This is a genomic window from Bradyrhizobium liaoningense, assembly GCF_018130825.1.
Classification (GTDB): Bacteria; Pseudomonadota; Alphaproteobacteria; order Rhizobiales; family Xanthobacteraceae; genus Bradyrhizobium; species Bradyrhizobium liaoningense_B.
Window position 1 is genome coordinate 395,985 of record NZ_JAFCJS010000006.1, and the last position, 114,991, is coordinate 510,975.

100 protein-coding genes and 1 pseudogene (2 of these 101 only partly in view) are annotated in these 114,991 nt (G+C 63.7%); 59 read left to right on the plus strand and 42 right to left on the minus strand.

Annotated elements, in window-relative coordinates:
- Positions 1–862: the 3' portion of a methyl-accepting chemotaxis protein gene (locus tag JQ603_RS26660; RefSeq protein WP_212343647.1), read on the plus strand. It extends 815 nt beyond the left edge of the window; only the last 862 of its 1,677 coding nucleotides appear in the window; its start codon lies off the left edge, out of view; its stop codon occupies positions 860–862.
- 101 nt (positions 863–963) lie between these two features.
- Positions 964–1,839, plus strand: a complete 876-nt coding sequence (gene yghU / locus JQ603_RS26665; RefSeq protein WP_212343648.1) for a glutathione-dependent disulfide-bond oxidoreductase — start codon at positions 964–966, stop codon at positions 1,837–1,839.
- Between the two features lie 210 nt (positions 1,840–2,049).
- Here yghU and JQ603_RS26670 read toward each other — a convergent pair whose 3' ends face one another.
- The 4 genes from JQ603_RS26670 to JQ603_RS26685 all read right to left on the minus strand — a co-directional run bounded on the left by JQ603_RS26670 (position 2,050) and on the right by JQ603_RS26685 (position 5,689).
- Complete coding sequence (locus tag JQ603_RS26670; protein WP_212343649.1) at positions 2,050–2,667, minus strand: flavin reductase family protein; 618 nt, start codon at positions 2,665–2,667, stop codon at positions 2,050–2,052.
- Between the two features lie 151 nt (positions 2,668–2,818).
- Positions 2,819–4,096 carry an acyl-CoA dehydrogenase family protein gene (locus JQ603_RS26675; protein ID WP_212343650.1) on the minus strand — a complete coding sequence of 426 codons (1,278 nt, stop codon included), beginning with the start codon at positions 4,094–4,096 and terminating at the stop codon, positions 2,819–2,821.
- Between the two features lie 324 nt (positions 4,097–4,420).
- Complete coding sequence (locus JQ603_RS26680) at positions 4,421–4,801, minus strand: VOC family protein (RefSeq protein ID WP_212343651.1); 381 nt, start codon at positions 4,799–4,801, stop codon at positions 4,421–4,423.
- 108 nt (positions 4,802–4,909) lie between these two features.
- Positions 4,910–5,689: an SDR family NAD(P)-dependent oxidoreductase gene (locus tag JQ603_RS26685; protein ID WP_212343652.1), complete on the minus strand. Its 780-nt coding sequence runs from the start codon at positions 5,687–5,689 to the stop codon at positions 4,910–4,912.
- Positions 5,690–5,856: 167 nt separating this feature from the next.
- Here JQ603_RS26685 and JQ603_RS26690 point away from each other — a divergent pair, with 167 nt between their 5' ends.
- From JQ603_RS26690 to JQ603_RS26700, 3 genes are read left to right on the plus strand one after another with little or no spacing between them, the layout of a single operon-like run.
- Positions 5,857–6,645, plus strand: coding sequence for an enoyl-CoA hydratase/isomerase (locus tag JQ603_RS26690; protein ID WP_212343653.1), 789 nt, complete (start codon positions 5,857–5,859; stop codon positions 6,643–6,645).
- Positions 6,642–7,628, plus strand: a complete 987-nt coding sequence (locus JQ603_RS26695; RefSeq protein WP_212343654.1) for a phosphotransferase family protein — start codon at positions 6,642–6,644, stop codon at positions 7,626–7,628. Before JQ603_RS26690 ends, JQ603_RS26695 begins: the two co-directional genes overlap by 4 nt.
- Before the next feature lie 3 nt (positions 7,629–7,631).
- Positions 7,632–8,003 carry a DUF6285 domain-containing protein gene (locus JQ603_RS26700; protein WP_212343655.1) on the plus strand — a complete coding sequence of 124 codons (372 nt, stop codon included), beginning with the start codon at positions 7,632–7,634 and terminating at the stop codon, positions 8,001–8,003.
- Between the two features lie 212 nt (positions 8,004–8,215).
- On the opposite strand, the gene JQ603_RS26705 is transcribed toward JQ603_RS26700, so the two are convergent.
- Positions 8,216–8,995 carry an enoyl-CoA hydratase-related protein gene (locus tag JQ603_RS26705; RefSeq protein WP_212343656.1) on the minus strand — a complete coding sequence of 260 codons (780 nt, stop codon included), beginning with the start codon at positions 8,993–8,995 and terminating at the stop codon, positions 8,216–8,218.
- A 213-nt stretch (positions 8,996–9,208) separates the two neighbouring features.
- On the opposite strand from JQ603_RS26705, the gene JQ603_RS26710 reads away from it, so the two are divergent.
- Complete coding sequence (locus JQ603_RS26710) at positions 9,209–10,483, plus strand: acyl-CoA dehydrogenase family protein (RefSeq protein ID WP_018648065.1); 1,275 nt, start codon at positions 9,209–9,211, stop codon at positions 10,481–10,483.
- A gap of 117 nt (positions 10,484–10,600) precedes the next feature.
- Here JQ603_RS26710 and JQ603_RS26715 read toward each other — a convergent pair whose 3' ends face one another.
- Complete coding sequence (locus JQ603_RS26715; protein ID WP_212343657.1) at positions 10,601–12,181, minus strand: fatty acid--CoA ligase; 1,581 nt, start codon at positions 12,179–12,181, stop codon at positions 10,601–10,603.
- Between the two features lie 240 nt (positions 12,182–12,421).
- Positions 12,422–13,294 carry an SDR family oxidoreductase gene (locus JQ603_RS26720; RefSeq protein ID WP_212343658.1) on the minus strand — a complete coding sequence of 291 codons (873 nt, stop codon included), beginning with the start codon at positions 13,292–13,294 and terminating at the stop codon, positions 12,422–12,424.
- A gap of 104 nt (positions 13,295–13,398) precedes the next feature.
- Here JQ603_RS26720 and JQ603_RS26725 point away from each other — a divergent pair, with 104 nt between their 5' ends.
- The 4 genes from JQ603_RS26725 to JQ603_RS26740 all read left to right on the plus strand — a co-directional run bounded on the left by JQ603_RS26725 (position 13,399) and on the right by JQ603_RS26740 (position 17,376).
- Complete coding sequence (locus JQ603_RS26725; RefSeq protein WP_212343659.1) at positions 13,399–14,208, plus strand: crotonase/enoyl-CoA hydratase family protein; 810 nt, start codon at positions 13,399–13,401, stop codon at positions 14,206–14,208.
- Between the two features lie 129 nt (positions 14,209–14,337).
- The gene (locus JQ603_RS26730; protein ID WP_212343660.1) at positions 14,338–15,882 is read left to right on the plus strand and encodes an acyl-CoA synthetase; all 1,545 of its coding nucleotides are present in this window, start codon (positions 14,338–14,340) and stop codon (positions 15,880–15,882) included.
- A 132-nt stretch (positions 15,883–16,014) separates the two neighbouring features.
- A complete protein-coding gene (locus JQ603_RS26735) occupies positions 16,015–16,809 on the plus strand; it encodes an enoyl-CoA hydratase/isomerase family protein (RefSeq protein WP_212343661.1) in 795 nt (264 codons plus the stop codon).
- 162 nt (positions 16,810–16,971) lie between these two features.
- Positions 16,972–17,376, plus strand: a complete 405-nt coding sequence (locus JQ603_RS26740; RefSeq protein WP_027571287.1) for a YccF domain-containing protein — start codon at positions 16,972–16,974, stop codon at positions 17,374–17,376.
- Positions 17,377–17,462: 86 nt separating this feature from the next.
- Here JQ603_RS26740 and JQ603_RS26745 read toward each other — a convergent pair whose 3' ends face one another.
- A complete protein-coding gene (locus JQ603_RS26745) occupies positions 17,463–17,723 on the minus strand; it encodes a hypothetical protein (RefSeq protein WP_212343662.1) in 261 nt (86 codons plus the stop codon).
- 1,074 nt (positions 17,724–18,797) lie between these two features.
- Here JQ603_RS26745 and JQ603_RS26750 point away from each other — a divergent pair.
- From JQ603_RS26750 to JQ603_RS26785, 8 genes are all read left to right on the plus strand, one after another.
- Positions 18,798–20,051, plus strand: coding sequence for a tyrosine-type recombinase/integrase (locus tag JQ603_RS26750; protein ID WP_212343663.1), 1,254 nt, complete (start codon positions 18,798–18,800; stop codon positions 20,049–20,051).
- Between the two features lie 237 nt (positions 20,052–20,288).
- Positions 20,289–20,606, plus strand: a complete 318-nt coding sequence (locus JQ603_RS26755) for a hypothetical protein (RefSeq protein WP_245003855.1) — start codon at positions 20,289–20,291, stop codon at positions 20,604–20,606.
- A 369-nt stretch (positions 20,607–20,975) separates the two neighbouring features.
- Positions 20,976–21,266: a hypothetical protein gene (locus JQ603_RS26760; RefSeq protein ID WP_212343664.1), complete on the plus strand. Its 291-nt coding sequence runs from the start codon at positions 20,976–20,978 to the stop codon at positions 21,264–21,266.
- Positions 21,266–23,398, plus strand: coding sequence for an AAA family ATPase (locus JQ603_RS26765; protein ID WP_212343665.1), 2,133 nt, complete (start codon positions 21,266–21,268; stop codon positions 23,396–23,398). The genes JQ603_RS26760 and JQ603_RS26765 overlap by 1 nt, the downstream gene beginning before the upstream one ends.
- Positions 23,399–23,627: 229 nt before the next feature.
- Positions 23,628–24,050, plus strand: a complete 423-nt coding sequence (locus JQ603_RS26770; protein ID WP_212343666.1) for a hypothetical protein — start codon at positions 23,628–23,630, stop codon at positions 24,048–24,050.
- 1,069 nt (positions 24,051–25,119) lie between these two features.
- Positions 25,120–25,374, plus strand: coding sequence for a hypothetical protein (locus tag JQ603_RS26775; RefSeq protein ID WP_212343667.1), 255 nt, complete (start codon positions 25,120–25,122; stop codon positions 25,372–25,374).
- Positions 25,371–26,105: a hypothetical protein gene (locus JQ603_RS26780; protein WP_212343668.1), complete on the plus strand. Its 735-nt coding sequence runs from the start codon at positions 25,371–25,373 to the stop codon at positions 26,103–26,105. Before JQ603_RS26775 ends, JQ603_RS26780 begins: the two co-directional genes overlap by 4 nt.
- Positions 26,102–26,494: a hypothetical protein gene (locus JQ603_RS26785; RefSeq protein WP_212343669.1), complete on the plus strand. Its 393-nt coding sequence runs from the start codon at positions 26,102–26,104 to the stop codon at positions 26,492–26,494. The genes JQ603_RS26780 and JQ603_RS26785 overlap by 4 nt, the downstream gene beginning before the upstream one ends.
- 183 nt (positions 26,495–26,677) lie before the next feature.
- Here JQ603_RS26785 and JQ603_RS26790 read toward each other — a convergent pair whose 3' ends face one another.
- From JQ603_RS26790 to JQ603_RS26820, 7 genes and pseudogenes are all read right to left on the minus strand, one after another.
- Positions 26,678–27,283, minus strand: a complete 606-nt coding sequence (locus JQ603_RS26790) for a GIY-YIG nuclease family protein (protein WP_212343670.1) — start codon at positions 27,281–27,283, stop codon at positions 26,678–26,680.
- Between the two features lie 285 nt (positions 27,284–27,568).
- On the minus strand, positions 27,569–28,141 hold the full coding sequence (locus tag JQ603_RS26795; RefSeq protein WP_245003856.1) for a thermonuclease family protein: 573 nt from the start codon (positions 28,139–28,141) through the stop codon (positions 27,569–27,571).
- Positions 28,095–28,613 (minus strand): hypothetical protein, encoded by a 519-nt coding sequence (locus JQ603_RS26800; RefSeq protein WP_212343671.1) that lies wholly within the window; start codon positions 28,611–28,613, stop codon positions 28,095–28,097. Before JQ603_RS26800 ends, JQ603_RS26795 begins: the two co-directional genes overlap by 47 nt.
- Before the next feature lie 9 nt (positions 28,614–28,622).
- Positions 28,623–28,898: pseudogene (locus tag JQ603_RS26805) on the minus strand (SOS response-associated peptidase); the annotation flags it as partial.
- Positions 28,899–28,964: 66 nt separating this feature from the next.
- A complete protein-coding gene (locus JQ603_RS26810) occupies positions 28,965–29,564 on the minus strand; it encodes a hypothetical protein (protein WP_212343672.1) in 600 nt (199 codons plus the stop codon).
- 10 nt (positions 29,565–29,574) lie between these two features.
- Positions 29,575–30,276 (minus strand): GNAT family N-acetyltransferase, encoded by a 702-nt coding sequence (locus JQ603_RS26815; protein WP_212343673.1) that lies wholly within the window; start codon positions 30,274–30,276, stop codon positions 29,575–29,577.
- A gap of 3 nt (positions 30,277–30,279) precedes the next feature.
- On the minus strand, positions 30,280–30,693 hold the full coding sequence (locus tag JQ603_RS26820; protein WP_212343674.1) for a hypothetical protein: 414 nt from the start codon (positions 30,691–30,693) through the stop codon (positions 30,280–30,282).
- A 206-nt stretch (positions 30,694–30,899) separates the two neighbouring features.
- On the opposite strand from JQ603_RS26820, the gene JQ603_RS38340 reads away from it, so the two are divergent.
- The 3 genes from JQ603_RS38340 to JQ603_RS26835 all read left to right on the plus strand — a co-directional run bounded on the left by JQ603_RS38340 (position 30,900) and on the right by JQ603_RS26835 (position 36,141).
- Positions 30,900–33,461, plus strand: coding sequence for an MrcB family domain-containing protein (locus tag JQ603_RS38340; RefSeq protein WP_212343675.1), 2,562 nt, complete (start codon positions 30,900–30,902; stop codon positions 33,459–33,461).
- Positions 33,462–33,464: 3 nt separating this feature from the next.
- Entirely contained in the window at positions 33,465–34,523 is a 1,059-nt protein-coding gene (locus JQ603_RS26830) for a 5-methylcytosine restriction system specificity protein McrC (protein WP_212343676.1), read from the plus strand.
- Positions 34,524–34,707: 184 nt separating this feature from the next.
- Complete coding sequence (locus tag JQ603_RS26835) at positions 34,708–36,141, plus strand: hypothetical protein (RefSeq protein ID WP_212343677.1); 1,434 nt, start codon at positions 34,708–34,710, stop codon at positions 36,139–36,141.
- Between the two features lie 147 nt (positions 36,142–36,288).
- Here the strand turns inward: JQ603_RS26835 and JQ603_RS26840 are convergent, their stop codons facing one another.
- Complete coding sequence (locus tag JQ603_RS26840; RefSeq protein ID WP_212343678.1) at positions 36,289–36,855, minus strand: hypothetical protein; 567 nt, start codon at positions 36,853–36,855, stop codon at positions 36,289–36,291.
- 427 nt (positions 36,856–37,282) lie between these two features.
- Between JQ603_RS26840 and ppc the strand changes: the two genes are divergently transcribed.
- Positions 37,283–40,078: a phosphoenolpyruvate carboxylase gene (gene ppc, locus JQ603_RS26845; RefSeq protein ID WP_212343679.1), complete on the plus strand. Its 2,796-nt coding sequence runs from the start codon at positions 37,283–37,285 to the stop codon at positions 40,076–40,078.
- 57 nt (positions 40,079–40,135) lie between these two features.
- Here ppc and JQ603_RS26850 read toward each other — a convergent pair whose 3' ends face one another.
- The 4 genes from JQ603_RS26850 to JQ603_RS26865 all read right to left on the minus strand — a co-directional run bounded on the left by JQ603_RS26850 (position 40,136) and on the right by JQ603_RS26865 (position 43,895).
- The gene (locus JQ603_RS26850) at positions 40,136–41,302 is read right to left on the minus strand and encodes an SMP-30/gluconolactonase/LRE family protein (RefSeq protein WP_212343680.1); all 1,167 of its coding nucleotides are present in this window, start codon (positions 41,300–41,302) and stop codon (positions 40,136–40,138) included.
- A 116-nt stretch (positions 41,303–41,418) separates the two neighbouring features.
- Positions 41,419–42,333, minus strand: coding sequence for an SDR family NAD(P)-dependent oxidoreductase (locus JQ603_RS26855; protein WP_212343681.1), 915 nt, complete (start codon positions 42,331–42,333; stop codon positions 41,419–41,421).
- A gap of 5 nt (positions 42,334–42,338) precedes the next feature.
- Positions 42,339–43,478 (minus strand): thiolase C-terminal domain-containing protein, encoded by a 1,140-nt coding sequence (locus tag JQ603_RS26860; protein WP_212343682.1) that lies wholly within the window; start codon positions 43,476–43,478, stop codon positions 42,339–42,341.
- 3 nt (positions 43,479–43,481) lie between these two features.
- Entirely contained in the window at positions 43,482–43,895 is a 414-nt protein-coding gene (locus tag JQ603_RS26865; protein WP_212343683.1) for a Zn-ribbon domain-containing OB-fold protein, read from the minus strand.
- A gap of 178 nt (positions 43,896–44,073) precedes the next feature.
- Between JQ603_RS26865 and JQ603_RS26870 the strand changes: the two genes are divergently transcribed.
- The 4 genes from JQ603_RS26870 to alkB all read left to right on the plus strand — a co-directional run bounded on the left by JQ603_RS26870 (position 44,074) and on the right by alkB (position 47,767).
- Positions 44,074–45,423 carry an amidase gene (locus JQ603_RS26870; RefSeq protein WP_212343684.1) on the plus strand — a complete coding sequence of 450 codons (1,350 nt, stop codon included), beginning with the start codon at positions 44,074–44,076 and terminating at the stop codon, positions 45,421–45,423.
- Positions 45,416–46,102 (plus strand): DUF2848 domain-containing protein, encoded by a 687-nt coding sequence (locus JQ603_RS26875; protein WP_212343685.1) that lies wholly within the window; start codon positions 45,416–45,418, stop codon positions 46,100–46,102. Before JQ603_RS26870 ends, JQ603_RS26875 begins: the two co-directional genes overlap by 8 nt.
- A 255-nt stretch (positions 46,103–46,357) precedes the next feature.
- Positions 46,358–47,104: a 2OG-Fe(II) oxygenase gene (locus JQ603_RS26880; protein WP_212343686.1), complete on the plus strand. Its 747-nt coding sequence runs from the start codon at positions 46,358–46,360 to the stop codon at positions 47,102–47,104.
- 9 nt (positions 47,105–47,113) lie between these two features.
- Complete coding sequence (gene alkB, locus JQ603_RS26885) at positions 47,114–47,767, plus strand: DNA oxidative demethylase AlkB (protein WP_212343888.1); 654 nt, start codon at positions 47,114–47,116, stop codon at positions 47,765–47,767.
- 118 nt (positions 47,768–47,885) lie between these two features.
- On the opposite strand, the gene JQ603_RS26890 is transcribed toward alkB, so the two are convergent.
- From JQ603_RS26890 to hpaH, 6 genes are all read right to left on the minus strand, one after another.
- On the minus strand, positions 47,886–49,511 hold the full coding sequence (locus tag JQ603_RS26890; protein ID WP_212343687.1) for a thiamine pyrophosphate-dependent enzyme: 1,626 nt from the start codon (positions 49,509–49,511) through the stop codon (positions 47,886–47,888).
- Between the two features lie 26 nt (positions 49,512–49,537).
- The gene (locus JQ603_RS26895; protein WP_212343688.1) at positions 49,538–50,407 is read right to left on the minus strand and encodes a fumarylacetoacetate hydrolase family protein; all 870 of its coding nucleotides are present in this window, start codon (positions 50,405–50,407) and stop codon (positions 49,538–49,540) included.
- A gap of 174 nt (positions 50,408–50,581) precedes the next feature.
- A complete protein-coding gene (gene hpaD, locus JQ603_RS26900; RefSeq protein WP_212343689.1) occupies positions 50,582–51,565 on the minus strand; it encodes a 3,4-dihydroxyphenylacetate 2,3-dioxygenase in 984 nt (327 codons plus the stop codon).
- A 130-nt stretch (positions 51,566–51,695) separates the two neighbouring features.
- Positions 51,696–53,234: a 5-carboxymethyl-2-hydroxymuconate semialdehyde dehydrogenase gene (gene hpaE, locus JQ603_RS26905; RefSeq protein ID WP_212343690.1), complete on the minus strand. Its 1,539-nt coding sequence runs from the start codon at positions 53,232–53,234 to the stop codon at positions 51,696–51,698.
- On the minus strand, positions 53,227–53,625 hold the full coding sequence (locus tag JQ603_RS26910; protein WP_212343691.1) for a 5-carboxymethyl-2-hydroxymuconate Delta-isomerase: 399 nt from the start codon (positions 53,623–53,625) through the stop codon (positions 53,227–53,229). The genes hpaE and JQ603_RS26910 overlap by 8 nt, the downstream gene beginning before the upstream one ends.
- 32 nt (positions 53,626–53,657) lie before the next feature.
- Positions 53,658–54,464 carry a 2-oxo-hept-4-ene-1,7-dioate hydratase gene (hpaH, locus tag JQ603_RS26915; RefSeq protein WP_212343692.1) on the minus strand — a complete coding sequence of 269 codons (807 nt, stop codon included), beginning with the start codon at positions 54,462–54,464 and terminating at the stop codon, positions 53,658–53,660.
- A gap of 111 nt (positions 54,465–54,575) precedes the next feature.
- Between hpaH and hpaR the strand changes: the two genes are divergently transcribed.
- From hpaR to JQ603_RS26975, 12 genes are all read left to right on the plus strand, one after another.
- Positions 54,576–55,094, plus strand: coding sequence for a homoprotocatechuate degradation operon regulator HpaR (gene hpaR / locus JQ603_RS26920; protein ID WP_212343693.1), 519 nt, complete (start codon positions 54,576–54,578; stop codon positions 55,092–55,094).
- Between the two features lie 241 nt (positions 55,095–55,335).
- Complete coding sequence (locus tag JQ603_RS26925) at positions 55,336–56,112, plus strand: HpcH/HpaI aldolase family protein (protein WP_260385139.1); 777 nt, start codon at positions 55,336–55,338, stop codon at positions 56,110–56,112.
- Between the two features lie 95 nt (positions 56,113–56,207).
- Positions 56,208–57,731 (plus strand): UxaA family hydrolase, encoded by a 1,524-nt coding sequence (locus JQ603_RS26930; RefSeq protein ID WP_212343695.1) that lies wholly within the window; start codon positions 56,208–56,210, stop codon positions 57,729–57,731.
- Positions 57,732–57,903: 172 nt separating this feature from the next.
- Positions 57,904–58,425, plus strand: coding sequence for a PAS domain-containing protein (locus JQ603_RS26935; protein ID WP_212343696.1), 522 nt, complete (start codon positions 57,904–57,906; stop codon positions 58,423–58,425).
- On the plus strand, positions 58,403–59,707 hold the full coding sequence (locus JQ603_RS26940) for a methyl-accepting chemotaxis protein (protein WP_212343697.1): 1,305 nt from the start codon (positions 58,403–58,405) through the stop codon (positions 59,705–59,707). Before JQ603_RS26935 ends, JQ603_RS26940 begins: the two co-directional genes overlap by 23 nt.
- A gap of 309 nt (positions 59,708–60,016) precedes the next feature.
- On the plus strand, positions 60,017–63,286 hold the full coding sequence (locus JQ603_RS26945) for a DUF2126 domain-containing protein (RefSeq protein ID WP_212343698.1): 3,270 nt from the start codon (positions 60,017–60,019) through the stop codon (positions 63,284–63,286).
- A 24-nt stretch (positions 63,287–63,310) separates the two neighbouring features.
- A complete protein-coding gene (locus tag JQ603_RS26950; RefSeq protein ID WP_212343699.1) occupies positions 63,311–65,824 on the plus strand; it encodes a circularly permuted type 2 ATP-grasp protein in 2,514 nt (837 codons plus the stop codon).
- On the plus strand, positions 65,821–66,699 hold the full coding sequence (locus tag JQ603_RS26955; protein WP_212343700.1) for a transglutaminase family protein: 879 nt from the start codon (positions 65,821–65,823) through the stop codon (positions 66,697–66,699). The genes JQ603_RS26950 and JQ603_RS26955 overlap by 4 nt, the downstream gene beginning before the upstream one ends.
- Before the next feature lie 319 nt (positions 66,700–67,018).
- Positions 67,019–67,846 (plus strand): HD domain-containing protein, encoded by an 828-nt coding sequence (locus tag JQ603_RS26960; protein ID WP_212343701.1) that lies wholly within the window; start codon positions 67,019–67,021, stop codon positions 67,844–67,846.
- Between the two features lie 113 nt (positions 67,847–67,959).
- The gene (locus JQ603_RS26965) at positions 67,960–68,850 is read left to right on the plus strand and encodes an alpha/beta fold hydrolase (RefSeq protein ID WP_212343702.1); all 891 of its coding nucleotides are present in this window, start codon (positions 67,960–67,962) and stop codon (positions 68,848–68,850) included.
- Between the two features lie 78 nt (positions 68,851–68,928).
- Positions 68,929–70,452: an FAD-dependent oxidoreductase gene (locus JQ603_RS26970; RefSeq protein WP_212343703.1), complete on the plus strand. Its 1,524-nt coding sequence runs from the start codon at positions 68,929–68,931 to the stop codon at positions 70,450–70,452.
- 127 nt (positions 70,453–70,579) lie between these two features.
- Entirely contained in the window at positions 70,580–71,155 is a 576-nt protein-coding gene (locus JQ603_RS26975; protein WP_212343704.1) for an HdeD family acid-resistance protein, read from the plus strand.
- Positions 71,156–71,287: 132 nt separating this feature from the next.
- On the opposite strand, the gene JQ603_RS26980 is transcribed toward JQ603_RS26975, so the two are convergent.
- Positions 71,288–72,805, minus strand: a complete 1,518-nt coding sequence (locus tag JQ603_RS26980) for a M81 family metallopeptidase (RefSeq protein WP_212343705.1) — start codon at positions 72,803–72,805, stop codon at positions 71,288–71,290.
- A 197-nt stretch (positions 72,806–73,002) separates the two neighbouring features.
- Between JQ603_RS26980 and JQ603_RS26985 the strand changes: the two genes are divergently transcribed.
- The 5 genes from JQ603_RS26985 to JQ603_RS27005 all read left to right on the plus strand — a co-directional run bounded on the left by JQ603_RS26985 (position 73,003) and on the right by JQ603_RS27005 (position 78,212).
- The gene (locus JQ603_RS26985; RefSeq protein WP_212343706.1) at positions 73,003–74,214 is read left to right on the plus strand and encodes an ABC transporter substrate-binding protein; all 1,212 of its coding nucleotides are present in this window, start codon (positions 73,003–73,005) and stop codon (positions 74,212–74,214) included.
- A 183-nt stretch (positions 74,215–74,397) separates the two neighbouring features.
- Positions 74,398–75,615, plus strand: coding sequence for an acyl-CoA dehydrogenase family protein (locus JQ603_RS26990; RefSeq protein WP_212343707.1), 1,218 nt, complete (start codon positions 74,398–74,400; stop codon positions 75,613–75,615).
- A gap of 216 nt (positions 75,616–75,831) precedes the next feature.
- Positions 75,832–76,143 (plus strand): hypothetical protein, encoded by a 312-nt coding sequence (locus JQ603_RS26995; RefSeq protein WP_245003858.1) that lies wholly within the window; start codon positions 75,832–75,834, stop codon positions 76,141–76,143.
- Between the two features lie 203 nt (positions 76,144–76,346).
- A complete protein-coding gene (locus JQ603_RS27000) occupies positions 76,347–77,669 on the plus strand; it encodes an epoxide hydrolase family protein (RefSeq protein ID WP_212343708.1) in 1,323 nt (440 codons plus the stop codon).
- Between the two features lie 393 nt (positions 77,670–78,062).
- Positions 78,063–78,212 (plus strand): hypothetical protein, encoded by a 150-nt coding sequence (locus JQ603_RS27005; RefSeq protein ID WP_212343709.1) that lies wholly within the window; start codon positions 78,063–78,065, stop codon positions 78,210–78,212.
- 106 nt (positions 78,213–78,318) lie between these two features.
- On the opposite strand, the gene JQ603_RS27010 is transcribed toward JQ603_RS27005, so the two are convergent.
- The gene (locus tag JQ603_RS27010; RefSeq protein ID WP_212343710.1) at positions 78,319–78,774 is read right to left on the minus strand and encodes a DoxX family protein; all 456 of its coding nucleotides are present in this window, start codon (positions 78,772–78,774) and stop codon (positions 78,319–78,321) included.
- A 295-nt stretch (positions 78,775–79,069) separates the two neighbouring features.
- Between JQ603_RS27010 and JQ603_RS27015 the strand changes: the two genes are divergently transcribed.
- Complete coding sequence (locus JQ603_RS27015; RefSeq protein ID WP_245003859.1) at positions 79,070–79,906, plus strand: hypothetical protein; 837 nt, start codon at positions 79,070–79,072, stop codon at positions 79,904–79,906.
- Between the two features lie 147 nt (positions 79,907–80,053).
- Here the strand turns inward: JQ603_RS27015 and JQ603_RS27020 are convergent, their stop codons facing one another.
- A complete protein-coding gene (locus JQ603_RS27020) occupies positions 80,054–81,793 on the minus strand; it encodes a methyl-accepting chemotaxis protein (protein WP_212343711.1) in 1,740 nt (579 codons plus the stop codon).
- Positions 81,794–82,017: 224 nt separating this feature from the next.
- On the opposite strand from JQ603_RS27020, the gene JQ603_RS27025 reads away from it, so the two are divergent.
- The 4 genes from JQ603_RS27025 (at position 82,018) to JQ603_RS27040 (ending at position 88,487) form a co-directional block, all read left to right on the plus strand.
- Positions 82,018–83,400 (plus strand): ethanolamine ammonia-lyase subunit EutB, encoded by a 1,383-nt coding sequence (locus tag JQ603_RS27025; RefSeq protein ID WP_212343712.1) that lies wholly within the window; start codon positions 82,018–82,020, stop codon positions 83,398–83,400.
- 145 nt (positions 83,401–83,545) lie between these two features.
- Positions 83,546–85,132: a B12-binding domain-containing radical SAM protein gene (locus JQ603_RS27030; protein WP_212343713.1), complete on the plus strand. Its 1,587-nt coding sequence runs from the start codon at positions 83,546–83,548 to the stop codon at positions 85,130–85,132.
- Positions 85,129–85,914, plus strand: a complete 786-nt coding sequence (gene eutC / locus JQ603_RS27035) for an ethanolamine ammonia-lyase subunit EutC (RefSeq protein WP_212343714.1) — start codon at positions 85,129–85,131, stop codon at positions 85,912–85,914. The genes JQ603_RS27030 and eutC overlap by 4 nt, the downstream gene beginning before the upstream one ends.
- 206 nt (positions 85,915–86,120) lie before the next feature.
- Complete coding sequence (locus JQ603_RS27040; protein WP_212343715.1) at positions 86,121–88,487, plus strand: efflux RND transporter permease subunit; 2,367 nt, start codon at positions 86,121–86,123, stop codon at positions 88,485–88,487.
- A 28-nt stretch (positions 88,488–88,515) separates the two neighbouring features.
- Here the strand turns inward: JQ603_RS27040 and JQ603_RS27045 are convergent, their stop codons facing one another.
- Together JQ603_RS27045 and JQ603_RS27050 are read right to left on the minus strand one after the other, a co-directional pair.
- Positions 88,516–89,361, minus strand: coding sequence for a hypothetical protein (locus tag JQ603_RS27045; RefSeq protein WP_212343716.1), 846 nt, complete (start codon positions 89,359–89,361; stop codon positions 88,516–88,518).
- Between the two features lie 82 nt (positions 89,362–89,443).
- The gene (locus tag JQ603_RS27050; RefSeq protein ID WP_018648252.1) at positions 89,444–89,941 is read right to left on the minus strand and encodes a hypothetical protein; all 498 of its coding nucleotides are present in this window, start codon (positions 89,939–89,941) and stop codon (positions 89,444–89,446) included.
- Positions 89,942–90,402: 461 nt separating this feature from the next.
- On the opposite strand from JQ603_RS27050, the gene JQ603_RS27055 reads away from it, so the two are divergent.
- From JQ603_RS27055 to JQ603_RS27085, 7 genes are all read left to right on the plus strand, one after another.
- Positions 90,403–90,636: a hypothetical protein gene (locus JQ603_RS27055; protein WP_008553259.1), complete on the plus strand. Its 234-nt coding sequence runs from the start codon at positions 90,403–90,405 to the stop codon at positions 90,634–90,636.
- Positions 90,637–90,829: 193 nt separating this feature from the next.
- Positions 90,830–91,714: a squalene synthase HpnC gene (gene hpnC, locus JQ603_RS27060; protein ID WP_212343717.1), complete on the plus strand. Its 885-nt coding sequence runs from the start codon at positions 90,830–90,832 to the stop codon at positions 91,712–91,714.
- Positions 91,704–92,543 (plus strand): presqualene diphosphate synthase HpnD, encoded by an 840-nt coding sequence (gene hpnD, locus JQ603_RS27065; RefSeq protein WP_212343718.1) that lies wholly within the window; start codon positions 91,704–91,706, stop codon positions 92,541–92,543. Before hpnC ends, hpnD begins: the two co-directional genes overlap by 11 nt.
- Complete coding sequence (gene hpnE, locus JQ603_RS27070; RefSeq protein WP_212343719.1) at positions 92,543–93,799, plus strand: hydroxysqualene dehydroxylase HpnE; 1,257 nt, start codon at positions 92,543–92,545, stop codon at positions 93,797–93,799. The genes hpnD and hpnE overlap by 1 nt, the downstream gene beginning before the upstream one ends.
- Positions 93,800–93,863: 64 nt before the next feature.
- Entirely contained in the window at positions 93,864–95,816 is a 1,953-nt protein-coding gene (gene shc, locus JQ603_RS27075) for a squalene--hopene cyclase (protein ID WP_212343720.1), read from the plus strand.
- Complete coding sequence (locus tag JQ603_RS27080) at positions 95,813–96,562, plus strand: phosphorylase (protein ID WP_212343721.1); 750 nt, start codon at positions 95,813–95,815, stop codon at positions 96,560–96,562. The genes shc and JQ603_RS27080 overlap by 4 nt, the downstream gene beginning before the upstream one ends.
- Before the next feature lie 190 nt (positions 96,563–96,752).
- The gene (locus tag JQ603_RS27085; RefSeq protein ID WP_212343722.1) at positions 96,753–97,127 is read left to right on the plus strand and encodes a hypothetical protein; all 375 of its coding nucleotides are present in this window, start codon (positions 96,753–96,755) and stop codon (positions 97,125–97,127) included.
- Positions 97,128–97,795: 668 nt separating this feature from the next.
- Here the strand turns inward: JQ603_RS27085 and hpnH are convergent.
- Both hpnH and ispH read right to left on the minus strand, forming a co-directional pair.
- Positions 97,796–98,956 carry an adenosyl-hopene transferase HpnH gene (hpnH, locus tag JQ603_RS27090; RefSeq protein WP_212343723.1) on the minus strand — a complete coding sequence of 387 codons (1,161 nt, stop codon included), beginning with the start codon at positions 98,954–98,956 and terminating at the stop codon, positions 97,796–97,798.
- Positions 98,957–98,992: 36 nt separating this feature from the next.
- Entirely contained in the window at positions 98,993–99,919 is a 927-nt protein-coding gene (ispH, locus tag JQ603_RS27095; protein ID WP_212343724.1) for a 4-hydroxy-3-methylbut-2-enyl diphosphate reductase, read from the minus strand.
- 455 nt (positions 99,920–100,374) lie between these two features.
- On the opposite strand from ispH, the gene JQ603_RS27100 reads away from it, so the two are divergent.
- A complete protein-coding gene (locus JQ603_RS27100; RefSeq protein WP_212343725.1) occupies positions 100,375–102,963 on the plus strand; it encodes an MMPL family transporter in 2,589 nt (862 codons plus the stop codon).
- Here the strand turns inward: JQ603_RS27100 and JQ603_RS27105 are convergent.
- Positions 102,931–103,608 carry a DUF2147 domain-containing protein gene (locus JQ603_RS27105; protein ID WP_212343726.1) on the minus strand — a complete coding sequence of 226 codons (678 nt, stop codon included), beginning with the start codon at positions 103,606–103,608 and terminating at the stop codon, positions 102,931–102,933. The genes JQ603_RS27100 and JQ603_RS27105 overlap by 33 nt on opposite strands.
- Before the next feature lie 142 nt (positions 103,609–103,750).
- Between JQ603_RS27105 and hpnO the strand changes: the two genes are divergently transcribed.
- Complete coding sequence (hpnO, locus tag JQ603_RS27110; RefSeq protein ID WP_212343727.1) at positions 103,751–105,142, plus strand: aminobacteriohopanetriol synthase HpnO; 1,392 nt, start codon at positions 103,751–103,753, stop codon at positions 105,140–105,142.
- A 116-nt stretch (positions 105,143–105,258) separates the two neighbouring features.
- Positions 105,259–105,663: a GFA family protein gene (locus tag JQ603_RS27115; RefSeq protein ID WP_212343728.1), complete on the plus strand. Its 405-nt coding sequence runs from the start codon at positions 105,259–105,261 to the stop codon at positions 105,661–105,663.
- Between the two features lie 18 nt (positions 105,664–105,681).
- Here the strand turns inward: JQ603_RS27115 and JQ603_RS27120 are convergent, their stop codons facing one another.
- From JQ603_RS27120 to JQ603_RS27140, 5 genes are all read right to left on the minus strand, one after another.
- Positions 105,682–106,449, minus strand: coding sequence for an anti-sigma factor family protein (locus JQ603_RS27120; protein WP_212343729.1), 768 nt, complete (start codon positions 106,447–106,449; stop codon positions 105,682–105,684).
- Positions 106,446–106,994: a sigma-70 family RNA polymerase sigma factor gene (locus JQ603_RS27125; protein ID WP_212343730.1), complete on the minus strand. Its 549-nt coding sequence runs from the start codon at positions 106,992–106,994 to the stop codon at positions 106,446–106,448. Before JQ603_RS27125 ends, JQ603_RS27120 begins: the two co-directional genes overlap by 4 nt.
- A 109-nt stretch (positions 106,995–107,103) precedes the next feature.
- Complete coding sequence (locus JQ603_RS27130; protein ID WP_212343731.1) at positions 107,104–107,439, minus strand: cupredoxin domain-containing protein; 336 nt, start codon at positions 107,437–107,439, stop codon at positions 107,104–107,106.
- Between the two features lie 19 nt (positions 107,440–107,458).
- Positions 107,459–108,403 (minus strand): metallophosphoesterase family protein, encoded by a 945-nt coding sequence (locus JQ603_RS27135; RefSeq protein ID WP_212343732.1) that lies wholly within the window; start codon positions 108,401–108,403, stop codon positions 107,459–107,461.
- Positions 108,404–108,593: 190 nt separating this feature from the next.
- Positions 108,594–110,213, minus strand: coding sequence for a GMC family oxidoreductase (locus JQ603_RS27140; protein WP_212343733.1), 1,620 nt, complete (start codon positions 110,211–110,213; stop codon positions 108,594–108,596).
- A 175-nt stretch (positions 110,214–110,388) separates the two neighbouring features.
- Here JQ603_RS27140 and JQ603_RS27145 point away from each other — a divergent pair, with 175 nt between their 5' ends.
- Positions 110,389–111,561 (plus strand): M20 aminoacylase family protein, encoded by a 1,173-nt coding sequence (locus JQ603_RS27145; RefSeq protein ID WP_212343734.1) that lies wholly within the window; start codon positions 110,389–110,391, stop codon positions 111,559–111,561.
- Positions 111,562–111,724: 163 nt separating this feature from the next.
- On the opposite strand, the gene JQ603_RS27150 is transcribed toward JQ603_RS27145, so the two are convergent.
- The 3 genes from JQ603_RS27150 to JQ603_RS27160 all read right to left on the minus strand — a co-directional run.
- A complete protein-coding gene (locus tag JQ603_RS27150) occupies positions 111,725–113,353 on the minus strand; it encodes an inorganic phosphate transporter (protein ID WP_212343735.1) in 1,629 nt (542 codons plus the stop codon).
- 98 nt (positions 113,354–113,451) lie between these two features.
- Positions 113,452–114,894 carry a UdgX family uracil-DNA binding protein gene (locus tag JQ603_RS27155; RefSeq protein ID WP_212343736.1) on the minus strand — a complete coding sequence of 481 codons (1,443 nt, stop codon included), beginning with the start codon at positions 114,892–114,894 and terminating at the stop codon, positions 113,452–113,454.
- A protein-coding gene (locus tag JQ603_RS27160; RefSeq protein WP_212343737.1) for a putative DNA modification/repair radical SAM protein crosses the window boundary here: on the minus strand, positions 114,894–114,991 show its end. 1,138 nt of this gene lie beyond the right edge of the window; only the last 98 of its 1,236 coding nucleotides appear in the window; its start codon lies off the right edge, out of view; it ends in the stop codon at positions 114,894–114,896. The genes JQ603_RS27155 and JQ603_RS27160 overlap by 1 nt, the downstream gene beginning before the upstream one ends.

A 114,991-nucleotide genomic window follows, 5' to 3' on the forward strand; every position in this document is an offset into this window, starting at 1 on the left:
GGCCAAGGAGCGGCACGCCGCCTACATCATGGGGCTGGCGCAGGACTTCGATACAGCGGCAAGTTCCGCCATCGGCGGCGTGGCCGATGCGGCGAGCCGCATGCAGGCGACCGCGGGCGGCCTGTCCTCCACCGTCGGCCAGACCGGCGAGCAGGCGATGACGGTGGCCGCGGCCGCGCAGCAGGCCTCGGCCAACGTGCAGACGGTGGCCTCGGCTGCCGAGGAGCTGACCTCGTCGATCCACGAGATTTCCAGGCAGGTCTCGCTGGCCTCCCAGGTCAGCCACAAGGCGGTGGACCAGGCCAACCGCACCAACGACATCGTCGGCGGCCTGCAGCAAGCGGCGCGCCGCATCGGCGAGGTGATCGACCTCATCAACCAGATCGCCAGCCAGACCAACCTTCTGGCGCTGAACGCGACCATCGAGGCGGCACGGGCGGGCGATGCCGGCCGCGGATTTGCCGTTGTCGCCAACGAGGTGAAGAGCCTCGCCGCGCAGACCTCGCGGGCGACCGACGAGATCAGCCAGCAGATCGCCTCGGTGCAGCAGGCGACCGCGCAGGCGGTCGATGCGATCACCGCCATCGGCGGCACCATCCAGGAGATCAGCCAGATCAACACCACGGTCGCCTCGGCGGTGGAAGAGCAGGGCGCGGCGACGCAGGCGATTGCCCGCAGCGCCGAGCAGGCCTCCGCCGGCACCGGAACGGTGACCAAGAACATCGAGGGCGTGAGCCAGTCGGCCCGCTCCGGCGGCGGCGCTGCGCAGGAGATGCTCTCCGCGGCCACCTCGCTGTCACATGAGGCCGACCAGATGCGCTCCCTGGTCCAGGACTTCCTCGGCAAGGTCAAGGCTGCATGACGCCGGCTTGAGGTCCGCGCCGGACGCAGAGCCGGCAGGGCTTGTCATCAGCCATCCCAGGGCTAATTAATGCAGGCGCATCTTTCCGCCGGAGCCCCCGCATGACCGACGCCCCCGCCTACGTGCCGCCCAAAGTCTGGACCTGGAACAAGGAGAATGGCGGGCAGTTCGCCAGCATCAACCGCCCGATCGCCGGCCCCACCCACGACAAGGAACTGCCGGTCGGCAAGCATCCGCTCCAGCTCTATTCGCTGGCGACGCCGAACGGGGTGAAGGTCACGGTGATGCTGGAGGAACTGCTGGCGCTGGGCCACAAGGGGGCCGAATACGATGCCTGGCTGATCAGGATCGGCAATGGCGACCAGTTCGGCAGCGGCTTTGTCGACATCAATCCGAACTCGAAAATCCCCGCGCTGATGGATCGCTCGGGTCCGGAGCCGATCCGGGTGTTCGAGTCCGGCTCGATCCTGTTCTACCTCGCCGAGAAGTTCGGCGCCTTCCTGCCGAAAGATATCAAGTCCCGTACCGAAGCGATGTCCTGGCTGTTCTGGCAGATGGGCAGCGCCCCCTATCTCGGCGGCGGCTTCGGCCATTTTTATGCCTACGCGCCGTTCAAGATCGAATACGCCATCGACCGTTTCGCGATGGAGACCAAGCGCCAGCTCGACGTGCTCGATCGGCGCCTTGCCGACAATGAGTACCTCGCGGGCAAGGAGTACACCATCGCCGACATCGCGGTATGGCCCTGGTACGGCGCGCTCGCCAAGGGGCTGGTCTACGGCGCCGGCGAATTTTTGTCAGTGCAGGACTACAAGAACGTGCAGCGCTGGACCGACCAGATCGCCAAGCGTCCGGCCGTGAAGCGCGGCCGCATGGTCAACCGCGTCTCCGGCGACCCCGCCAGCCAGCTCCACGAGCGCCACGACGCCAGCGATTTCGAGACGAAGACGCAGGACAAGCTCGCGCCCGCGACGTAGGGCGGTTGCTTACCTCTCCCCGCTTGCGGCGAGAGGTCGGAATGCCCCCGGCGATGCGAAGCATCGTCCGGCGCGATCCGGGTGAGGGGTACAGGTCTCACTGCGATCTCAGTCTCGTAGGGTGGGCAAAGCGAAGCGTGCCCACCGACCGGCATCCGTACGCACAAAAGACGTGGGCACGGCGCTCTGTGCCTTTGCCCACCCTACGGCCTACGATTTCTTCACACCCTCCGCGGCCGGAAACACCACGCGGTCATCCGTGCGGCAGTAGCGGTCGGCGAACATGCGGCCGATCGGGTGATAGCGGTCCATGTGCACCCGCATCGCCTTGTCGTCCCAGAGCTCGTCGCGGATGTGGAAGTGGATGCCTTCGCCCATGATCAGCCGGCGATCGTCGTTGACGTCGATCAGCTTCCAGAGCTTGCACTCCATCGCCCAGGGCGCGTCGGCAAGCCGCGGTACGGCGATCTCAGTTGAAGGCGCGAGCCTCAAACCGAGATAATCCGGCTCGCCGATCTCAGGCGGAAAGTCGCCGCTGCTCTCATGCATGGCTTTGGCCAGCGGCTCGTCGGCGATGTTGACCACGAACTCGCCGGTGCGCTGGATGTTGAGGAACGTGTCCTTGTCCTGTCCGTTCGGCTTGCGGTTCGCCGCGAACATGCACAGCGGCGGATCCTCGCAGAAGGCGTTGAAGAAGCTGAACGGCGCAGCGTTGACGACGCCGGTCGGCCCGACCGAGGTCACCCACGCGATCGGCCGCGGCAGGATGAAGGACGTCAGCACCTTGTAGCGCTCGCGTGGCGTCAGCTCGCTGGCGGCGTAGTCCATGAGGGCTCCTGCGGGAGGGAAAGTCTCGTAGGGTGGGCAAAGCGAAGCGTGCCCACCATCTTCTTGCCGGGCCGCAGCTGGTGGGCACGGCGCGCGAAGTGCGCGCCTTTGCCCACCCTACGGCTCTTCCCGAGCGGTAGGAGGCGAAGCCTCACGCCATGCTCAGCTCGTGCCGTCCCACCACCATCCAGTGCACCTCGTCCGGACCGTCGGCGAAGCGCAGGTGGCGGACGTCCTGGTACATCTCGGCGAGCGGGGTCCAGTGCGAGATGCCGGTGGCGCCGTGCATCTGGATCGCCTGGTCGATGATCTTGCAGGCGCGCTCGGGCACCATGGCCTTGACCATGGAGACCCAGACGCGGGCCTCCTTGTTGCCGAGCACGTCCATCGCCTTGGCGGCCTTCAGCACCATCAGCCGCATCGCCTCGATCTCGCAGCGGGCCTGCGCGATGATCTGCATGTTGCCGCCGAGATGGGCGATCTTCTTGCCGAAAGCTTCGCGGGTGAGGCCACGCTGCACCATCAGATCGAGCGCCTTCTCGGCCTTGCCGATGGTGCGCATGCAGTGATGGATGCGGCCGGGACCGAGACGCAGCTGCGAGATCTCGAAGCCGCGGCCTTCGCCGAGCAGCATGTTCGCCTTCGGCACGCGCACATTGTTGAAGCGCATGTGCATGTGGCCGCGCGGGGCGTGGTCCTGGCCGAACACGTACATGGGCCCGAGCACCTCGACGCCGGGCGTGTCGCGCGGCACCAGGATCTGCGACTGCTGCTTGCTCGGCGCCGCATCCGGATTGGTCTTCACCATCACGATGAGGATCTTGCAGCGGGGATCGCCGAGACCGGAGATGTAATACTTCTCGCCGTTGATGACCCATTCGTCGCCGACGAGCTTTGCGGTCGTCGAGATGTTCTTGGCGTCGGAGGAGGCGACGTTCGGCTCGGTCATGACATAGGCCGAGCGGATCTCGCCGTTGAGCAGCGGCTTCAGCCACTTCTCCTTCTGCTCCTTGGTGCCGACGCGCTCCAGCACCTCCATGTTGCCGGTGTCGGGCGCCGAGCAGTTCATGGTCTCGGAGGCCAGCGGGCTCTTGCCGAGCTCGGCGGCGATATAGGCGTAGTCGAGATTCTTCAGGCCCTGGCCGGTCTCGTCGTCGGGCAGGAAGAAGTTCCAGAGGCCTTCCTGCTTGGCCTTGTTCTTGGCCTTCTCCAGCACCTCGAGCTGCTTCGGCGTGAAGCTCCAGCGATCCTCCTTGCCCTCGCCGGCCTTGGCAAACTCGATCGACATCGGCTCGACGGTGTCGCGGATGAATTTCTTGACGTGATCGTAAAGCGGCCGGACCTGGTCCGACATGCGCAGATCGTTGAGCTCGTCGCCCGGATTGAGCGTGTAGTTGGTGGTGCGGGGAATGTAGGTGTGTTTTGTCATTGGTCCTCCCGGGAGCGCTGAGTTCGTGCTGGCCCGAAGAATAGTCGTAGCGACGCCAAAGTGCGAGCGCGTATTTTCTCACGCGGGCTATGCCATGCGATGGAATTTCGCGAGGCGTTTGAAATGTTGTTTGAATGGGACGCGAACTCTATCCCTACGTCGTCCCGGACAAGCGCGCCTTAAGCGCGCGTAGATCCGGGACCCATAACCACAGGCGGCTGTGGTTACGGGGACTCGGAGTTACCTGTTTCGCGCAACAACATCGTTGCGTGGTTGTGGGTCCCGGCCTTCGCCGGGACGACAGACACCGAGGGTGTGACCGGCCTAGTTCGGCATCCGATGCATCGCGCAGATCTTGTTGCCGTCGAGGTCGCGCAAATAGGCGAGATAGAGCTTGTTTCCCGCGCCCTCGCGGATGCCGGGCGGATTTTCGATCGGCGTTCCGCCGGCGGCGACACCGGCGGCGTGCCATTTCTCGACCTGCTCAGGCGAGTTGGCGGCAAAGCCGATGGTGCCGCCGTTCGCGCAGGTCGCGGGCTCACCGTTGATCGGCTTCGAGACCGAGAACACGCCGGTCTTGGTGATATAGAAGATGCGATGGCCGTCGACCCTGGCCGGCCGCACATCGAGGGTGCTCAGCAGCTGGTCGTAGAACGTCTTGGCCTTGTCGAGGTCGTTGGTGCCGATCATGACGTGTGAAAACATTTGCCCTGTCCCCTCGGAGTTTGTAGGCCGGATGGAGCGTAGCGAAATCCGGGTCTTGCTTGCTTCTAGGAATCCCGGATTACGCTTCGCTCCATCCGGGCTACGAAATCAAAACGCGGTGTAGCCGCCGTCGATCACGAACGTATCCGCCGTGTGATACGACGACGCCTTGCTCATCAGGTACACCGCGATGCCGCCGAAATCGGATGCTTCGCCGAAGCGGCGCTGCGGAATCCGCGGCATCACGTTGGCGACGAATTTTTCGTTGGCCATGAGACCTGATGTCATGTCGCTCTTGATCCAGCCGGGCAGGATCGCGTTCGCGGTGACGCCGTGGCGTGCCAGCTCGACGCCGAGCGCGCGCACCAGCGCGTTGATCGCGGCCTTGGTCGCCGCATAATGTTCGTTGCGCGCCGTGCCGAAGATCGAAGCGAGGCTCGAGGTCGCAACCAGCCGGCCGAAGGGATCGCCGGCATTGGCGCGCTCGGTCATGTGCCTGGCCGCCGCCTGGAACGCGTGGAACACGCCGTCGAGATTGGTCGCAAACATCGTGCGCCATTCCTCCTCGGTGCGCTCGATGAAGGAGCGCCGTCCGCCGCCACCGATGCCGGCATTGGCGAAGCAGCCATCGACCCGGCCGAATGTGTCGAGCGTGGCTTTCATCGCGGCGTTGACCGAGGTCGGATCGGTGACGTCGCAGACGCGGGTATCGACCTTGCCTGACAGTCCCGCCATGCTCGCGGCAGCAGCCTTGTTCTTGTCAGCATTGCGGCCCCAGATCGAGACGTTGCAGCCCTGACCGGCGAGCGCCTGTGCGATGCCGAGCCCGATGCCGCCATTGCCGCCAGTGATCACGGCGACGCGTCCGGTGAGGTCGAAAAGGTTCATGGCGCGTTTCCTGTTTTGGGCATAAGGCGCATCAGCCGCTGCGCACAAGATTGCTTGCTAAGCTCCGATCACCATGGACAAGAGCGCGCCAAAAATCAAATATGCGCCCCGGCAAAACTAATTCCGGCCTGCGAAACTGACGCAGGCCGCAACTGACGAGGAAACCCATGCAGTTCAAACACGTCACGCTCGATTTCGATGGCTCGGTCGCGATCCTCAGGCTCGACCATCAGGAGGTGATGAACGCGGTCTCCATGGACATGCTCGGCGGTCTCGCCGAGGCGCTCGACACGATCGAGGAGAAGAAGGACGAGGTCCGCTGCGTCGTGCTGACCGGCGCGGGCCGCGCCTTCTGCACCGGCGCCAATCTGCAGGGCCGCAACAACCAGTCGAAGAAGACCAAGGCCGGCCTGACGCTGGAAACCGGCTTTCATCCCTTCCTGCGTCGCATCCGCAATCTGCACTGCCCCATCATCACCGCGGTCAACGGGCCGGCCGCCGGCGCCGGCATGAGCTTCGCCCTGCTCGGCGACATGATCTTATGCGCGCGTTCCTCTTACTTTCTTCAAGCGTTCCGGCGCATCGGCCTCGTGCCGGATTGCGGCTCGACCTGGCTCTTGCCGCGCCTGATCGGCAAGGCGCGCTCGATCGAATTGTCGCTGATGGGCGAGCGGCTGCCGGCCGAGAAGGCGCTGGAATGGGGCCTCGTCAACCGCGTTTACGATGACGGCGTGCTGATGGAGGAGGCGATGAAGCTCGCGCGCGAGCTCGCCAGCGGTCCGACGGTGGCGCTGTCGCTGATCCGCAAGCTCTACTGGGACAGCCCGGAAAATTCCTTCGAGGACCAGCTCAATCTCGAATTCCAGTGCCAGCTGCGCGCCGGCGATACCCAGGATTTCCGCGAGGGGGTCGGCGCGTTTCTTGAGAAGCGTCCCGCGCAGTTCAAGGGCAAATGATCGAGGCCGAGCTTTCGCGCAGCGTCGCGCGCTGGTACCCGGGCGCGACCGGCGTCACCGGAGCGGCAAAGCTGTCGGGCGGCGCCAGCCAGGAAACCTGGCGCTTCGACATCGTGCATCCCGACGGGCCGATCGGCGCAATCCTGCGCCGCTCGCCGAAGGGGTATGGCGCAGCGCCGACGCGAGCGGCGGGACTTGCCGCCGAGGCGCAGCTGATGCAGCTCGCCTTCGAGGCCGGCGTGCCGTCGCCGCGCGTGATGCATGTGCTGACGGCCGAGGACGATCTCGGCACCGGCTTCATCATGCAGCGCGTCGAGGGCGAGACCATCGCCCGCAAAATTCTTCGCGATGAGGAGTTTGCCGCGGCGCGGCCACTGCTTGCGCGGCAGATCGGCGGCGTGCTTGCGGGCCTGCACAGGCTGCCGCAGGATAAATTGCCCGAGCTGCGCAGCCGGTCCGCGCCCCAGGAGATCTCCGAGTTCGAACGCGATTATCGCAGCCTGGACTGGCCCAAGCCGGTGTTCGAGCTGGCGCTGCGCTGGCTGCGCGACCACGATCCCGGCCCCTCAGTCGAGACCACGCTGGTGCATGGCGATTTCCGCAACGGCAATCTCATCATCGGTGCGGATGGCGTCCGCGCCGTGCTCGACTGGGAGCTCGCCCATCTCGGCGACCCCATGGAGGATCTCGGCTGGGTCTGCGTGAACTCCTGGCGCTTCGGCGAGATCGACAAGCCCGTCGGCGGCTTTGGCTCGCGCGAGGAGCTGTTCGCCGGCTACGAGGCTGCAGGCCGAACAGTTGACCCTGCGCGCGTAAAGTTCTGGGAGGTGATGGGCACGCTGCGCTGGGGCATCATGTGCGGCGGCATGATGCAGCGGTTTCGCGAGGGCCCGGACCATTCCATGGAGCGCGCCATGATCGGCCGCCGCGCCTCCGAAACCGAGATCGATCTGTTGCGGCTTCTGGCGCCGCGCGGGAGCTGACGCATGCAGGACGAACCGACGCCGATCGAGCTGACCAAGTCGGTCGCCGATTTTCTCCGCAACGACATCACGCCGCTGATCTCCGGCCACCAGGCCTTCAAGCTCCGCGTCGCCATCAACATCCTCGATCTCGTCACGCGGCAGCTGACGCAGGAGGAGGGGAGTGATGTGAGTGAGGTGGAGCGCCTGCGCGCGCTGCTCGGCATCGACGGCTCGGTGACGGAGCTCAACCAAGCGCTCGCCGATCGTATCGCGAAGGGCGAGGTCGACCTGGCAACGCCAGGCCTAGCCGAGCACCTGTGGGCGACCACGATGGATAAGCTGGCCGTGGATCAGCCGAACTATGCCTCCTACAAGCGGGAGCTGGGGCGGTAGGCGGCTTCGTAGCCCGGATGGAGCGAAGCGTAATCCGGGAAAATCTCGCGAACCGATGCAGTGGCCCCGGATTGCGCTTCCGCTCCATCCGGGCTACGCCCACTCTCTCCCCGTCATTGCGAGGAGCCCTTGCGACGAAGCAATCCAGACTTTCTCCGCGGAGAGATTCTGGATTGCTTCGCTGCGCTCGCAATGACGATGGAAAGACCGCGTTACTTCCCCATCCATTTCGGCGGCCGCTTCTCCGAGAACGCCTTCGGTCCCTCGATGTAATCCTGCGAGGCCGCCATCGCCTGCACGGCCGGATAGTCGCGCTGCTCCGCGATGGCCTGTTCCAGCGAGACGGCGAGGCCCTTCTGAATGGCCTGCTTGGACGCGCGGATCGACATTGGCGAGTTCTTGCTGATCATCTCCGCCCAGCGCAGCGCGGCCGAAAGCGCTTCGCCCTGTGGCACCACCTCGTTGACGAAGCCGAGTTCAAAACCTTCCTTGGCGCTGACATGGCGCGCGGTGAGGATCATGCCCATGGCGCGCTTCAGCCCGATCTGGCGCGGCAACCGGTGCAGGCCGCCGGCGAGCGCGGCAAGGCCCACGCGCGGCTCCGGTAGCGCGAAGGTCGCGTTCTCCGCGGCGATGATGAGATCGCAGGCGAGCGCGATCTCGAAACCGCCGCCCATCGCGACGCCGTTCACCGCGGCGATGATCGGCTTGTCGCAGTCGAATCGCGCCGTGAGGCCGGCAAAGCCGCCCTTGTCCCAGCCGCGCTTGCCGCCGGCGGCCTGCCACTTCAGATCGTTGCCGGCGCAGAACGCATTGTCGCCGCTGCCTGTGACGACGGCGATCCACTGCTCGGGATCGGCGGAGAAATCGTCGAACACTTTTTGCAGCTCGAAATGCGCATCGGTGTGCAGCGCGTTGTAGACCTCGGGCCGCGACAGCGTGACGATCGTGATCGGCCCCTTGCGTTCCACCTTGGAAAATTTCAGCTCCATCGCGCGCTCCCGCATTTTCTCGTGAAGGAATATTGGCGTCATACTACCGTGCGTTCGCGCCGGAGCACCATCGAATTGCGCGGGCGCGCCTTGCATGGCCGGCACGCCTCGGCTTGCTTGACTCGGCGAGGCTCTTCTCACCTTAATCGTGCGAAGCAAAGACGCGCCTAGCGCCTTAACGCAAAACGATAAAATCAATCCGGGAGAGAACCTGTGGATTTCTCATTGCCTGCCGATCTCGTCGCCTATCTCGGAGAGCTCGACCGTTTCATCGAACGCGAGATCAAGCCGCTGGAGGAGGCCGACGACAACATCCGCTTCTTCGACCATCGCCGCGAATGGGCGCGCACCGATTTCGAGAATGGCGGCCTGCCGCGCCATGAATGGGAAGCGCTGCTGCGCAAGGCCAAGGATCTCGCCGACGCCGCCGGGCATCTGCGCTTTCCGGTGCCGAAGCAATATGGCGGCAAGGACGGCTCCAATCTCTGGATGGCCGTGATCCGCGAGCACTTTGCCGCAAAAGGCCTTGGCCTGCACAACGACCTCCAGAACGAGCATTCCATCGTCGGCAATTTCCCCGTCGTCACCATGCTCGATCGCTACGGCCGCGACGACCAGAAGGCGATGATCGACGGCTCGATCAGGGGGAAGTACCGCATCACCTTTGGCCTGACCGAGCCGCATCACGGCTCCGACGCCACCCACATGGAGACGCGCGCGGTGCCGGCGACCCGCGACAACGTCAAGGGCTGGATCATCAATGGCGAGAAGATGTGGACGACGGGCATGCACGTCGCCACGCACTGCGCGCTGTTCGCGCGCACCAGCGGCAATGACGGCGATGCCCGCGGCATCACCTGCTTCCTGGTGCCGGCCAAGAGCCACGGCGTCAAGGTCGAGGAGTACATGTGGACGTTCAACATGCCGACCGACCATCCCCGCGTCAGCTTCACGGATGTGTTCGTGCCTGAAGATGCGCAGTTCGGCGAGGTCGGCCGCGGACTGTCCTTGGCGCAGTGCTTCGTGCACCAGAACCGCATCCGCCAGGCGGCGAGCTCGCTCGGCGCGGCCGTCTACTGCATCAACGAGAGCGTCAAATACGCACGCGAGCGAAAGCCGTTCGGCAGGGCGCTCGCCGAAAACCAGGCGATCCAGTTCCCGCTGGTCGAGCTCGCCACGCAGGCCGAGATGCTGCGCCTTCTGATCCGCAAGACGGCCTGGGAGATGGATCAGCTCACCGAAGAGCAGATCGAGCGCACGCTCTCCGATCGCGTCTCCATGTGCAACTATTTTGCAAACCGCCTCTGCTGCGAATCCGCCGACCGGGCCATGCAGGTCCACGGCGGCATGGGCTATTCACGCCACAAGCCGTTCGAGCACATCTACCGCCACCACCGCCGCTACCGGATCACCGAGGGCAGCGAGGAGATCCAGATGCGGAAGGTAGCGGGGTTCTTGTTCGGGTATATGGGACCGGGGAAACATTGAGGCTTCCACCGCTATCGTAGGGTGGGCAAAGCGAAGCGTGCCCACCACCTGTTACAAGCGTGAAAGAACGGTGGGCACGGCGCTTTGCGCCTTTGCCCACCCTACGGCACCTCGCGATCAATTCACTCTTCGATCCTTTCCCGCCCAATACGGCTCGCGCAATTGCCGCCGCAAGATTTTGCCGCTGGGATTCCGCGGCAGCGCCGGCAAGAACTCCACGCTCTTCGGCGTCTTGTAGCCGGCGATGCGCTCGCGGGTGAAGTTGATGATGTCGGTGGCGGTCGCCTGCTTGCCGGGCTTCATCACGACGACGGCCTTCACCGCCTCGCCCCATTTGTCGTCGGGCACGCCGATCACGGCGGCTTCTGCGACATCTGGATGATCGCACAGCGCGCTCTCGACCTCGGCGGGATAGATGTTCTCGCCGCCGGAGATGATCATGTCCTTGATGCGGTCGTGGATGTAGAGATAGCCGTCCTCGTCCATGTAGCCGGCATCGCCTGTGCGCAGCCAGCCGTCGCCGCGCAGCGTTGCGGCGGTCGCCTCCGGCAGATTCCAGTAGCCGGCCATGTTGGAGCCCGAGCGCGTCGCGATCTCACCGACCTGGCGCGGCGGCAGCGGCTTGCCGTCGGCGTCGAGGATGGCGATCTCGACGCCGGGCAGGGCCTTGCCGGCCGAGCGCATCCGCTCCAGCCCCTCGATATGGTCCTCCGGCGGCAGCGCGACGATGGTGCCCGTGGTCTCGGTCATGCCGTACATCTGGACGAAGCCGCATTTGAAGATTTCGATGCACTCCTTCAGGAGCGCCGCTGGAATCGGCGAGGCGCCGTACAGCATGTATTTCAGCCGCGAGAAATCCACCGTCCTGGCGCGCGGCTGCCGCACCACGAACTGCATCGCCGCCGGCACCATGAAGAGCTTCGTGATGCCCGACTGCTCGAAGAAGTCCAGCACCTTGGTCGGATCGAATTCGCGCGCGATCACGCCGCGGGCGCCGTGATAGAGCCCCATTACGCCCCATCCCGAACCGCCGATATGGAAGATCGGCATCGCCACCAGCGAGACGTCGTTGGTCGACCACCGGTTCCATTCCGGCTTGTCCTCGGCATTGCCGGTCTGCACGAGATTGAGGAAGTTCGCGTGGCTCAGCATCGCGCCCTTCGGCTTGCCCGTGGTGCCTGACGTATAGAGCTGGATCGCGATGTCCCTGGTGTCGATCGGCACCTTGGGATCATCGCCGCTCTGCGCATCGCGCCACGCGGTAAAGTCCCGCCATTCCGGTGCGCCGCCCTCGGTGGTGATGATCGTGCGCACGCCCGGGAGCTGATCCCTGATCTGGCGGACCTGCGTGATGAACTCCGGCCCGACGAACAGCACCGGCGCCTTGCAATCCGAAACGATGAAGGCGACCTCGGGCCCCGCGAGTCGCCAGTTCACCGGCGCCATCACCACGCCGGCCTTCATCGCGCCCATCAGCAGCTCGAAATAGAGATCGCTGTTCTTGCCGAGATAGGCGATGCGATCGCCGTGTCTGACACCCACCGCGAGAAGCGCGTTGGCGACCTTGTTGGTCTTGATGTCGAACTCGGCAAAGCTGGTGGCGCGGCCCTCGAACTCATAGGCAATGGCACTGCCGCGGCTCTTCGCGCGCTCGCGCACCATGTCGGCGAGGTCAGCCAGTTTCGGTGATGCGGACATGTTTCTCCCGTACGTCTTGTTTTTATGCCGGGGAGTGTGGCGTCATCCGCGGGTGAAGACAAGATGGGGGAGGGAGCGCGCTACTGCTTCAACATCGTCGTCCCGGCCTAGTGCGCAATTGCGCACGGGGGCCGGGATCCATAACCACTGAACGCAATTTGGCGAAGATCAGTCATGACCAATCTTCGCCAAACCACATTCGGTGAGTATGGGTCCCGACCTTCGCCGGGACGACAACAACTACCCCCGCTTCGCCCGGTCCTTCTCGTTCTGCGCCATGATGCTTTCGCGTGCGGTCTTCCAGTCGTCGTCGCTCCAGTCGCGGAGCTGGTAGAAATTGCCGCCCATGGCGAGCGCCTGCGCGCCGTCCATCGCAATCGTCTCGCCGGTGATCCAGTCGCAGCCGCCGGAGATCAGGAACACCGCGAGGTTCTGCAACTCGTCCATGGTGCCGACGCGGCCCATCGGATTCATCGCCTTGGTGCGCGCACCCGCTTCATCACCGGGCTTGATGCGCTTGCTCATGCCCTCGGTCGGGATCTCGCCCGGCGCGATGGTGTTGAGGCGGATGCCGTAGCGGCCCCATTCGGTCGCAAGCGACATCGTCATCGCGTGGATCGCCGACTTGCTCATCGCCGACGGCACCACATAGGGCGAGCCGTTGCGCACCCAGGTCACGGTGATCGAAACGACATTGCCGGGCTGCTTCAAGGCGATCCAGCGCTTGCCGACCGCATGCGTCACGTAGAACGTGCCGTGCATGACGATGTTGGCGACGGCATCGAAGCCGCGCGGCGAGAGTTCCTCGCTGCGCGAGATGAAATTGCCCGCAGCGTTGTTGATGAGATCGGTGAGGGGGCCGTCGCGAAAGATGTTCTCGATCATCTCGTCGACCGCGAGCGCGTTGCGGATGTCGACGCCGTGGCTGGTGACGCGGCCGCCATAGAGGTCCATCAATTCGGTCGCGGTCTCGTCGCACACGATCTTGCGGCGGCCGCAGATGTGCACCTCGGCACCGAGCTGGAGAAAGCGCGCCGCCATCGACTTGCCAAGCCCGGTGCCGCCGCCGGTCACGAGAATGCGCCGTCCGGCCAGAAGATTTTCCTTGAACATCGCTGTTTCTCCCGTACGGATTGTCAGTTAATTGGTCGATTGACTAAATCCGGCCGCCAGCGTCCTGTAAAGCGGCACCGAACAAGAACAGGGAGAATTCATCCATGGAAGAGCGCGTCTCGATCTCGATCTCGGAAGGCGTCGCCGATGTCCGCCTGGTGCGCGCGGACAAGATGAACGCGCTCGATCAGGCCATGTTCGAGGCCCTTGTAGCCGCAACCGACCGGCTTTCGAAGGACAAGAGCGTGCGCGTCGTCGTGTTGTCCGGTGAAGGCCGCGCCTTCTGCGCCGGTCTCGACATGGGGCGTTTTGCCGCCATGAAGGAAAAGGGCGGCAACGGAATTCCGGGTGGCGAAAATCGCGATCTCACTATGCGCACGCATGGTCAGGCGAATTTCCCGCAACAGGCCGTGTGGGGCTGGCGTCAGCTTCCGGTTCCCGTGATCGCAGCGGTGCATGGCGTCGCCTTCGGCGGCGGCTTCCAGCTCTCGCTCGGCGCCGACATGCGGTTCCTCAGCGCCGATGCGCGGATGTCGGTGATGGAGATCAAATGGGGCCTCGTGCCCGATATGGCGGGCACGCCGATCCTGGCCAGCCTCGTGCGCGACGACATCCTGCGCGATCTCACCTACACCGGCCGCATCTTCTCCGCGCAGGAGGCGATGACCTACGGCCTCGCCACGCGCATCTGCGACGATCCGCGCGCGGCAGCGCTCGAAGTCGCGCGCGAGATCGCGGGAAAAAGCCCCGATGCGATCCGCGCGGCGAAGCGGCTGCTCAACAATCTCTCGGTCGATCCGGGTCCCGCGCTGCTCGCCGAATCCGTCGAGCAGCAGAAGCTGATCGGCAGCGCGAACCAGACCGAGGCGGTGCGGGCCAATTTGGAGAAGCGTGCGCCGAAGTTCGCGGATTAGCACAGACCTCATCCCGAGGAGCCGCGAAGCGGCGTCTCGAGGGATGGGCTACGGGCCCTCATGGTTCGAGACGGCGCTTTGCGCCTCCTCACCATGAGGGTCGACTTCAAACAACAAAGAAAAACAAAAATGAGCGAAACGTCCCAATTCTTCGGCATCGTCTCCGGCGAGCGCCGCCGTTCCCATGCGGAGGTCACCAATCGCGCCGACCGCATCGCAAGCGGCCTCGCCACAATCGGCGTCCGCCAAGGCGATTGCGTCTGCATGCTGAAGCGCAACGACATCGCCTTCCTGGAAGCCGCCTACGCCGCGATGCGGCTCGGGGCCTATGGCGTGCCGATCAACTGGCACTTCAAGCCGGAGGAGATCAACTACATCCTTGGCGATACCGGCACGTCCGTGCTGATCGGTCATGCCGACATGCTGCACGCCTTGCGCGATGCGATCCCGAAGGGCGTCACCGTGCTCAGCGTGCCGACGCCGCCGGAGATCCTGTCCAGTTACAAGATCGATCCCGATCATCTGAAGACGCCAGACTTCGCCATCGATCTCGAATCCTGGCTCGCACAGTTCCAGCCCTATGACGGCCCCATCGTGCCGCAGCCCATGAACATGATCTACACGTCGGGCACGACTGGCCATCCCAAGGGCGTGCGGCGCAATGCGCCGACGCCGGATCAGCAGGCGGCCGGCGAGCGCATGCGTGCGATGATCTATGGGCTGAAGCCCGGCGCCCGCGCGCTGCTGCCCGGGCCGCTCTATCATTCCGCGCCGAACTCGTTCGGCATCCGCGCCGGCAAGCTCGGCGGCGCACTGGTGCTGATGCCGCGGTTCGAGGCGGAAGAGTTTCTGCAGCTGATCGAGCGCTACAGGGTCGACACGATCTTCATGGTGCCAACCATGTTCATCCGCCTGATGAAGCTGCCGGAAGCGGTGCGCAGGAAATATGACGTCTCCTCGCTTCGTCACATCATCCATGCCGCCGCGCCGTGCCCGGCCGACGTTAAGCGCGCCATGATCGAATGGTGGGGGCCGGTGATCTACGAATTCTACGGCTCGACCGAATCCGGCGCCGTGACCTTCGCGACCTCGGAGGACGCCCTGAAGAAGCCCGGCACTGTCGGCAAGATCTCGCCCGGCGCCGAGCTTCGTTTCCTCGGCGAGGACGGAAGCGTGCTCGGCGTGGGCGAGATCGGCGAGATCTATTCCCGCATGGCGGAGCTGGCCGACTTCACCTACCACAACAAGCTGGAGAAGCGCGCCGAGATCGACCGCGACGGCTTCATCACCTCCGGTGACGTCGGCTATATCGACGAGGACGGCTACGTCTTCATCTGCGACCGCAAGCGCGACATGGTGATATCAGGGGGCGTCAACATCTACCCGGCCGAGATCGAATCCGTGCTGCATGCCGTGCCCGGCGTGCACGATTGCGCGGTGTTCGGCATCCCCGACGCCGAGTTCGGCGAGGCGCTGATGGCCGTGGTCGAGCCGCAAGCCGGCGTTGCGCTCGATGCCGCCGATGTCCGCGCGCGATTGAAGACCTCGCTCGCAGATTACAAGGTGCCCAAGCACATCGAGATCCGCTCGGGGCTGCCGCGCGAAGATTCCGGCAAGATATTCAAGCGCCGGCTCCGCGATCCCTATTGGGAACAGGCCGGGCGCAAGATCTGACAATTCGACGAAGATCCGTAGGGTGGGCAAAGCGAAGCGTGCCCACCGTAACTATCACAAGGCACTGATGGTGGGCACGGCGCAAGAGCGCCTTTGCCCACCCTACGAGATAGGGGACAAGGAGACTTATTCATGACCGACTCCGCAAAAGAAGTCCTCTACGAAGTCGCCGACCACATCGCGACCATCACGCTGAACGCGCCGGAGCGCATGAACACCATCTCCGGCCCGATGCTGAACGATCTGGCGCGGCTCCTCACCGAGGCCAACGAGGACAACAACGTCCGCGTCGTGATCCTCACCGGCAAGGGCAGGGCGTTCTGCGCCGGTCTCGACCTGCGCAAGGAGCGCGACGGCAACGGCCTCAGCGCCGCGTCGTCGCCGACCACGATCAATTTGCGCAATACCCCGCCGACGGTCTTGCAGGCGATGGACAAGCCGACCATCTGCGCCGTCAATGGCGGCGCGGCCGGCTATGGCATGGACACCGCGCTCGGCTGCGACATCCGCATCATGGCGGAGTCCTCGAAGCTCGCCGCCGCCTTCGTCAAGCGCGGCGTCGTGCCGGAATCCGGCGGCACCTGGCTGCTGCCGCGCATGCTCGGCTGGGCCAAGGCCTCCGAGCTGATCTTCACGGGCCGCACGCTGAGCGCGCGCGAATGCCTGGAATGGGGGCTCGCCAACGAGGTCGTGCCTGATGCCGAGCTGATGACCCGCGCCATGACAATCGCCCGGGAAATCGCGGCCAATGCGCCGCTGGCGGTGCAGGCCTCCAAGCGCATGATGCGGATGGGCCTCAACGAAAATTTCTCCGACCACGTCCACCACGTCTATCTCCAGCTTTTGCCATTGTTCAAGACCGAGGACATGGCCGAAGGCATGAAGGCGTTCATGGAAAAGCGGGAGCCGAAATTTACGGGGCGGTAGCCGGAGACCCGTAGCCCGGATGGAGCGCAGCGTAATCCGGGACCGTCGTAGCTGGTGGCACGCCCCCGGATTGCGCTACGCTCCATCCGGGCTACGTCACCGTCTTAGCAGAGGCAGATTTCGTGCCTATATGAACGGGATCACTGACTTCTGGATCGTGCCATGACCCCCGTTTCCATCCTGCTCAACATCCTCTGGATCCTCATCGGCGGCGCCTGGATGGCGTTCGGCTGGCTGGTGGCTGCCGTCATCATGGCCGTCACCATCATCGGCCTGCCCTGGGCGCGGGCGGCGTTCAATATCGCCGTCTACACCTTGCTGCCGTTCGGCTCGAGGGCGGTCAGCCGCTACGAGGTCACGGGTGTCGAGGATATCGGCACCGGCCCGCTCGGGGTGATCGGCAACATCATCTGGTTCGTGCTGGCCGGCTGGTGGCTGGCGCTCGGCCACCTCGTGACCGCACTGGTCCTTGCGGTCACCATCATCGGCATCCCGTTCGCCTGGGCCCACCTCAAGCTCGCGGGCATCGCGCTCTGGCCGATCGGCAAGGTGATCGTGCCGGCCTAGGGTGTGGGTCCTGCACCCCGACCCGGGCAGCGGAGCGGAAGTCGTCCGGTTGTGGTCGTCGGCGGATAGCTCGAGGCGGAGGCCGCTTATTCGATTCTAAGTCGGAGGAAGAGAGCACCTGCTAATCCAACCGTGAGACATATTCCAAGCGTATAGCCAGCCGGATTTAGCAAACCCAGACGATCGGCAAGAAAAATGAGTGTGATGGATGCAGTCACTTGCGCAATCCAAACGCGCCACGCAGCTTCTACCGCTTGACCAAAGGTCATCCGATTAAAATAAAGAATACCCCATGAAGGTGCCAACAAGACAACCAACAAAACGATAATCGCGACCGCCGCAAACATATATGCTCACTCTCCGATAAGGCGAGACTGTCCTGCTTTACCGCTTAGATCGCCGCCGAAGGGATGACTACGGCCAAGAAATAGAGGGCCACGCAGGGGAACGAGGCCCACGACAGAAAGCGAGCTCCCTCTCGTTTTCCAAGATAGCATAGAAGGCTTGGCGCAAGCACGAAGACCAGCAGTGCAGCCATCGGCGGCGCCACGTACAGGAAGATGGCGCTACGCCGACCATATCCTCGTTCGTATAAAGCGATGACTGCCCCACTAAAGGCGTGAAGAAGCCCGCCCCAGAGCAACGCGTTGACCAATATGACGGGAATGATGGTTCTTAGTTTTGGCATGTTCATCGCAAGAAGGGACTGAAGCGGGCTCTCCTATATCATAGCCATGTCCGCCCGTAGCGGAGCGAGCAAGCTCGGACGCCGTGCGCGCACAAAGTCTCGCGCTGCCCGACGGCAAAACAGGCCACATGCAGGTCAAGGGCACTTCGCGGAATTATTCTGATTGACCGAATTCGCGTCTTCGGTTAAACCGCAAGGCATCCCGGCCCGTCAAAGGGACGTTTCGCGATCGTCACGATACGTAGGCCGGGATGCGATGGACGCGGCAGCGCCGGCGCGTGACGGGGTGGCAGGGCGGGCGAGCCTCGTGAGCCATCACCTTCCGCGGATCGACACGGCGCTGTCACAGCGTTTCCTTTTCAGTTTCGGGGGCGAGCACGCGCGAGCTTTCGAATGGCTTGGGAGGGACGTCCGCGGACGGCAAAAGCGTGTGGTCCTGACGCCCGGGGTCTGTGCGTCAAGGCTTGCGGTGGTGAAGCGGCCCGACCGGGTGCGCGCATCAGTCATCCGCAAGGCGACGGGGGCAATAGTGCATCGCTCCCCGGGGAGAGCGCGCCATAAGCCGTAAAACCATTGCGCAGGGAAAATAAATAGTCGGGTGAAGCTGCATAGAGGCGCGTCAAGTCCGCAACCCGTTGCCGGACAACGCGAACTCTTCGTAAGCTGCCACCAGCCTTTTTTAGGCTTTATGCACACTGTCGCGACACATCGCGAGACACCCGGACAAATCACCATGGCACGAAAGGTTAGTTACAGCCCGTTCGAAAGCCGCAGCGCGCGGCTCAACAAATTCGCCGTCCGCCGCAGGCCGTACAGCGGACCGTCGTTGGCGCGCGGAATTTTGCTGATGTATCGCCGCAACAAGAGCAACGGCACGTGGATCGCAAAGGTCAGCAACGGCTGCAACGGCTACTGGACCAAGGCGTTCGCCCTCGCGGATGATTTCGAGGACGCCGATGGCAACGCCGTGCTGACGTTTCATCAGGCCCAGGAGCAGGCGAAGAAGCTGGCGCGTGGCGAAACCGGCGGCGCTGACAACGCGCCGATCACGGTCGATGGCGCATTGACGAGCTACAGGGCCGACCTGATCGCGCGCAGCGCGAACCCTTACAACGCCGAGCACCCGCGCCTCCACCTTTCCCGCGCGCTGCTGGACAAGCCAGTGGCGCTGCTCACCCTCACCGAGCTGAAGAGATGGCGCGACGGCCTGATCGGCACGATGAAGCCAAGCACGATTAATAGGCTTTGTCGGTGCATCTGCGCCGCGCTGGCCTTGGCCGCGCAGCATGATCAGCGCATCAAGAACGGTGACGCTTGGGAAATCGGACTCGCCGGCCTGCCCGATGCGCAGGAAGCCCGCAACGTCGTGCTCTCGGACGACAAGGTGCGCGAGTTCGTCGCCGCCGCTTACAGGCTCGATGAGAAGTTTGGGCTACTGACCGACACGCTGTCAGTCACTGGCGCGCGACCATCGCAGGCCGTGCGGCTCCGTGTCGATGACTTGCACGATCATCCGGTGCGGCCAAAGTTGTCGATGCCAAAGTCGGCCAAAGGTGGTGGACGGAATCGAGCGCAGAAGAAGGCCGAGCGTTACAGTGTGCCAATTACCACACAGCTTGCGACGCGATTGAAGCGGGCTGCAAAGGGTCGCACCGGCAATGAGCCACTGCTGCTGCAAGGCGACGGCCTGCCCTGGGACAAGAATCCGGGCCAGAACTATCATCGTCAGGTGGACAATGTTGTCACGAGCATCGGTCTCGATCCTGCTGAGGTGACGATGTACGCGCTGAGGCACAGCAGCATCGTCCGTATGCTGGTGCGAGGTGTGCCGATCCGGCTGGTAGCATCGCTGCACAACACCTCGGTCGCGATGATCGAAAAACACTATTCGCGTCACATCACCGAGCACTCTATCGACGACATCGCGCGTACTGGATTGTTGTTGGACAGTGCAGTGACTGTTGGCAACGTGGTGGCGTTCGGGTGAGTCGCGAAGGTCGCTGATCAGTGGTAGCGCGACGGCGCGGTTCGCTTAAAACGAGTGCGGCTAAAATGTGTCAAAGTCGTTAGAGCGTTCTGGAATTGCAAGGTCGGCTAAGCATTTAGCCTGCCTAGCCAGCGCAAAAATCTCAAAATTATTTTGAAAAATCAGACACTTGACGGCAATCTCAGTGACTCCCACCCTTATGCCTTCATATGATCCATGCGAAAGGGAGTCCCCGCCATGGCCCGTCGAGAGAGGAAGAAGCTCAGTAAAACATCCGACGCCGAAGTGCAGTCGCAGAAGCCAGAAGCCGAGGTGCAGCCGACACCCAGACTGGCGCTCAACGTATTGCAGTTTTGTGAGGCCTACGACATCAGCGAGGGTCTCTATTACAAACTGAAGAAGCAGGGACTCGGTCCGCGCGAGACGAAGATTGGCACGAGGACGCTCATTTCCTTCAAAGCCGCTGACACGTGGTTTGCTGCGCGTGAAGCCGCCAGCGGGAAAGCTGCGACTAAACCGGCGCGTTCCGCCAAGGGCGAAAACGCTAATCTCTAGAAAGAAACGGCCGTCGCGTGGGACGACGGCCGGGGTCGTTCGTATTGGGGCATTCGCGCGCCCCCTTTGTCGGAAAGCCCTCGCCGGTCCACCGTGACGACCTCTCATCAGCGAGAGAGGACGCGTCCATGTTGTCCGACGAAATTTGCTTCCACCTCTTGGACCTCGCCCATCGGCGCGGCAGCATCCATCAGGATTCAATTACTGCGTTCTGTCCTTGCTCGCTGAGCGTCGACAGAGCGCTCGTCGCTCGCGCTCCAGGGCGCGCCGTGTGCACCGCTGCACCCACACCACGCGCGGACGCAGCAACGATCCTGGCGACAGTGACGGACCACCTAGATCCAGCATCTGTTTAGTGAGGAGTGCATCATGGGCATGATGCCCGACGATGACGCGCGTCCGCTCCGGGTCGTGATCCATCAGATCTCTAACGACCAGCGCGGGCGCCGAAGGTTCATGGCTACGATGAACGGCCACGTCCTGTGCGATGCAACTCCGAATCCTGTTCCCTGCGCAGCGGCCTGCTTACTGAGGCGCGGGTTTGACCCGTCCGCGCTGATCGTATTCCAGGACGCCATGACTGACTTTGAAGAATGTTTGTCGATTGCGGAGGCAATTGCGCTGGACGATGTCGTTGTGCCATTGCGTGGGAGGCGGTAATGTTGGATTTCAACAGCGCGCGGCTGCAGGAAGAGCCGCCGCGGCGCGGTGGCGGCAATGGCGTTCGGATCAATGCTGCCGACATCCGCCATCGGCTTGCAGCCTCCGCTCGGGAATTCGTCCAGTGGCTGTTCGGTGGCCGCGCCTATCTTACGAAACACGAAGCTCGCATCGGCAGTGTGCACGGCGAAGCCGGTGAAAGCCTTAACATCGAGCTGACTGGTTCGAAGGCTGGCGTCTGGTACGACCACGCCACCGACCAGGGTGGCGACCTGATCAAATTGTACCGCCTGTTCATGGGTTATGTCGGCACCCAGGATTTCCAGCAATCGTTGACCGAGATCGCTGCGGACTTCTTCAACGATCCGGTCAAGGTCGAGCGTCGGTCGTGGCGGCCGACACCGTCCGAGAAGATTGCGGAGGCCAAGAAAGACTTCGGCGACAGGCCGCACAAAGACACGCTCGAACTCGGCGCATCAGTCGCGAGATTCCGCTACCACGATGTCAAAGGCAAAATCATCGCCATCGTTTATCGCTACGAACCCGACGGCACTCGTGCGAGTAAAACCTTCCGCCCGCATTGTTATAAGATCGTCGACGGTGTCGAGACATGGTGCGCCGGCATGCCGGATCCGCGACCGTTGTATCGGCTGCACGAGATCGTCAAGGTCGCGGTCGTTGTTCTGACTGAGGGCGAAGCCAAAGCCGACGCCCTGGTCGGGCTCGGGATCGCGGCGACTTCGATCATGGGCGGTGCCAACGCTGTGTCAAAAACCGATTGGACGCCACTGGCCGGCAAGCTGGTGACAATTTGGCCGGACAACGATAGCCCCGGCCAGGCCTTCGCTTGCGCCGCCACCGCGTTGCTGCTTTCGCTCGGCTGTAAGGTCAAGGTTGTTCAGATCCCGCCCGGCATGATTGAGGGCTGGGACGCGGTCGACTGCATCGCGGACGGAAGTGACGCCGCTGCGCTGATCACCAAAGCGGTGACGGCGGAAGGTTCACCGCCGGACGATGATGGATCACCCGCGGAGGACCCAAAGCCGGAGGGGCCGCCACCACCACCGCCACCACCACCACCCGGCATCCCGCTCGACTACTACGAAAACTTCGGTAACGCCGTTCCGAAGACCTGGATCTTCAAGGGTGCGCTTGCCATTGGGGAGACGTCCAGCTTTGTTGGCCCGCCCGGTAGCGGCAAATCGGCGTTGCTTGCGAGTGCCGCATTGCACGCCGCCATCGGGGCCGACTGGCGCGGCTACCGCTCGAAGCAACACGTCGGCGTGGTGTATTTCGCGCTGGAGCGCGGTCAGCTTGCGAAGCGCCGAATGATGGCGATGGCGGGGCCGCCAAACCTACCAATCGCAGTTGCCAGCCAAGTGCTCGATCTGGTGCACCCAGGCTGCGTGCAGATCATTGTCGACACCATCCGGTCCGCCGCGACGCATTTCGGCCATCCGGTCGGCCTTGTCATCATCGACACTTACCCCAAGGGTATCGCGGCCGGCGGCGGCGACGAGAACAGCGCCACGCATCAGAACATTGCGGCAGCCAACCTGCGCCGGGTGCATGAACGGGTTGCGGTGCACATCGCCCTGATTGGTCATACCGGCAAGGACGAAACTAAGGGTCCGCGTGGCTCCAACGCGCATCTCGGTGACGTCGATATGATGGTACAGATCTCCGTCGCTGGCGATGTCAGGACCGCCGCCATCGTCAAGAACAATGACGGTCCGGAAGGCGTGCTGACACAATTCACGGTGAAAGCCGTAACGCTCGGGCAGGACGAGGACGGCGACGACATCACCACGGCCGTCGTCGTTGACGAAGTGCCCGCTGGTGGCACCGCCGGCCGTCGGGCAAACCTGACCAGCACGCAGCGCAAGGCGATGGACATGCTCCTTCGCTGCATCCTCGACTTTGGCGAGCCAGCACCTGCCACCAGCGATTATCCGAAGGGCGTCAAGACGGTGACAGTGAAGCAGTGGCGCGAGGCTTGCCTCAAGGGCGGTTTGTCCCCGGGGGGCACGGATGAAAGCGCTGGCCGCGCGTTCCGCCGCGCCATGGCTGATCTAGACCGTATGAAGATGGTCAGCACGTGGGACGGTCTGGTTTGGGTGGTTCGCGAATGAGTTTTCCCGGACAAACGGACAAAAGCGGACATGTCCGGACAATGTCCGAAGGCCATTTCCGGACAGACACGGACACACCCCTATAAGGGTGTCCGTTGTCCGGAGGCCGACTTCGATGGGATGGCAGGATCCAGCGCGGACTCGCAGTCCAACTAGCTTGGGATGGACGATAGCTGTGAGGGGCGTAGGGTGTGGCAGCGCCAACCTTGTCTATTGAAGGCACTATGGCATGCCATCATCGCTCGCCAGCGCCGGTCAGCGGCTCAAGAATCTGAGGTCTGGACGCGGTCGACAATGGGGCTCGCGAAACCGCATCACGCGCGACCTTAAACAGGCTGTCATCGACGCGGCGATTGCCCATGGCAGTGATGGTCACGGCCGTGGCGGCCTGACTGGCTACGGTTTCTTTCTCGCGTCGCGCCATCCAAAGGCATTCAGCGGCTTGTTAGGGAAATTGCTGCCGCTCCAGGTTGACGCCACTGTCGACTCGGTGGTGTCGTCGATCAACATCGTTTCAATTCCGTCCGATCATTATCTCGGTGCAGACAATGCTCCGAAGGCGCAACCATCGTCTGCGCCCGTGTACGGCACGATAGAGCCTATCGAAGCCGGTCATTCCCTCTGCAAGGACGTTACGCGGACCGATAGCTGAACAATATCAATTCGCCCGCCGTTAAGTGTCCTTCGATGTGTCGCGAAAGCGCTGTTGGATGGCGGGCTTTCGACGTGTCCGACAGCCCTGGGGGGGGGTGGGTTCACCTCCGGCCTGCTCGGCGACGGGGCCGGGCTCCCTCCCTACAAGTTTTCCCAAATCCGATATGTTGCAGTACAACAAGCGTACTAACGCCAACGAACGCGCACACGTCGAACGTCCCCACATCACGCGCCAGCCGCTGCGTTTGGCCGCCTCCCGCCTTAGGATCGCGCAAACTGCTCGGTCGCTATCAGACCACCCGGCACGGGCAACGGTTCTCCAGGCGGCCAGCCTGCCATCCAGCAGCACGGTCGTGGGCGACGACCGGCCTGCTATTCGAAATTTCTACCGTGGTGGATGTCGCGTCCCTGATGTCGCCAGCCTAACGGGCTGCTGCAACCCTCCCGCCGAAGGCTCGTCCTCAACAAGCCTGTTTGAGCGGAGACCGCGCAGTTCGTCCATGGCTATTCGGGTGTGGAGAGCTGCTCGGCAGTGCCCAAGCGTCTCGATCTCCTCCAATGCCCAAGACAGATATTGCAAAGCGCCGTCGGGGCTCGCTGGGCAATCTAAGATTTTGCTCCGCGCCATTTCCTCAACTCCACCAAGTGCTGCGAGTTGAATAATGGTCAGATACTACCACAAGTCACTGCATAAGCCGAAGTAGGAAAACTGGCGCTGTCCCGAGTGTGACCCCAGGTCGCGGCCAGGGGGGCAGACCGCCGATGTCCGGCTCCCGTAGGATCGTTTTTCCGCGGTTTCCGCCGACATCCGTAGGCTGCCTAAAGGTCGCTCCATCCCTCGGCCTTATCGCGCAGAACGCATCCACGACCGTGAGCCCGCCGATTGCAGCGGTTACAAGAGTTTCCCCAAGTCTTGGCAGTCTCGCCCCAGGGGCGGGCGGTCGTCCCTCCGGCTACTGTCTTGACGCCACACCCGGCCCGGCGGGATGTTGGCGTGACCGGAGTCGCAAGGCTCACCGTCCAATCGCGGCGCACGCCGGATCGCGCGCCGACGCGGAGGCGCCGACATGCCAATCGACAGATCGAAAATTAAAAAAGGCGTCGTCATCCAGGGCGGCAATTTCCCCGCCGCGCACGTCACAACATTGCCGTCCGACCTTGCAGAAACGTTCGCCGATGTCCTGAAGGAAGCTGGCCCGCCGCCGTCGGACTCTAGGCTCGCAGCGCTGGAAGCGCTGGCGAACGAGCGCAATCAGCTTGAAGTTCGGATGATCGCGATCAAGCGACGCATTGCTGAAATTCGGAGGCTGGCGAGCCAATGACCGGTGAAGCTCTCAAGCTGAAAGCTGAGGTGGCGCGGTTGATGAGCCGGCACCGGCTCGCACCAATAGCGTGCGCGCCGGCCGCGCCGCTGCCGCCCGTCGAGGGCGACTGGATCTTCGAAGGCTTTGCAGCGCCGGCAACAATTGACAGCGAACGCACCAAGTTCGCTCCTCACTGCTGGATGCCATTCAAGTCCGGCATTCCGCTGTTGTATCGCCACAGCCGGCCGGCCGGCGAAGTCCTCGAAGTCCGCGCGACTGACAAGGGATTGCATATGCGCGCGCTGGTTCGCGACAATGAAGCGAAGCAATGCACTCACTTTAGCGTCGCCGCGACGATCCATGGCTATCAGCTCCGCGACGTCGACGACCGCGAGCGCTTTCACGCGCTGGTCACGTGCGCGACCCTTGACGAAATTACGGTGACTAACGCGCCGGCAAATCCTGCGGCTATTATCCTGCACCGCTATCGGCAATCCGCTTCGGTCGAGTTTTGGGACATCGCGAGGCGCGGGATTGTGTGTGCCCAAGGCATCGTGGCAGCTTTGCGCATCATCAACTCCGCCCAATCTGCGCCTCCGCAAACCGTTGTGCGTCCTGTCAAACGCTCCTTATGCGAGGTGCCACGCTCTAGGCCAACACCCGCCAAAGCGCCGACGAGGCCACGACCGAAAACTGAATTCAGAACACTGGTCGACGCGATCAATGCAATGTCAGGAGAGGTACAATGACTGAAGTCACCGGCACCGATCTTCTTCGCCAAGTCGCGGCGGCTCGCGTCAAAAAAATCGACTACGCACGTCTGGCAAAAAGCGTCGGGATTGCTCCGGACGATTTGCTCGATTTCTCACAGGGCCGCAAAAATTTGCCAGCCGACACGCTTTGCCGGCTTACAACGGAGATGATGCAGGGCACCCGGTTTTATCCGGATCAGGACGTGCTGGGTCCTCTGGAGCAGATCGAACCGAGGCCAATGGGCATCAGGCCTGATCCGTTCGTGCCGACACCGCGGGCGTGGGCGGTTGGCATGGCGCAAGGGCCGGGACCGCAGCCAGTGAGGCCGTCCCCAGAGCAGCAGACGCAACCCAAGCGGCCGGGCTGGATTGGCGGATGGCTCTAGGCGGCGATGCGACAGTCGCTCGTACTTTTCCCGCCTAAGTAGTTGTGCTTTGATGCCCATGCACCAGTTGTGGGGGGATTGCGATGGTCAGCCATCAGCATATTTTCACCGCTGCCTACATCGCGCTCGCGATCCTGAATACGGCACTTGCAGCGATGGCCATATTTTCCTTTTAAGCGCTCGCTAAGTGAATTCGTACGCGGACTTGTCGCGTCGATTGATTGCCAGATAGAATTCCTTGCCCTCAATCACCGCTGTCATCGCTTCCATCGCTTGTTTGATCGAGCAGCGCCGAAGCTCGATGGATTGTTGGAGCACTCCGTCCTTCCAGTATGTTGAATAAATCGAATAGGCAGCTAGCCTGCCCAGCACACGGTCTTCAAGTTCCCCCGCTCGCTCGATTTCAACCCCGTAAAGAATCTCCCAATCTCTTGCATCCCCATGCCGCTCACTACAGATTTGGCGGATTCGTTGGCCCAAATCCTTGCAGACCCCTATCTTGATCAGCCGGGCCTCTAGGGAGCCAGCGATGTAGAGGTATTGCTTGAGATTGAACCGCCCCGCAAACGCAAGCTTTTTTGTGTCGCATTGAACACAATGCCCCTTTGTGGACCTGAGCCTATGGCCGGCCTTCCGGCATCCGCTGCCAAGCGCAATGGTTTTGCCTGCCTCCTTTATCTGCTGAAACCAAAGCCACTGAGGCATTCCTCTGACGTCCATGACGTCTTCCGGACCTAAGTTTTGGCTTCTCAGGAACCCCAATTCACTTTCAGTAAGAATGTCTTGCATCCCGGCACTCCAACCCCCGCTGGGTCAGCCAACTCGCAAGTCAGTTCATGGACGTTCAATCATGTGCTCGCATCTAAATTCGCTCAAACCTCGCCATCATCGCTGTCGTCATCCTGCTCATCGTCATTGGAATCGACAGCGATAGCTTCGATGTACTCGCGACGTACTGTACGCAGCGACCGACCTGAGGAAGGATCAACCAGGGAGAACCACCAGCCCCCGGTTCTTTCTGGATGATTGAACCACATGCCTACCGCAACCGCCAAGACGTTTTTCTTCTAACGCTCACTGGTCCGAACAGGACGTGATCTGTCCGCCAAGTCTGACACAGTCCCGAAAGCGCCAAGGCTCGACAAAGCTTCCTGCCCACATCCCGCGCTCACGCCGGCGGGCTTCCGTTTGCGTCGCAGAATAGCGGCCATTGCTGTATCGCGGCCAATCTAGCGCCAGACCTTGTTGCACCAGCCAATCGGCTAGATCGATCCCGGCGACCTTGCAGGTGGCCACGGTTCTTCCATATCGGTCACGGTCAATGGGCGCACACGCCAAGGGACGTCCGCCGATGAAAGCGTCCAGTTCGTTAGCTGACTTCGCACCACACCGATACTGCAAGCTGTCGTTACCTCGGCAAAGCTGGCTGCTTTCGGGAGCGTCGATGCCCCAGAGCCGAATGCGGGTGCCGTGCATTTCAAGTGTGTCGCCGTCGATGACGCTGGCTTGGCCGGTTAGGTCGGCAGCGAAAAGCGACGATGCGCTGATTGCTAAGAACAATCCAAGCGCGAACGGCGTGCCAATGCGCATGTTTTTACGGTCAATCAGTGCGATTACGCCAAGGCACCTGCCAAGGAAGAGCTTCATCCAAGTCAAACCCTAAATTCACGTGAGCGTAATCCAACGCCTTAATTGCTCCGCCGCTCGTCTTTCCGAAATTTGCGATCTTTAAATCATTCAGCCAGTAAGGAACATTTGGCGCGTTGGAGGTGTCGTCCGCCGAGAGTGGAGACAATCGTTCCATCATGAGGTATTGGCCCGAATGGCTAATCATTTCTACCGCCGCCAGCACGCTCGCCCAGCGCGTAGCCCGGGCTGCATTCCAGACGATGTATTCGCACCAATTATTGAATGGAGTGACCGCCTTCACGCGCTTGATAACTACATCGTCTCGTCCTCTCACAGAAAATACTTCCCTTGTTGTGCCTCCTCCAATTTGCTTGTCCATGACGTCCAAGAACTCTTGCTCAGGCCTGATCGGGACGTGATCAAAAGGCTTTTGGAAATTTTCTGCGCGCTGCTCCTTTAACAACTTGGACATAAAGTCGTCGTGCGTCATGTTTGCCCCTTATGCTGCTTGATCTACATTATCTGCGCCGCGCATCACAATCTTAAGCGCGTCGTCCGGTAATGGCCGCTGCAATACCTTCGCTTCGTCCCACGGCCCGCGCATCCAAACATCGCGCTCCTCGTCGGTGGTCAGGATCACGGGCATGGTTTTCGGATGGATCGGTTCGACCACCGCGTTCGGCGCAGTCGTCAGGAAGCCGTAGACCTGATGCGGCCCAGGCACCGGCTTGGACTTCGTGCCGCGATCACCATTGAACGTCGTCCAGATGGCTGCTTGGTTGGTAGTGATCGAATAGAGATTGCACATAATTCCTCATACCAACAGCCAAGCCGCAGCGCCTCAAAATTCCCGATAGTCGCGTTGCAAATAAACTTGCCTTTCGCTGGACAAGCGATCTGAGACTGCGTTGAGGAAGTCACACGTTGTCAACACCAATGATCTAACCCTGATCAAGCTGAGTGGATCTTTTTCGCTGCGTATCAAGATAACCGGCTCTGTCGATTCAACGGGTTTTCGACGACGTTTTTGAATAAGCAGCAGCAAGTCATCGGTCGAGGATACCAGCAGATGCTCAAAGTCATCCGACGACCGGCAGATTCGCAGTTCTGCGGAGTGCAGTATCCTGCTCAAGGTCTGATAAAGCGTGATTGTCTCTGTCTCTTCCACGAAAAAAGGCGCGGTTGGTGGCGACAAGAATTTGCACAACGGGATCACTCTTGCGCGCATGTCCTTTACCGCATCGCATGCTTCAGCAAAGTTTCGCGTTGATGCAGCAAAAACCAAGAGGTCGCGTCTAAACAAGAGTTCCGCAACTTGATCGACGTCATCCTCGACGTCATGACCGTCGCCAAGATTGCGGGACCTAGTGGACGCGAACGCATGCAATCGAGTGAGAGATTCAATTACCTGATCGTAGAGGAAAATTAGCTCGCGGCTCATGGTGACGACCTCAAACCTTTGTCAAGCGCGAGTCTCCCTCAGGCGTGGGCGACATTTCCCAGCGGAGTTTGGTGCGGTTTCCGTCACTATCGGTTTCAACAAACCCAAAGCGCCGAAAGCGTTCAACCATCGAACTCTTGTTATCTGATCGGACGTCGGTGATTATCGGCGCACCGATTTCCTTCAACTTCGATATCAGAGCCGATGAGACGTGCTGACCACGAGCGGCTTTGGAAACGCCAAGATAGACTAGCGAAAGGGTTTCCTTGTCGTGTGGCTCGGCCAGTGCGTAGCCCACGATGTTGCCATGTGCATCGACCGCGATCAATGACTGACCACTCGCTACATATCGGGCGATGTATGCTGTGGTTTGCGGACGAACGGCTGTCGGGACCTCTCGGGCTACCTCTGCGAAAACCAGCAGAATACCAACCTCGTCGTCGGGAATAGCAATTCGATAGACCACATTTCCGGTCATCGTTGCGGCAGGACCGAATTCGGTGAAGCCTCCGAGTTGTTCAACTGGAATTAAATCTAAGATCCCACCGATTGCCGTGCGCTCACCCTCCACAATTAGGTTGGCGATCACGCCGCCTCCTGGGCGAGAATCTTGACGCTGGTAGACGATAGTGCCACGGAGGTCCTTGATAGTTGACTTGGCTGTCTCGATACCTTCCAGAGTAATTTTAGGCGCGCGCAACATTACCCGCATTGGTTATCGCTCCCCCGGCCACCACGTTGACGGCGGACTGCCCGCCGAAATCTTCGTCGGTCGCAGCGCGACCAGTTGGCTGCGCTTGTATGGATAGCCGCGAACCTGCGAACAGTCCTTGCAGCGCATGTAGCGCTCCAGTTCGTGGATCTGCGTTGCCTTCGGAGGTCGGACGATGTCTAGAGTAATGGTCTGGTTGATATCGCAGCCGAGGCACCGGACTTCCAGATAGCCGTAACCGGCGTTGAGCGCGTCCCCCAGCGTTGGCGATGGCTGCGCATGTCCTTGAAATCCGAGCATGCGGGCGTTCCAGACTTCGCAGGACAGCAGGTCGGCTTTCTCACGCGCTTCCGGCGCCTGCTCAGCCGCTGCCTTGACGGACGCGCCGTAGATACTCTCGCGAGATTTGGTGCCCATACGACAGAGAATCGCCGGGCTCGGCCAAGCGGGCAAGCCGCTATGGATTGTGGTGGACAACATTGCATGCACAACGGGAAGTGGTGCAGCGCCCCGACAGAACTATCAGCGTGTGACCCCTTGCATAAACTCTGCCGGCGCTTGGTTGACACGCTCGGCCTTGCTATGGGTTTACCCAAAGAAGCCGATTGGAGGGGGGGCAAGTCATGCCGCTAACCGCACTAAGCGAAAGATCTGCCGTCCTTAGCGCCATTGCCGAATATGACGACCTTGGGCAGCAGGCATTCCTCGCTCGCTACGGCTACGGTCCAAGTCGAACGTATTTTCTAGAGCATAACGGAAGGGAGTACGACAGCAAGGCCATCGTCGGCGTTGCAGTTGGCAAGCAGTTCCCGGCAGAGGGGCCGCTCAGGTCTGATCAGTTCAGCGGAGGTGATGCAACTGTGCGAGCCAAGCTTGAGGCCCTAGGCTTTCGAGTAAGAGCTTTCTCAGAGCCATCACGGGTCCAAATCCACTTCAAAGATGTCGAACTACTGCGCCTGAGCCGAGACCGCGATAGATACGCCGACATCTCCTCCGAAGAGCGCGCTGCGTACGAGCGGATCCATGCTGCGCTTGGGCAACTGGGACGCCTGGTTCAGGAAGAGCTGGGTGCCGCCGACTATGACCTTCGCCTTACCTCGGGCTTTCATTTGAGGAGCGGTGTCCGAGGCGCGCTCCCCAAAGACCTCTGGTTTGGCGTCTATCGCCGGCAGAATGCCACAGAATTCCTGGGCAATCCTCAGTTGTTCGCGATTGTGTCCGGTAGAGGCGTCGAACTGGGCTTCTACATGTCAACCCATCCCTCCGATTTTTCTAATTCGGACCTTAAGGCCAGGCTTCGAGCAGCAGCCCCCGCCATTTATCGGCAATTGCCCGATCCCGGCAGCACCGCCGCAGTTGGGCTGGAACGCTCGCTCGGCAGTCAGTGGGATCTTCGCCGAAAGACTAGGCTTGAGCCGGGGCGTCGCGAATTCGATGACCTATCGACATGGCTTCGCTACTTCAAGTCTCCCGCAGGTGCTCAAGAAGGCGGAGGAGGAATCACCCGATGGTTTACTGGAGAGGACCTTGATGCAGTGGACTTTTCAACAGTCGTCCGCGACATGGCGGGCACCTTTCGGCCGCTCATGTCATCCATCCGAGCAACAGCAGATCATCAGCCCCCTCTAATTCCTGATGAGCCAGCGAGAGTGGGGCGGTCTTTCGCAACACTCTTCAACGAGATGGCCCAGAAATTTGGTGCCGCCCGACAGCGGCCCTTTGGACAGGTTCCTGATCTCTGGAATCTGATGGAGGAAATCCAAACTCGACTCGATAATCTGGCAAGCGTTGCGAAACGTCCGCACATCACCACCCAGTGGAGTCTCGGGAAAGGAGTGTGGGCTAGTGTACCTTGGATCGCCCTCCTCAATCGAGAGGTGACGACTAGTACCCAATCTGGAATCTATGTCGCATTTCTTGTTTCCGAGGACCTCTCTAGGATCTATGCAACGCTCATTCAGGGTATGACTCATCTTGCCAATGAACTCGGTCGAAGCGCCGCCGTTCGGACGTTAGGTGAGCGGTCTGAAAGCTACCAAGGACAGATCGGCTGGGTGACAGAAAGCGGCATTAAGCTTGGCAGTGATATCGATCTAAAGACTGACAAATGGAGGGTCCGACAGTATAAGGCCGGTACCATAGCGTACGAGCTTTTTGACTTTCGCGATCTGCCGTCTGACGACCAGTTCGAAGAAGTTCTGGAAGTGCTATTGAAGGCGTATGACCAAATCGTGGGTACCCGGCCTGGGCCGGCCGCACAAGATCTCACGTCGCCACCGGACTCCGCCCCGCTACCAGTCGAGGAAGAGATTTACTCACTTCAAGACGCCATGTCGGGCGTATTCATGTCCCAAGAAGAAGTCGAGAGGATCCTTGCGGTCTGGCGATCTAAGAAAAACATCATCCTCCAAGGAGCGCCCGGCGTGGGCAAGTCGTTTATCGCCAAGCGACTTGCATTCGCTTTGATGGGGTACAACGCTCCTAGTCGCATCGAGGCCGTACAATTCCACCAATCCTATGCATACGAGGATTTCGTCCAAGGCTATCGCCCTACCTCCGCCGGAGGCTTTGAGCTGAGAGACGGCGTTTTCTTGCGCTTCTGCCAAGCTGCGATCTCTGATCCGAGCAGGCATTACGTACTCATCATCGATGAGATCAACCGTGGCAACCTGTCCAAAATATTTGGAGAGTTGATGCTCCTAATCGAACAGGACAAGAGGGATCCCGGTTGGGCAACCCGGTTGACTTACGCCCGTCACAACGACCGGAAATTCTATGTACCGGAGAACCTCTTCATTATCGGCATGATGAACACGGCCGACCGATCCCTCTCCATGGTTGACTATGCGCTCCGCCGCCGGTTTGCGTTCGTAACGTTGCCCCCGCAGTTTTCGTCACCTCAGTTCAGTGAACATTTGCTGACTGCTGATATTCCACAGGTCATCATAGATCGCATTACATCGCGGATGATTGAGTTGAATGAAGCGATTGCCAACGACACCGTCAATCTGGGTCCGGGATTCCAAATCGGTCACAGTTTCTTTGTGCCCGACGACGAGAACGCCTATTCGGAGGGGTGGTATGAAATGATCGTCGAAACAGAGATCCGGCCCCTTCTTGAAGAATACTGGTTTGATGAGCCGAAGAAAGCAGCGGATTGGCGAGAACGATTGCTATCGGTTTGAGCCGTGACAATTCCTATTCGAAACCTCTATTACCTCTTTTGCTACGCGTGGGAGCGATTTCCGGAGGGTGGATCCACGGAAGTCGGAATCGACGATTGCCCGGATCTTCCAAATCTTTTTGCCCGCGTGCTGATCAACGGCGTGCGTCGCCTCCTGCGAAGAGGTCTCGACCGGGGTTATATAGGCTTTGAGGAAGAACTGCGATCTCCTCGCGGGCGCCTTCTCATTAATCGCTCCATCAAAGAGCTGACGCTCCAAAGAGGCGCTGTCTGTTGTCAGATCGATGAACTTTGCAGTGACGTTCTACACAACCAGATCATAAAATCGACGGCCATTATGCTGGCCAACCATCGCCAGATCAAATCCTCGCTCGCGCATGAGCTACGTCTGATCTGGCGGAAAATGGAAGGAGTGTCAGTTCTTAGGCTGAGACCTAGTCTCTTCCGGAGCGTTCAGCTTTCTCGAAACAACGCCCAGTATTCGTCTCTCATGAGACTGTGCGAATTTGTTTGCCGCGCGATGCTACCTGATGAGCACGGTTCAGGCGGTCGATTTTCTGACATTTTGCGCGACGAAGAACTTATGTCGCGTGTCTTCGAAGATTTCTTGCGAAATTTCTACTACTATGAACAGAACGTGTTTGCCGTCCGCCGCGAGGACATGCGATGGCGGCTCGATGCGGGGCTGGGAGGAGATCCTAATCTCGTACCGCTTATGCGGACTGACATAGTACTGCGATCTCCGCGCAGCACGTTCGTCATGGATGCGAAGTTTTATGCAGATCCATTCCCGAGATCTTCCGGAACACCGAAAATCAGATCAAGCCATCTTTATCAGCTATTCGCCTACATGAAGCATGCATCAGACAGAGGAGCGCCGGGGCTGCCTGTTCGCGGCGCGCTCGTCTACGCCGCGCCAAGTGACGGATGTCTGCATAGGTATCTTATGGACGGACACGAGGTCGCGGTTGCTGCAATTGACTTATCCAGACCCTGGAAAGAGGTGCACTCAGCACTCATGAGCGTACTTGAGGGGTCTGCACATCCAAACTTGCTCTCGTGATAGGGAGCAAGCGTCGCACCGTAGTAGCTGCTTATTGACCTGAGTGGCATTTCCGCGCCGTCCAGCATCTCGTCGCCTGTGAATTACTGGGACAACTTGGCTACAGCGCTCGCCAAACGCGTGTAGGTGCTAATGCTAAACGCATCACGCGAATCGCCAGAGCGTCCTCAGCCTCAAACTTCAGATGCCGAAGATATCGAAATTTTTCGGACTTAACCGCGCGCAGACACAGCTTGATTTTGTTGATGTTGATACCGAGCAAGATCTCCCGCTCTTCCTGGACCCATACGCGTTCACTCAGTCGAATGACGCTTGGTCGATCCAATGCAATGAAGCAATCCTCTCGTTCTTCGAGGCGGTGCTTGACGCAATCCACTCCGGTGACAACGCCCGAGGGCGGACCCTACTAAACAATCTCGGCGAACCAAACGAGACCTGCTTGGGCGTATCTACCGGTGCTCCCGCAGGTCGCGGTGTTGGAAGGCAGCAGGCGGATCAACTGTTTGAAAAGATTCAGATCAGCCGAGCGGCTCAGTCGGGCTTGCTGTCTGAGTTGGCGGACTGCGAGCTATTCATCCCATTCTTTGGTGCGGACAAGATTTCCGACGTAACGACAAACATTATTCGTCGGCATCTGATCGACTACACGGTTGCGCAGTGCGACTTGCATCGTATTCCCTTGCATGATGATGTCGCCTCGGGAATGCTTTGGGATAGCGCGGACTCACGCTGGACAAATAAATACGTCACGCTTCCCGTCATCGACGGGCGCAAAATACTGCTGGTGCCCAAAGCCAGTGTTCGCTGGAACTTAGCGTTCTCACATAGCGATTACTATAATCAGTTTGTCTTGGAGTTCTTGCAGGCTGAAAACCTGCGCCAGGGCACTGCGCTTGTCGAAACGTTGAAGAACGGTCGCCGCAGGGTTACGAAAAAGTCGCTTAAAGAGATCCATCCGCTATCGAAGGACTTCCTAGCGGCTTTCACGAACGAAAACCCGGAAGTCTTGGCCCGATACAAGCAACTGCTGAAAACACCAGATGGCGCGCGTGATCAAGACTTAGATGAAGAATTCAGCGAGACCGCCTTTGCTCAAGCGCTGATCGATCAATTGTCCGCTGTTGATGTGGGCAACGCAGCAGCGACTCGTTTCCACCACTTCATGATCGGCGCTTTGGAGTTTATCTTCTATCCGCATTTGATCTATCCAGTCCGCGAAGATGAGATAAACGAAGGAAGAAAGCGCATCGACATTTCGTATACAAACAATGCTCACGACGGTTTCTTCTTTCGCCGGAGGTCAGAGCAAAGGGCAAATGCCACAAAAATAATGGTCGAGTGCAAGAACTACCAAAAGGAAATGGCAAATCCCGAACTTGACCAGCTCGCAGGTCGCTTTTCTGACGTCCGCGGCCGGCTTGGTTTTCTCATAGGCCGAACATTCGATAATCGCGAACGCTTCATTGCCCGATGCAGGGATACGGCCCAGGCGAACAATGGGTTTATTGTCGCCTTGGTGGACCGAGATATCATTCACTTCTTGGAACTTATACGCGACAAGAATCGCCATCAAATTGATCGAGAACTCGAACGTCGATTCGGTGAACTCACCAACTGAGCTTGCGCACTTAGTTCCGCTGGGCGGACCAACGGTTCAACGGCGGCCTCCGCCTGCCAAGTAGATCCCGTTTACTTTCACGTCACGGATTGGCGGATTAGCGTTGTACCAGGACGGTGAGCGTCATTGCCGCGAGCATCGTCTTCGTCATTTGTCGTCGCGCCCATCAAGAGTCCGCATTGCCGCGATCATCAGGGTCTGCCGGAAGATGCTTGTCAGCGACAGGTCCGAGTTCAGATCCACCCGTTTAGCGAACGCAGCAAGATCGGCGTCTTGATTGAAGGTGTACGCCAGACTGATGAACTGCGCAGCCTCTGCCGAACGCATCTGCTGCGCTTGAGCTTGCTTGAGCAAAGCTACTTTTTCGAGGCATTCGGAAAACGTGTCTTTGAGTCGGGACCGCGCAAATTCTTTTGACGAGAGTAGTCGGTTTAGTCGATTGGTGTCAGATGTAGTTGCTTCCGCAACGACCCATGCATGTTCCGCCGGAGTGTTGGTCGGCACAGTGTCGAGGACCTCGCGGCAATGGGCCTCAATCTTGCGCGCCAGTTCGACCCGGTTTGCCGGGGCGAACTTCCGCTTGAAAGGCAATAAGTCACTTTGCGCGGTACGCCGCTCAGTAGCGGTCGCCTGTGCATAGGCCACTGTCGTGGCTGAAGCGATGATCAGTGCGGGCGCCGCCAGGGCGAGCCGAATCTTGGGCGCGAGGTTCATCGGGTGATCATCGAGAATTTTGCGCCGCTTTCAACGGCTTCCGCAGATCGCGACACAAATGCGGACACGACGCTCGGGCTGCGTTGATTTCGCTCGCTTTTTTGGCAGTCTTGACTTCATTGCGCAGGGAAGGCCGGATGTCCCGGCATCACCTGTGGTCGCCCCGCGTGCGTTTCTCGCGTGCGGACCTTGGGTGCCAGCCGGCGCCCGGCCTTCCCTGCGCCCTCTCTTCTCGACGAGGGTGAAACGGACAGCAAAGCTTCGGGCGTCTGCGCCGCGAGACCGAGGACGTGTGCCCGCCGCTTGCGACACCACACGGTCAGCCATCCTGCCGCGCCGCCACCAAGTTCATCTTGCACTGCGGCAGAAAAATATCGCACACTCGGCTGGACCGGGCCGCTAAGGGCGCGAGCAGGGGAGCGAGCCGATGTCCCTCCAGACAATACCATCCGACGCCACTGAGCATCGCCCCAATCGCCCTGAGGACGCCCAGGCGCTGGAAGCGGATGCCCGGCTGCGGGACGATATCCGCCTGCTCGGGCGCATCCTGGGCGACACGGTGCGCGACCAGGAAGGGGCTGATGTGTTCGACTTGGTCGAGCGTATCAGGCAAACCTCGATCCGGTTCCACCGCGACGAGGACCGGCTCGCCCGCCGCGAGCTCGAGCAGATCCTCGACAGCATGTCGACCTCCGAGACGGTGCGGATCGTCCGCGCCTTCAGCTATTTCTCGCACCTTGCCAACATCGCCGAGGACCAGAACAACATCCGCCAGATGCGCGCTCGCGCGGCGGCCAAGAATGGCGGATCCGGCGTGCTGGCGGAGACGTTGGCGCACGCCAAGGCGGCCGGCATCGGTCCCGACCAGCTCCGCAATTTCTTCAAGACCGCGCTCGTCAGCCCGGTGCTGACCGCGCACCCGACCGAGGTCCGCCGCAAGAGCACCATGGACCGCGAGATGGAGATCGCTGGCCTGCTCGATCGCCGCGAGCGCGTCGCGCTGACCGCGGACGAGGCCGCCGCCAGCGACGAGCAGCTCCGCCGCGAGGTGCTGACGCTGTGGCAGACCAACCTCCTGCGCCGGACCAAGCTCACTGTGCTCGACGAGGTCGGCAACGGCCTGTCGTTCTACGATTATACCTTCCTGCGCGAGGTGCCGCGGCTGGTCAACGTGCTGGAGGACCGGCTGGAGGAGGGCGAGCAGGCGGCGGGCGAGCTCGCCTCGTTCCTGCGCATGGGCAGCTGGATCGGCGGCGACCGCGACGGCAATCCCTTCGTCACCGCCGACGTCATGCGCGGCACGCTGCGGCTGCAGTCGAGCCGGGTGATGCAGTTCTATCTGAACGAGCTGCACGTGCTCGGTGCGGAACTGTCGATCGCGGCGCATCTCGCCGACGTCTCGGAGGAGCTACGCACGCTGGCGGAGCGCTCGCCGGACAATTCGCCGCACCGGAGCGGCGAGCCCTATCGCCTCGCAGTCTCCGGTATCTATGCGCGCCTGACCGCGACGGCCGAAGCGCTCGAGGTCGAGATCACTCGCCGGCCGGTCGGCAAAGGCAGGCCTTACGAGAGCGTCAGGGAGTTGCAGGCCGATCTCGACGTGCTGCACCGCTCGCTGATCTCCAACAACGCCCGCGTCATCGCCCGCGGCCGGCTGCGGCTGCTCCGGCGCGCGGTGGATTGCTTCGGCTTCCATCTGGCGCGGCTCGACATCCGCCAGAACTCGGCGGTGCACGAGCGCACCATCGCCGAGCTGATGGATGCCGCCAACCCCGGCATGTCGTATCTGGCGCTCGGCGAGGAGGCGCGCATCTCGCTACTGACCAACGAGCTGCGCTCGACGCGTTCGCTGGTCTCGCCATTCGTCAAGTATAGCGACGAGACCATGGGCGAGCTCAACGTCTTCCATGCCGCCGCTGAAGCGCATGCGAAGTTCGGCTCGGACGCCATTCCCCAATGCATCATCTCGATGTGCAAGGGCATGTCCGACATGCTCGAGGTCGCGGTGCTCCTGAAGGAGGTCGGCCTCGTCCATCCCTCCGGGCGCAGCGCCATCAACATCGTGCCGCTGTTCGAGACCATCGAGGACCTGCAGGCCTCGAGTGGGATCATGGACCGCATGCTGTCGCTGCACGATTACCGCCGCCTCGTCGACAGCCGCGGCAGCGTGCAGGAGGTGATGCTCGGCTATTCCGACAGCAACAAGGACGGCGGCTTCGTCACCTCGGGCTGGGAGCTCTACAAGGCCGAGATCGGCCTCGTCGAGGTGTTCGAGCGCCACCACGTGCGGCTGCGCCTGTTCCACGGCCGCGGCGGCTCGGTCGGCCGCGGCGGCGGGCCGAGCTATGACGCCATCATCGCGCAGCCCGGCGGCGCGGTGAACGGCCAGATCCGCATCACCGAGCAGGGCGAGATCATCTCGTCGAAATATTCCAACGCCGAAGTCGGCCGCAACAATCTGGAGATCCTGGCCGCCGCGACGCTGGAAGCAAGCCTGCTGCATCCGCGCCAGAGCGCGCCGCGCCGCGAATATCTGGTCGCGATGGACGAGCTTTCGAATCTCGCGTTCAAGGCCTATCGCGGCCTCGTCTACGAGACCGAGGGCTTCGTCGATTACTTCTGGGCTTCCACGGTCATCAACGAGATCGCGACGCTGAACATCGGCAGCCGTCCGGCCTCGCGCAAGAAGACCCGCGCGATCGAGGATCTGCGCGCCATTCCCTGGGTGTTTTCCTGGGCGCAATGCCGCCTGATGCTGCCGGGCTGGTACGGTTTCGGCAGCGCAGTCGAGCAGTGGATCGCCGAGCATCCGCAACAGGGCATGCCGTTCCTGAAAGAGCTCTACAAGGAATGGCCGTTCTTCCGCATGCTCTTGTCGAACATGGACATGGTGCTCGCAAAGAGCTCGATCGCGATCGCCTCGCGCTATGCCGAGCTGGTGCCTGACGAAGCCTTGCGTGAAAAAATCTTCGGCCGCATCCGCCGCGAATGGCATTCCTGCATCGAGACGCTCTTGGACATCATGGGCCAGGACCGGCTGCTACAGGGCAATCCGCTGCTGGAGCGCTCGGTGCGCCACCGCTTCCCCTATCTCGACCCGCTCAACCACGTGCAGGTCGAGCTCTTGAAGGAGCATCGCGCGCAGAATCCCGACGAGCAGGTGCTGCGCGGGATTCAGCTGACGATCAATGGTATTTCGGCGGGGTTGCGAAATACGGGGTAGGGATAGCGAACAGACGAGCGTGGCCGCCCGCTCTTCGCTACCCCACCCGCTATTCGGTCATGGCTTCATCGCGCCCTGCACACTGGTGTAGACGGCGTAGAGCGATGTCGAGCCGCAAATATAAAGCCGGTTTCGCTGCTGGCCGCCGAAGGCCAAGTTTGCCACGGTCTCCGGGATATGGATCTTGCCGAGCAATTCGCCCGATGCCGTGTAGCAGCGCACGCCGTCTTCGTTCGTATCGCCCCAGCCGACCGAGCACCAGACCCGTCCTTCGGTGTCACAGCGGACGCCGTCGGTGATTCCAGGTTTTGGCATATCGGCGAAGACCTTGCTGTTCGATACCTTCCCGCCAGCCACGTCGAGGTCGAACACGCGGATATGGGATGGGTTGTCCGGCCCATCGGTGAAGCCGGTGTCGCAGATGTAGAGCTTCTTCTCGTCGGGTGAGATGGCGAGCCCGTTGGGCTCCACAAAATCGTCGACCACGACCTTGACCTCTCCGGACTTGGGGTCGACCCGGTAGACATTCTTCTTCTCTTGCTCGGGGTCGGCTTTGATACCCTCATAGAAGCCGCCGATGCCGTAGGCGGGATCGGTGAACCAGATCGCGCCATCGGCGGTCACGACTGCATCATTGGGCGAATTCAGTCGCTTGCCGTTGAATTTGTCCGCAATGATGGTGATCGAGCCGTCGAGTTCGGTCCGCGTCACGCGCCGGCCGCTATGCTCGCACGTGATCAGGCGTCCTTCGCGATCGATGGTGTTGCCGTTCGAGTTCATCGAGGGCTGGCGGTAGACGCTGAGGTGACCGTCATCCTCCGAGAAGCGCATGATGCGGTTGTTCGGAATGTCGCTGAACAACAGGTATCGTCCGGCCGGGAAGTACACCGGTCCCTCAGCCCAGCGAAAGCCGGTCGCGACGCGCTCGACGGCCATGGTGCCGGCGAAGGCCGGAAAACCGGGGGGCCCGAATGATGGCGGTCCCTTTTTGGCGGATTCCAGGTGGGAGTCGGGGTAGCGGCTCCCCGGCAGTGGTCCCAGGGGCAATGGCGCCGTCGATCTCGTCGGAGCGCCCGTCTGGCCCAAGGGCGCGACGGAGGCCGCCAAGGTCGCGTTCACGGTAACGCCCGTCGCCGCAACTGCGGCCGCCGCTCCCTTCAACAGGGTGCGGCGCGCGAGAAAGGGCTCGCTAGGTTCGGCAGAAATGGTCAGTGGCTTCGTCATAGTCGCCTCCCATATTTTTGTTTGGGAGGAAACCATCCGCCGGCAATCGGGCGTAAAACAGGCGGTCCCCGGTCGAGCAACCGGAGATCGCAATGCAGCAATAGCTTGGAATCCAGCTAGACGGGATCCCAGGTGAAGATGTCGGCGGAGCGGTCGAGCTTGTAGAACGAGCCCTTCAGTGCCGGCATGCCGTGTTCCGCGATCGATTGCGGCGTCCAGCCTTCGTTCCGCTGCACCGAGCGGATCGGGCGGTTCTGGCTGAACAGGAAGATCTCGTTCATGCGCACGCCGAAGATCTGGCCGGTGACGTCCTTGGCGGAATCGCCGAGCAGGTAGCCGCACAGCGGCGCGATCTTCTCCGGTCCCATCTGCTTGATCTTCTCGACGCGCGCCTTCTCGGCTTCGGTCTCGGTCGGGATGGTGCCGATCATGCGCGTCCAGGCGAACGGCGAGACGCAGTTGGAGCGGACGTTGAAGCGGCCCATATCGAGTGCGATCGACTTCGAGAGCCCGACGATGCCGAGCTTGGCCGCGGCGTAGTTGGCTTGGCCAAAATTGCCGATCAGGCCCGAGGTCGAGGTGAAGTGCACGAAGGAGCCCGACTCCTGCTCGCGGAAGATCCGCGCCGCGGCGTGGCTGACGTAGAACGAGCCCATCAGGTGCACCTTGATGACGGCCTCGAAGGCTTCCACGCTCATCTTGTGGAAGATCATGTCGCGCAAAATGCCGGCATTGTTGACGACGCCGTCGAGTCGGCCGAAATGATCGGTCGCGGTCTTCACGATCTTGCTGGCGGGGATCGCTTCGGCGACCGACTCGAAATTGGCGATGGCGGTGCCGCCGCGCTTCTTGATCTCCTCCACCACTTCTTCGGCCGGAGCAGCGTTCGAGCCGGCGCCATCGGCGGCCCCGCCGGGATCGTTGACCACGACCTTGGCGCCCTCCGCCGCGCAAAGCAGCGCGATCTCGCGCCCGATGCCACGTCCTGCGCCGGTGACGATGATGACCTTGTCTTGCAGTGATTTGCTCATGTGGGTTACCTCTCGTTCGTAAACACGATCGTGCCTGATGCCGCGAACATGCCGCCGACGCCGTGGCACACCGAAATCTTCGCATTCGGCACCTGCGCCGGCGCAATCCCGCGCATCTGGCGCACGCTCTCCTGGAGTGCGTACATGCCGTACATGCCCGAATGCATGTAGCTCAATCCACCGCCATTGGTGTTGAGCGGCAGCTTGCCACCGGGCCGCGTATTGCCGTCCGCGATGAACTTGCCGGTTTCTTCGTACGGCATGAAGCCGAGATCGCCGAGCCCGAACAGCGGCAGATGCGCAAACGCATCGTAGATCATGAGATGATCGACGTCCTTGTGGGCGATGCCGGCTTCCTTGAAGGCGAGGGGGCCGGCAACCTTGAAGGCGCGCGATGAGTTGAACGTCTCCATCTGGCTGACCATCGGCGTTTCCACGCTCTCGCCGGTGCCCATGATGTAGACGGGCTTCCTTGGAAAATCCCTGGCGCGATCGGCCGAGGTCAGGATCAGCGCGCCGCCGCCATCGGTGACGAGGCAGCACTGCAGAAGCCGGAACGGATAGGCGATCATGCGCGAGTTGAGGACGTCGGCGACCGTGATCGGGTCCTTCATCATCGCGCGCGGATTCTTCGCCGCCCACTCGCGCTGCACCACCGCGACTGAAGCCAGCTGTTCATGGGTGATGCCGTAGGTCTTCATGAAGCGCAGCACGGGGATCGGGAACATGCTGGGCGGGCCGTAGACGCCGTAGGGCGCCTCGAACTGGCCTTGCAGGCTGTCGGCGGGGATCGAGCGCGGCAGCTTGCCGATCATCGACTTGCCGCTCTCGGCATGCGTGATCAGCACGGTCTTGCACAGGCCGGCCTCGATCGCCGCGGCAGCATGGCGGACGTGCAGCATGAACGAGCAGCCGCCGACCGACGTGCCGTCCACCCAGGTCGGCTTGATGCCGAGATAGTGGCAGACCTGCTGCGGCGTTTCGACCGCGGTGGCAAAGCCGTCGATGTCGGACAGCTTCAGCCCGGCATCCGCAATGGCATTGAGTGCCGCATCCGCATGGAGCTGGAGCTGCGAGGCGTTGGGGACGACGCCGAGCTCGGTGGTCTCGGCCGCGCCGACGACGGCAACCTGGTTCCTGCGCATGCTCTACCCCTTCGCCGGACGGAACACGGGGAGGGTGATCTTGTCGTCGAGCGCCTCGAAAGCGACCTCCAGCTTCATGTTGAGCTCGAGCGCCTCAGGCGTCTGCGGGCAGTCGACGATGTTGCTCATCATCCGCGGCCCTTCGTCGAGCTCGACCACGGCGATCGCGTAAGGCGGCGCGAAGCCGGGCGCGGCGGGGCGATGGTTGATCACGTAGCTGTAGAGGAAACCCTTGCCGCTCGCCTTGAACACCGAGACCTTGCGCGAGGCGCAGGACGGGCAGAACGGGCGCGGGGGGAAGTAGACATGCGCGCAGGCGTCGCAGCGTTGCAGGCGCAGTTCGCCCGCCTTGGTGCCGTCCCAGAAATGCTGGGTCTCCGGCGTCGGTTTCGGTCGCGCGCGCTGCGGTTCGGCCATCTCGGAACGCTCTCCCAAAAGGCAGGCTTGACGCCCGCCTGTTTCGATTGTGATGCGACAATTGACCATGGCGCGTCAACGGTCCAGCAATGCGCATGCATGCCATCATGCGCACAATGCTTGTGTCGGACTGAGCCAGCGCTGTAGATTGCGCGCGCAAATATTCCGTGAGACAGACATGCCCGATTTTCCGACACTGGCGAAGCTCGCCGACGACCTCGAAAACGGCCGCACCACCTCCCGCAAGCTCGTCGAAGCGTGCATCGCCAGGATCGCCGATCCTGCCGGCGAGGGGCAGCGTGCCTTCATCCATGTCGACAAGGACGCCGCGCTGACGACCGCCGACGCCATGGATGCCCTGCGCAAGGTCAAGGCGGCGCCCTCGCGCTATGCCGGCATCCCCATCTCGATCAAGGATCTCTTCGACATCAGAGGGCAGACGACGCGCGCCGGCTCCCGTGCGCTCGACGATTCCGATCCGGCCGAGCACGATGCGGCGGCGGTCGCGCGGCTGCGCAAGGCCGGCTTCGTGCTGATCGGGCGCACCAACATGACCGAGTTCGCCTATTCCGGCATCGGCATCAATCCGCATTACGGCACGCCCAAAGGCGCCTGGAACCGGGCCGTGGGCCATGTGCCCGGCGGCTCCTCCTCGGGCGCCGCGGTCTCCGTGCTCGACGGCATGGCGCATGGCGCGCTCGGCACCGACACCGGCGGCTCCTGCCGCATTCCGGCGGCCTTCAACGGCATCGTCGGCTACAAGCCGACGCAGCGTCGCGTGCCACTCGATGGCTCCGTGCCGCTGTCCTTCTCGCTCGACAGTATCGGGCCTCTGGCGCGATCGGTCAGCTGCTGTGCCATACTCGATGCCGTGCTCGCCGACGAGCCTATCGTCGCGCTGAGGCCGCGGCCCGTGAGGGGCATGCGGCTCGCGGTGCCGACCACGATCGCGCTCGACGATCTCGACACGGCGGTCTCCGAGACCTTCGAGCGCGCGCTGAAGACGCTGGCCGACCACGGCGCCATCATCGAGCGGATCGAGATGGTCGAATTCCACGACATCGGCCCGATGAACGCCAAGGGCGGCTTTGCGGCGTCCGAGAGCTACGCCTGGCACCGCTATCTCATCACGGCCAAAGGCGACGTCTACGATCCCCGCGTGTCGGTCCGCATCATGCGCGGCGAGGCACAGAGCGCGGCCGACTACATCGATCTCCTCAACGAGCGCCGCTCGCTGATCGCCCGCGTCAACGCGCGCATCGCGCCCTATGACGCCCTGGTGCTGCCGACCACCGCCAACACGCCGCCGAAGATCGCGGACCTTGCCGACGACAAGGCGTTCACCACCCAGAACCTGCGCGCGCTGCGCAATTGCACCCTCATCAACATGATCGATGGCTGCGCCATCTCGCTGCCCGCACATCGCGCGGGCGAGGTCCCGGTCGGCCTGATGCTGGCAGGCGCGGGCGGCTCGGACCGTCGTATCTTTGAACTTGCTGCCGGCATGGAGGCCGTCATTCGTGTTTGACCTCACTTTCACCGTTGACGCCCAGGACACCACCACGCCGCTGACCCTCGCAATCGACCAGATGGTCATTGCCGGCTGGACCGGCCGCGACCCCGTCGCGCGCGACAAGCACATCGCCGAGCTGCAGGAGATGGGCATCGCCCCGCCGGCCTCGACGCCGATCTACTACCGCGCCTCGGCGCGGCGGCTCACTCAGGAAGGCAGCATCGAATGCACCGGCGGCGATTCCTCCGGCGAGGTCGAGTTCGTGCTGATCGGCTGGCAAGGCCGCATCTTCGTCGGCTGCGGCTCCGACCATACCGACCGCAAGGTCGAGGCCTATAACGTCACGGTGTCCAAGCAGATGTGCGACAAGCCGATCGCCTCCACGCTGTGGGAACTCGAGGACGTCATCGGTCACTGGGACAGGATGATCCTGCGCTCCTACGCCACCATCAAGGGCGAGCGCGTGCTCTACCAGGAGGGCACACTGGACGCGATGCTGCCGGTCACTGACCTGATCGCGCGCGGCTTCGAAGGCGGCAAATTCCCCGACGGCTGCGCCATGTTCGGCGGCACGTTTGCGGCCAAGGGCGGCATCCGTCCGGCGGACCGGTTCGACTTCGAGCTTGAGGACCCCGTGCTGAAGCGGACCATCAGGCATGGGTATGACGTGACGACGCTGCCGGTGCGGGGTTAGCTCCACAAGCAACAGTCCCGTAGGGTGGGCAAAGCGAAGCGTGCCCACCACTTCGTGGTCGTGGGCACGTCGCTTCGCGCCTTTGCCCACCCTACGAGATCCCTCCTGCGTCATTGCGAGGAGCGCTTGCGACGAAGCAATCCAGACTGGTTCCGCGGAAGGACCCCGGATTGCTTTGCTTCGCTCGCGATGACGGGGAGATAGTCATCGGAAATCGGGTGGCGGGGTGAACACCGGGCTGCAAAGGTGATTGCTATGTCAATGACCGCACACAAATCGCCCCAAGAGCCATCGGCCAACCTCGCCGCCCAGGTCGACACCCTCGGCTGGCCCGAAATCACCGCCGAGCTCGACGCCCAGGGCTGCGCCGTCCTGAAGAACCTGCTGACGCCCGACCAGTGCCGCGCCATCTCTGCGCTCTATCCGGACGACGCGCACTTCCGCAGCCGCATCGTCATGGGCCGCCACGGCTTTGGCCGCGGCGAGTACAAGTATTTCGCCTATCCGCTGCCCGACCTGATCGCACAGCTCCGCCCGGCGCTCTACGCGCATCTTCAAGCCGTCGCCAACCGCTGGAACGAGGCGATGGGGATCGACATCCGCTATCCCACGGCGCATGCGGCATTCCTGAAGCGCTGTCACGAGGCCGGGCAGGCGCGGCCGACGCCGCTGCTGCTGCAATACAGGGACGGCGACTACAATTGCCTGCATCAGGACCTCTATGGCGAGCACGTGTTCCCGCTCCAGGTCGCGATCCTCTTGTCCGAGCCCGGACGCGATTTCACCGGCGGCGAGTTCGTGCTGACCGAGCAGCGTCCGCGCATGCAGTCCCGCGCCGAAGTGGTGCCGCTCGCGCAGGGCGATGCGGTCGCCTTCGCCGTGCATCATCGCCCGGTGCAGGGGACACGCGGCACCTACCGCGTTAATCTCCGCCACGGCGTTAGCCGGATTCGCTCTGGCCATCGCCATACGCTGGGTGTGATTTTTCACGATGCCAAATGAGTGCTGCGATTGACGGGTGATCTGTTCGACACGGTCGCCGAGGCGCAGCCGTCGCGCGAGGAGATCGCCGATGGCGCCGTGCTGCTGCGCGGCTTCGTCAAGCCGGTCGAGCGCGAACTGATCGACGCCGTGCGGGCCATCGTGGCGCAGTCGCCGTTCCGGCGAATGACCACGCCCGGCGGCTACCAGATGTCGGTGGCCATGACCAATTGCGGCGAGCGCGGCTGGATCACCGATCACACCGGCTACCGCTATGACCCCATCGATCCGCGAACCGGCGCGCCATGGCCGGCGATGCCGCCGGTGTTTTGCGATCTCGCCCGCCGCGCGGCGGAGCAGGGCGGTTTCACGGGCTTCGCGCCCGATGCCTGCCTCGTCAATCGCTACGAGCCCGGCACGCGGCTGTCGCTGCATCAGGACAAGGACGAGCTGGATTTTTCGGCACCGATCGTCTCGGTCTCGCTCGGCCTGCCCGCGACCTTCCTCTTCGGGGGCCTTGCGCGCAGCGACAAGCCGCGCCGCTTTCGGCTCGTCCATGGCGATGTCGTGGTCTGGGGTGGGCCGAGCCGGCTCGCGTATCACGGCGTCGCGCCGCTCGCCGATGGCGAGCAGGCGCTGCTGGGGCGGAAGCGGATCAATCTGACGTTTCGCAGGACGCGGTGATCCATCCCCTCATCCTGAGGAGCTTGCGAAGCAGGCGTCTCGAAGGATGAAGGCCGAGCTGCATCAGCGGGGGCCTGCATGGTTCGAGACGGCGCTTCGCGCCTCCTCACCATGAGGGTCAGGGCTTCGGCGGGTGAATGAACGCCCAGGGACTCACCTCGGAGTCGCGCGTCACCTCGACCGAGATCAGATACGGCCCGCCGTGGCTAAGCGCCTTCTCCATCGCCGCCTTGAATTGGTCCGGCGCAGTGACGCGCGCAGCCGCCACGCCAAAGGACTCCGCAAGCTTGACGAAATCCGGATTGACCAGATCCGACGCGACAACGCGGCCGTCGAAGCGCTCGCGCTGGTCGCGGCGGACATTGCCATAGGCGTTGTTGTTGAACACCAGCGTCACCACGCCGATGTTGAACTGCACGGCGGTGGCGAGCTCCTGCACGCCGAACATGAAGCCGCCGTCGCCGGTGATGGCGACCACCGGCTTGTCGGGGTTCGCGACCTTGGCGCCAAGCGCGGTCGGGAAACCCGAGCCGAGCGTGCCCTGATAGCCCGATGTGATGAAGGTACGCGGCTGGTAGATCGGAAAGCCGTACCAGGAAGCGAAGCCGACCTGCGACAATTCGTCGGTGACGATCGCGTTCGCCGGCAGAACCTCGCGCAGGATGTTGAGATACGCCATCTGCGGCTGGACGCGCTGGATCTCGGCCTGTGCGGCCGCGGTCGCTTCGCGGATCGCGCCGCGGCGGCCGGCGGTCTTGCTGTAACCGGCCTTGCGCACGGCGGCTGCAAGATCGGCAGTCGCGGCCCTGGCATCGGCGACGATCGCGGTGTCGGACGCGAACCGCCGCATCTCGACGGGATCGATGTCGATGCGGATGCTCTTCAGGCCGGCGGGCTGATACGGCCAGCGCGACATGGTCGGCAGTTCCAGCCGCGTGCCGATGCCGATCATGAGATCGGTGTTCGGCCACAGCTTGTAGGCGGCGGCCATGGTGAGGCCGAGCTCGTGCGCGTTGGAGACGATGCCGCGGCCGCTGCGGAAGGCGACCACGGGCGCATCGATCATCTCGGCGAGCTCGAGGATCTCCTCGCCTGCATCGATCGCGCCACTGCCGACGAAGATCATCGGCGCCTTGCTCGCCTTGATCAGCGCGGCTGCCTGCTTGATCATATCAGGATCGGGCAATGGTGCGGGCAACGGCTCCAGCACCTGCGCGGCGGCGGTGTCCGCGCGCTGGGTAAAGATGTCCCAGGGCATCTCGACCGAAGCAGGACCGCGCCGCCCCGAGGTCATCTCCTGGAAGGCGCGCGCCACCGTGGTCGGCGCGTTGCCGGGCGTCTCGATGCGATCGGCCCATTTCACATAGGTGCGCAAGGTCGCGAGCTGGTCCGGCATTTCGTGCAGATGGCCGCGGCCCTTGCCGAGGAATTGCGTCGGCACCTGGCCGGTCACGCACAGGACGGGCTCGTTGCAGCCATGGGCGGTGAGCAGAGCCGCGCTGGCGTTGAGCACGCCGGGGCCGGGCACCACGCTGAACACGCCGGGCCGGCCGCTGGCGCGCGCATAGCCGAACGCCATGTAGCCGCAGGCCTGCTCGTGCCGCGCGCCGATCACCTTGAGCTGGGCCTGGTGAAACGCGTCGAACAGGCCGTAGATCTGCGCGCCGGGCAGGCCGAACACGGTGTCGACGCCATGGGCGACAAGCCCGCTTACGATCGCTTCGCCGCCGGTGAGGGTGGTCATTGCATCATTCCACTTCGATTGTTGTCTTAGGCTTCGTCGACGACGCCGTTGCGCAAAGAGCCGATGCCCTCGGCCGCGACCTCGATGACATCGCCCGGCTTGAGATAGCGCGGCGGATCGAACCGCGCGCCGGCGCCGGTCGGCGTGCCCGTCACGATGATGTCGCCGGGGACGAGTGTTGCGAAGGTCGAGATATAGCTGATGAGGTAGCGGAACGGAAACATCAGCCGGCTGGTACGATCGTCTTGCCTCAGCTCGCCGTTGACATGCGTGGTGAGGCGGATGTCGGCGATCTGCGTTTCCTGGGTATAGGGCACGAGCCACGGACCCAGGCTGCCGCTGGAATCAAAATTCTTGCCTTGTGTGACGTTGAACTTCGCGTGGCGCAGCCAGTCGCGCACCGAGCCTTCGTTGCACAGCGTGAGCGCGGCAATGTGGTCGAGCGCCGCGCTTTCCGCAATGTGCCGGCCTTGCTTGCCGATCACCAGCACGATCTCGCCCTCATAGTCGAGCTGGTGCGAAGCGCGCGGGCGCACCAGCGGCGTGTCGTGCCCGACGAAGGAGCGTGGGCTCCGCATGAACATGCTCGGATATTTCGGCGCCTCCTGGCCGTCCTTGTACTCGGCATTGCGATCGGGATAGTTGACGCCGATGCAGATGATCTTCTCCGGCGCCGGCACCGGCGGCAGCCAAGTGATGTCGGCGAGCGCATGATCCGGTGAGCGGCCCGCAGCTTCTTCGGCGAGGCTCACGAGCTTGCCGGCGGCGATCACCTCGCGCAGCGTCGGATAGTCCTTTGCGTAGCGCGCGGAGAGATCGACGATGCCGCCCTCCAGGACGGCGCCGTAGCTGACAGCACCTTTGACGGAATAGGTGGCGAGGCGGGGGAGTTTCATGGGCAATCTATCTCTCGTGTCGTCCCGGCGAAGGCCGGGACCCATACCGCGTAATCTATCGTGAGGGCGCGCGGACAATCCCGAACGACCAGTCTCCGCCAAACGACTCCCTGTGGTTATGGGTCCCGGCCTTCGCCGGGACGACGGGGAGCGAGTTTTGCTCGGTAACTCGCATCAATCCGCCACCAGCACGTCGGCCACGAATTTCGGCTCGCGAACGGCCTGCCCAGCGAAGGGCGAGCCCTGCTCGAACCATGAGCGCGGCGCGGGTGCGCCCCACAATGTCTGGCGCCGTGGATCGCGCAGCGACCACCGCAGCGGCTCGTGGTCGTGATCGCCGGTAAAGTAGTCGCTGGTGTAGAGCTCCAGCCGATGGCCGTCGGGATCCCGGACATAAAGGAAGAAGGCATTCGAGATGCCGTGACGTCCCGGGCCGCGCTCGATGTTCTTCACGAAACCTTGCGAGGCCATGACGTCGCAGAGATGGATGATGTTCATCGCCGTCGGTGTCCAGTAGGCAAAGTGGTGCAGCCGCGGGCCCTTGCCGTTGGTGATCGCGAAGTCGTGGACGTTGCCCTTGCGGTGCATCCAGGCCGCGGCGATGCGGCCGTTCGGCCCGTCCTCCTCGGCATATTCGGTGAGGCGGAAGCCGAGCCGCGCATAGAAATCGACGGTGTCCTGCACCTCGGCGGCAAAGACGTTGAAATGATCGAGCCGCTGCGGGTGGCAGCCCCGGTAGAGGTCGTAGCGGCGCAGCAGATGCGGCCGCTTTTCCATCGACGCATAGAGCTCGATCTGGAAGCCGAAGGGATCGGTGAACTGAAGCGTGCGGCCCTGGAACGGCTGGTCGACGAAGGCGTAGGCGAGGCCGCTCTCGGAGAGGAACGCCGCGGCCTTGTCGAGATCTCCGTCGTTGCCGACCTTGAAGCCGAGCCGGTTGCAGGCGGGCACGGCCGCTTTGCGCAGCACCAGCGAGTGATGCTGGTGCTCCTCCGCAGCGCGCAAGTAAACGACCTTGTCGTCGGCGTCCTCGACATGCATGCCGACGATGGTCTCGTAGAACTCGCGGCTCAGCTTCAGGTCGGTGACGTCGAGCGCGACGTGGCTGGAGCGGATGATGTTGAACGGCGGCTCGAAGACGTGTTGCGGTACGGGCATTGGCGTTTCCCCTCGGTCCTGTCATTCCGGGGCGGTCCGCAGGACCGAACCCGGAATCCATCGCGCAGCAGAGTTGGTGGATAGATGGATTCCGGGCTCGTGCTGCGCACGCCCCGGAACGACCGTTTCCCTAAATTCCCAGCTTCTGAATCTTGTGCGTGCCCCGCGCCAGCGAGACGTGCTTGGTTTCCATGTAGAAGTCGAACGAATAGTCGCCGCCGTCGCGGCCGATGCCCGAGGCCTTCATGCCGCCGAATGGCGTCGGCAGATGGCGCACGTTCTCCGAGTTCAGCCAGATCATGCCGGCCTCCAGCGCATCGGCAACGCGCAGTGCGCGGCCCACGTCGTTGGTCCAGACATAGCCGGTGAGGCCATAGCGGATGTCGTTGGCGATCTCGATGGCGTCCTTTTCGTCCTTGAAGGGCAGCACGGTGAGGAACGGCCCGAACACCTCCTCCTGGGCCACGCGCATCTTGCCGTGCGCGCCGGTCACCAGCGTCGGCTCAACATAATGCCCGCCGCCCGGCCCGTCATGGGCTTTGCCGCCGACCGCGATGGTCGCGCCGTCCTGGCGCGCGACGTCGAAATAGGAGCAGACCTTTGCCAGATGCCGTTCGTGGATCAGCGGTCCGATCTCGGTGGCGGGATCGAGGGGATGGCCGACCTTCAGCGCCTTCACGCGCGCGGTCAGCTTCTCCACGAACTTTTCGGCGATGCTCTGCTGGATCAGCAGGCGGCTCGAGGAGGTGCAGCGCTCGCCGTTGAGCGAGTAGATCATGAACACGACGGCATCGAGCGCGCGGTCGAGATCGGCATCGTCGAACACGATCACCGGGTTCTTGCCACCGAGCTCGAAATGCACGCGCTTCAGGGTCGGCGCGCCCTGAACCATGATCGCCGAGCCGGTCGCGCTTTCGCCGACGAAGCCGATCGCCTTGATGGCGGGATGCTCGGTCAGCGCCTTGCCGGCCTCTTCGCCAAAACCATGGACGGTGTTGAGCACGCCGTCGGGAACGCCGGCTTCCTTGACGAGCTTCGCCAGAATGGACGCCGTCACCGGCGACCATTCTGCCGGCTTGTGCACGACCGTGCAGCCGGCGGCGAGGGCAGGGGCGATCTTCCAGGTCGAGAGCATGAACGGCGTGTTCCACGGTGTGATCACGCCGACCGGGCCGATCGGCACGCGGGTCGAGATGTTCCAGTGCTCGTCGCTCGGCGTGTTGAGCCCGTCGCGCGCTTCCGCGCATTTGTCGGCGAAGAAGCGAAAATTCTCGGCGGCGCGGATCGCGGCCTTGGCCATGAAGCGATAGGCCTGCCCGGTGTCGATGCATTCGAGCACGGCGATGTCGTCGGCATTGTCCTCGATCGCATCAGCCACACGATGCAGCAGCTTGCGCCGCATCGCCGGCCCCATGTCGCGCCAGGACTTGAACGCGAGCGAAGCGGCCGTTGCCGCGCGATCGATATCCTCCGCATTGCCGCGCGCGACGCTGGCGAGCACTGCGCCATCGACCGGCGACTTCGTCTCCAACGTCTCGCCGGAGATCGACGGGACGATCTTGCCGTCGATCATGTGACCGATGCCGTCGGCGCGGAGCTTCTTCAGCAGCGGGGCGACGCGCTCGCGGTTGGCCTGGAATACATCGGCTTTCGGGGTGGGCTTATCCATGGGCGGCCTCCACTTTCAGGGCATCGTGGATGTTGTTGCGCTTCCAGCTCGTGTCCTTGTCGTTGATCTGCATGTCGAACGACAAAGCGAACTTGCTGGCGGCGAAAACGGGATCGAGATGTTTTGACAGCGCCTGGAAGACATGCTCGCCGGCTTTCTGGCGTGTGGGCAGATCGCGGCCCTCGCCGATGCGCAGCACCATGTCGAGGAAGCCGTAGTCGTTCCGCGCATCGGCGATCGCATAATGCTCGCACCTGACGGCGCGGACGCGGATGCCGCCGAGCGGGAAGATGCCGGTCTCCACCGCCGCCTTGCGCACGACTTCGCAGACCGCGGTGATGTCGAGGCGGCCATCGAGATTGGCCGAATATTCGATCGTGAAATGCGGCATCGCGGTTTCGCTCCCTGTGTCGTCTTGTCGTCTTAAGCGAAGTAGCAGCTCACCGAGCCGTAGGCGCCATAATCGGCCTGGATTGTGTCGCCCTTGCGGGTCTCGATCGGACGGATGAAGGAGCCGGCGAGTACGACCTGGCCCGGCTCCAGCGCCAGCCCAAGTGGCGCGATCTTGTTGGCAAGCCACGCCACGGCCGTCGCGGGATGATTGAGCACGCCGGCGGCAAGGCCGGTCTCTTCGAGCTGGCCGTTCTTGAAACACAAAGCGCCGATCCAGCGCAGATCGGCGTCGAGCGGGCGGATCGGCCGTCCCCCGAGCACGATGCCGGCATTCGCCGCATTGTCGGCGATGGTGTCGAAAATCTTGCGCGTCGCCTTGGTTTTGGGATCGACGCGCTCGATCCGCGTATCCAAAATCTCCAGCGCCGGCACCACGAAGTCGGTGGCGTTGAGCACGTCGAACATGGTGCAGTCGGGCCCTGCGAGCCGCTTGCTCATGACGAAGGCGAGCTCGGCCTCGACGCGCGTCGCGATGAAGCGCTCGGTCGGGATGATCCCGCCATCGGCGAAGAACATGTCGTCGAGCAGCACGCCGGAATCCGGCTCGTCGATATTGAGCGCGCTCTGCATCGCCTTGGAGGTCAGGCCGATCTTGTGGCCCTTGACGATGCGCCCCTCCGCGATCTTGACGTCGACCCAGGCCTTCTGAATCGCATAGGCATCAACGATGCTGATCTCGGGGAAATCCTGCGAGAGCTGGCGGATCTGCGAGCGGGTCTTCTCCGCCTGGTGCAGACGCCTCGCGCAAGCCTGGATATCGTCGTTGGAAAGCGCCATTCGTGATCTTACAAATCGTGGTGCCCGGAGATACTTAACATGTTAAGTGAATGCGTCAAACGGAATCTGAGTTTGCTGCACTGCAAACGTTTTGCGGTCTGAAAGGGCGTCATGAGCAAGAGACCGGCCGATCCCGCGAACGGAAGCGCGCCAGCCGCGCGCCAGGTGCCGATGCGCGACTTCTCGCGCTCGCTGCCGATGTCGCTGCTCAGGGCGCGCGAGGCGGTGATGCGCCAGTTCCGCCCCTCGCTGCGCGAGCACGGCCTCACCGAGCAGCAATGGCGCATCCTGCGCGCGCTGGCGTCCATCGAGGCTGTCGAGGTCACGGAACTCGCGCGCACCGCGTTCCTGCTCGGGCCGAGCCTGTCGCGCATCCTGCGCGATCTTGAGGCGCGCAATCTGATCGAGCGCAAGACGGCGAAGGCCGACCAGCGGCGTAGCATGGTCTCGATCTCGAAGGAGGGCGTGAAGCTGATGGCCTCCGTGGCGCCGACCTCGGAGGCGATCTACGCCGAGATCACCAGCCGCTTCGGCGCCCGCAAACTCGCCGAATTGCAGGAGATGCTCGGCGAGCTCGAACAGAGTCTTGCGGGGCTCGGCGCCGGCAACGAGGCAAGTGCCGAGGAGTGACAGCAGATATGCGCTCCCGCGCGGCAACTGTCATGGACATGGCCGCATTTTTTCGCTCAAAGTGCCGCCCAGGCCGATCGCTCGAAAGTCGGCGCCGGGACGGATGACGCCCCCCTGCCGGATGACATCTTGCGTCATTGCGAGCGTAGCGCGGGGATCGACTTCGCGGTAATAACGGCATCGCCTTGTCGCGGCGCTCGTCATGGTGACGACGGTCCAAACAACAAAGAAGGAAGGCAACGTGGCGAACAAAGTCAAAGAGATCTGGAAGTCGGGCAAGGCCGTGGTCAATGCGTGGCTGGCAATTCCCTCCGGCTTCTCGGCCGAGATGGTCGCGCAATGCGGCTTCGACAGCGTCACGGTGGACATGCAGCATGGCGTGCAGGACTATCTCTCGATGGTGCAGTGCTTCCAGGCGATGGACAAGCACCCGGTGACCCCGATGGTCCGCGTGCCCTGGAACGAGCCCGGCATCATCGGCAAGGTGCTCGATGGGGGCGCCTATGGCGTGATCTGCCCGATGGTCAACACGCCTCAGGAGGCCAGGAACCTCGTCTCCTATGCGAAGTACCCGCCGAAGGGCGTGCGCTCCAATGGCCCGATCCGCGCCGGCATGTACGGCACCGCCGGCTCCTACCAGAAGACGGCCAACGACGAGATCGTGCTGCTGCCGATGATGGAGACCAAGACCGCGGTCGAGAACATGGAAGCGATCCTCGACGTCGAAGGCATCGACGGCGTCTATATCGGTCCCTCCGATCTCGGCTTCTCCTACGGCCTCGAGCCCAAGCTCGACCGCAGCGAGCCCGAGATCCTCGCGATCTACGAGAAGATCATCAAGGAATGCGGTAAGCGCGGCCTCAACCCCGGCATCCATTGCAGCGGTGCGGAAGGCGCGGCGCGCGCCATCAACATGGGCTTCAAGCTGGTGACGCTCTCGAACGAGGTCGGCCTGATGACGACCTATGCCAAGATGCAGGTCAATGCGACCCGCAAGGATTCGGCCGGCAAGGCCTAACAACCCCGCGAATGGCGAATGGGGAGTAGCGAATGGCGCTGCTCCCCTTTTCCATTCGCCACTCGCTACTCACTACTCGACCAAGGAGATAACCCATGACCATCAGCCCCGTCATCCGCCTGCATCCCGATGATGGCGTGGTGATCGCGCGCGCGAGCCTGCCGCCGGGAACATTGGTGGCCGACGGCGTGACCACGGTCGATCGCATTCCCTCCGGCCACAAGGTCGCGATCAAGCCGATCGCCGTCGGTGAGCCGGTGATCCGCTATGGCCAGATCATCGGCTTTGCGACCATTCCGATCGCGCCGGGCCAGCACGTGCACGTGCAGAATTGCGGCATGGGCGATTTCTCCAAGGACTACGCCTATTGCGCCGACGTCAAGCCGACGCCGAACTTCGACCTGCCGGCGACGTTCGAAGGCATCCGCCGCCCGGACGGCCGCGTCGCCACGCGCAACTATATCGGCATCCTCACCTCGGTGAATTGCAGCGCGCATGTCGCAAGCCTCGTCGCCGACGTCTTCAAGAAGAACCCGTTCACCGGTGACAATCCGCTGTCCGATTTCCCCAATGTCGACGGCGTGGTCGCGCTGACCCACAAGACCGGCTGCGGCATGACGCAGAACGAGCCGCTGGCATTGCTCCGCCGCACGCTCGGCGGCTATGCGCGGCACGTGAATTTCTCCCACGTCATCGTGCTCGGCCTCGGCTGCGAGGTGAACCAGATCGGCGGCCTGATGGAAGAGCAGAAGCTCGCCGGACGCCTGCGCGCGATGGACATTCAGGAGGTCGGCGGCACTCGCAAGACGGTCGAAGCAGGCATCGCCTTCGTGCGCGAGGCGCTCGCCGATGCCAACAAGGTCAAGCGCGAGACGGTGCCGGCGAGCGAACTGACCGTGGCGCTGCAATGTGGCGGCTCGGACGGCTATTCCGGCGTGTCTGCCAATCCGGCGCTGGGCGCCGCCAGCGATCTCGTCGTCCGTCACGGCGGCACCGTGATCCTGTCGGAAACGCCGGAGACCTACGGCGCCGAGCATCTCTTGACGCGCCGCGCCGTCAGCCGCGAGGTCGGCGAGAAGCTGGTCGATCTCATGCGCTGGTGGGACGAATACACCGAGCGCGAAGGCGCCGAGATGAACGCCAATCCGAGCCCCGGCAATAAGGCCGGCGGTCTCACCACCATCCTTGAAAAGTCGCTCGGCGCGATGGCCAAGGCCGGCACCACCAACCTCGTCGAGGTGCTGCGCTACGCCGAGCCGGTGACCAAGCGCGGCTTCGTGTTTATGGATACGCCCGGCTACGATCCCGTCGCCGCAACGGGACAGGTCGCCGGCGGCGCCAACCTCGTCTGCTTCACCACCGGCCGCGGCAGCGTGTTCGGCTGCAAGCCGGCGCCCTCGATCAAGCTCGCGACCAACACGCCCATGTACAAGCGCATGGAAGAGGACATGGACGTCAATTGCGGCACCATCCTCGAAGGAGAGGAAAGCGTCGAGCAATGCGGCCAGCGCATCTTCGATCTCATCCTCAAGACCGCATCGGGCCAGCCGACCAAGAGCGAGAGCTTCGATTTCGGCGGTGCCGAGTTCGCGCCCTGGGTGCTGGGCGCAACGATGTGACGGTGCTGATGCACCATCTTTGTAAGACGCGGACGTCTACGTAGTCATACGTAGGTGTCATATGACCGCAGGAATTCCTGCGGTCACTCGGGATTAACATTTCGCACCGTAATCGTGAGGCGATGCGGGCGACTCCTTCGAGGGCGCTGCCCTTCGACAGGATTCGTCAACGATGACGCGTGCGATACGGCCGACTGGCGTGGAAAATCTCCTCGGTGAGGAGGAGCTGATCGTGTCCAAGACCGATCTCAAGGGCCGCATCACCTACGCCAACGACATCTTCATCCGGATGGCGAAATACTCCTACGCCGAACTGATGGGCGCGCCCCACAGCCTGATCCGCCATCCCGACATGCCGCGCGCCGTCTTCAAGCTGCTCTGGGACACGTTGCAGTCCAAGCAGGAGATATTCGCCTACGTCGTCAACCTGGCGAAGGACGGCAGCCATTACTGGGTGTTCGCCCACGTCACGCCGACCTTCGACGAACGCGGCAACATCGTCGGCTATCACTCCAACCGTCGCAAGCCCGATCCTGCGCAGGTCGAGCGTATCAAGCCGATCTACAAGACGCTGTGCGCGGAAGAAGCGCGCCATGCCAACGCCAGGGACGGCATGCATGCGAGCTTCGAGGCCATGGTCGGACTGCTCAAGCAACAGGGTGTCGGTTACGATGAATTTGTGCTCTCTCTCTAAGGCGCAGGGAGCGACCGCGCTCGCGTGTGGTCTTGCCGTCGTTGCATTCGTTCTCTCGCTTCTCGGTGTGACCGGTATAGCCGGCGCTGCCTTGCTTGGCGCGACGGTCGTGCTGCTCGGCTATGCCGTCCGGTGCCAGCATCGTACGGGGGTGGCCGTCGATGAGGTCGCCGATGTCTGCCGCAAGGCGGCGCATGGCGATCTCGAGGCGCGCATCCTGAGCGAGCGGCAGGCCGGGCGGATCGGGTCGATCCAGAAATCCGTCAACGACATGCTCGATATCACCGATGCCTTCCAGCGCGAAGCCTCGGCATCGATGGAGTATGCCAGCCGCGGCAAGTATTTCCGCAAGATCCTGGCGCGCGGGCTGCCCGGCTCGTTCCGCCGCTCCGCCACCGTCATCAATTCCGGCACCGACAGCCTCGGCCGCCGCGTGGTCGAGATCGCGGACCTCGCAAAACAGTTCGGCACTCATCTCGACGGCGTCGCCGGCACGCTGATGGGCGCAGCGACCGATCTCGAATCCGACGCCCACCAGATGGCAGCGGCAGCCGACAAGACCAGCCGGCAGACCTCCGGCGTGCTCAGCGCCTCCGACCAGGCCTCGCGCAATGTCGCCACCGTCGCCAGCGCGGCGGAGCAGCTGGCATCCTCTATCGCCGATATCGGCCGCCAGGTGACCGGCTCGACCGCGAGCACGGGACGTGCTGTCAACGAAGCCAATCGTGCCGGCAGCGAGATCCGCGCGCTCGCGGACGCCGCGATGCGGATCGGCGACGTCGTCAAGCTGATCAGCGAGATCGCCTCGCAGACCAACCTGCTCGCGCTCAACGCCACCATCGAGGCGGCGCGGGCGGGCGAGGCCGGCCGCGGCTTTGCGGTCGTGGCCTCCGAGGTCAAGAGCCTCGCCAACCAGACCGCGAAGGCCACCGAGGAGATCAGCGCCAAGGTCGGCGAGATGCAGCAATCGACCACCAATTCGGTCGCGGCCGTCGAGGCGATCGCGCAGACCATCGCCGAGATCGATGGCATCACCGCCAGCATTGCGGCGTCGATCGAGCAGCAGGGGGCCGCGACGCGCGAGATCGCCCGCAACGTCCAGGAAGCCTCGGCCGGCACGTCGCAAGTCTCCTCCAATGTGACAGGCATCAGCGATGCCGCCGCCGACACCGGACGCGTTGCCACCCGCGTCAACAGCGCCTCCGAACGCGTCCATGGCGAAGTCGAGACGCTGAGGCGCGAGGTGACGCAGTTCTTGCAGCGGCTGACCTCGGCCGCGTAGGGCTTTCTCACGAGTCGTAGGGTGGGCAAAGGCGCACTTGCGCCGTGCCCACGTCTTCGCATCAATTTGGCAAAGGCGTGGGCACGCTTCGCTTTGCCCACCCTACGATACTGCCCGCGTAGCCCGGATGGAGCGCAGCGCAATCCGGGGCGGTCCATCCGCGGGTGAAGGATCCCGGATTACGCTTCGCTTCATCCGGGCTACGGGGCCACGACGGATACTTCCTAGGCACCCTCTGCCCGTTGTTAGTGCTTGATCGCATTGACGTCAGGTGTTCTGCTCAAAAAAGCTGCTGGAGCACCGCACCCCGTGTCGATCTACGTCGCATTACACCACGTCACGCACTACAAATACGACCGCCCGATCGATCTGGGACCGCAGACCATCCGCCTGCGGCCGGCGCCGCACACGCGCACGCCGATCCTGAGCTATTCGCTCAAGGTCACCCCGGCCAACCACTTCGTGAATTGGCAGCAGGATCCGCAAGGCAACTGGCTGGCGCGCTACGTCTTCCCGGAGAAGACCACCGAGCTGAAATTCGAGGTCGACTTCACGGCGCAGATGACCACGGTCAACCCGTTCGACTTCTTCGTCGAGCCCTATGCGGACAGCTTCCCGTTCGAATATACCAAAGACCTGAAGACGGAGCTGGCGCCTTATCTCGAGACCATCAAGCCCGATCGCCTGTTCGCGAAATTTCTCGACACGATCCCGCATGAAGCCCCGAACACCGTCAACTTCCTGGTCGATCTCAATCGGGAGCTTCAGAAGCACGTCCGCTACATCATCCGCATGGAGCCCGGCGTGCAGACTCCGGAGGAGACGCTCTCCTCTGGCGCCGGCTCATGCCGTGACTCCGCCTGGCTCCTGATCCAGACGCTGCGTCATCTCGGGCTCGCCGCCCGTTTCGTCTCCGGCTACCTGATCCAGATCCGTCCCGACATCGATCCGATCGAGGGGCCGCCGGAAGTCGAGAACGATTTCACCGATCTGCACGCCTGGGCCGAGGTCTATCTGCCGGGCGCGGGCTGGATCGGGTTCGACGCCACCTCCGGCATGCTCGCGGGTGAGGGGCACATCCCGGTCGCCGCCACGCCGCATTATCGCTCGGCGGCGCCGATCTCCGGCGGTGCCGGCTTTGCCGAGGTCGAGTTCGCCTTCGACATGAGCGTCAAGCGCATCCGCGAGGCGCCGCGCATCACAAAACCGTTCTCCGACGAATCCTGGGCGCGGCTGAACGATCTCGGCGAGCAGGTCGACGGCGATCTCGCCGCGCAGGACGTGCGGCTCACCATGGGCGGCGAGCCGACCTTCGTCTCGGTCGACGATCTCGAAGCGGGCGAGTGGAATACGGAAGCCGTCGGCCCGACCAAGCGCACCCTTGCGGACGATCTGATCCGCCGTCTGCGCACGCGCTTTGCGCCGGGCGGCCTTCTGCATTACGGCCAGGGCAAATGGTATCCGGGCGAGAGCCTGCCGCGCTGGGCCTTCGGCCTCTACTGGCGCAAGGACGGCGTGCCGATCTGGAAGAATGCCGATCTCATTGCGAAGATCGAAAATCCGCGGCGGCCCGAGGTCAGGGACGCCGAAGCCTTCATGGAAGGCACCGCCGCGCGGCTCGGTGTCGATCTCGGCTACATCATGCCGGCCTATGAGGACGCGGCCTATTGGCTGCAGAAGGAAGCCGATCTTCCGATCAACGTCGATCCGACCGACTCGAAATTGTCCGATCCCGAAGCGCGGGCGCGGATGGCGCGGGTGTTCGATCAGGGCCTGACCACGCCGCGCGGATTCGTGCTGCCGATCCAGCGCTGGAATGCGCCGCCGCGCTGGCGCAGCGAGCGCTGGCCGCTCCGGCGCAACCATCTGTTCCTGACGCCGGGCGATTCACCGCTCGGCCTGCGCCTGCCGATGGGCTCGCTCGGCTACGTCCCGCCGAACCAGTACCCCTACATCGTCGAGCAGGACCCGATGGAGCCGCGGGGCAAGCTGCCGGTGTTCACCCGCATGGCGCGCCCACCATCGCCGCCGCGGACCGCCCCTGAATATCTCAACACGGCGATTCCCGTGCGCACCGCGATGGCCGTGGAAATCCGCGACGGCGTGATCTGCGCCTTCATGCCGCCGGTCGAGCGCATCGAGGATTATCTCGAACTGATCTCGGCGCTGGAAGACACCGCCGAGGAGATGCAGCTCCCTGTCCATGTCGAGGGCTATCCGCCGCCATTCGATCCGCGCATCGAGGTCATCAAGGTGACGCCCGATCCCGGAGTCATCGAGATCAACATCCAGCCGGCGAAGAGCTGGCGCGATGCGGTCGAGATCACCTCCGGCCTCTATGAGGACGCCGCGAAAGTCCGCCTCGGCGCCAACCGCTTCCTGGTTGACGGCCGCCACACCGGCACCGGCGGCGGCAATCACGTCGTGGTCGGCGGTTCGAGTCCGCAGGACTCGCCCTTCCTGCGCCGGCCGGATCTCTTGAAGAGTCTGGTCTTGTACTGGCAGCGGCATCCCTCGCTGTCCTACTTCTTCTCCGGCCTCTTCATCGGCCCGACCAGCCAGGCGCCGCGCATCGACGAGGCGCGCCACGACAGCATCTACGAGCTCGAGATCGCGCTCTCGCACGTGCCGCCGCCGGGCTACCAGACGCCGCTGTGGCTGGTGGACCGGCTGTTCCGGCATCTGCTCGTCGACATCACCGGCAACACCCATCGCGCCGAGATCTGCATCGACAAGCTCTATTCGCCGGAAGGGCCCACCGGCCGCCTCGGCCTCGTCGAATTCCGCGCGCTCGAGATGCCGCCCGATCCGCGCATGTCGCTGGCGCAGCAGCTCCTGATCCGAGCGCTGATCGCGAAGATGTGGCGCGAGCCGCAACAGGGAAAGTTCGTGCGCTGGGGCACCGCGCTGCACGACCGCTTCATGCTGCCGCATTTCATCTGGGAAGATTTTCAGGACGTGCTCACCGAGCTCAAGCAGTTCGGTTATCCGTTCGAGCCGGAATGGTATCTGGCCCAGCTCGAATTCCGCTTCCCCGCCTTCGGCCGCGTCCATCATGGCGGCGTGACGCTGGAGCTGCGGCAGGCACTCGAGCCCTGGCACGTGCTGGGCGAGGAGGGCTCGGCCGGCGGCACCGTGCGCTATGTCGACTCGTCGGTCGAACGGCTCCAGGTCAAGGCGGAAGGCTTCGTCGAGGGCCGCCACGTCGTCACCTGCAACGGCCGCCGCCTGCCGATGACCTCGACCGGCCGCTCGGCCGAGGCCGTGGCCGGCGTCCGCTTCAAGGCCTGGCAGCCGGCCTCCGGCCTGCATCCGACCATCCCCGTCCATGCGCCCTTGACCTTCGACCTGATCGACACCTGGAACGGCCGCTCGCTCGGTGGCTGCGTCTACCACGTCGCCCATCCCGGCGGGCGCAACTACGACACCAAGCCGGTCAACACCTATGAGGCCGAGGCGCGGCGGCTGGCCCGCTTCCAGGATCACGGCCACACCCCGGGTCCGATGCAGCCGCCACCCGAGGAACGCACAAATGAATTTCCGCTGACCCTCGACTTGCGGACCCCGCTCCTGCAATGAGTATGAGGGTGGAGGGAAAGGCCCATGGGCGAGGGCGCAGCGGAAGACAACGACCAGGCAGGCAGGGCACAGGCCCAGCAGCGCCTCGCGCAATGGGTCCGCGACTATAGCCGCCTGCCCGGCATCCCCGACGAGTTCCTCGGTCCCGACGGTGCGCCCCGCGCGGTCTGGAGCCGCTTCTTCGACGCCTTCGGCGCGCTCGCGCCCGACGAGATCGAGCGGCGCTTCGGCATGGCCGACCGGCACCTCCGCGAGGCCGGCGTCACCTACCGCGCCCCCGGCGACAGCGCCGACCGGCCCTGGTCGCTGAGCCACCTGCCGTTGCTGATCGACGAGGCCGACTGGCAGCAGCTCTGCGCCGGCATCACCCAGCGTGCCGAGCTGCTCGAGCTCGTGTTGCGCGACATCTATGGCGAGGGCCGTCTCGTTGCGGAAGGCGCGCTCCCCGCGGCCGCGATCGCCGGCAGTCCCGAATATCTCCGGCCCGTCTGCGGCGTGCCGCCGCCCGGCGGGCGCTATCTCTCGATCTATGCCGCCGATGTCGGCCGCGGCCCCGACGGCCGCTGGTGGGTACTCGGCGACCGCACCCAGGCGCCGTCAGGCGCGGGCTATGCGCTGGAGAACCGCCTGGTGCTCTCGCGCGCCTTCTCCGATCTCTACAAGTCGATGAACGTGCCGCGGGTCGCGCCGTTCTTCGAAGCGTTCCGCGACAGTCTTCGCGCCCGCGCCGATCGCGACGAGCCGCGGATCGGCGTGCTGACGCCCGGCAGTTTCAGCGAGACCTATTTCGAGCATGCGACGCTGGCGCGCTATCTCGGCTTCCTCCTGGTCGAGGGCGACGATCTCGCCGTCAGCGACAATCGCATCCACATCCGCACCGTCGCCGGACTGAAGCGGCTGGATGTGATCTTGCGCCGCGTCGATTCCAACTCGCTCGATCCGCTCGAGCTGGACGCGTCCTCGCGGTTGGGCGTGCCGGGCCTGATCGATGTGCTGCGCAAGGATGGCGTCGTCGTCGCCAACATGCCGGGCTCGGGCGTTTTGGAGGCGCGGGCGCTGCTCGGCTTCCTGCCGGCGCTGAGCCGCCGCCTGCTCGGCGAAGAGCTGAAGATGCCGCACATCGCGACCTGGTGGTGCGGCCAGCGCAACGCGCGCGAGGAGGTGTTGTCGCGGCTCGACGAGGTCGCGATCGAAGGCGCCTATCGCCGCGGCGTTCCCGGCTTCGACTCGAGCGGCCCGGTACTGGCGAGCGAGCTCGACGCATCCGGGCGCCAGCGCCTGATCGATGCCATCGCCGCGCGCGGCATGGACTATGTCGGCCAGGAGGTGGTGCGGCTCTCGACCATGCCGGTGTGGGAGCAGGGGCAGATCACGCCGCGTCCCTTCGTGCTGCGCGTGTTCGCGGCCGCAACCCCGGACGGCTGGGTCATCATGCCCGGCGGCTTCTGCCGGATCGCAGAGCAAGCTGATGCGCGCGCGGTGTCGATGGGCGACGGCGCCCGCGCCGCCGACGTCTGGGTCGTCTCCGACAAGCAGGTCTCGACCGCGACGCTGCTGCCCGCGACCGACAAGGTCCGCATCCGCCGCATCGCCGGCGTGCTGCCGAGCCGTGCCGCCGACAATCTGTTCTGGCTCGGCCGCTATCTCGAGCGCGCCGAGGCCACGCTGCGCCTGGTGCGCGCACTGGGCTCGCCGAGCGGGCCCAACAAGGGCACCGCGGCCTCGCTGCAATCGTCCGAACGCATCCAGCGCATGCTGGTGGCCTGGGGCGCGATCTCGCAGACCTCGCGCACGGCGCCCGGACGCATCGCCGCCGAGGCGCTGCAGAGCGCGGAGCGCTTCGGCTCGGCGCTGTCGCTGGTCCGCGCGGCGCAGCGCACCGCGACGTCCTTGCGCGAGCGGCTGTCGCCCGACGCCTGGCAGGTCATCACCGAGATGGCGGAGCGCCTCGCCTATGAGGTCGAGGACGACGACAGCGTGCTCAGCGCCGCCGAGCTGACCTTGCAGGAGCTGGCGAGCTTCGCCGGCCTTGCGCAGGAGAACATGAACCGCGCGGCCGGCTGGCGCTTCCTCGACATCGGCCGGCGCACCGAGCGCGCCATCAACACCACGCGCTTTGCACGTCAATTTGCATATGACGAGGCCGGCGACGAGGATCTCGACATCCTGCTGACGCTGGTGGATTCCCAGATCACCTACCGCTCGCGCTATTTGCTGGCGCCGATCCTCGCCCCCGTGCGCGACCTCGCGGTGCTCGACAGCTACAATCCGCGTTCGGTGGCGTTCCAGGTCGCGACCTTGAACGAGCACATCGCGGCGCTGCCGAGCCTGAAGGAGCACGGCCTGATCGAGCAGCCGCAGCGGCTTGCGGTGGCGGTGCAGGCGATGCTGGCGACGGCCGAGGCCGAGAAGCTCGAGGTCAAGACGCTGTTCGCGCTGGAGCAGGATCTGCTCAGCCTTGCCGAGGCGATCGGGCTGCACTATTTCCCGCACGGCCCCAATGCCAGCCGGCCGGAAAAGCTGACGGGGCTGGCGTGATCTACGACATCCGTCACGTCACGACCTACGAATACGAAAGTCCGGTCAGCTTCGCCCGCTGCACGCTGCGGCTGGAGCCGAGAGGCGGCAACGGCCAGGAGCTGATTTCGCACCAGGTCGAGATCCGTCCGCGCCCCGCCGAACGCAATGTCCGTCGCGATTTCTTCGGCACGCTGACCGAGAGCGTGGTGATCGAGGCCGCGCATCGCAATCTGCGCATCGACTCGCGCTCGCGCGTCTCCGTCACGCGCCAGCCGCCGGCGCGCGATGCGGTCAGTCCGTCCTGGGAGAGCATCCGCGATATCGCGTTCGAAGCGACCAGCCTCGGCCCCTCATCGCCGGTCGGCTATGTCTTTGCGAGCCCCCTGGTGCCGGTGCTGCGCCCGGTCAGCGCCTATGCGGCGGAAAGCTTTCCGCCCGGCGAGGGTATCCTCAAAGGCGCGGTCGATCTCATGCATCGCATTCGCAACGAGTTTCGCTACGACCCCAAGGCCACCGTGATCTCGACGCCGCTCAACGAGGTCTTCGACAAGCGCCACGGCGTCTGCCAGGACTTTGCCCATGTGATGATCGCAGGGCTGCGCGGGCTCGGTCTTCCCGCCGCCTATGTCAGCGGTTACTTGCGGACCATCCCGCCGCCGGGCCAGCCGCGCCTGCAGGGCGCCGACGCCACCCATGCCTGGGTCTCGCTGTGGTGCGGGGCGGAGCTGGGCTGGGTCGATTTCGACCCGACCAACGATCTTCTGGTTGCGAACGACCATATCGTGCTTGCGGTCGCACGCGACTTCTCCGACGTCTCGCCGGTCGACGGCATCATCGTCGGCTCGCCGAAGCAGAAGCTCGGCGTCGCCGTCGACGTGCTGCTGGTGGAGTGACGGCGGCCTCCGCCGTCCCGGCCGCGAAGACGATGCAGGCGCATGCGCCCGGCTGCGGTCCATTGCGCCAGCCTTGCGCTGACGTCCGATAAAGCGAATTTGATTTCCGCGCCTGGACTGAGCCTTCCCACCCGTCGGCCCGGCTGCATCGCGCCGCGACCGCCACCACAATCTTGCAGGGCACAAGAGCAACTTAATTTACGGATTTGGGGCGCGGGATTTGGCCCCCCGGCCCAAGATGGGCTATGCTGGCTCTCGCGTCGAGGACAATAACGTCGGGAGCTGGCGTGGGACACCACCGACAAGCGGGGCTGCATCCATGTTGACGTTGCCGAGACTGGCGGCTGAATCCCTGGAGAAGTTGCTGGGCTCGTTCATGCGTCGCAGGTACGGCGAAGAGTCGGCGAACGTCATCGAGAGCGCCACCCGCACCACCATGGAATGCATCGGCAACAGCGATGCGCTCTACCACAACATCGAGCATACGATGCTGGTGACTTTGGCGGGCCATTCCATTCTCAGCGGGCGATACCTTCACACTCACCTGGAGGCGGAGGACTACGTTCATGTCCTGATCGCCTGCCTCGCGCACGACATCGGCTATGTCCGCGGCCTGTTTCCGGAGGATGACGAAGATGGGTTCATCATCGACGAAGCCGGGACCAAGGTGTCGCTGCCGCGCGGCGCTTCGGATGCCAGTCTGATGATGTATCACGTCGATCGCTCGCAACTGTTCGTGCGGCGGCGGCTGCCGCCGATCCGCGGCCTCGACTCTGAGCGCATTGTCCGCGCCATCGAGGGGACGCGCTTCCCGGCCCGTGAGGGCCAGGACTATGACGACGAAGCCTCGATCCTGCGCGCCGCCGATTTCATCGGCCAGCTCGGCGATCCCAACTATCTGCGCAAGGCCAACGCGCTCTACTACGAGTTCGAGGAAGTGGGCATGAACCGGCAGCTCGGCTACGACTCGCCCGCGGACATTGTGAACCGCTATCCACAATTCTACTGGAATAGCGTCGCACCGCACATCCAGACCGAGATCGGCTATCTCAACAAGACCGAGATCGGCCGGCAGTGGATCGCCAATCTCTACAGCAACGTATTCCGCGCCGAGCGCGACATCTCGCTGTCAGGGCCGCAGAAGTAGTCCTCTTGTAGCCCGGATGGAGCGAAGCGAAATCCGGGATTCGCGGATGCAGGCGTTCCCGGATTACGCTTCGCTCCATCCGGGCTACGAAGGCCCAACTCCGTGAGAAAACCATGCAACAAAAAACCATCGCCACGGATGTCCTCGACATCGCCTATCTCGAATACGGCTCCGCCGACGGCTGGCCCTGCATCATGGGCCACGGCTTTCCCTATGACGTGAACGCCTATGCCGCGGCCGCGCCGATCATCGCAGAGGCCGGCGCGCGGGTGCTGGTGCCCTGGCTGCGCGGCTACGGGCCGACGCGCTTTCGTTCCGCCGCAACGCTGCGCTCCGGCGAGCAGGCGGCGCTTGGCGCCGATCTCCTATCCTTCATGGATGCGCTTCACATCGAGCGCGCAATCGTCGGGGGCTATGATTGGGGCGGCCGCGCGGCCTGCGTTGTTTCGGCATTGTATCCCGAACGCGTCGTCGGGCTCGTCTCCGGCAATTCCTACAACATCCAGAACATCGCCCGATCGATGGAGCCGGCCTCGCCGCCGGAGGAGGCGGCGTTCTGGTATATATATCTCTTCCACAACGAACGCGGCCGTCGCGCGCTGGAACGCAACCGCCGCGGCTTCGCCCGCCAGCTCTGGTCGATGTGGTCGCCGACATGGGCCTTCGACGACGCGACGTTCGAGAACAGCGCGGCGTCTTTCGACAACCCCGACTTCGTCGATGTGGTGATCCACTCCTATCGCCACCGCTACGCGCTGGTCGAAGGCGATCCCGCCTACGCCGCGATCGAGGCCAGGCTCGCCGCGCAGCCGCCGATCCGCGTGCCGACCATCGCGATCGACGGCGACAGCGACGGCGTCAATCCCGGCACCGCGCACCATGCGCCAAAGTTCGAAGGCTTCTTCGAGCGGCGCGTGTTCGCCGGCGCCGGCCATAATTTGCCGCAGGAGCGGCCGGCCGAATGGGCGCAGGCCGTGCGCGATGTGCGCGCAGCCGGGTCCTGATTTTCGCGATCGCAGGAACTTTTTGCGCGTCCCGCCGTCCAATTCCTGAGTTGCGCGTCAAGCCGTCAGGAGGTGACCATGAGCGAGGACAAGAAGCCGAGCGGGCCGGATCTGACCACGGGCGTATCGCTCGCCGACTTCAAGGACGGCAAGCTGCTCGGCCATGTCGGGAGCGAAGACGTCCTGCTGGTGCAGGCCGGTGGAGAGATCTTCGCGATCGAGCCAGCCTGCAGCCACTATCACGGTCCGCTCGCCGACGGCCTCGTGGTCGGCGACACCATCCGCTGTCCGTGGCATCACGCCTGCTTCTCCTTGCGCACAGGCGAGGCCAGCCGTCCGCCGGCATTGAACGCGCTGGCGGTGTGGGAGGTGACAAGGGACCAGGACAGGATCTTGGTTCAGCGCAAGCGCGAGGCGCCGAAGCCGTCGGCAGCGCATCGCACTGCGCCGACACCCGAAAAATTCGTGATCGTCGGCGGCGGCGCCGCCGGCTTCGCCGCGGCCGAGACACTCCAGCGTGAGGGCTTTGCCGGCGCCATCACCATGCTCAGCAATGACGGCGCGATGCCGGTCGACCGTCCCAACCTCTCCAAGGATTACCTCGCCGGCAACGCGCCGGAGGATTGGCTGCCGCTGCGGGGCGAGGACTACTATCAGAGCACCGGCATCGATCTCAGGCTCAACACGAACGTTGTGAGGATCGATCCAAGAGCACGCCGCGTGACCCTCGCCAATGGCGACAGCCTGCCGTTCGACCGGCTGCTGCTCGCGACCGGCGCCGAGCCCGTCAAGTTGCAGATCCCGGGCGCGGAGCAGCCGCACGTCCACACCTTGCGCTCCGTCGCCGACAGCCGCGCCATCATCAAGGCCGCCGGCAGTGCGAAGCGCGCGCTGGTGATCGGTGCCAGCTTCATCGGCCTGGAAGTCGCGGCGTCCTTGCGGGCGCGCAAGCTCGACGTGCACGTGGTCGCGCCGGAAGAGCGGCCGATGCAGAAGGTGCTTGGGCCCGAGATGGGCGACTTCATTCGCGCCCTGCACGAAGAGAACGGCGTCAACTTCCACCTCGAGGACACCGTTGAGAGGCTCGACGGCACCCGCGCCACGCTGAAGAGCGGCGCCGTCATCGAGACAGACCTGGTCGTGGTCGGCATCGGCGTCAAGCCGCGCCTGGCGCTGGCCGAGCAGGCGGGTCTTGCCGCCGATCGCGGCGTCAGCGTGACTGAATATCTCGAAACCAGCGTCGCCGGCATCTTCGCCGCCGGCGACATCGCGCGCTGGCCCGATCCGCATTCGCGGCACACCATCCGCGTCGAGCATTGGGTGGTGGCGGAGCGCCAGGGCCAGACCGCGGCACGCAACATGCTCGGCAGGCGCGAGCGCTTCGACGCCGTGCCGTTCTTCTGGTCCCAGCACTACGACGTCCCGATCAACTATGTCGGTCACGCCGAGAGCTTCGACGAGGTCGCCATCGACGGCAGCATTTCCGGCAAGGACTGCCTGTTGAAGTACCGCAAGGGCGGCCACGTGCTTGCCGTCGCTTCAATTTATCGCGATCTCGACAATCTCAAGGCCGAGCTCGAGATGGAGCGCTCGCGCGGCTGATGCACCGCATTCGACCTTGATTTGCGTCAATGTTGCTGCCGGGAAGGGTGCTCTGCTGGCTGTCGTCCCGGCACGGTACGTGCTATTCTGGCGTGTGCCCCCGGGCTTCGATGCAGGAGTGGCAGCCATGACCAGTGCTTCTGACACGTCTCATCATCCAAGCCTCGGCTCCGGCATCACGGCGCTGCATGCCAAATGGGGCTGGATCGTCGCGCTCGGCGTCGTTTATCTCATTGCCGGCTTCATTGCGCTCGGCAGCATGGTGATGGCGACGGTGGCGAGCGTCATCGTGGTCGGCGCCATGATGATCGTCGCCGGCGTGACGGAGATCATCGGTGCTTTCCAGCTCAAGAGCTGGGGCAAGTTCCTGATCTGGGCCCTGCTCGGAGTGCTCTATGTCATCGCGGGCTTCCTCACCTTCGAGAACCCGCTATTCGCCGCGGTTCTGCTGACGCTGTTCCTCGGCGCCTCGCTGATCGCCTCCGGCGCCGTCAGGCTGTTTCTCGCCTTCAGCATGAAGCGCGAGAGCCCCTGGATCTGGGTGGCGCTGTCGGCCGTCATCACGCTGCTGCTCGGGCTCTTGATCCTGGCGCGCTGGCCGGTGAACAGCGTCTACATCCTCGGCCTGTTCCTCGGCATCGACCTGATCATGGCCGGCGCCGGCTGGATCAGCCTCGGGTTCAGCCTGAAGCGGCGCAGCTGAAACCTCCGGTGAAGTGCGCGGCACTGAAGCGCGATCAGATTCGGATGAATCGTCATCGCGCTTCAGGTTGAAGTTTGCGCATGACCTTTCCGGTCAACCGCTTCGCACCTTTCCGGATGATGCTTCAGCAGATCAATCCAGTGGCATCTCGTCGAGCGGCCAGATCGGGCGGCGAACCCTGCGATAAATGAGGGTCGTGTAGTCATTCGTGGCAAGGCCGCCGCTGTCGGCCAGGATCACCTCCTTGGCCATCGGCCCGAAAGCGGCGCGGAAGTGGTGGGCGGACTTGACCGCGACGACCCGAAACTGCGCCGGCTCCGCGCCGAGAATTCGGAACATTTCTTGATCATAGGTTTGCAGCGTGTTGGTCGACAGGGCGATCGAGATGCCGCTCACCTCGAGCAGGGCGGAGGGGCCGAGTGTCATGGGCTGACCGGCATTCATCGGTCCCTCGCAGACGAACGCACCGTCCGACAGCGCGGCGACGCGTCCGGCCAGGGTGAGTGGCGGCCCGTAGCTCGCGGGATCGCGCTTGGCGCCGACAACGACGTCGAGGCTGGCCCCGAGACCCGCGGCATGACAGCGGGCGGCGGCTTCGGGATCGCCGAGGACGCCGAGGAGCACGCCCTTGACGTTGGCCTTCAGAAGCGTCTCCAACAGGCGGACGCCGTCGCCATAGGCGCCTGAACCCGGGTTGTCGCTGTAGTCGGAAATGACAAAGGGACGGGTATCGGCGACATCGGCTGCGGCCTCCGCGGCAAGCTTGGTCGCGGTCGGCAAATCATACACCGCGACAGTGACCTCCGCGCGGCGACGGTACATCTCGTCGTAGAGCGCGGCCGCAGCCTGCCGCGCCGCCGTCTCGGCGGCGTTATGCGAGGCATCGTAGGTCACCTGCACGCTGGGGCCGACCTCGGCAATGTCCGAGCGGCTGAAGCCCGCGCAGACGTCGACCGACAACAGGCCGGGCGTTTGTGCCTCCATGTCCGCAGCGCGCGCCAGGAGATCGCTCATCACGCCGCCCTGGGTTCGTCCGTGATTGCATCCGTCGAGCAGCGGTCCTTGCAGGTGGACGACCTTCGGACGGATCTTGCCGTCCATCGCCGATTGCAGCAGATCGGCCGCGCGGAGTGCCGTCTCGTATTGGTCGATATGCGGATAGGTCCGGTAGGGCAGCATGATGTTGGCCAGCCGGCCCATGCGTTCGGTGACGTTGGCATGCAGGTCGAGCGTCACCGCGATCGGGATCGTGTCGCCGAGCCGCTTGCGCAATCCTTCCAGCAGCGCACCCTCGGCATCCTCGTCGGTCTCGGTCACCATCGCGCCGTGCAATGCGAGGATGACGCCGTCGAGCGGTCCCGTCTCGCAGGCCTCGTAGACCAGGCGTTGCAGTGCGGCCCAGCAGTCGGCTGTCACCTTGCCGGACGGCGTGGCCGAGGCTGCAATCGGCTGCACCAGGGTCCAGCCGTAGCGTTTGGCCGCAGCCAGATGCCCGGCGATCTCCATCTTGGTGGCGCCGAGCGCGGGAGCGATCTCGGCTCCCAGGAGAAACAGCCGCTTGCGGTAATCATCGAGCATGGTCGGAACGATCGAGAACGTGTTGGTCTCGTGGGCGATCTGCGCGGAGAGCACACGTCGCGTCTGGCTCATGGGAGCTCCTTGTTGTTCATGGAAGCCGCGCCCGATCTCGCGTCCTCACGAGGCATTTCGCTAGCATCGAATCGGGCTGCACTACCAGCAGCTTGACGCAAGACCGTCATGCAGAACTCCGCTGATCTGGCGCGCTGACAAAAGCAGCGCGCTGTGCGGCCGCTTCGCCGCGCGGCGATGATCATCGGGGAGACACCATGAGAGCCGCTTTGGCCCTGGCCGCAGCTTTGGCTGCCGCCTGCCTGTCCACGCCTGCACCCGCACAGAAATCCTATGGTCCCGGCGTCAGCGACACCGAGATCAAGATCGGCAACACCATGCCCTATAGCGGGCCGGCTTCGCCGCTCAGCATCACCGGAAGGGTGATCTCCGCCTATTTCGATGAGATCAACGACAAGGGCGGTATCAACGGCCGCAAGCTCAATCTGATCTCGCTCGATGACGCCTTCTCGCCGCCGAAGACCATGGAAGCCGCGCGGCGACTCGTCGAGGGCGACGGCGTGGCCTTCATCTTCGCCACCATGGGCACCGCGCCGAGCTCAGCGATCGCAAAATATCTCAACAGCAACAAGGTGCCGCAGATCTTCCTGATCAGCTCGGCGTCGAAGTGGAACGACCCCGCCAACATGCCCTGGTCGATGGCGCTGCCCTGGGCGCCGAACTACACCAGCGAGGCCGCGATCGACGTAGCCTATGCTCGCGCCAAGAACCCGAATGCGCGCTTTGCGGTGCTCTACCAGAACGACGACGCCGGCAAGGAATATCTGCGCGGTGTCAGGGAGGCGCTCGGCGCCGACGCGGACAAGGCGATCGCAATGGCCTCGAGCTTCGAAGTCGCCGATCCCACTGTCGATTCCCAGGTGCTGACGCTCGCCAACACCAAGGCGGACGTCTTCATGATCTACTCGGTGACGCCGCGCGCCTGCGCGCAGGCGATCCGCAAGGCGCACGAGGTCGGCTGGCAGCCGACGCGCTTCCTCGCCAGCGGCTGCGCCAACAAGGCAACCGTGATGGCACCGGCCGGGCTCGAGGCCGGCAAGGGTGTGCTGTCGCTCGGCGCGCTCAAGCCGTTCGTCGAGGCGCCCAAGGACGATCCGGCGATGACGGCCTATATCGACTTCATGAAGAAGCGCCTGCCCAACGCCGACATCAACAACGTCGCCGGGCTCTACGGCTACACCGTCGCCGAGGCCCTGGTGGTGCTGCTCAGGCAGTGCAAGGACAATCTGACGCGCGAGAACATCATGGCCCAGGCGGCGAATTTGAAGAACGTGCCGCTGTCGCTTCTGATGCCCGGCATCACCCTCAACACCACGCCGCACGATTTCCGCCCGATCAAGGACGGCTACATGCTCCAGTTCGACGGCAACGACTGGGTGGTGGCGAGCGAGCTGTTGCGCGGGACGTGAGGCGGCGCTCTCTCCGCGAACCCGGAATCGTAGGGTGGACAAAGGCGCAATTGCGCCGTGCCCACCGCCTATCAATGATTATCGAGAGAAAGCGTGGGCACGCTTCCGCCTTCGCTCTTCGAGCTACGGCGGACAAGTCGCTTTGCGGGACTGACGCGAGCGTCGGCGAGCGGGAGGATTAAAATGGACTTTCACCACTCCGCCCGTTCGCTGGAGCTGCAGGAGCGCGTCCGCCAGTTCATGCTTGCGCATGTCGAGCCGGTCGAGGAGCTCTATTACGAGCAGGTCAAGCCGGAGGCCACGCGTTACAGGACGCCGCAGGTGCTGCAGGACCTGAAGCGGCTGGCGCGGGAGCAGGGGCTCTGGAACCTGTTTCTTTCCGGCGAGCACGGGCCGGGCCTCACAAATCTCGAATATGCCCCCGTGAAGGAGATCATGGGCCGCATCCTCTGGGCGCCCGAGGTCTTCAACTGCTCGGCCCCCGACGTCGGCAACATGGAGGTGCTCGCCAATTACGGCACGAAGGCGCAGCAGGAGCGCTGGCTGACGCCGCTGCTGGAAGGGCGCATCCGCTCCGGCTTCTCGATGACCGAGCCGCAGGTCGCCTCCAGCGATGCCACCAACATCGAGTGCGAGATCAAACGGGACGGCGGCGATTACGTCATCAACGGGCGAAAGTGGTTCACCTCAGGCGCGATGAACGAGGATTGCGAGATCCTGATCGTGATGGGCAAGACCGCGCCCGACCATCCCGACCGTCACCACCAGCAATCCATGATCCTGGTGCCCAAGAATACGCCCGGTGTGCGCATCGTCCGTGACATGCTCACCTACGGCTATGACGACGCTCCGGTCGGCCACCCCGAGATCGTCTACGACAATGTCCGCGTGCCCGCGGAAAACATCCTGCTCGGCGAAGGCCGCGGCTTCGAGATCGCGCAGGGCCGGCTCGGGCCCGGCCGCATCCACCATTGCATGCGCCTGATCGGCTGCGCCCAGCGCGCGCTGGAATTGATGTGCCAGCGTTCGGTCTCGCGCGTCGCCTTCGGCAAGCCGCTCGCAGATCAAGGCTCGGTGCGCGAGGACATCGCAAACTCCTTCTGCGAGATCGCGCAGGCGCGGCTGCTCACGCTGCAGGCCGCCGACAAGATGGACAGCGAAGGCAACAAGGCCGCGCGCGACCTGATCGCCGCCGCCAAGATCGTGGTCCCCAGCATGGCCGCCCGCGTCATCGACCGCGCCATCCAGATCCACGGCGCCGCCGGCGTCTCGCAGGACACGTTCCTCGCGCGTGCTTACGTCTACGCCCGCTTCATCCGCATCGGCGACGGACCGGACCAGGTGCATCTCGCCGCGTTGGGCAAGGAGCTGATCAGGCGCGGCGGAGTGATGGCGGGGTAGAGGTGTTGTCCTGTGCCCACGATGCTCACAGAGGGATGCTGCGGACCTGCGCAAGGGAACTGCGCATTTTGGTCTGTGATCTCTTAGCGGAAATTAACGTTGCGCGGTCAAGATGACCGACATGCACCCCGAATGGCTTCATCAGCTGCCTATTTGGTCCACACCAACAGAGAACTCGGCCTGATGCTGAGGGGTGCGAAGCCTCTTGCATGCTTCATGGATATCGTCGGTCGTGAGCCGGACATCTGTCTTCGGTATTGGCGCATGTTCGACCGGCATGTTGCTTTTGGTCGCCTGATGAGGCGCGAAGTGACTGAACCGTGTCCTGAATCACCGCAGCTCGAATATCGGATGCTTTTCTACACCTTGCCGGGCCACGAGTGGCGGGTAGATGCCATGCTTGTGCTTCTGAACGAGCCCGGAGCCTGGTCCGACGACCGCGAACGGCGCTTTGGCGAATTGCTTGGCTACGAGGGCTGGCAGATCGACTATTGGCTGACGCATCGTCGCTCGCTGACAGACGCTTAGCCCAACGTCATCAGACGGTGGGTGGATTCTACGATATACTGTTTGTAGCACGGTCACTGGGCAGTCCATACCAAAGGTATCATCCGAACAATTGCTCATACGCTTGGCCTAGGCACAGCTGCGCTCATTCTTACGGTCGAAGCTGGCCGACGCATCGCAATTCACTAAGTCTAGGAGCGGGCTTGCAAACAAGGAGGTCGAACATGACTGCAATCTCCTCCTCACTCACCCGGCGACGCCTCCTCGCAGGGTCAGTCGCAACCGGTGCCGTCAGCTTGCTTCCAATACATTTCGTCGCCGCACGCGCGCAATCGAAGCAAGCAGGGTCCCCGCTTGGTACGACCAAAGCCGACGCGATTCTTCCCTTCCGCGTCAATGTCCGGGGTGAAGACCTCGCTAATCTCCGCCGGCGCCTCGCGTCCACGCGCTGGCCCACCAAAGAGCTCGTTGAGGATCGGTCGCAGGGTGTGCAGCTGGCGACGCTGCGGGCGCTCGCCCGCTACTGGTCGACTGAGTACGACTGGCGCAAGTGCGAGGCGCGGCTAAACGCGCTGCCACAGTTCACGACCGTGATCGACGGGGTGAAGATCCATTTCATCCACGTCAAGTCCCGGCATGAGAACGCGCTGCCGCTGATCATGACGCATGGCTGGCCTGGCTCGGTCATCGAGCTCCTGGATACGGTCGGTCCCCTGACTGACCCGACCAAGTATGACGGCACTCCCGAGGATGCATTCCACCTGGTGCTGCCGTCCTTGCCTGGCTACGGCTTCTCAGGTGAGCCGACCGAACTCGGCTGGGACGCCGCCCGCATCGCGCGTGCGTGGGCGGTGCTGATGGATCGCCTCGGTTACACGCGCTACGTCGCCCAGGGTGGCGACGTAGGAGCCGCAGTCACGGATGCGATGGGGCGCCAGGCACCCAAGGGACTTCTCGGCATCCACGTCAACTTGCTCGCGGGTGTGGCGGCAATGTCCGACAAGCTGCCCGCAGAATCCGAGAAGGAACGCGCGGCGCAGAAGGCGGCCGCGACGTTCAGGGCGAGTGGCTTTGGCTACTTCCTGGAACAGTCGACGCGGCCGCAGACGATCGGCTACTCCCTGCTGGACTCCCCCCTCGGGCTCGCGAGCTGGATGCTCGATCATGACACGGACAGCTACTACAAGATTTCCCGAGCGTTCGTGGAGGGTAGGCCCGCGGGCAATCTCACCCGGGACAACATCCTCGACAACATCACGCTGTACTGGCTGACGGGCACTGGGGCCTCGGCCGCACGGTGGTACTGGGAGGCCGGACAGGCCGCGGCCCGTGCGGCCGGCAAGTCTTCTCCGGCGGTCGCGGTTCCCGTGGGATTTACGACGTTCCCCGGCGAAATCTTTGCTGCGCCCCGAAGTTGGGTCGAGACTATGTACCCCGGCGTCGCCTACTTCAGCGAGGCCGAACGTGGCGGACATTTCGCCGCCTGGGAGGAGCCGAAGCTGTTTTCAGATGAGGTACGTGCAGCCTTCAGATCATTGCGCAAATAACGGACCAGAGGCTCGACGCCGACGATGTTGAGCACGCGCGTCAGATTGTAGGTCAGCGCACACCGCGCCATCTCCGTGGCGACCTTCGGCAGCGTCTTGCACAGGAAGTTCGCCCGGCCAGGCGGCAGGAATGCATGGCCCGGCTTCTGGCCTGGCTGCGACCTAACCATCAAACACTGGGATCTCGCCGAGTTGCTGGAAAATGGTAACTGACTGCCGCTCGCTCGTTGCCTCGGCAGCGCGCAGCCGGTTGCCGGGGTCTTGCCGAATATTTCATCGCGATGGCCGTTCCGAGTGTTTCGGCGAGTTGCCACTTTTTGGAGGGCTTGCCGCGCCGGGTCCATTCGGCGACACTGCTCGTATTTCAAGTAGTTGTTTCAAAGGGGGCCTTTCATGCCCGAGACATTGGAAAGCCTGTTGTGGTGTGCCGCGGCGGCGACGTGGCTGATGCTTCTCTTCAGGATCATGGGTGAGCTCTTGAAGCCGCTCTCGAAACGCTTCGGCCATCTGCTCGAGGTTGCCTTCAGGCCAAGAGCGAAGTGATGCGGTAACGGCCTTCCTTCGAGGCCACATCGTGTTGCCTCAGCGCACTCGCTGCTCTGCGCGTGGCGAAGACACTTGCGCCGTGAGGCTGAAACCAGCGACGCCGCTAGCCCGCCAGTCTTCGATCGAGGGAAAATCGGCCCGCTCCGGTGACGAAGATCAACAGAGCGCCGCCCATGATCGAGATGTTCTTCAGGAAATGATTGTACTGCCCGATCTGTTGCGCACCGGCGGGATATTCCCAGTAACGATGTCCGATCGCAGTCGCCGAGAATACGAACAGAAACATCACGATTGCACAGTAGCGCGTGCCAACGCCGAAGATCAAACAAGCCGACATCAATATTTCCAGCGCGACGGTGGCCGTCGTGAACAGCAGCGGCGCGGGAACGTGCAGCGACCGGAAATAGCCGACCGAGCCGCTGAAGTTGCCAAGCGCACCGTACACGCTTCCGACGAAGACCCAGGCAAGCAGGATGCGGCCGACCAGGATCAGCAGGTCGGCACTGCCGGTGGCGAACTTGTCGATCGCAGATGTGGACCATGGAGAGCGGAATGGCATGATTACTGCCCTATCGCGCCTAGCTGTCTGACGACGGCACTTCAATGTCGGTGATCGTATCACGACCGGCGAGTCTGCCAATCCCGAGCTGTCCGCAGCGGACCCCACGAACTGGGTGTGTACCGCGCTGTTGAGCCGATGTGACCTCGGTGCTATCCTTCAACTCCATCATTCCCGTTAGGTCTGATGAGGCGGGTGATCGACTTGAGAACTGCCGCCTGCCGTTTGGAAATTGCAATATTTGAATACCTCGAGCCCGCCGTCGAACGCATTTCAGTGTTGCCGGGCAATGTTCATGGACGTCATTTCCCTCGTGCTTTCCATCGACCCGGAGGCGGGCTTCTTTGCCGAGCGCTATCGAAAAAGCGATTTCGCCATGTCTATTCCGACAAGCCGAGCCAATTGCAGGGCAGGCAACGATCATTTGAATGCAAGACGATTGAGCCGCTGCCTCATGGTTTCCATGTCATGTGCAGCCTGCCTCGTTCAATTCGCAAGCACCGCGTCGGCCCAATGTGCGCCCCGCAACGTTCTGCGGAATCAGCTGACGTTCAAGATGCATTCCGCGCAAGCATCCCGGCAGCCCATCAAGTCGGCCCGCGATGTTGCGACATGGAAGACGATTGCAATCGGCGGCTTCGCTAACCCGATCAGGTTGCGCAACGAGCTGCATGGAATGGGCTGCAATGTCGGTGGGCAGGCCGCTGAAATCCTCGCTCGACCGGCATTCACCGTCAGCTCGCAAAAGACCGAAGTGGAGCTCGTGGTCGTATCGCCGGTCCAGCTTGGGTTTACGTCCGACACGGCGACCTTGGCCGACGTTTACGCGCGCGCTCGGGAATTCGGCTTTGAGCTAGTTGCGGCAGAGGTCGGCCCGCAATTGCGCATCCAATATCTCGACCAGCCGATGGGTGAATTTCTCATCATCGCAATGGAGCCGATCAAGACGTGGAGTGGCGAGCCGATTATTCTGAATGTGGCAAATGGTGGAGCCGGATTGATCCTGATCGGCCAGGACGGCAGAGCCGAAGCGGGCATCCCGACGACATCCCGCTTCGTCTTCGCGCGGTCCCGTCGATCCCTATCCACTACCGAGGTCGTCAAGCAGGTAGCAGCCCGGCTGCCGCCGTGAACGGGACCGGCGGGAATTTCGGCGATGCGCGACCTAATCGCTGCGGTCAAGATCGTGTTCTCCGCATGGCCGCCCGCGTCTCGCAGGATACTTTCTTGGCCCGCGCGCATGTCTATGCTGCGTTGGCGGCGGCGCGTGACGCGTCCGTCACCCAGCCCTGGCGATGCGACCGTCCGCCGCGCCCGAGCGCAGGTTCTGGAAGAACGTCTCCACCTCCCGCGACAGCGTCGCCGCCGTCTCGGTCAGACTGCTTGCCGCCGTCAGCACGGACGCGGCCGCCGTGTCGGTCTCACCGATGGCGTCGCGCAGCGAGGTGATGTTGGCGACGAGGGTCTCGTTGCCTTGCGCGGCCGATTGCGCATTGGACGAGATTTCGCGCGTGGCCTGGTCCTGCTGGCCGACGGCGCCGGCGATGGCTGAGGTGACCTCGTTGATCTCGCGCACCGCGCCGCCGATCTCGCGCACGGCGTCGACCGCGTTGCGGGTGGAGGCCTGGATCATCGCGACGTTCTCGCTGATGTCGGCGGTCGCTTTCGCGGTCTGTCCCGCCAGTGCCTTGACCTCGTGGGCAACGACGGCAAAGCCGCGGCCGGCATCGCCGGCGCGTGCGGCCTCGATGGTGGCGTTGAGCGCGAGCAGGTTGGTCTGCTCGGCGATCGCCTGGATCAGGCTGAGCACGCCGTCGATGCGCTGGGTCGCAGCCGCAAGGCTTTCGATCTCCGCTATCGATTTCTCGGTGCGCTGGCCGGTCTGCTCGACCGCACCGGCGCTCTGCCGCACCTGGCGGCCGATCTCCTCGACGGAGGCCGACAGCTCCTCGGCCGCGCCCGCGACCGCCGTGACATTGTGCGAGGCCTGCTCGGTGGCGCTCGCCGCCGTGCCGGCGCGGCTGCTCGCGTCGGCCGTGACGCGGGTGATGGTCTGCGCGGTCTCGCGCATGACGGAGGCGTTGTCGCTGAGCCCGCGCATGATCGCGCCGATCGCCTCGCGGAATGCTTCGACGGATTGCTCGATGTGACGGCTGCGCGCCTCGCGCGCGGCGGAGTCCTGCGAGACCTGCGAGGCAAGGTTGCGGTTACGCCCCATCGCGTCCTGAAACACCTGGATCGCGCGGGCGAGTGCGCCGATCTCGTCGGCGCGGTCGGAGTGCGGTACCTCGACGTTCTCGGCGCCGTCGGCGACCTGCTTGATGGTCGCGGTGATCGCGGCGAGCGGCCGGGCGATCGAGCGGGCGATGATGACGATGCCGATCACGACGAGGGCCAGCGCCACGCCGCCGAGGCAGGTCAGGACGAAGGACAGGGTGCGGTTGGTCTCGGTTTGCTGGGCGATCTGCCTGGCGCGCTCGGCATAGACCTTGGACAGCGCCTCGAGATCCTTGTTCAGCGCCGAGCGCACCGCGCGGTTGGCGTCGTTGTCGCCCCATTCGCGACCCGCGGCCGCGTTGATCTCGATGCCGCGTCGCACCAGCTCCTTGCGGAAGTCGACGAACTGCTCGATGCGCTTCTTGAAGGTCGCGAACTGCTCGGCATCGTCGGCTTTGACGATGGTTTCCCAGCGCTTCACGACTTCGAGGATCTGGGCGTTGAACTTGAGCAGGCCTTCGCCGTATTTCTTCACCACGGCGGGCTCGGTCGACATGTAGACGCCGCGCGATTCCATCACCACCGCATAGACCAGCGAGTTGACGCGCTCGACGTTCAGCGCGGCCGCATTCGCGGTCTCGATCGCGCTGGTCAGCTCGGCGCTGCGGCGGCTGTTGTAGTCGGACAGCATCGCGATCGCCGCCGTGAGCAGCGCGAACAGCGCGAAGATCGCGTAGAGCTTGGTGGCAAGCGTGAAACGGCCAGCCAGGCCGGCGGCATTCCCAGATCGGTCGGATGTCATGGTGTTCAGGTGCCCGGAATGGCCTGAAGCGGCCGGTGAGCGCAGTTCGAGCGAAATTGATGCAAAACTATGCGGAACGAAGATGGACGCGGCGTTAACGCGCCCCTTGGCTGCCTTCGTCCTTAGTCGAAAGAAAGGTAAGTTATTTCAGCGTCTTGATCTGGAGGTAGAGTTTCAGGATAGTGCTGGAGTCGGCCGTTGGCCGACGAGTCCCGGAGAGGCCCTTGGTCTACCGCCACACCATCGACGCCACGACCTACACATTCCCCGATCTGCGCGACCTGCTCGCCAAGGCGACCCCGCCGCGCTCCGGCGACCGGCTGGCAGGAATTGCCGCTGCCAGCGCCGAGCAGATGATCGCGGCGCGGATGGCGCTGGCGGATGTGCCGCTCGGGCAGTTCCTGCAGGAAGCCGTCATTCCCTATGAGACCGACGAGGTCACCCGCCTCGTCATCGACAGCCATGACGCCAGGGCCTTTGCGCCGGTGGCATCGCTGACCGTCGGCGCCTTTCGTGACTGGCTGCTGTCGGACGCTGCAACGCCCGACATCCTGCGCAAGCTGGCACCAGGCATCACCCCGGAGATGGCGGCCGCCGTGTCGAAACTGATGCGCAACCAGGACCTGATCCTGGCAGCGCGGAAATGCGAAGTTGTCACTGCCTTCCGCAATACCATCGGCCTGAAGGGGCGGATGAGCACGCGGCTGCAGCCCAACCATCCGTTCGACGATGCCAGGGGCATCACCGCCTCGATCCTCGATGGCATCCTGCTGGGGGCCGGCGATGCCTGTATCGGCATCAACCCGGCCAGCGACGATCCCGCCGTCATCGCCCAATTGCTGCGGCTGCTGGACGAGATCATCGCGCGGCTGAAGATCCCGACGCAGGCTTGCGTGCTCACCCATGTCACGACGACGCTGTCGCTGATCGGGCAGGGCGTGCCGGTCGATCTCGTCTTCCAGTCGGTCGCCGGCACCGAGGCCGCCAACCGCAGCTTTGGCATCGACCTCGCGCTGCTGAAGGAGGGGCAGGAGGCCGGCCTGTCGCAGAGGCGCGGCACGGTCGGGCAGAACGTGATGTATTTCGAGACCGGGCAGGGTTCGGCGCTGTCGGCGGGCGCCCATCACGGCGTCGACCAGCAGACCTGCGAGGCCCGCGCCTATGCGGTCGCCCGCGCCTTTGCGCCGCTCCTCGTCAACAGCGTCGTCGGCTTCATCGGCCCGGAATATCTCTATGACGGCAAGGAGATCATCCGGGCGGGCCTGGAGGATCATTTTTGCGGCAAGCTGCTCGGCCTGCCGCTCGGGATCGACATCTGCTACACCAACCATGCCGAAGCGGACCAGGACGACATGGACAATCTGCTGACGCTGCTTGCGGCTGCCGGCGTCACCTTCATCATGGGCGTGCCCGGCGCCGACGACGTCATGCTGAACTACCAGTCGACGTCTTTTCACGACGCGCTCTATGTCCGCGACGTCTTCGCCTTGCGCCGCGCGCCGGAATTCGACGACTGGCTGGTGCAATCGGGCATTGCGGGTGCCGATTTCCGCCTGGCCGGCGATGCAGGCCTGCTACCCGATTTCGCCTCGCGGCTGATCGCGTGACGCGGCCGGGAGTCCCCCAGGAAACCATTGGTCCCCCTCGGAATTAAGCTCATGCCACAATATTGAGAAATTCCGGCGACAGCATTACGCTATGTGTCTGGCTGGCAATTTCCGCAACCAGGTCGAGTGTGGCGGGGGAGCTTAGATGCGAGCTGAAAGCAACGGTACGTCCCGGCGGATTCTCTGCGTATTTCCGCGCTACACGTCCTCGTTCGGTACGTTCGAGCATTCCTATCCCCTGACCGATGGCGTCCGCGCCTTCATGCCGCCGCAGGGCCTGCTGCTGATCTCCGCTTATCTTCCGAAGGAATGGCAGGTCAAATTCGTCGACGAGAACCTCCGCCGCACGACCAAGGAAGAGTTCGAATGGGCGGAGATTGTCTTCGTCAGCGGCATGCATATCCAGCGCCAGCAGATGAACGACATCTGCCGCCGCGCCCATGAGTTCGATCTGCCGGTCGCGCTCGGCGGTCCCTCCGTCAGCGCCTGTCCGGACTATTATCCGTCGTTCGACTATCTCCATGTCGGCGAACTCGGCGATGCCACCAACCAGCTGATCGAGATCCTCTCGCGCGACACCTCGCGTCCTGACGAACAGGTGGTCCTCACCACCAAGGACCGGGTGCCGATGACGGAATTCCCGATCCCGGCCTACGAGCTCGCCGACGTGAAGAGATACTTCCTCGGCAGCATCCAGTATTCCAGCGGCTGTCCCTATCAGTGCGAGTTCTGCGACATCCCCGGCCTGTACGGGCGCAATCCGCGCATCAAGACGCCGGAGCAGATCATCGCCGAGCTCGACCGCCTGCGCGAATGCGGCATGACCGACACGGTCTATTTCGTCGACGACAATTTCATCGGTAACCGCAAGGCGGCGATGGATCTGCTGCCGCATCTGATCGAATGGCAGAAGCGGACGGGCTACGTGGTGCGGCTCGCCTGCGAGGCGACGCTCAACATCGCCAAGCGCCCCGAGATCCTCGAGAAGATGCGCGAGGCCTATTTCATCACCATCTTCTGCGGCATCGAGACGCCCGACCCCGATGCCCTGAAGGCGATGCACAAGGACCACAACATGATGGTCCCGATCCTGGAGGGTGTGCACACCATCAACTCCTACGGCATGGAGGTGGTGTCCGGCATCATCATGGGGCTCGACACCGACAAGCCGAACACGTCGGAGGCGCTGCTCGCCTTCGTCGAGGAGTCCCGGATTCCACTGCTCACCATCAACCTGCTCCAGGCGCTGCCGAAGACGCCGCTGTGGGACCGTCTGGAGAAGGAAGGGCGCCTGGTCGAGGACGACGGGCGCGATTCCAACGTCGACTTCCTGTTGCCCTATGACGAGGTCGTCGCATCCTGGAAGCACGCCATGGCGGTCGCTTACGAGCCCGAGAAGGTCTATGCGCGCTTCCAGTATCAATGCGACCACGTCTATGTACACCGCCTCAAGGTGCCGGTGCCGGACGAGATGAAGACCTGGCCCAACATCCGGCGTGGCCTCGTCATGCTGCGCAACATCTTCTGGAAGGTCGGCGTGCTCGGCGACTACAAGCGCGTGTTCTGGAAGTTCGCGCTCGGACGCATCAAGCATGGCGACATGGAAGGCCTGATCGGCTGCACCCTGATCGCGCACCATCTCATCACCTTTGCGCGCGCGGCTTCCAGCGGCAAACAGAACGCCTCGAACTATTCGATCCGGCTGCGCGAGGCTGCCGTTCCCGCCGAATGAGTGACAGATCCGTTCCGGCCCGCCCCATTCTCGACCTCAGGTCGTTCACGCCCGCGCGCGTCGCGCTCGGGCGTAGCGGCGCAAGCCTGCCGACCACAGCGCTGCTCGACTTCACGCTGGACCATGCCCGTGCCCGCGATGCCGTGCATGCGGCCTTCGATGCGCCGCGCCTGGTCGCCGATCTCGGCGCGCTTGGACTTGCCGTCAGCGAGGTGAGGAGCCAGGCCGTCGACCGCAGGGACTATCTGCGGCGCCCCGATCTCGGACGACAGCTCGATTCAGGCTCCGCCAAAACTCTCGCGCGAGGCACTGCCGGGCCATGCCAGCTGGCGCTCGTGATCGGCGACGGCCTGTCGGCGGCGGCGGTCCACGCCCACGCGGTGACGCTGGTGGCGCGCCTGCTGCCGTTGCTCGCGGAGGGCGACGTTGTCGCGCTCGACCATGTCGTCGTCGCCTCAGGCGCGCGCGTCGCGCTCGGCGACGAGATCGGTGCGATTCTCGGCGCGCGCATGGCCCTCATGCTGATCGGCGAACGGCCCGGCCTGTCCGCGCCCGACAGTCTCGGCGCCTATCTGACCTTCGCGCCGAAGCCCGGCCGCACCGATGCCGAGCGAAATTGCGTGTCGAACATCCACAAGGCTGGGTTGAGCCATGACGAGGCCGCCTTCAAGATCGCCTGGCTCGTCCGCGAGGGCCTGGCCCGGGAGGTCACCGGCGTGGCGCTGAAGGACGAGAGCGCGGACCGGGCGGCGCGTCGAATTGGCACGGCATTGCCGGAATGACGGGCATTCCGGCAAAATCGCCGCATCTTGATCGATTCGGCCACCCTTCGTGCGCTTGCGAAAAGGCCTTTTGACCTGCTAAACCGCTGCCGGCGATTTTCCGCGCATTTTCAACGGGCAAGCCTCCCATTGGTATGGCGTTTTCAAGCCGTTCGCGGGGCGCAATAAGCTCACAAGACCGAGCCGATTTAGGAACTGGACAAGGCATGCTCGAAAAGCACAGCGAGAGTGAGGTTCATGTCGACAAGGTCGAGCAGGGACCTGCGTCCTCCATCGCCTTCGGGCTGGAGCGCATCGGGCTGATCGCCGTCCGGGCCCCGATTGTCTCCTGCATCGTCCTGCTCGCCCTGATTGTCGGCGCCGTATTCGGCATCTACCGGATCAAGATCGACGATTCGCTGTCGCAGCTGTTCCGTTCCGACACACGCGAATTCAAGCAGTATGAAGAGGTCACGAAGAAGTTCCCGGCCGAGGAATTCGACGTCCTGGTCGTGGTCGAGGGCAAGACCCTGCTGGCGCGGAACAACCTCGAGAAGCTGCGTGACTTCGTCACCGACATGCAGCTGGTCGAAGGCACGCGTGGCCTCGTCTCGCTGTTCTCGGCGCGCCAGGCACCGGCGCCGGGCAAGCTGCCGGCGGCGCTGTTCCCGCCCGAGCTGCCCGAGGGCGCGGCCTATGACAAGTTCATCGAAACCGTCAAGAACAACGAGATCATCCGCGGCAAGCTGCTGTCGGAGGACGGCACGCTGGCGCTGATCGTGCTCTCGCTCGATCCCGAAGTGGTCGCCTCCAGCAAGCTGACCAAGACCGTCGCCGACATCCGCGCGCTGATGAAGGAAGATCTCAGCGATACCGGGCTCAACGTGCAGCTCTCCGGCGTGCCGGTGATGCAGCTCGAGATCCGCAACGCGGTCGAGCGCGACGGGCTCACCTACAACATCCTCGGCATCCTCGCCGGCTGCATCATCGCCATCATCTTCTTCCGCAAGATCTCCTTCATGATCGCGGCGGCGTTCCCGCCGATGATCGCGATCCTGCTGGCGCTCGGCGCGCTCGGCTGGGCCAATTTCAACCTCAACATGTTCCTGAACGTGATGACGCCGCTCATCATGGTCATCAGCTTCTCGGACTCGATGCAGCTGACCTTCGCCGCGCGCGACCGGCTGATCGCCGGCCAGGACAAGTTCACCGCGTTCAAGAACGCGGTGCTGGTGGTGGGGCCGGCCTGCGTGCTGACGCACGGCACTGCCGGCATTTCCTTCATCGCGCTGCAATTCTCCGACTCCGACCTGATCCGCAAGTTCGGCGAGGCGGGGCTTGCCGCCACCATCATCGCGCTGGTCGCGGTGCTGTCGCTGGTACCGGTGTTCGGCGTGCTGTTCGTGCGCAATGAGAAGGTCTTCGCGGTCAAGTTCCAGGGCGCCGATGCCGGCGTCCAGGCGCTGCGCAATTTCTGCTACTGGATCGCGGTGCGCATGGTGGGCCGGCCCGGCCTGTTCAGCCTGATCGCGGTGCTGTTCGTCGGCGGCCTCGGCGTCATCTACGCCAATCTGGAGCCGCGCTACCGGCTCGCCGACCAGGTGCCGGACAAGCGCCAGGCGGTCGCCGCCAGCGACCGGCTCGATGCCAAGCTCACCGGGGCCAACCCCGTCAACGTGCTGATCCAGTTCCCCAAGGGTGAGACGCTCTATTCACCGGAGACGCTACAGACCATCGCCGACGTGCATGCGACCGTCGAGAAGGCGGCCGGCGTCGGCAACGTCTGGTCGATCGAGACCCTGCGCCGCTGGCTGGCGGAAAAGGCCGGCAGCGCCGACGTCGCGACGCTGAAGGAATATGTCAGCGTCATCCCCGAGCATCTGGTGCGGCGTTTCATCGACGCCGAGCAGGATGCCGTCGTGGTCGCGGGCCGCGTGCCGGACAAGGATTCCAGCCAGCTCCTGCCGATCGTCGATAAGCTCGATTCCGAGCTCGACGCCGTCCGCAAGAAGCATCCCGGCTACGAAGTCGCCGTGACCGGCCTCGCCGCCATCGCCGCACGCAACTCGGCCAGCATGATCGAGAAGCTGAACCGCGGCCTCACCGTCGAATTCGCGCTGGTCGCGATCTTCATCGGCCTTGCCTTCCGTTCCTGGGTCGTGATGTTCGCGTGCATCCTGCCGGGCATCTTCCCGGTGGTGATGTCGGGAACGGTGCTGTGGGCGATGGGCGAGGGGCTGCAATTCGCCAGCGTCGTCGCGCTCACCGTCTCGTTCGGCTTAGGGCTCAGCGCCACCATCCACTTCCTCAATCGCCTCAGGCTCGAGAGCAAGCCGGGCGTCGGCTCGGCGCTCGCGGTGGAGCGGGCGACCGTGCTGGTCGGCCCGGCCCTGATTCTGACCACGGTGGTGCTGGCCTGCGGCCTCGTCGTCACCGTGTTCTCCGACCTGCCGTCGCTGCGGCTGTTCGGCTGGCTCAGCGCCTTCTCGATGGTGATGGCGCTCGTCGCCGACCTCTTCATCCTCAGGCCGACGGCGATGTGGCTGATCAACCTGCACGGCAAGTTGCAGGGCCCGGACAAGCCCGCGATCTGAGCGTGGGGCGGCAGACGCCGCCTCGCACTCACGCCTCGATGCGGACGATCCCGTACGGATTGAATTTGAAATCGTCCGCGGCGTAGTCCTGCTCCCGCGACAGCGTGAGCTTGCGGTCGCGCAGTGTCGCCTCAACGCCGTGCTCGGCCATGGCGTTGGCGATCTCCTCCATCAGCATCACCGCGGACCATTCGTTGCCGCGTGATTTCGCGACATAGACCTCCGGCAGGCCGACGAGGTGATAGCCGACGGTCTCGTAATAGCGATCGCCGCCGAGCGGGCGCTTGGCGAAGGCAAGGCGACAGGCCTTGGCGAGAGCGAGCGTCATGCCGAGGCCCTGGCCGGTCTTGGCGCCGTTGCGTGCCTGATCGGCGAGGCTGCGCCACCGCGCAAGCCCGTGGGCGATGCCCGCGCTCTCACCCTTCACGGCGGTGGCGCCGGCCTCGATCATTTCCTCGACGATGCGCAAGGCCGCCGCCGAATAGGCGACTGCCTTCTGCTGATCCATCGGCGGGCTCCGCACGTAGAGGACGGATTTGTGGTTGATCACGGCGGCCTCGTCGGACGCGGACCATGCCTTCGGGAAGACGCGGTCCCAGCACACGCCGAACGACCTCTCCATGCGCGGATCGGGCTTGGCTTGCGAATAGGTGCGATCGATCTCGAAGTTGAAATCGGCGATCGTCCTGGTCACCGCCTTCGGCGGATGCAGCAGGCTGTCATCCTTGCCGAGGAAGCAGAGTACGTGGCGCGGCTTTACCGCAGAAGGCTGCATGTCCGTCTCCCGCTTGATTGACGGTTGATCATTGGCCCACGCGCGACTGGCGGCGAAGAGCCCAATGGCTTTGAGCAGGTTTCTGCGGAGATGGTTCATGTCAGCAAAATGGTTGATGTCAGCAAAAAGCCCCCGGCTCGCGAGAACCGGGGGCGTGTTCCTCATCGGTTGGGAAGAGCGATCAGCCCTTCGTCATCGTGATGTTGACGCCGCGGATCTCGCCTTTCGAGCTGATCTGCACCGTCTGCTTGGTGCCGTTGGTGCGCAGCGACAGATTGGCCGCGAAGCCGTTGGCCTCGACGAACACGTCGATCTGGCCGCCGCCGGCGGTGCCCTGGAGATTGCCGAAGATGTTGCGGCTCGCCTCGCTCCAGTTGCCGGAGATGCGGTCGCCCTGGCTCGTCACGTCGCTGGTGAGGTCGAACTTGTAGCTGTCGGAGGCGCAGTGCAGGGCCTGCTTGAGGTTGAGGCCGCTGCCGGCGACCTTGTAGTCTGCCTTGCAGCGGATGCGCTCGGTGGAGCCGTCGGACAGCGAGACCGTGCCGGTGCCGGTCCACGCGCCGTCGAAGCCGGCAAACGGTCCGGACGACTGTGCATGGCTTGCAGAAACCGAGAAGAGCAGCGCAGCGCCAACGCCGGCCGCAGTGATTGCCAGTCCAGATCGTCCAAAGAATTTCATCACAAATATCCCGTTTTGGAACGACGTCCGTTGAGGGTTAAGGACGTCTCGCCACATCGAAGGTTTAGTGTTCCGAGCCTGTCTCAGGTTCAACGCGCCGGGACCAGAGATGGCGGTTCACCGGGCGCCGGCGAAGGGCCCGGGCCACGCGATTTGCCCTGTTTCGGGGTGTTTCCGGCCGAAAGGGCGGGGCGGAGAGATGCAGCGCTGCAACAGCCGTGCAGTAAAATGCGAACCTTCTGAATTATGATGTAGTATCAATCTCTTACATCTGCCAATGAAGGCGCAGGGAAGACCTGATTTGGTGGGGGCGGCGCCAATTTGGCCGCATTTGCCAGTGCTTGTGCCTTCTCTGAGGCCGCAACTTTCGCGGCGACTTGCCATCAGAACAATCCGTTCCGGCTCTCCGCCCAGTGCTGTCCGGGATCGGTGCGATTCTGCCGTCAGAATGAAGGAATACAATGCGTAAGCTTCTCGTCGCTCTCACCCTGCTGTCGGCATCCCTTTCGACGGCGGCGTTCGCCCAGCAAGGGCGCGGCACGGACGCCGAGCAGAAGGCCTGCACGCGCGATGTGCAGAAGTTCTGCCGTCCGGTCATCGACCAGGGCGATTTCACCATCCTGGCCTGCCTGAAGGAGAACCGGGCCAAGATCTCCCAGGCCTGCGACCAGGTCCTGAAGAACCACAACCAGTAAGCTCGGCCATTGGCCTACCCAAGGCGGCCCCCGGGCCGCCTGTTCGGGGGCGATCCGCACAGGGCGGCCATCGACAGACAGGATTGGTTTTGCGGCCGTATTCCCCTATATGGGGGCCGCGGCGGCATCGCCGGCATGAGCCCGCGCGAGCGAAAAAGCCCTTCCTGTCCAAACGATTGTTAACCAGCCCTCGATGACCTCAGCGAGCGAATTGCGATCCGGCAAGGGTGACCGCGACGAGAATTTTCCCGTCGCGTCCTGGATCATTCATCCGCGTCATCGCGCCCTGATCCTGGCCTATTACAATTTCGTCCGCACCGCCGACGACATCGCCGACCACGCCACGCTGCCCCCCGACCAGAAGCTCGCTTATCTCGACCTGCTGGAGGCGGAGCTGCTCGGCAAGGGCGACACCCAGCTTGAGGCCGTCACGCTGCGCCGTGCGCTGGCCGAGCGCGGCATGGCGCCGCGTCACGCGCTCGACGTGCTGATCGCGTTCCGCATGGACGTGACCAAGCTGCGCTACGAGACCTGGGACGAGGTCATCCACTATTGCCGCTATTCGGCGATGCCGGTCGGCCGCTTCATGCTCGACGTCCATGGCGAGAGCACCTCGACCTGGGCCGCATCGGACGCGCTCTGCGCAGGGCTCCAGATCAACAACCACTTGCAAGATTGCGGCAAGGATTTCCGCGAGCTCAACCGCGTCTACCTGCCGCGCGATGCGCTGGCAGCACACGGCGCCTCCGTCGAGCAGCTTGGACTCGCGCAGTCGCCGCCGGCGATGCTGGCCTGCCTGCAGTCGCTTGCCGCGCGCAACGAGGCGCTGCTCGACGAGGGCAGGTCTCTAGCCGCGGAAATCAGGGATTTCCGCCTCGGCGTCGACGTCGCGGTGATCCAGTCCTATGCCGACCGCATCGTGCGCTTGCTCAAGGTGCGCGATCCCCTGCGCGAGCGCGTACACCTGAACAAGTTCGAGCTTCTCACCTTCAGCCTCGCCGGCATGGTCGGCGAAGTCGGCCGCCGTGCGATCGGACGCAAGGCCATTTCCAGACCGGGGACTGCACATGACGCTTGAGGCGACCACGCCCGGCGCCAGTTATGGCTCGACCGCATCCGGCAGCTCGTTCTATGCCGCGATGCGCATCCTGCCGCACGACCAGCGCGAAGCGATGTTCCAGATCTACAGCTTCTGCCGCCAGGTCGACGACATCGCCGATTCCGACGGCCCGCGCGACGAGCGGCTCGCCGCGCTTCAGGAGTGGCGCAATGACATCGACGCGCTCTACCAGGGCAATCCGCCGCCGCGGCTGAAGGACTACGTCGCCTCGGTGAAGACCTTTGGGCTCAAGCGCGAGGATTTCCTGGCCATCGTCGACGGCATGGAGATGGACGTGCCGCAGGACATCCGCGCGCCCGACATGGCGACGCTGGATCTCTACTGCGACCGCGTCGCCAGCGCCGTGGGGCGGCTGTCGGTACGGGTGTTCGGCATGCCGGAAGAAGACGGCGTCCTGCTCGCCTACCATCTCGGCCGCGCGCTGCAGCTCACCAACATCCTGCGCGACATCGACGAGGACGCCGGCCTCGGCCGGCTCTATCTGCCGCGCGAAGCGCTGCTGCATGCCGGCATCACCTCCAACGATCCGAACCGCGTGATCGCCGAGCGCGCGCTGCCGAAGGTCTGCGTGCCGCTGACGCAGCGCGCCAAAGCGCATTTCGAGAAATCGGACGAGATCATGAACCGCAACAAGCGCCGCGCCGTGCGCGCGCCGCGGATCATGTCGAAATACTATCACTCCATTCTGGACCTCCTGATCGCGCGCGGTTTCAACGCGCCGCGCGAGCCGGTGCGTGTGTCGAAGGTCACACGCATCCTGATCCTGCTCCGTTACGCTTTCATCTGATGCAAAACACAGCTCACATCATCGGCGCTGGAATTTCCGGCCTCTCCGCCGCCGTGCGGCTCGCCAATGCCGGCTTCAAGGTCGCCGTGCACGAGGCGACGCACCAGGCCGGCGGCCGCTGCCGGTCCTATTTCGACGGCGCCACCAATCTCACCATCGACAACGGCAATCATCTGCTGCTGTCGGGCAACAGCCACGCGCGCGCCTATGCGCGTGCGATCGGCACCGAGGCCGGCCTCGTCGGCCCTGACAGCGCACAGTTTCCCTTCGTCGATATCAAGACCGGGCAGCGCTGGCAGATCGATCTCGGCGATGGCCGCTGGCCGACCTGGGTGCTCGATGAAGGCCGCCGCGTGCCCGACACGGGCCTCACCGATTATCTCAAGCTGGCGCCGCTGATCTGGGCGTCGGAGGAGACGCTGGTCGGCAAGTCCATTCCGACCGAAGGCATCCTCTACCAGCGCCTGGTGCAGCCGCTGCTGCTCGCCGCGCTCAACGTCGATCCGCCCGAAGGCTCGGCCGGGCTCGCCGGCGCGATCGTGCGCGAGACGCTGCTCGCCGGCGGGCAGGCCTGCCGTCCGCTGATCGCGCGCGACGGCCTCAGCGCGGTTCTCATCGAGCCCGCCGTGAAGTTTCTGCATGAGCGTGGCCACTCCGTTCAGCTCGGCCATGAGCTGCGTTCGTTCGTCAGCACCGACGGCAAGGTGACCGCGCTGAATTTCGGCGGCGAGGATGTGATCCAGCTCGGTGCGGGTGACGTGATCGTGATGGCGGTGCCGCCGCGCGCGGCAGCGAGCCTGCTGCCGGGCCTGAAGACGCCGACCGAATTCCGCGCCATCGTGAACGCGCATTTCCGCTTTGAGCCGCCGCCGGGCTCGGCGCCGATCCTCGGCGTGATCGGCGGCGTCGTGGAATGGCTGTTCGCGTTCCCGAACCGGCTCTCGGTGACCATCAGCAACGGCGATCGTCTCGTCGACATGCCGCGCGAGGAACTCGCGCAGGCGATCTGGGACGATGTCTGCAAGGCGGGCGGTGTCTCCGGCGAGCTCCCGCCCTGGCAGATCGTGCGCGAGCGCCGTGCCACATTTGCGGCGACGCCTGCCCAGAATGCCCTGCGTCCGGGGCCGGCCACTGCGCTGAAAAACCTGTTCCTCGCCGGCGACTGGACTGCTACGGGATTGCCGGCAACCATCGAGGGATCGGTCCGGTCGGGTGACCGCGCCGCCGATCTGGTTCTGGCCGCCAAAGGATCCTGACAAGCGGCCCTGACGGGCAATGTCCCGGTCAACTTTCAATCGACTATCGGAGCAATCGAGCGACATGGATTCCGTGAACGCGACCAGCCGCGAAGCTTTGGAATCGAGCATTGCGTCGGCCACCCAAGGCGTCCTCGGCTTCCAGCAGTCCGACGGCCATTGGGTGTTCGAGCTCGAGGCCGACTGCACGATTCCGGCCGAGTACATCCTGCTGCGCCACTATCTCGCCGAGCCGGTCGACACCGTGCTCGAGGCCAAGATCGGCAATTACCTGCGTCGCGTGCAGGGCGCCCATGGCGGCTGGCCGCTGGTGCATGACGGCGAGTTCGACATGAGCGCCAGCGTGAAGGCTTACTTCGCGCTGAAGATGATCGGCGACTCCGTCGATGCCCCGCACATGGTGCGTGCGCGCGAGGCGATCCACGCCCGCGGCGGCGCGATCAACAGCAACGTCTTCACCCGCTTCCTGCTCGCAACCTTCGGCGTCGTGACCTGGCGCGCGGTGCCGGTGCTGCCGATCGAGATCGTGCTGCTGCCGTTCTGGTCGCCGTTCCATCTCAACAAGATTTCCTACTGGGCGCGCACCACCATGGTGCCGCTGATGGTGATCGCCGCGCTGAAGCCGCGCGCGAGGAATCCGAAGGGCGTCGGCATCGACGAATTGTTCCTGCAGGATCCGCGCTCGATCGGCATGACCGCGAAGGCGCCGCATCAGAGCATGGCCTGGTTCCTGCTTTTCCGTTCGCTCGATGCGATCTTGCGCGTGATCGAGCCGCTGTTTCCGAAGAGCCTGCGCAAGCGCGCGATCGACGCCGCGCTCGCCTTCACCGAGGAGCGGCTCAACGGCGAGGACGGCATGGGCGCGATCTATCCGCCCATGGCCAACATCGTCATGATGTACGACGCGCTCGGCAAGGACGAGAACTTCCCGCCGCGCGCGATCACGCGCCGCGGCATCGACAAGCTGCTCGTGATCGGCGAGGACGAAGCCTATTGCCAGCCCTGCGTCTCGCCGGTGTGGGACACGACGCTGACCGCGCACGCGCTGCTGGAAGCCGGCGGCGACAAGGCGGTGCCTGCGGCCAAGCAGGGCCTCGACTGGCTGATCCCGCGGCAGGAGCTCGAGGTGAAGGGCGACTGGGCGGCGAAGCGGCCCGACGTGCGTCCGGGCGGCTGGGCCTTCCAGTACAACAACGCGCACTACCCCGATCTCGACGACACCGCCGTGGTGGTGATGTCGATGGACCGCATGCGCCGGGAGCACGGCGCGACCGGCTACGATGCCGCGATCGCCCGCGGCCGGGAGTGGATCGAGGGCATGCAGAGCGACGACGGCGGCTGGGCCGCCTTCGACGTCAACAACCTCGAATATTACCTCAACAACATCCCGTTCTCGGACCACGGCGCGCTGCTCGATCCGCCGACCGAGGACGTCACCGCGCGCTGCATCTCGATGCTGGCCCAGCTCGGCGAGACCGAGAAGACCAGCAAGCACGTGGCCGACGGCGTTGCGTACCTGCGGAAGACCCAGCACCCGGAGGGGTCCTGGTACGGCCGCTGGGGGATGAACTTCATCTATGGAACCTGGTCGGTGGTCTGCGCCCTCAACATGGCCGGCGTCCGCCACGACGACCCCATGATCCGGAAGGCCGCCGACTGGCTGGCCTCGATCCAGAACGACGACGGCGGCTGGGGCGAGGACGCCGTCAGCTACCGGCTGGACTACCGGGGATGGGAAGCCGCCCCCTCGACCGCCTCGCAAACGGCATGGGCTTTGCTTGCCCTGATGGCGGCTGGCGAGGTTGATCACCCGGCCGTCGCCCGCGGGGTGGAGTACCTGATTGCAACACAGAACGAAAAAGGACTGTGGGACGAGCAGCGGTATACCGCCACAGGCTTCCCCCGCGTGTTCTATCTACGGTATCATGGTTACCCAAAGTTCTTTCCGCTGTGGGCGTTGGCGCGGTATCGGAACTTGCGGAACACCAACAGCAGGGTGGTAGGGGTCGGAATGTGACTTTGGGGACGGGGGACTATATTACCGCGGGTAATGCCATCGACCCGCGGCCGATACTGATCGTGACCGGATTGGTGCAGGAGGCCCGAATTGCGGCCGGGCCTGGCATGGCGGTCATCTGTTCATCCAGCAGCCCGACCCAGTTGCGGGCGCTGCTGACGGTGGTGGACCCCGAGACGATTCGCGGCGTGATTTCGTTCGGCGTGGCCGGCGGGCTGGACCCGACGTTGCGTTCCGGCGACGTCGTGCTGGCGACCGAGGTGCTCTCCGGCGATACCCGCTGGGCCGCCGGCCTGTCGCTCGGCGACGACCTGATCGAGCGCCTGACCTCCGGCCGCCGCCGCGTGGTGCGCGGCAGCCTCGCCGGCGCCGAGGAAGTGGTCACGAAGAGCTCCTGCAAGGCGGCACTCCACTCCGAGACCGGAGCCTCCGCCGTCGACATGGAAAGCCACATCGCCGCCGCCTACGCCGCCGAGGCCGGGCTGCCCTTCGCCGCGGTCCGCGTCATCAGCGATCCCGCCCACCGCGCCCTGCCGGCGCTCGCCCGCGCCGCGATCAAGCCGAACGGCCAGATCGACCTCGCCGCCGTGCTGCGCGGCATCGTGCGCAACCCGGCAACGCTGCATGCGCTGGTCTCGACCGGCATCGACTTCAACCGCGCCCTGCGCTCACTTCGCGGCTGCCGCGACTATTTGATCGGCACCGAGCTGATCGACAACGAGGCGCTGGTGTCGAAGGCGGCCTGAGCGGAGTCTTTGCGCTGATAAAACAAAAGGCCCGGTAGCCATTGGCGTCCGGGCCTTTTGCTTTGGGGGCTTCTGCGTGACTTCGTAGGATGGGTTTCGCGAAGAGCTCAACCCATCCTACGGGCTTGGTTATCCGTTTGAGGCTCAGAACGAAATCTGTGTAGAGGTTCAAATGGGACGAGTAGGCCGTGTGTTGATTGGATTGGCAATCGCGCCGATGACTCCAACCTTACTGTTGGGGCTGTTCTCAGTATTCTTTGTGGGGGGCCGCGACATACGATGGATCGCAAACATGAATGCGATGCTAGGGTATCCGGCAGCAATCGTGTTTGGAATTCCTGCCTATTTGTATCTCGAACGCAACAACTACAGAGCGGTGCAGCACTATATGTTCGCTGGCGCGTGCATGGGTGCGTTAACGTACTATTCTATCATCGTATGGGTATCTCTTTCCGCAAGAGGGCTGCAAAGTAACTTGCTCTTGTCTCCATTTACATTTTTGGGGATCTTTTTTGGAGCTCTCTCGGCAACGGCGTTTTGGCTCATTGCCGTCAAAAGCCCGTAGGATGGGTTGAGCCCTTGCGAAACCCATCTCTTCTCGATCACCGTTCTCCGTAATCGCGGTCATCATTTGACCGCTCGACGCGATCCGTCAGCGATAGCTTCCGCTCCGCCAGATTGACGGTGAAGAAGAAGCATCCACCCGGAACGAAGTTGCGACGGTACGCGGTCATGACGCACAACGAAACGATTGAGATGGGTTTCGCAAGAGCTCAACCCATCCTACGTGCTATGGCCGCTAGCCGGTAGCGATCTCCGAAAGAGGGCAGCATGGCATAGTGCCACTGTTTTGCCCGACGCGTCAAATCGTGTTCGTAAAATGCGAAATTTACGCCGCCTTGAATCGCGCCCGGCCAACGGCGTGTTTGGCTACGAAAAACAGCCCGTGCCGCAGATGCCGCGATGCTTGCCGGTTTGCATCCGATTTGATCAACGCCGGCAATGGTTTGACGGAGGAGGCCCTGTGCGGGCCACAGCCGCGGTTCTACTGTGCATGGGGTTGTTTTTCATTTTTTTGTAGGAGGGCTCCCGAGCGGGCGAGGCGAGGAGGGCAGGGCGCGTCGCCTGCGGACCGTCTCTGGTCTCTCCGGCGGCGCCCGCGCCGAACAAGCAAAAGGCCCGGTCGCCATTAGCGACCGGGCCTTTTGTGTTTCGATGTTCGTAGCCCGCGCTTTACGCGGCCGTCGAAGCCTTCTGCGCGGCCTTGGCCTGCGCGGCCGCGGCTTCGTCCTTGCGGATCTCGGAGAGCTTCTTCTGGACCTGCTCCGAGAAGATGTACTGCGCCGGGCGCTGCTTCGACATGTCGATCTCCGGCACCATGGGGCCCGAGGTCTTGATGCCGCGCAGTGACACCCACATCGCCTTGATCGGGTTGTTGAGCGCAGCGGTCGCTGCTGTCGGCTCGTAGCCGCAATGGGCCATACAGTCGGCGCACTTCTCGTACTTGCCGGTGCCGTAGGTTTCCCAGTCGGTGGTGTCCATCAGCTCCTTGAAGGTTTTTGCGTAGCCTTCACCGAGCAGGTAGCAGGGCTTCTGCCAGCCGAAGATGTTGCGCGCGGGCATGCCCCACGGCGTGCACTCGTATTCCTGGTTGCCGGCGAGGAAGTCCAGGAACAGGCCGGAATGCATGAAGTTCCACTTCTTGCCCTTGCCCATGGCGAAGACGTCGCGGAACAGCTTCTTGGTCTTGGTGCGGTTGAGGAAGTGCTCCTGGTCCGGCGCGCGCTCATAGGCATAGCCCGGCGACATCGAGACGCCGACGCCGAGCTCGACGGTGAGGTCCAGGAACTTCGCGATCTCCTCGGCCGGATGGCCGTCGAAGATGGTGGCGTTGACGTTGACGGTGAAGCCGCGCGCCTTGGCCGCCTTGATCGCGGACACGGCGCGGTCGAACACGCCCTTCTGCGACACCGCCTTGTCGTGATGGTCCTTCAGGCCGTCGAGATGCACGGAGAAGAACAGGTAGGGCGAGGGCTCGAACAGATCGAGCTTCTTCTCGAGCAGCAGCGCGTTGGTGCAGAGCGAGACGAACTTCTTGCGCGCGACGAGGCCGCGCACGATCTCGCCGATCTCCTTGTGGATCAGCGGCTCGCCGCCGGGAATGGCGACCATCGGCGCGCCGCACTCGTCGGCGGCGTCCCAGCACTCCTGCGCCGTCATGCGGCGGTTGAGGATCGCGTCGGGATAATCGATCTTGCCGCAGCCGACGCAGGCGAGGTTGCAGCGGAACAGCGGCTCCAGCATCAGCACGAGCGGGTAGCGCTTGCGGCCAAGCAGTTTCTGCTTGAGCAAATAGCCGCCGATACGCATTTCCTTGAAGAAGGGGATTGCCATTACACGTTTCTTTCTGGGCTTGAAATTCTGGGTGGGTCAGCTCGCAGCCAGTTGGGCCGGAAGCCGGAATTCGATGTTTTCCTCGCGACCGGGGAGCACCTGGACCTTGACCGGTCCGATCCGCCGCATCGCTTCGATCACGTCATCCACGAGTACCTCAGGCGCCGAGGCGCCGGCCGTGACGCCGACGGTCCTGGCATCTTTCAACCACTCCGGATTGAGCTCGCTGCCGTCGGCAATCAAATAACTCGCGACGCCGGCTTCGGTGCCGATTTCGCGGAGCCGGTTCGAGTTCGAGCTGTTGGCAGCGCCCACCACCAAGATCACGTCGACCAGCTTGCTCAAGTCCCTTACCGCAGATTGGCGGTTCTGTGTCGCATAGCAGATATCCCGGATATCCGGGCCTTGAATATCTGTAAAGCGGGCCTGGAGGGCCGCAATGATGTCCCTGGTGTCGTCGACCGACAGGGTGGTCTGGGTGATGTAGGCCACTGGGCTATCCGGCGGCAGGGTCAGGGCCTTAACCTCTTCAACGCTTTGAACAAGCAGCACCGGCCCCGGGACCTGGCCCATCGTGCCCTCGACCTCGGGGTGGCCGGCATGGCCGATCAGGATCAGGGTGCGGCCCTTGGAGATGTACCGCTTCCCCTGATTGTGAACTTTCGTGACCAGCGGGCAGGTGGCATTGAGCACCGGAAGGTCGCGCGCGGCGGCCTCTTCCTCGACGCTGCGGGCGACGCCATGGGCGCTGAAGACCGTGACCGCCTTCGGCGGAACCTCGGACAGCTCCTCGACGAAGATGGCGCCCTTGTTCTTCAGGCTCTCGACCACGTATTTGTTATGCACGATCTCGTGGCGCACGTAGACGGGCGGGCCGTATTTCTCCAGGGCCCGTTCCACGATCTCGATCGCACGCACCACGCCCGCACAGAAGCCGCGCGGCTGCGCCAGATAAACTTCCATAGGACGCCCATCACGCAAGTTGCACCAATTCGCTTCTCTGTCCCCAGCGGCCCTGACCAATGGGTTGCAATAAACGCACCATTGGCCTCGCGCACGCGGTAACCGCCCACCCCAACTGGGCCCCGGCGCATGGAGGCACAGCACTTTGTGTCAAAAAATCGGCAGAAAGGAAAGCTCGGATGAAACCATGTTCCCTGCCGGCTGAATTTCGCGGTACCATAGTATAGGAATTGCCGTGAGCAAAATGGCGACATTTGTGCTCACCCCTTCGTCACTTTCCCGCCTCAACTCCACGGCTATACCGACCGCCCCGCATGATTTTGCCATGGTCTCCCGCCGTTTACCTCGAACCCTTGTTGCGGCGAGAACCACCCAAAACAGCAATAGGTTTCGCCCGGGAACTCCGATAAACAGCGGGCGTTTCCGGCAAGCTGTTAACACCAGAAAGAAATGATGTGCTGCAAAGCGTAGTCGTTGCCATCGTCAGGGCCTGCACCCGGTTTGCCTCCCTCGTCGTCGTTCTCGGGCTCCTGCTGTCGGTGGCCGCGGGCCATTACGCTGCGCGCCATTTCGCCATCAACACCGATATCAATTCGCTGATTGCCCAAAATCTCGACTGGCGGCAGCGCGACCAGCAATTCGACCGCGCCTTCGACCGTGACGCGACAATTCTCGCGGTCGTCGAGGCCAAGACGCCCGAGTTGACGACCGCCGCGGCGGACGCGCTCTATGCGAAGCTGAAAGACGACAAGACCAATTTCGTGTCGATGCAGCAGCTCGGCACCGGCGAGTTCTTCGAGCGCAATGGCCTGTTGTTCCTGCCGACCGAAGAGGTCGCCAAGGCGACCGGTCAGTTCGAATCCGCAGCGCCCCTGATCGAGATCATGGCCGGCGATCCCTCGATCCGCGGCCTGACCGGCGCGCTCGAGACCGGGCTTGCCGGCGTCAAGCGGGGGCAGGTGAAGCTCGACGGCACCGAGCGGCCCTTCAACCAGATCGCGCAGACCGTCGAGACCGTGCTCAACAAGGGCAATGCGACGTTCTCCTGGCGCGAGCTCGTCAGCGACGAGCCGCTGTCGGATTCGGACAAGCGCGCCTTCATCGAGTTCAAGCCGATCCTCGACTACAACGCGCTGGAGCCCGGCAAGGACGCCACGGATGCAATCCGCAAGGCCGCCGCCGACCTCGATTTTCCGACCAAATTCCAGGCGCGGGTGCGGCTGACCGGTCCGGTCCCGATCGCGAACGAGGAATACGCCACCGTTCAGGAAGGCGCCGTCGTCAACGGTGTCGGCACCGTCCTCGTCGTGCTGCTCATCCTGTGGCTGGCGCTGCATTCGGGGAAGATCATCTTCGCCGTGTTCATCAATCTCTTCGTCGGCCTCGCGATCACGACGGCGGCCGGCCTGATGATGGTCGGATCATTCAATTTGCTGTCGATTGCGTTCGCGGTGCTGTTCGTCGGCCTCGGCGTCGATTTCGGCATCCAGTACAGCGTCCGCTATCGCTCGGAGCGCTACAAGCACAACGACCTCCGCGGTGCGCTGGTGCTGGCTGCGAAACGCTCGGCGGTGCCGCTGTCGCTGGCGGCGATGGCGACCGCGGCAGGCTTCCTTTGCTTCATGCCGACGGACTACAAGGGCATCGCGGAGCTGGGCCAGATCGCCGGCGTCGGCATGCTGGTGGCCTTCCTCTCCTCGATCACCGTTCTGCCGGCAATGCTGAAGTTGCTGAACCCGCCCGGCGAGATGGAGCCGGTCGGCTACGCTTTCCTCGCGCCGCTCGATCACTTCCTGGAGAAACACCGCGTGCTGGTTGTGGGCGGCACGCTTCTGCTGGCGCTCGCCGGCCTGCCGCTGCTCTATTTCATGAAGTTCGACTTCAACCCGATGAACCTGCGCAATCCGCACGCCGAGTCGATCGCGACCTTCCTCGACCTGCGCAAGGATCCCAACACCGGCGCCAATGCCATCAACGTGATGACCACGTCCGAGGAGCAGGCAAGGCAGGTCGAGGCGAGGCTCGAGAAGGTGCCCGAAGTGCTCCGGGTGATGTCGCTCGACAGCTTCGTGCCCCAGGACCAGCAGCCGAAGCTGAAGCTGATCGCGCAGGGCGCCAAGGTGCTGAATCCCGCGCTCAACCCCGACCAGATCGATGCGGCGCCGACGGACCAGGAGAACGTGGAGTCGCTGAAATCCTCGGTCGACAATCTGCGCCGGACTGCCGGTGACGCCAAGGGGCCGGGCGCGGTCGCCTCGCGCCGGCTCGCCGATGCGCTCGAGAAGCTCGCCAATGGCGACGAGGCCACGCGCAACAAGGCGCAGGACGTGTTCGTCACGCCGATGAAGATCGTGTTCGACCAGCTCAGGAACGCGTTGCAGGCGGGTCCCGTCACCCTGAGCTCGCTGCCGCCCGACCTCGTCAGCGCCTGGAAGAGCAAGGACGGCATCATCCGCGTCGAGGCGCTGCCCAAGGGCGATCCCAACGACAACGACACGCTGCGCAAATTTGCGGCGGCGGTGCTCAAGGCCGAGCCGACCGCGATCGGCGGGCCGGTCTCGATCCTGAAATCCGGCGACACCGTGGTGAAGGCGTTCATCCACGCTGGCATCTACGCGCTGCTCGTGATCGGGCTCTTGCTGTGGATCACGCTGCGCCGGTTCGTGGACGTGCTGATGACGCTGGTGCCGCTTCTGGTTGCCGGTGCCGTGACGCTCGAAATCTGCGTGTTGATCGGCCTGCCGCTCAACTTCGCCAACATCGTCGCGTTCCCGCTGCTGCTCGGCGTCGGCGTCGCGTTCAAGATCTATTATGTCGTGGCCTGGCGCTCCGGCAGAACAAACCTGCTTCAGACCAGCCTGACGCGCGCGATCTTCTTCAGCGCGCTGACGACGGCGACCGCATTCGGCAGCCTGTGGCTGTCGAGCCATCCCGGCACGTCCAGTATGGGCAAGCTGCTCGCGCTCTCGCTGGTGACGACGCTCGCCGCCGTGCTGCTGTTCCAGCCGGCCCTAATGGGCAAGCCCCGCAATGTCAGGGAGTAGGCAGATGTCGCCGACGGGATCGGCGGCGCCCTTCTGACCGGGCTTGGTCGCAGCGGCCGTCTTCGCGGCCGGTGCGGGTGCTGTGGCGCCGGTTGTGGCTTGGGGTGCCTGGGCTGTTTGTTGGGCTGCTGGTTGCGCTCCTTGTTGCGCTCCCTGGGCTTTCGGCGCCGCGCTGGTGGACTTCGGCGCGCCCTTGGCCATGGCGTTGGCGGGGCTCAAGGGGATCGGCGGCCCGACTCGGGTCCAGGTCTCGCCACCACACAGGAAGCCCATCACGCAGCCCTTGATTTCGAGCTGGTCGGTGCCGATAGGTGTGATGGTCGCGCTGTAGGTCTGGCCGTCTTGCGCGTTATAGACCTGCCCTTCCCACTGATCGGCGCCGGGCTTCTTCTTCATGTCGATCAGGGTCGGCATGCCCAGCGTCGGCCTGTTCTTTTTCGACACATCCGGGTTGTTCTCGTCGCGGCCGCCGGGCTTCTTCTCCCAGGAAACGGCGCCCCACATGCTGCCATTGCACTGGGCGACACGGATGTTGGCGACGCCGTCGGCGACCCGCCAGTCGCCGGTGGGATCGGCGGCGAGGGCAGGCGTCAGGCAGGCGTAACCGCCAGCCAGTATTATTCCGGTGTAAAGGGCCAAACGCATGAGTGTTCCTTGGCAGTGCAACATGATCTAAAAGCTGTGCTTGCGAAGATGGTCCGAAAAAGGGCAAAAGGCCGCACAGACCGTTTTCAGGAACGGTCCGTTTTCAGTTGACGAGACGGCCCTCAACCGAAGTATGTAGCGGATGCACAGTCCAAATCCAGACATGTCTCAGCTGTTCGCGGACCGGCAGGCCCAGCGCAGCGCCCTGCATAATCGTTATCTGAACGAGCAGTTCGTCCGCGTCCTCAAGACCATCGGCTACGATGTCGGCTTCCAGAAGGGGCAGGGGCAGTACCTCTACGACCGCGAGGGCGCGCGCTACCTCGACCTGTTGTCCGGATTTGGCGTGTTTGCGATCGGGCGCAACCATCCGGTCATGCGCGAGGCGCTCAAGAGCGTGCTCGATGCCGACCTGCCCAACCTCGTTCAGTTCGACGTCTCGACGCTCGCCGGCGTGCTGGCCGAGCGCCTGCTGAAATACGTTCCCTATCTCGACAAGGCGTTCTTTGCCAATTCCGGCGCCGAATGCGTCGAGGCCGCGATCAAGTTCGCGCGCGGGGCCACCGGGCGCCCCGGCATTGTCTATTGCGCCCACGGCTATCACGGCCTGACCTATGGCGCGCTGTCGCTGACGGGTGATTCGAATTTCCGCACCGGTTTCGAGCCGCTGCTGCCGGGCTGCACCCCGGTCCCGTTCAACGATCTGGCCGCGCTCGAGAAGGCGCTGGCCTCGCGCGAGGTCGCGGCCTTCATCGTCGAGCCGATCCAGGGCAAGGGCGTCAACATGCCCACCGACGAGTTCCTGCCGGGAGCTGCCGCGCTCTGCAAGAAATACGGCACGCTGTTCGTCGCCGACGAGATCCAGACCGGCATGGGCCGCACCGGCCGCTTCCTCGCGGTCGAGCACTGGAACGTCGAGCCCGACATGGTGCTGCTGTCGAAGTCGCTCTCGGGCGGCCATGTGCCTGTCGGCGCGGTGCTGACGCGCAAGAGCATCTTCGACAAGATCTTCAACCAGATGGACCGCGCGGTCGTGCACGGCTCCACCTTCTCCAAGAACGACCTCGCCATGGCCGCTGGCATCGCCACGCTCGATGTCATGGAGTCCGAGAAGCTGATCGAGTCCGCCGCCAAGCGCGGCGCCGAGCTGCGCCTGGCGCTGACGCGCATGGTGCCCGGCTACGAGCTGTTGAAGGAAGTGCGCGGCAAGGGCCTGATGATCGGCGTCGAGTTCGGCCCGCCGAAATCGCTGCGCCTGCGCGCCTCCTGGAACGTGCTGGAGACCGCCAACAAGGGCCTGTTCTGCCAGCTCATCACCGTGCCGCTGTTCAAGGATCACAAGATCCTGACGCAGGTCGCCGGCCACGGCAGCCACACCATCAAGCTGCTGCCGCCGCTCACCATCACCGAGGAAGATTGCGGCTGGATTGAGCGCGCCTTCGACGACGTCATCGCCGGCAGCCACAAGGTCCCCGGTGCGATCTGGTCGCTCGGCAAGACCCTGGTGGACAACGCGGTGCGGCGGTCGGCTTAAGGCTCCGCCGCGGCCTGGTGTCGCGACCTGCGGCCTGCTGAAGCAGTCCGCCTCCCGAAACTCAAAATCGGCACTTACTTTCCCGGCATTGACCCTGACCGGGAGAGGAGTGAGCCATGCCTGTGACTGGCGGCTGTCATTGCGGTGCGATCCGCTATGAAGTGAGCGGCGACACGATGGTGCACGCGCTCTGCCATTGCGTGGATTGCCGCCGCCATTCCGGGGCGCCGATGGTCGGCTGGGCGATGTATTCGCTCGACGCGGTCAAAGTGGTCCGTGGCCAGCCGAAGATCTATCATTCCTCCGAGCATGGACGCCGGCACTTCTGCGCCGATTGCGGCACCGGGCTGTTCTACATCAACGAAAGCCTGATGCCTGGAACCATCGACGTCCAGAGCGGCACCTATGACGATCCCAACGCCGTTCCGGCGACAATGCACATCCAGGTCGCCGAGCGGATTGGCTGGATGGAGCGCGCCCACGAACTGCCCGTGTTCGAGCGGTTTCCTCCGCTCGAATGACGGCGTGCGCCGGCGCAGCTATCCCTCCACATTCGCCTTCATCGCCGCTTCGAACTTGTCGACGAATTCAGCGAGCTCGTCGGCGCCGAGATCACTGACGGCCCAGAAGTTCAGGCCGCGGCCGCCCCAGCGGCGGCAGTTGAAGCCCTGCATGGTCTGGGTCTTCGGCGGCCGGTGCTCGGTGCTCGCGGTTTGCGACACGAACAGATTGATCACGTGCTGCCGGCGCCGGTAGACCACCGCGCCGATGGCGCGGGCGTCGATATAGTCGAGCCGGCCGCCGACCAGCGTAAAACCTTGCGCGGTGAGGTCGATCACCGGCGGGGCGACGTCGAGCTTGCCGTTGAACCAGGGCTTGACGGTGTGCTGGTCGGTCGAGACCACGTCGGTGAGGTGGCCGGCCTGGAGCGAGCGCAGATGCGCGGAGACGACTTCCGAGAGGATACGCTGCTGGTCGTCCTGGCGCAGCACCACTGCGACAACGCCGGAGGCGGCGAGCGCAGAGACGGCCGATCCCATCGCAAAGCCGCGCAGCACGGAGCGGCGACTCGGTTGCTGGCGCTGCGGCTGCGGCAGCGAGGCCTCGATGCGGGCGCGCAAGTCCGCCGGCGCGGTGTAGCGCAGATTGGTTTCTGCGAGCGCGCGGTGCATCTCGCGCTGCGCGGCAAGCTCGGCGGCGCAGTCCGGGCAACCGGTGATATGGGCTTCGACCTCGCGCGCGTGGCCGGCGTCCAGCTCGTTGTCGAGCAGCGCGTGAAGCAGGATCCTTGCTTCGTCGCAGGTCATTTCGCTTGCTCCTCTTCCGCCGTCCAGGCTGCGCGCAGCATGGCGCGGGCGCGGGCGAGGCGGGACATCACGGTGCCGACGGGCGCGCCGACGGCCTCGGCGATTTCACGATAGGACAGGTTGTTGATCTCCCGCAGCACGAAGGTTTCCTTGAAGGGGTCGGCGAGCGCGTCGATCAGCTTGCGGATCGCGCCGGCATCGCGGCCGCGCAGCACTTCGGTCTCGGGGCTCGCCTCGCTCTCCTGCCAGAGCGGCGTCTGCTCGTCGGCGCCGGGCGTGTCGTCGATCGCGCTGGGCCGGTGCGCGCGCCGCGCATATTCGGCGTTGCAGACGTTGCGCAGGATGGCGAACAGCCAGGGCTTCATCGCCGGGCCGCGGTAGCTGTCAAAATGCTTCAGCGCGCGCAGATAGCACTCCTGCACCGCGTCCTCGGCGTCGGAGGCATCGCGCAGCAGGTAGCGCGCGAGCGTGTAGACGTCGTCGAGATAGGGCAGCGCCGCCTCGCGGAAGCGCCGTGCCTTCTGCACATCGTCTGTGGCGGGCATCGCTCCTCGCTTTGCCTCCGCTTCTTCTTTTGCCGTGACTGCAGGCTCATGCGCCCGGCCGGCGTGGGACCACCGGCCGGGCAGGACGTTGATGCCTTGGTTGGAGACGTTACTCAACCTTGATCATCCCCGTCATGTGCGGGTGCAGCGAACAAAAATATTTGTAGTCGCCCGCATTGGTGAAGGTGAAGGAGAACCTGTCGTCGGTGTCCAGGGTCTTGGACCTGAACTTGCCGGCCGACACGATGGTGTGCGGGATGTCGTCCCGGTTGGTCCAGGTCACGGTGGTGCCGACCTTGATCTTGAGCTCGGCCGGCTGGAAAACGAAGTTGTCGATGTGCACGTCCATGTCGTCGGCGCGGGCTCTTGTTGCGGGCAACAGCATGGCCGCGGCCAGAGCGAGACCGAAATCGACACCGAAGTCGCGGCGGTTGAGAGTCTTCATTGTCAGCTTCCGTTCAGCCTTAACCCTGGAGCGGTGTGTCGATGATCGCGAGCCGCTGCTCGTTCTGCTTGAAGTTGATGCTGGCAACGCCGAGCATGGAGCGCAGCCTTGCGTCCTCGACCTTCATGGGGCCGGGCGAGGGAGCGGCTCCCGGCGCCGGCTGCGGGAAGGCGGTCGAGCGCGCGGTGTGGAAGGTGACGTTGCCCTCGACCTTCTGCATCACCTGGTGGATGTGGCCGTTGAGCACGGTGACCGAGCCAAAGCCCTTGACGTATTCGAGCGCGCGGCCGCCGTCCTCGGTGCCCCAGCCCCATTCGGGATAGACGGTCCAGAGCGGGATGTGGGCAAACAGCACGATCGGGGTCGATTTCGACTTGCCGCGCAGATCGTCCTCGAGCCAGGCAAGCTGCTCGGCGCCGAGATTGCCGAGCCCGCCGGCCTTGAGGTCGACGACGTTGACCAGGCCGACGAAGTGCACGCCGCCGGCGTCGAACGAGTACCAGCCGTGGCCCTTGGTGCCGCGGCCGTAACGCTCGCGATAGAGTTTCACCTCCTCGTCGATGAAGTCATGCTCGCCGGGGACGTAGTGCACGTCGAGCTTGGTCTGCGAGATGATGCGCTCGGCATTGTCGAACTCAGCGGCTTTCGACAGATGCGTGATGTCGCCGGTGTGGATCATGAACGATGGCCTTGCCGGCATCGCGTTGATCTTGTTCACGGCCTCTTCCAGCGTGCCGAGCGCGTTGGGATTGGCCGGCTTGTCGAAGCCGACATGGCTGTCGCTGATCTGGAGGAAGCTCATGCCGGGCGTCGCCGCCGTTGCGGCCTCAGCCGAATCGATGATGCCGAGCGAGCGCGGCACGCCGCCCGTGACGGTCCAGAGCACCCCGGTGCCGGCCCAGGTCATGCATTCGAGCACCTTGCGGCGGCTGACGCCGTCATCTGCGTGATCTTGTCCGCTCATCGCGCCTCTCCACGTCGCCCGGAATTGGGCTTCGGGGAGGTGATCGGGGGAGGGGGAGACTTATTCCCTGTTACGATGACGATTTCGTGAGGGGGAGATCTGTCGCCTGGATGGAGCGAAGCGTAATCCGGGGTCAGTGTTGCGGCGGCGTCCCGGATTGCGCTTCGCTCCATCCGGGCTACGGGTTCGTCTACTTCGCATCCTCCAAAATCATCGTCGCGCCTTTCTCCGCGATCATCGCGGTTGGCGTGTTGGTATTGCCCGAGGTGATGGTCGGCATGATCGAGGCATCGATGATGCGCAGACCGGTGAGTCCGTAGAAGCGCAGGCGTTCGTCGACCACGGCCATCGGATCGTTCGCCGTCCCCATCTTTGCCGTGCCGACGGGGTGGAAAATGGTGGTGCCGATGTCGCCGGCGGCTTTCGCGAGCGAAGCGTCGTCGTCGCCGACGGTGGGACCAGGCAGATATTCGCTCGGGCGATATTTTGCTAGCGCCTTCTGCTGCATCAGGCGACGCGTGGTGCGGATGGCGTCGGCGGCGACCTGGCGGTCGTCGTCGGTCGACAGGTAGTTGGGCGCGATGATCGGCTTCTCATCGGGCGTTGTCGCGCGCAGCCGCACGGTGCCGCGGGAGGTCGGCTGCAGATTGCAGGCGCTGACGGTGATGGCGGGGAAGCGGTGCAGGGGATCGCCGAACTTGTCGAGCGACAGCGGCTGCACGTGGAACTGGATGTTGGCGCGCGCGCGCGTCGCATCGGAGCGCGTGAAGATGCCGAGCTGCGACGGTGCCATGGTCAGCGGGCCGCGGCGGCGGAAGGCGTAGTCGAGCCCCATCAGGCCGCGGCGGAACAGATTGTAATAGGTCTCGTTCAGCGTGCGCACGCCCTCGACCTTGTAGATCGCGCGCTGCTGCAGATGGTCCTGGAGATTGCGCCCCACCCCGGGCTTGTCCATGACGATGTCGATGCCGAGCGGCGACAGCCAGTCGGCCGGGCCGATGCCGGAGCGATGCAGCACCTGCACCGATCCGATCGCGCCGGCCGAGAGCACCACCTCGCGTTTCGCACGCGCCTCGATGACCTCGCCGTTCTGGATGAAGCGCACGCCGACGGCGCGGCCCTGCTCGATGATGAGACGGTCGACCAGCACGTGCTTCTCGAGTCGCAAATTGGGACGGTTCAGCGCGGGCTTGAGGAAGCCGCGCGCCGAGGACCAGCGCCGTCCGCGCTTCTGGTTGACATGGAAATAGCTGGTGCCTTCGTTGTCGCCGGTGTTGAAATCCGGGATGCGCTTGATGCCCATTTCTTCTGCGGCATCCCCGACGGCATCGAGAACGGCCCACGACAGCCGCGGTGCCTCGATGCGCCAGCCGCCGCCGACACCGTGATGCTCGCTCGCGCCCAGGAAGTGATCCTCGATCCGCCTAAACAGCGGCAGCACATCGTCGTAGCCCCAGCCGGTCAGCCCAAGCTGACGCCAATGGTCGTAATCGGCGGCCTGGCCGCGCATCGAGATCATGGCGTTGATTGCCGAGCAGCCGCCGATCACCTTGCCGCGGGGATAGGCGAGCGACCGGCCGTTCAGGCCCGGCTCGGCCTCGGTCTTGAACATCCAGTCCGAGCGCGGATTGCCGATCGCGAACAGGTAGCCGACGGGAATGTGGAACCAGATCCAGTTGTCGTCGCCGCCCGCTTCGAGGATGAGCACCCGATTGCGCGAATCTGCCGAGAGCCGGTTGGCGAGAATGCAGCCCGCCGTGCCCGCACCTACGACAATGTAGTCAAACTCACCTTCGAGCCGTCTCGGCATTCTGCTTCCACCCGGATGGTCACTTGACGTTCCGCCCTAATAGGCAGACCCGCCGGACCGGGACAAGCCCGGCCATGCCTGTTCGTCAGAGCCAGGCCCCGATACCGGGGAGTTGGGTGGACTGACGCTTGCATGGTAGACAGTCCTGTATTCCCAACAAGGCTTGAGACCCTCCATGCCCATCGTGAACCGTGTCGCCGACCTCCAACCCGATATTCAGGCCTGGCGCCGGGACATCCATGAGCACCCCGAGCTGCTGTATGATGTCCACCGCACCGCAGCATTCGTGGCGGACCGGCTGCGCGAGTTCGGCTGCGACGAGGTCGTGACCGGCATGGGCCAGACCGGCGTGGTCGGCGTGATCAAGGGCAGCAAGCCGGCCGGCGAGGGGCTCAAGGTGATCGGCCTGCGCGCCGACATGGACGCTCTGCCGGTCGAGGAGCAGACCAATCTGCCTTACGCCTCCAAGAACCCGGGCAAGATGCACGCCTGTGGTCATGACGGCCACACCGCGATGCTGCTCGGCGCCGCGCGCTACCTCGCCGAGACCCGCAACTTCGCCGGCGATGCGATCGTGATCTTCCAGCCGGCCGAGGAGGGCGGCGCCGGCGGTGCAGCCATGGTCAAGGACGGCCTGATGGAACGCTTCGGCATCGAGCAGGTCTACGGCATGCACAACGGCCCGGGCATCCCGGTCGGCTCGTTCGCGATCCGTCCCGGTCCGATCATGGCGGCGACCGACGAGGTCGACATCATGATCGAGGGCCTCGGCGGCCATGCCGCCCGTCCGCACAAATGCATCGATTCCGTGCTGGTCGGTGCGCAGGTGATCACCGCGCTGCAGTCGATCGTCGCGCGCAGCGTCGATCCGCTGGAATCGGCGGTGATCTCGATCTGCGAATTCCACGCCGGCAACGCCCGCAACGTCATTCCGCAGACGGCGACGTTGAGGGGCACCATCCGCACGCTGTCGCCGGAGGTGCGTAAGCTCGTCGAGAAGCGCGTGCACGAGGTGGTGGCGGGCGTGGCGCAGATCACCGGCGCCAAGATCGACCTGCACTACAAGCGCAATTATCCCGTCGTGAACAACCACGCGGCCGAGACCGAGGTGGCGCGGCGCATTGCCGGGCAGGTTGCGGGCGATGCCAACGTGCACGAGATGCCGCCGCTGATGGGCGGCGAGGATTTCGCCTACATGCTGGAAGCGCGCCCCGGCGCCTTCATCTTCTGCGGCAACGGTGACAGCGCCGGCCTGCATCACCCCGCCTACAATTTCAACGACGAGGCGATCGTGTTCGGCACGTCGTATTGGGTGAAGCTGGTCGAGGAATCGCTGGCGGCGTCTTAAGGGTCTCTTGTTCACCTCGCCCCGCTTGCGGGGAGAGGTCGAATTCGATCGAAGATCGAATTCGGGTGAGGGGGACTCTCCGCGAGTTTGTCTCTCACCGTGTCGCGGAAGCAGCCCCTCACCCCAACCCTCTCCCCGTAAGAACGGGGAGAGGGAGAGGAACTCAGAAGATCCGCGAGAAGATCACGTAGAGCGTGGCCGACAGCATGATCGCGCAGGGCAGCGTCAGCACCCAGGCCATCAGCAGATTGCGGATCGTCGACCATTGCAGGCCCGAACCGTTCGCCGCCATGGTGCCGGCGACGCCCGACGACAGCACGTGGGTGGTCGAGACCGGCAGGCCGAACACGTCGGCGGCGCCGATCGTGGCCGCGGCAACGAGCTCGGCCGAGGCACCCTGCGCGTAGGTGAGATGGCTCTTGCCGATTTTCTCACCGACCGTGATGACGATGCGCTTCCAGCCGATCATGGTGCCGAGGCCGAGCGCGATGGCGACCGCGATCTTCACCCAGTTCGGGATGAACTTGGTGGCGGCATCGAGCGAGCCCTTGTAGGCGTTGAGGGTCGCGATCTCCTCCTTGTTGAGATCGTTCTCCTTGTCCTTCATCAGGAAGCGGATCGCTTCCGAGGTCAGGTACATGTCGTTACGGGTGTTGCCGACGGCTTCCGCCGGCACCTTGTTCAGCGTGCCGTATTTGGCAACCTGGTCGCCGACATCCCTCACCAGCACGGCGAGCGAGGGATAGGTGCCCTCGTTGATGTGGTGCAGCGTGATGTACTGCGTCACCGCCGGACGGGGATCGCCGATGATGCTGTGGCCGGCGCCCTTCGCCGAGATCACCCTCGCGGCGGCTTCCGAGGTCTTCTGGAACTGGGCGACCTGGGATTCCGGCAGCGCGCGGTTGAGCGCGTAGGCGGTCGGCACGGTGCCGATCAGGATCAGCATGATCAGGCCCATGCCCTTCTGACCGTCATTGGAGCCGTGCGCGAAGCTGACGCCGGTGCAGGTGGCGATCAGCAGGCCGCGGATCCAGAGCGGCGGCGCCTTGTTGCCTTCGGGCGCAGCATAGAGCGCCGGGTTGCGCACGATGAACTTGAGCACGAGCAGCAGCACGGCGGCGCAGATGAAGCCGAACAACGGCGACAGCAGCAGCGCGTAGCCGATCTCGGTGGCCTTGCTCCAGTCCACGCCCGAGGTGCCGTCGCGGCCGCGCATAACGGCGTTGGCGATGCCGACGCCGATGATCGAGCCGATCAGCGTGTGCGAGGAGGAGGCGGGCAGGCCGAAGAACCAGGTGCCGAGATTCCACAGGATCGCGGCGATCAGCAGCGCGAACACCATGGCGAAGCCGGCGCTGGAGCCGACCTGGAGGATCAACTCGACCGGCAGCAGCGAGACGATGCCGAAGGCGACCGCGCCCGAGGAGAGTAGCACGCCGAGGAAGTTGAAGAAGCCCGACCACATCACGGCGACTTCAGCCGGCAGCGAATGGGTGTAGATCACCGTCGCCACCGCATTGGCGGTGTCGTGGAAGCCGTTGACGAACTCGAAGCCGAGCGCGATCAGCAGCGCGACGAACAACAGGATGTAGGGCAGGAAGGTCGTGACCCGCGTGCCGGTGGCGTTGACATCGACATAGATGCTGTAGGCGACGAACAGCAGGCCCGCGGCGAGGATGCCGAAGAACAGGATCATCGTCAGCGGGTTGAAGCCCTTGTCGAGATTGGGCCGTGAGGCCGGCTGGATCGGCGCGGGATCGGCTACCGCGCGGTCGAATGCTACATCGGTCATGTCAGGACGCCCCTTAACTTTCAGGTAAGGGTATTGTCCGCGATGGATTTGAAGGCTGGATGACAAGCGGCGGTTGAAAAGCGCTTTCCTGCCAGTATTTAGGCCGCGCGCGCGGATTTCCTCTGCAGGCCGGCGGCGATCTTCAGGTCTTCGACAAAGCGCTGATATTCCAGCACCTTGGCCTCGGGATCGGGCAGCCGCAGCAGATAGGACGGGTGCACCGTCACCAGCGCCTTGCGGCCGTCGGGAAGATCGATCAACCGGCCGCGGTTCTTTCCGATCGGAGTGTTCTTGCCGAACACGCTCTGCGCGGCGGTAGCGCCCATCGCCACGATGAGGTCGGGCTGGATCGCCGAAACCTCCCGCTCATACCGTTGCCGGCACGCCCGGATCTCGGGCGTGTTCGGCTTCTGGTGCAGGCGGATCTTTCCTCGCGGCACGAATTTGAAGTGCTTCACCGCGTTGGTGACATAGACCTTCTTGCGGTCGACGCCGGCCTCCTCCAGCGCACGATCGAGCATCTGCCCGGCCGGGCCGACGAAGGGATGGCCGGCGAGGTCTTCCTTGTCGCCGGGTTGCTCGCCGACCAGCATGATGTTGGCGTTCTTCGGGCCCTCGCCGAACACGGTCTGTGTCGCGTCCTTGTAGAGATGGCAGGCGCGGCAATGGGCGGCTTCCTCGCGGAGCGCTTCGAGATCGTCGGCAGCAAGCTTGCGTGTCATCGGAGCCTCCGGCCGCTTCTGAGGCTTGTGCGGATCGGTTGCGGCATTGGCGATCATGGCGCCGGTCATGCGCTCGGCGTCCTCGATCAGGGGCTTAATGATCGAAGCCTCCGGCAGGTTCCTCCAGTATTTCTTCGGCATCTCCGCCTGCATCGCCTTCACCTTGAGCCGCGCCGGATTGAAGATGCTGGCGTAGTAGCGCCGCCAGGTTTCCTCCAGCCGGTCTTCGCCCGGTGCTTCGCTCTTGCTGACGCCTGATGTGAACGAGAGCGCATGGCCGTCCCAATGCGCGCAGAGATCGGGGGTGAGGATCGACCACGGCATGTCGGCAAAACGTTTGGCGAAGAATGGCGCGGCGAGCTCGACGATGTGATGTTCCGGCTCGAACCAGGCGACGTAATGCGCCTGGCGTTCCCTGCCGATCTCGCGGAAGCGCACGAAGGCGTGCATCTTGTGCTCGTCGCGATGGACGGCTCTGGCCATCGCCGTGACCTGCGCGACGTCAGGGTCGGTCGCGACCTCGATGAGATCGTGATTGTCCTTCAGCCGAAACAGCAGGCGATAGAGGATCGCAAAGCGCTCGCGATCGCGATGCAGGATCGCAGCCTTGGCGAGCTCGACGAATTTGCCTGATACGTTGAAGGTGCCGTCGTTCACCTCGAGGATCGGAGACGGCGAGGGCGGCGCGAACAACTCCGCTTCGCCGCCTTGCACGGTCCAGGTGACATCGCTGGGCTGCACGTGGTGCAGCACGAGGCTACGCGCGGCTTTGCGCCAGCCGTCGAAATCGGTTTCGGTGTCGAGGGTGATATACTGCATCAGAAGCCAAATCCCAGTTGCGTTGCTTTCGGCTTGAACCGCTCGATCAGCCCGGCGGCGTCGAGGCGATGCGGTGAGGGGCGGTGATCGCTGAGGA

Excerpts from the sequence above, each read along its gene's own strand:
- yghU (WP_212343648.1), top strand. The coding sequence starts at position 964 with ATGACCGACGCCCCCGCCTACGTGCCGCCCAAAGTCTGGACCTGGAAC.
- JQ603_RS26670 (WP_212343649.1), bottom strand. The coding sequence starts at position 2,667 with ATGGACTACGCCGCCAGCGAGCTGACGCCACGCGAGCGCTACAAGGTG.
- JQ603_RS26675 (WP_212343650.1), bottom strand. The coding sequence starts at position 4,096 with ATGACAAAACACACCTACATTCCCCGCACCACCAACTACACGCTCAAT.
- JQ603_RS26680 (WP_212343651.1), bottom strand. The coding sequence starts at position 4,801 with ATGTTTTCACACGTCATGATCGGCACCAACGACCTCGACAAGGCCAAG.
- JQ603_RS26685 (WP_212343652.1), bottom strand. The coding sequence starts at position 5,689 with ATGAACCTTTTCGACCTCACCGGACGCGTCGCCGTGATCACTGGCGGC.
- JQ603_RS26690 (WP_212343653.1), top strand. The coding sequence starts at position 5,857 with ATGCAGTTCAAACACGTCACGCTCGATTTCGATGGCTCGGTCGCGATC.
- JQ603_RS26695 (WP_212343654.1), top strand. The coding sequence starts at position 6,642 with ATGATCGAGGCCGAGCTTTCGCGCAGCGTCGCGCGCTGGTACCCGGGC.
- JQ603_RS26700 (WP_212343655.1), top strand. The coding sequence starts at position 7,632 with ATGCAGGACGAACCGACGCCGATCGAGCTGACCAAGTCGGTCGCCGAT.
- JQ603_RS26705 (WP_212343656.1), bottom strand. The coding sequence starts at position 8,995 with ATGGAGCTGAAATTTTCCAAGGTGGAACGCAAGGGGCCGATCACGATC.
- JQ603_RS26715 (WP_212343657.1), bottom strand. The coding sequence starts at position 12,181 with ATGTCCGCATCACCGAAACTGGCTGACCTCGCCGACATGGTGCGCGAG.
- JQ603_RS26720 (WP_212343658.1), bottom strand. The coding sequence starts at position 13,294 with ATGTTCAAGGAAAATCTTCTGGCCGGACGGCGCATTCTCGTGACCGGC.
- JQ603_RS26725 (WP_212343659.1), top strand. The coding sequence starts at position 13,399 with ATGGAAGAGCGCGTCTCGATCTCGATCTCGGAAGGCGTCGCCGATGTC.
- JQ603_RS26730 (WP_212343660.1), top strand. The coding sequence starts at position 14,338 with ATGAGCGAAACGTCCCAATTCTTCGGCATCGTCTCCGGCGAGCGCCGC.
- JQ603_RS26735 (WP_212343661.1), top strand. The coding sequence starts at position 16,015 with ATGACCGACTCCGCAAAAGAAGTCCTCTACGAAGTCGCCGACCACATC.
- JQ603_RS26740 (WP_027571287.1), top strand. The coding sequence starts at position 16,972 with ATGACCCCCGTTTCCATCCTGCTCAACATCCTCTGGATCCTCATCGGC.
- JQ603_RS26745 (WP_212343662.1), bottom strand. The coding sequence starts at position 17,723 with ATGTTTGCGGCGGTCGCGATTATCGTTTTGTTGGTTGTCTTGTTGGCA.
- JQ603_RS26750 (WP_212343663.1), top strand. The coding sequence starts at position 18,798 with ATGGCACGAAAGGTTAGTTACAGCCCGTTCGAAAGCCGCAGCGCGCGG.
- JQ603_RS26755 (WP_245003855.1), top strand. The coding sequence starts at position 20,289 with ATGGCCCGTCGAGAGAGGAAGAAGCTCAGTAAAACATCCGACGCCGAA.
- JQ603_RS26760 (WP_212343664.1), top strand. The coding sequence starts at position 20,976 with ATGGGCATGATGCCCGACGATGACGCGCGTCCGCTCCGGGTCGTGATC.
- JQ603_RS26765 (WP_212343665.1), top strand. The coding sequence starts at position 21,266 with ATGTTGGATTTCAACAGCGCGCGGCTGCAGGAAGAGCCGCCGCGGCGC.
- JQ603_RS26770 (WP_212343666.1), top strand. The coding sequence starts at position 23,628 with ATGCCATCATCGCTCGCCAGCGCCGGTCAGCGGCTCAAGAATCTGAGG.
- JQ603_RS26775 (WP_212343667.1), top strand. The coding sequence starts at position 25,120 with ATGCCAATCGACAGATCGAAAATTAAAAAAGGCGTCGTCATCCAGGGC.
- JQ603_RS26780 (WP_212343668.1), top strand. The coding sequence starts at position 25,371 with ATGACCGGTGAAGCTCTCAAGCTGAAAGCTGAGGTGGCGCGGTTGATG.
- JQ603_RS26785 (WP_212343669.1), top strand. The coding sequence starts at position 26,102 with ATGACTGAAGTCACCGGCACCGATCTTCTTCGCCAAGTCGCGGCGGCT.
- JQ603_RS26790 (WP_212343670.1), bottom strand. The coding sequence starts at position 27,283 with ATGCAAGACATTCTTACTGAAAGTGAATTGGGGTTCCTGAGAAGCCAA.
- JQ603_RS26795 (WP_245003856.1), bottom strand. The coding sequence starts at position 28,141 with ATGAAGCTCTTCCTTGGCAGGTGCCTTGGCGTAATCGCACTGATTGAC.
- JQ603_RS26800 (WP_212343671.1), bottom strand. The coding sequence starts at position 28,613 with ATGACGCACGACGACTTTATGTCCAAGTTGTTAAAGGAGCAGCGCGCA.
- JQ603_RS26810 (WP_212343672.1), bottom strand. The coding sequence starts at position 29,564 with ATGAGCCGCGAGCTAATTTTCCTCTACGATCAGGTAATTGAATCTCTC.
- JQ603_RS26815 (WP_212343673.1), bottom strand. The coding sequence starts at position 30,276 with ATGCGGGTAATGTTGCGCGCGCCTAAAATTACTCTGGAAGGTATCGAG.
- JQ603_RS26820 (WP_212343674.1), bottom strand. The coding sequence starts at position 30,693 with ATGGGCACCAAATCTCGCGAGAGTATCTACGGCGCGTCCGTCAAGGCA.
- JQ603_RS38340 (WP_212343675.1), top strand. The coding sequence starts at position 30,900 with ATGCCGCTAACCGCACTAAGCGAAAGATCTGCCGTCCTTAGCGCCATT.
- JQ603_RS26835 (WP_212343677.1), top strand. The coding sequence starts at position 34,708 with ATGCCGAAGATATCGAAATTTTTCGGACTTAACCGCGCGCAGACACAG.
- JQ603_RS26840 (WP_212343678.1), bottom strand. The coding sequence starts at position 36,855 with ATGAACCTCGCGCCCAAGATTCGGCTCGCCCTGGCGGCGCCCGCACTG.
- ppc (WP_212343679.1), top strand. The coding sequence starts at position 37,283 with ATGTCCCTCCAGACAATACCATCCGACGCCACTGAGCATCGCCCCAAT.
- JQ603_RS26850 (WP_212343680.1), bottom strand. The coding sequence starts at position 41,302 with ATGACGAAGCCACTGACCATTTCTGCCGAACCTAGCGAGCCCTTTCTC.
- JQ603_RS26855 (WP_212343681.1), bottom strand. The coding sequence starts at position 42,333 with ATGAGCAAATCACTGCAAGACAAGGTCATCATCGTCACCGGCGCAGGA.
- JQ603_RS26860 (WP_212343682.1), bottom strand. The coding sequence starts at position 43,478 with ATGCGCAGGAACCAGGTTGCCGTCGTCGGCGCGGCCGAGACCACCGAG.
- JQ603_RS26865 (WP_212343683.1), bottom strand. The coding sequence starts at position 43,895 with ATGGCCGAACCGCAGCGCGCGCGACCGAAACCGACGCCGGAGACCCAG.
- JQ603_RS26870 (WP_212343684.1), top strand. The coding sequence starts at position 44,074 with ATGCCCGATTTTCCGACACTGGCGAAGCTCGCCGACGACCTCGAAAAC.
- JQ603_RS26880 (WP_212343686.1), top strand. The coding sequence starts at position 46,358 with ATGTCAATGACCGCACACAAATCGCCCCAAGAGCCATCGGCCAACCTC.
- JQ603_RS26890 (WP_212343687.1), bottom strand. The coding sequence starts at position 49,511 with ATGACCACCCTCACCGGCGGCGAAGCGATCGTAAGCGGGCTTGTCGCC.
- JQ603_RS26895 (WP_212343688.1), bottom strand. The coding sequence starts at position 50,407 with ATGAAACTCCCCCGCCTCGCCACCTATTCCGTCAAAGGTGCTGTCAGC.
- hpaD (WP_212343689.1), bottom strand. The coding sequence starts at position 51,565 with ATGCCCGTACCGCAACACGTCTTCGAGCCGCCGTTCAACATCATCCGC.
- hpaE (WP_212343690.1), bottom strand. The coding sequence starts at position 53,234 with ATGGATAAGCCCACCCCGAAAGCCGATGTATTCCAGGCCAACCGCGAG.
- JQ603_RS26910 (WP_212343691.1), bottom strand. The coding sequence starts at position 53,625 with ATGCCGCATTTCACGATCGAATATTCGGCCAATCTCGATGGCCGCCTC.
- hpaH (WP_212343692.1), bottom strand. The coding sequence starts at position 54,464 with ATGGCGCTTTCCAACGACGATATCCAGGCTTGCGCGAGGCGTCTGCAC.
- hpaR (WP_212343693.1), top strand. The coding sequence starts at position 54,576 with ATGAGCAAGAGACCGGCCGATCCCGCGAACGGAAGCGCGCCAGCCGCG.
- JQ603_RS26930 (WP_212343695.1), top strand. The coding sequence starts at position 56,208 with ATGACCATCAGCCCCGTCATCCGCCTGCATCCCGATGATGGCGTGGTG.
- JQ603_RS26935 (WP_212343696.1), top strand. The coding sequence starts at position 57,904 with ATGACGCGTGCGATACGGCCGACTGGCGTGGAAAATCTCCTCGGTGAG.
- JQ603_RS26940 (WP_212343697.1), top strand. The coding sequence starts at position 58,403 with ATGAATTTGTGCTCTCTCTCTAAGGCGCAGGGAGCGACCGCGCTCGCG.
- JQ603_RS26950 (WP_212343699.1), top strand. The coding sequence starts at position 63,311 with ATGGGCGAGGGCGCAGCGGAAGACAACGACCAGGCAGGCAGGGCACAG.
- JQ603_RS26960 (WP_212343701.1), top strand. The coding sequence starts at position 67,019 with ATGTTGACGTTGCCGAGACTGGCGGCTGAATCCCTGGAGAAGTTGCTG.
- JQ603_RS26965 (WP_212343702.1), top strand. The coding sequence starts at position 67,960 with ATGCAACAAAAAACCATCGCCACGGATGTCCTCGACATCGCCTATCTC.
- JQ603_RS26970 (WP_212343703.1), top strand. The coding sequence starts at position 68,929 with ATGAGCGAGGACAAGAAGCCGAGCGGGCCGGATCTGACCACGGGCGTA.
- JQ603_RS26975 (WP_212343704.1), top strand. The coding sequence starts at position 70,580 with ATGACCAGTGCTTCTGACACGTCTCATCATCCAAGCCTCGGCTCCGGC.
- JQ603_RS26980 (WP_212343705.1), bottom strand. The coding sequence starts at position 72,805 with ATGAGCCAGACGCGACGTGTGCTCTCCGCGCAGATCGCCCACGAGACC.
- JQ603_RS26985 (WP_212343706.1), top strand. The coding sequence starts at position 73,003 with ATGAGAGCCGCTTTGGCCCTGGCCGCAGCTTTGGCTGCCGCCTGCCTG.
- JQ603_RS26990 (WP_212343707.1), top strand. The coding sequence starts at position 74,398 with ATGGACTTTCACCACTCCGCCCGTTCGCTGGAGCTGCAGGAGCGCGTC.
- JQ603_RS26995 (WP_245003858.1), top strand. The coding sequence starts at position 75,832 with ATGGATATCGTCGGTCGTGAGCCGGACATCTGTCTTCGGTATTGGCGC.
- JQ603_RS27000 (WP_212343708.1), top strand. The coding sequence starts at position 76,347 with ATGACTGCAATCTCCTCCTCACTCACCCGGCGACGCCTCCTCGCAGGG.
- JQ603_RS27005 (WP_212343709.1), top strand. The coding sequence starts at position 78,063 with ATGCCCGAGACATTGGAAAGCCTGTTGTGGTGTGCCGCGGCGGCGACG.
- JQ603_RS27010 (WP_212343710.1), bottom strand. The coding sequence starts at position 78,774 with ATGCCATTCCGCTCTCCATGGTCCACATCTGCGATCGACAAGTTCGCC.
- JQ603_RS27015 (WP_245003859.1), top strand. The coding sequence starts at position 79,070 with ATGGACGTCATTTCCCTCGTGCTTTCCATCGACCCGGAGGCGGGCTTC.
- JQ603_RS27020 (WP_212343711.1), bottom strand. The coding sequence starts at position 81,793 with ATGACATCCGACCGATCTGGGAATGCCGCCGGCCTGGCTGGCCGTTTC.
- JQ603_RS27030 (WP_212343713.1), top strand. The coding sequence starts at position 83,546 with ATGCGAGCTGAAAGCAACGGTACGTCCCGGCGGATTCTCTGCGTATTT.
- eutC (WP_212343714.1), top strand. The coding sequence starts at position 85,129 with ATGAGTGACAGATCCGTTCCGGCCCGCCCCATTCTCGACCTCAGGTCG.
- JQ603_RS27040 (WP_212343715.1), top strand. The coding sequence starts at position 86,121 with ATGCTCGAAAAGCACAGCGAGAGTGAGGTTCATGTCGACAAGGTCGAG.
- JQ603_RS27045 (WP_212343716.1), bottom strand. The coding sequence starts at position 89,361 with ATGAACCATCTCCGCAGAAACCTGCTCAAAGCCATTGGGCTCTTCGCC.
- JQ603_RS27050 (WP_018648252.1), bottom strand. The coding sequence starts at position 89,941 with ATGAAATTCTTTGGACGATCTGGACTGGCAATCACTGCGGCCGGCGTT.
- JQ603_RS27055 (WP_008553259.1), top strand. The coding sequence starts at position 90,403 with ATGCGTAAGCTTCTCGTCGCTCTCACCCTGCTGTCGGCATCCCTTTCG.
- hpnC (WP_212343717.1), top strand. The coding sequence starts at position 90,830 with ATGACCTCAGCGAGCGAATTGCGATCCGGCAAGGGTGACCGCGACGAG.
- hpnD (WP_212343718.1), top strand. The coding sequence starts at position 91,704 with ATGACGCTTGAGGCGACCACGCCCGGCGCCAGTTATGGCTCGACCGCA.
- hpnE (WP_212343719.1), top strand. The coding sequence starts at position 92,543 with ATGCAAAACACAGCTCACATCATCGGCGCTGGAATTTCCGGCCTCTCC.
- shc (WP_212343720.1), top strand. The coding sequence starts at position 93,864 with ATGGATTCCGTGAACGCGACCAGCCGCGAAGCTTTGGAATCGAGCATT.
- hpnH (WP_212343723.1), bottom strand. The coding sequence starts at position 98,956 with ATGGCAATCCCCTTCTTCAAGGAAATGCGTATCGGCGGCTATTTGCTC.
- ispH (WP_212343724.1), bottom strand. The coding sequence starts at position 99,919 with ATGGAAGTTTATCTGGCGCAGCCGCGCGGCTTCTGTGCGGGCGTGGTG.
- JQ603_RS27105 (WP_212343726.1), bottom strand. The coding sequence starts at position 103,608 with ATGCGTTTGGCCCTTTACACCGGAATAATACTGGCTGGCGGTTACGCC.
- hpnO (WP_212343727.1), top strand. The coding sequence starts at position 103,751 with ATGCACAGTCCAAATCCAGACATGTCTCAGCTGTTCGCGGACCGGCAG.
- JQ603_RS27115 (WP_212343728.1), top strand. The coding sequence starts at position 105,259 with ATGCCTGTGACTGGCGGCTGTCATTGCGGTGCGATCCGCTATGAAGTG.
- JQ603_RS27120 (WP_212343729.1), bottom strand. The coding sequence starts at position 106,449 with ATGACCTGCGACGAAGCAAGGATCCTGCTTCACGCGCTGCTCGACAAC.
- JQ603_RS27125 (WP_212343730.1), bottom strand. The coding sequence starts at position 106,994 with ATGCCCGCCACAGACGATGTGCAGAAGGCACGGCGCTTCCGCGAGGCG.
- JQ603_RS27130 (WP_212343731.1), bottom strand. The coding sequence starts at position 107,439 with ATGAAGACTCTCAACCGCCGCGACTTCGGTGTCGATTTCGGTCTCGCT.
- JQ603_RS27135 (WP_212343732.1), bottom strand. The coding sequence starts at position 108,403 with ATGAGCGGACAAGATCACGCAGATGACGGCGTCAGCCGCCGCAAGGTG.
- JQ603_RS27140 (WP_212343733.1), bottom strand. The coding sequence starts at position 110,213 with ATGCCGAGACGGCTCGAAGGTGAGTTTGACTACATTGTCGTAGGTGCG.
- JQ603_RS27145 (WP_212343734.1), top strand. The coding sequence starts at position 110,389 with ATGCCCATCGTGAACCGTGTCGCCGACCTCCAACCCGATATTCAGGCC.
- JQ603_RS27150 (WP_212343735.1), bottom strand. The coding sequence starts at position 113,353 with ATGACCGATGTAGCATTCGACCGCGCGGTAGCCGATCCCGCGCCGATC.
- JQ603_RS27155 (WP_212343736.1), bottom strand. The coding sequence starts at position 114,894 with ATGCAGTATATCACCCTCGACACCGAAACCGATTTCGACGGCTGGCGC.